At 71.1% G+C, this 107,715-nt stretch carries 103 protein-coding genes, 1 tRNA gene and 1 pseudogene (1 of these 105 only partly in view); 46 read left to right on the plus strand and 59 right to left on the minus strand.

The window, feature by feature from the left end:
• Positions 1-74 carry the final stretch of an excinuclease ABC subunit UvrB gene (gene uvrB, locus MBA17_RS04355; RefSeq protein WP_238494905.1) on the plus strand. 2,032 nt of this gene lie to the left of the window's left edge, so the window shows 74 of its 2,106 coding nt (coding positions 2,033-2,106); the start codon falls outside the window, past its left edge; it ends in the stop codon at positions 72-74.
• Between the two features lie 209 nt (positions 75-283).
• On the opposite strand, the gene MBA17_RS04360 is transcribed toward uvrB, so the two are convergent.
• Together MBA17_RS04360 and MBA17_RS04365 are read right to left on the minus strand one after the other, a co-directional pair.
• Positions 284-853 (minus strand): Uma2 family endonuclease, encoded by a 570-nt coding sequence (locus MBA17_RS04360; RefSeq protein ID WP_238494906.1) that lies wholly within the window; start codon positions 851-853, stop codon positions 284-286.
• A 63-nt stretch (positions 854-916) separates the two neighbouring features.
• Positions 917-1,498, minus strand: a complete 582-nt coding sequence (locus tag MBA17_RS04365; RefSeq protein WP_238494907.1) for a hypothetical protein — start codon at positions 1,496-1,498, stop codon at positions 917-919.
• A 91-nt stretch (positions 1,499-1,589) separates the two neighbouring features.
• On the opposite strand from MBA17_RS04365, the gene MBA17_RS04370 reads away from it, so the two are divergent.
• Positions 1,590-2,420 carry a class I SAM-dependent methyltransferase gene (locus MBA17_RS04370; protein WP_238494908.1) on the plus strand — a complete coding sequence of 277 codons (831 nt, stop codon included), beginning with the start codon at positions 1,590-1,592 and terminating at the stop codon, positions 2,418-2,420.
• Here MBA17_RS04370 and MBA17_RS04375 read toward each other — a convergent pair.
• The 3 genes from MBA17_RS04375 to MBA17_RS04385 form a co-directional block, all read right to left on the minus strand.
• Complete coding sequence (locus MBA17_RS04375) at positions 2,417-3,013, minus strand: DUF4126 domain-containing protein (protein WP_238494909.1); 597 nt, start codon at positions 3,011-3,013, stop codon at positions 2,417-2,419. The genes MBA17_RS04370 and MBA17_RS04375 overlap by 4 nt on opposite strands.
• Positions 3,014-3,079: 66 nt before the next feature.
• Positions 3,080-4,213 (minus strand): nitronate monooxygenase, encoded by a 1,134-nt coding sequence (locus tag MBA17_RS04380; RefSeq protein WP_238494910.1) that lies wholly within the window; start codon positions 4,211-4,213, stop codon positions 3,080-3,082.
• A gap of 48 nt (positions 4,214-4,261) precedes the next feature.
• Positions 4,262-4,936, minus strand: coding sequence for an acyltransferase (locus MBA17_RS04385; RefSeq protein ID WP_455432687.1), 675 nt, complete (start codon positions 4,934-4,936; stop codon positions 4,262-4,264).
• 140 nt (positions 4,937-5,076) lie between these two features.
• On the opposite strand from MBA17_RS04385, the gene MBA17_RS04390 reads away from it, so the two are divergent.
• The 13 genes from MBA17_RS04390 (at position 5,077) to der (ending at position 18,907) form a co-directional block, all read left to right on the plus strand.
• A complete protein-coding gene (locus MBA17_RS04390) occupies positions 5,077-6,747 on the plus strand; it encodes a CTP synthase (RefSeq protein WP_238494911.1) in 1,671 nt (556 codons plus the stop codon).
• A 60-nt stretch (positions 6,748-6,807) separates the two neighbouring features.
• The gene (locus tag MBA17_RS04395; protein WP_455432688.1) at positions 6,808-7,437 is read left to right on the plus strand and encodes an NUDIX domain-containing protein; all 630 of its coding nucleotides are present in this window, start codon (positions 6,808-6,810) and stop codon (positions 7,435-7,437) included.
• Positions 7,438-7,470: 33 nt separating this feature from the next.
• Positions 7,471-8,367, plus strand: coding sequence for a site-specific tyrosine recombinase XerD (locus MBA17_RS04400; RefSeq protein WP_238494912.1), 897 nt, complete (start codon positions 7,471-7,473; stop codon positions 8,365-8,367).
• 102 nt (positions 8,368-8,469) lie between these two features.
• On the plus strand, positions 8,470-9,417 hold the full coding sequence (locus tag MBA17_RS04405; protein WP_238494913.1) for a ParA family protein: 948 nt from the start codon (positions 8,470-8,472) through the stop codon (positions 9,415-9,417).
• A 40-nt stretch (positions 9,418-9,457) separates the two neighbouring features.
• Entirely contained in the window at positions 9,458-10,282 is an 825-nt protein-coding gene (locus MBA17_RS04410; protein WP_238494914.1) for a segregation and condensation protein A, read from the plus strand.
• A complete protein-coding gene (gene scpB / locus MBA17_RS04415) occupies positions 10,275-10,826 on the plus strand; it encodes an SMC-Scp complex subunit ScpB (protein WP_238494915.1) in 552 nt (183 codons plus the stop codon). The genes MBA17_RS04410 and scpB overlap by 8 nt, the downstream gene beginning before the upstream one ends.
• Before the next feature lie 1,268 nt (positions 10,827-12,094).
• A complete protein-coding gene (locus tag MBA17_RS04420; RefSeq protein ID WP_238494916.1) occupies positions 12,095-13,105 on the plus strand; it encodes a pseudouridine synthase in 1,011 nt (336 codons plus the stop codon).
• 93 nt (positions 13,106-13,198) lie between these two features.
• The gene (aroH, locus tag MBA17_RS04425; protein ID WP_238494917.1) at positions 13,199-13,558 is read left to right on the plus strand and encodes a chorismate mutase; all 360 of its coding nucleotides are present in this window, start codon (positions 13,199-13,201) and stop codon (positions 13,556-13,558) included.
• 7 nt (positions 13,559-13,565) lie between these two features.
• The gene (locus tag MBA17_RS04430) at positions 13,566-14,681 is read left to right on the plus strand and encodes a prephenate dehydrogenase (protein WP_238494918.1); all 1,116 of its coding nucleotides are present in this window, start codon (positions 13,566-13,568) and stop codon (positions 14,679-14,681) included.
• Positions 14,682-14,771: 90 nt separating this feature from the next.
• Positions 14,772-15,380 carry a TetR/AcrR family transcriptional regulator gene (locus MBA17_RS04435; protein ID WP_238494919.1) on the plus strand — a complete coding sequence of 203 codons (609 nt, stop codon included), beginning with the start codon at positions 14,772-14,774 and terminating at the stop codon, positions 15,378-15,380.
• A gap of 12 nt (positions 15,381-15,392) precedes the next feature.
• Complete coding sequence (locus MBA17_RS04440) at positions 15,393-16,787, plus strand: carotenoid oxygenase family protein (RefSeq protein ID WP_238494920.1); 1,395 nt, start codon at positions 15,393-15,395, stop codon at positions 16,785-16,787.
• Between the two features lie 51 nt (positions 16,788-16,838).
• The gene (gene cmk / locus MBA17_RS04445) at positions 16,839-17,495 is read left to right on the plus strand and encodes a (d)CMP kinase (protein WP_238494921.1); all 657 of its coding nucleotides are present in this window, start codon (positions 16,839-16,841) and stop codon (positions 17,493-17,495) included.
• Positions 17,496-17,524: 29 nt separating this feature from the next.
• Positions 17,525-18,907 carry a ribosome biogenesis GTPase Der gene (gene der, locus MBA17_RS04450; protein WP_455432695.1) on the plus strand — a complete coding sequence of 461 codons (1,383 nt, stop codon included), beginning with the start codon at positions 17,525-17,527 and terminating at the stop codon, positions 18,905-18,907.
• 368 nt (positions 18,908-19,275) lie between these two features.
• Here the strand turns inward: der and MBA17_RS04455 are convergent, their stop codons facing one another.
• A complete protein-coding gene (locus MBA17_RS04455) occupies positions 19,276-19,767 on the minus strand; it encodes a nuclear transport factor 2 family protein (RefSeq protein ID WP_238494922.1) in 492 nt (163 codons plus the stop codon).
• A gap of 113 nt (positions 19,768-19,880) precedes the next feature.
• A complete protein-coding gene (locus tag MBA17_RS04460) occupies positions 19,881-20,195 on the minus strand; it encodes a DUF1330 domain-containing protein (protein ID WP_238494923.1) in 315 nt (104 codons plus the stop codon).
• 77 nt (positions 20,196-20,272) lie between these two features.
• Here MBA17_RS04460 and MBA17_RS04465 point away from each other — a divergent pair, with 77 nt between their 5' ends.
• The gene (locus MBA17_RS04465; protein ID WP_238494924.1) at positions 20,273-20,995 is read left to right on the plus strand and encodes a TetR/AcrR family transcriptional regulator; all 723 of its coding nucleotides are present in this window, start codon (positions 20,273-20,275) and stop codon (positions 20,993-20,995) included.
• A gap of 158 nt (positions 20,996-21,153) precedes the next feature.
• Here MBA17_RS04465 and MBA17_RS04470 read toward each other — a convergent pair whose 3' ends face one another.
• From MBA17_RS04470 to MBA17_RS04480, 3 genes are all read right to left on the minus strand, one after another.
• Positions 21,154-22,668: an MFS transporter gene (locus MBA17_RS04470; protein ID WP_238494925.1), complete on the minus strand. Its 1,515-nt coding sequence runs from the start codon at positions 22,666-22,668 to the stop codon at positions 21,154-21,156.
• Positions 22,669-22,672: 4 nt separating this feature from the next.
• A complete protein-coding gene (locus tag MBA17_RS04475; protein ID WP_238494926.1) occupies positions 22,673-23,371 on the minus strand; it encodes an LppX_LprAFG lipoprotein in 699 nt (232 codons plus the stop codon).
• A gap of 261 nt (positions 23,372-23,632) precedes the next feature.
• Positions 23,633-24,097, minus strand: a complete 465-nt coding sequence (locus MBA17_RS04480) for a MarR family winged helix-turn-helix transcriptional regulator (protein WP_238494927.1) — start codon at positions 24,095-24,097, stop codon at positions 23,633-23,635.
• Between the two features lie 115 nt (positions 24,098-24,212).
• Here MBA17_RS04480 and MBA17_RS04485 point away from each other — a divergent pair, with 115 nt between their 5' ends.
• Complete coding sequence (locus MBA17_RS04485; protein ID WP_238494928.1) at positions 24,213-25,154, plus strand: cation diffusion facilitator family transporter; 942 nt, start codon at positions 24,213-24,215, stop codon at positions 25,152-25,154.
• A 23-nt stretch (positions 25,155-25,177) separates the two neighbouring features.
• Here the strand turns inward: MBA17_RS04485 and MBA17_RS04490 are convergent, their stop codons facing one another.
• The 7 genes from MBA17_RS04490 to MBA17_RS04520 form a co-directional block, all read right to left on the minus strand.
• On the minus strand, positions 25,178-25,831 hold the full coding sequence (locus tag MBA17_RS04490) for a 4'-phosphopantetheinyl transferase family protein (protein WP_238494929.1): 654 nt from the start codon (positions 25,829-25,831) through the stop codon (positions 25,178-25,180).
• Between the two features lie 68 nt (positions 25,832-25,899).
• Complete coding sequence (locus tag MBA17_RS04495; protein WP_238494930.1) at positions 25,900-27,330, minus strand: aminopeptidase P family protein; 1,431 nt, start codon at positions 27,328-27,330, stop codon at positions 25,900-25,902.
• 104 nt (positions 27,331-27,434) lie between these two features.
• Positions 27,435-28,697: an ABC transporter substrate-binding protein gene (locus MBA17_RS04500; protein WP_238494931.1), complete on the minus strand. Its 1,263-nt coding sequence runs from the start codon at positions 28,695-28,697 to the stop codon at positions 27,435-27,437.
• A gap of 1 nt (position 28,698) precedes the next feature.
• Entirely contained in the window at positions 28,699-29,784 is a 1,086-nt protein-coding gene (locus MBA17_RS04505) for a branched-chain amino acid ABC transporter permease (protein ID WP_238494932.1), read from the minus strand.
• Positions 29,777-30,667, minus strand: coding sequence for a branched-chain amino acid ABC transporter permease (locus MBA17_RS04510; RefSeq protein ID WP_238494933.1), 891 nt, complete (start codon positions 30,665-30,667; stop codon positions 29,777-29,779). Before MBA17_RS04510 ends, MBA17_RS04505 begins: the two co-directional genes overlap by 8 nt.
• Positions 30,664-31,473, minus strand: a complete 810-nt coding sequence (locus tag MBA17_RS04515) for an ABC transporter ATP-binding protein (protein ID WP_238494934.1) — start codon at positions 31,471-31,473, stop codon at positions 30,664-30,666. Before MBA17_RS04515 ends, MBA17_RS04510 begins: the two co-directional genes overlap by 4 nt.
• Entirely contained in the window at positions 31,470-32,267 is a 798-nt protein-coding gene (locus MBA17_RS04520) for an ABC transporter ATP-binding protein (RefSeq protein ID WP_238494935.1), read from the minus strand. Before MBA17_RS04520 ends, MBA17_RS04515 begins: the two co-directional genes overlap by 4 nt.
• Before the next feature lie 184 nt (positions 32,268-32,451).
• On the opposite strand from MBA17_RS04520, the gene MBA17_RS04525 reads away from it, so the two are divergent.
• The 3 genes from MBA17_RS04525 to MBA17_RS04535 all read left to right on the plus strand — a co-directional run bounded on the left by MBA17_RS04525 (position 32,452) and on the right by MBA17_RS04535 (position 35,334).
• A complete protein-coding gene (locus MBA17_RS04525; protein ID WP_238494936.1) occupies positions 32,452-33,657 on the plus strand; it encodes a PucR family transcriptional regulator in 1,206 nt (401 codons plus the stop codon).
• A gap of 81 nt (positions 33,658-33,738) precedes the next feature.
• On the plus strand, positions 33,739-34,167 hold the full coding sequence (locus MBA17_RS04530) for a CBS domain-containing protein (protein ID WP_238494937.1): 429 nt from the start codon (positions 33,739-33,741) through the stop codon (positions 34,165-34,167).
• A 171-nt stretch (positions 34,168-34,338) separates the two neighbouring features.
• Positions 34,339-35,334, plus strand: coding sequence for a hypothetical protein (locus MBA17_RS04535; protein ID WP_238495051.1), 996 nt, complete (start codon positions 34,339-34,341; stop codon positions 35,332-35,334).
• Positions 35,335-35,389: 55 nt separating this feature from the next.
• Here the strand turns inward: MBA17_RS04535 and MBA17_RS49165 are convergent, their stop codons facing one another.
• Entirely contained in the window at positions 35,390-38,737 is a 3,348-nt protein-coding gene (locus tag MBA17_RS49165; RefSeq protein ID WP_455432689.1) for a S8 family serine peptidase, read from the minus strand.
• A 362-nt stretch (positions 38,738-39,099) separates the two neighbouring features.
• Between MBA17_RS49165 and MBA17_RS04550 the strand changes: the two genes are divergently transcribed.
• Positions 39,100-39,456: an arsenate reductase family protein gene (locus MBA17_RS04550; RefSeq protein WP_238494938.1), complete on the plus strand. Its 357-nt coding sequence runs from the start codon at positions 39,100-39,102 to the stop codon at positions 39,454-39,456.
• 363 nt (positions 39,457-39,819) lie between these two features.
• Here MBA17_RS04550 and MBA17_RS04555 read toward each other — a convergent pair whose 3' ends face one another.
• From MBA17_RS04555 to MBA17_RS04580, 6 genes are all read right to left on the minus strand, one after another.
• The gene (locus MBA17_RS04555) at positions 39,820-40,947 is read right to left on the minus strand and encodes a hypothetical protein (protein ID WP_238494939.1); all 1,128 of its coding nucleotides are present in this window, start codon (positions 40,945-40,947) and stop codon (positions 39,820-39,822) included.
• A gap of 388 nt (positions 40,948-41,335) precedes the next feature.
• The gene (locus MBA17_RS04560; protein WP_238494940.1) at positions 41,336-41,995 is read right to left on the minus strand and encodes an ABC transporter ATP-binding protein; all 660 of its coding nucleotides are present in this window, start codon (positions 41,993-41,995) and stop codon (positions 41,336-41,338) included.
• Positions 41,988-42,962: an ABC transporter ATP-binding protein gene (locus MBA17_RS04565; protein ID WP_238494941.1), complete on the minus strand. Its 975-nt coding sequence runs from the start codon at positions 42,960-42,962 to the stop codon at positions 41,988-41,990. Before MBA17_RS04565 ends, MBA17_RS04560 begins: the two co-directional genes overlap by 8 nt.
• A complete protein-coding gene (locus tag MBA17_RS04570; protein ID WP_238494942.1) occupies positions 42,959-43,765 on the minus strand; it encodes an ABC transporter permease in 807 nt (268 codons plus the stop codon). Before MBA17_RS04570 ends, MBA17_RS04565 begins: the two co-directional genes overlap by 4 nt.
• Positions 43,766-44,746, minus strand: coding sequence for an ABC transporter permease (locus tag MBA17_RS04575; RefSeq protein ID WP_238494943.1), 981 nt, complete (start codon positions 44,744-44,746; stop codon positions 43,766-43,768).
• Positions 44,743-46,293 carry an ABC transporter substrate-binding protein gene (locus MBA17_RS04580; protein ID WP_238494944.1) on the minus strand — a complete coding sequence of 517 codons (1,551 nt, stop codon included), beginning with the start codon at positions 46,291-46,293 and terminating at the stop codon, positions 44,743-44,745. The genes MBA17_RS04575 and MBA17_RS04580 overlap by 4 nt, the downstream gene beginning before the upstream one ends.
• 61 nt (positions 46,294-46,354) lie before the next feature.
• On the opposite strand from MBA17_RS04580, the gene MBA17_RS04585 reads away from it, so the two are divergent.
• The 3 genes and pseudogenes from MBA17_RS04585 to MBA17_RS04595 all read left to right on the plus strand — a co-directional run bounded on the left by MBA17_RS04585 (position 46,355) and on the right by MBA17_RS04595 (position 47,718).
• Entirely contained in the window at positions 46,355-46,609 is a 255-nt protein-coding gene (locus tag MBA17_RS04585) for a Smr/MutS family protein (RefSeq protein WP_238494945.1), read from the plus strand.
• A gap of 170 nt (positions 46,610-46,779) precedes the next feature.
• Positions 46,780-46,968, plus strand: a pseudogene (locus MBA17_RS50220) (hypothetical protein); the annotation flags it as partial.
• A gap of 102 nt (positions 46,969-47,070) precedes the next feature.
• A complete protein-coding gene (locus MBA17_RS04595; RefSeq protein ID WP_238495047.1) occupies positions 47,071-47,718 on the plus strand; it encodes a class I SAM-dependent methyltransferase in 648 nt (215 codons plus the stop codon).
• A gap of 196 nt (positions 47,719-47,914) precedes the next feature.
• Here MBA17_RS04595 and MBA17_RS04600 read toward each other — a convergent pair whose 3' ends face one another.
• From MBA17_RS04600 to MBA17_RS04615, 4 genes are read right to left on the minus strand one after another with little or no spacing between them, the layout of a single operon-like run.
• A complete protein-coding gene (locus MBA17_RS04600) occupies positions 47,915-48,154 on the minus strand; it encodes a hypothetical protein (protein ID WP_238494946.1) in 240 nt (79 codons plus the stop codon).
• Positions 48,155-48,164: 10 nt separating this feature from the next.
• Positions 48,165-49,502, minus strand: coding sequence for a TRAP transporter large permease subunit (locus tag MBA17_RS04605; RefSeq protein WP_238494947.1), 1,338 nt, complete (start codon positions 49,500-49,502; stop codon positions 48,165-48,167).
• A 46-nt stretch (positions 49,503-49,548) separates the two neighbouring features.
• Positions 49,549-50,385, minus strand: coding sequence for an HpcH/HpaI aldolase/citrate lyase family protein (locus MBA17_RS04610; protein WP_238494948.1), 837 nt, complete (start codon positions 50,383-50,385; stop codon positions 49,549-49,551).
• Positions 50,382-51,569 carry a CaiB/BaiF CoA transferase family protein gene (locus MBA17_RS04615; protein ID WP_238494949.1) on the minus strand — a complete coding sequence of 396 codons (1,188 nt, stop codon included), beginning with the start codon at positions 51,567-51,569 and terminating at the stop codon, positions 50,382-50,384. Before MBA17_RS04615 ends, MBA17_RS04610 begins: the two co-directional genes overlap by 4 nt.
• Positions 51,570-51,658: 89 nt before the next feature.
• On the opposite strand from MBA17_RS04615, the gene MBA17_RS04620 reads away from it, so the two are divergent.
• Positions 51,659-52,318: a GntR family transcriptional regulator gene (locus tag MBA17_RS04620; protein ID WP_238494950.1), complete on the plus strand. Its 660-nt coding sequence runs from the start codon at positions 51,659-51,661 to the stop codon at positions 52,316-52,318.
• A gap of 91 nt (positions 52,319-52,409) precedes the next feature.
• Here MBA17_RS04620 and MBA17_RS04625 read toward each other — a convergent pair whose 3' ends face one another.
• The 5 genes from MBA17_RS04625 to MBA17_RS04645 form a co-directional block, all read right to left on the minus strand.
• Complete coding sequence (locus MBA17_RS04625) at positions 52,410-53,930, minus strand: sodium:solute symporter family protein (protein WP_238494951.1); 1,521 nt, start codon at positions 53,928-53,930, stop codon at positions 52,410-52,412.
• 55 nt (positions 53,931-53,985) lie between these two features.
• Positions 53,986-55,116 carry an N-acetylglucosamine-6-phosphate deacetylase gene (locus MBA17_RS04630; protein ID WP_238494952.1) on the minus strand — a complete coding sequence of 377 codons (1,131 nt, stop codon included), beginning with the start codon at positions 55,114-55,116 and terminating at the stop codon, positions 53,986-53,988.
• Entirely contained in the window at positions 55,113-56,684 is a 1,572-nt protein-coding gene (locus MBA17_RS04635; protein WP_455432690.1) for a neutral/alkaline non-lysosomal ceramidase N-terminal domain-containing protein, read from the minus strand. Before MBA17_RS04635 ends, MBA17_RS04630 begins: the two co-directional genes overlap by 4 nt.
• On the minus strand, positions 56,600-57,364 hold the full coding sequence (locus MBA17_RS04640) for a sugar isomerase domain-containing protein (RefSeq protein WP_238494954.1): 765 nt from the start codon (positions 57,362-57,364) through the stop codon (positions 56,600-56,602). The genes MBA17_RS04635 and MBA17_RS04640 overlap by 85 nt, the downstream gene beginning before the upstream one ends.
• Before the next feature lie 174 nt (positions 57,365-57,538).
• Positions 57,539-58,528 (minus strand): LacI family DNA-binding transcriptional regulator, encoded by a 990-nt coding sequence (locus MBA17_RS04645; protein ID WP_238494955.1) that lies wholly within the window; start codon positions 58,526-58,528, stop codon positions 57,539-57,541.
• Positions 58,529-58,636: 108 nt separating this feature from the next.
• Here MBA17_RS04645 and MBA17_RS04650 point away from each other — a divergent pair, with 108 nt between their 5' ends.
• Both MBA17_RS04650 and MBA17_RS04655 read left to right on the plus strand, forming a co-directional pair.
• Entirely contained in the window at positions 58,637-59,857 is a 1,221-nt protein-coding gene (locus MBA17_RS04650; RefSeq protein ID WP_238494956.1) for an AGE family epimerase/isomerase, read from the plus strand.
• A complete protein-coding gene (locus tag MBA17_RS04655) occupies positions 59,854-60,627 on the plus strand; it encodes a 6-phosphogluconolactonase (RefSeq protein ID WP_238494957.1) in 774 nt (257 codons plus the stop codon). The genes MBA17_RS04650 and MBA17_RS04655 overlap by 4 nt, the downstream gene beginning before the upstream one ends.
• Before the next feature lie 280 nt (positions 60,628-60,907).
• On the opposite strand, the gene MBA17_RS04660 is transcribed toward MBA17_RS04655, so the two are convergent.
• Positions 60,908-61,426, minus strand: coding sequence for a MarR family winged helix-turn-helix transcriptional regulator (locus MBA17_RS04660; RefSeq protein WP_238494958.1), 519 nt, complete (start codon positions 61,424-61,426; stop codon positions 60,908-60,910).
• Positions 61,427-61,672: 246 nt separating this feature from the next.
• Between MBA17_RS04660 and MBA17_RS04665 the strand changes: the two genes are divergently transcribed.
• Positions 61,673-63,526 carry an extracellular catalytic domain type 1 short-chain-length polyhydroxyalkanoate depolymerase gene (locus tag MBA17_RS04665; RefSeq protein ID WP_238494959.1) on the plus strand — a complete coding sequence of 618 codons (1,854 nt, stop codon included), beginning with the start codon at positions 61,673-61,675 and terminating at the stop codon, positions 63,524-63,526.
• Positions 63,527-63,641: 115 nt separating this feature from the next.
• Here MBA17_RS04665 and MBA17_RS04670 read toward each other — a convergent pair whose 3' ends face one another.
• Together MBA17_RS04670 and MBA17_RS04675 are read right to left on the minus strand one after the other, a co-directional pair.
• Positions 63,642-63,965, minus strand: coding sequence for an AzlD domain-containing protein (locus MBA17_RS04670; protein WP_238494960.1), 324 nt, complete (start codon positions 63,963-63,965; stop codon positions 63,642-63,644).
• 118 nt (positions 63,966-64,083) lie between these two features.
• On the minus strand, positions 64,084-64,746 hold the full coding sequence (locus MBA17_RS04675) for an AzlC family ABC transporter permease (RefSeq protein WP_238494961.1): 663 nt from the start codon (positions 64,744-64,746) through the stop codon (positions 64,084-64,086).
• 88 nt (positions 64,747-64,834) lie between these two features.
• Here MBA17_RS04675 and MBA17_RS04680 point away from each other — a divergent pair, with 88 nt between their 5' ends.
• Positions 64,835-65,395, plus strand: coding sequence for a helix-turn-helix domain-containing protein (locus tag MBA17_RS04680; RefSeq protein ID WP_238494962.1), 561 nt, complete (start codon positions 64,835-64,837; stop codon positions 65,393-65,395).
• Between the two features lie 74 nt (positions 65,396-65,469).
• On the opposite strand, the gene bdeA is transcribed toward MBA17_RS04680, so the two are convergent.
• The 4 genes from bdeA to dhaK form a co-directional block, all read right to left on the minus strand.
• Positions 65,470-66,327: a bis(hydroxyethyl) terephthalate hydrolase gene (bdeA, locus tag MBA17_RS04685; protein WP_455432696.1), complete on the minus strand. Its 858-nt coding sequence runs from the start codon at positions 66,325-66,327 to the stop codon at positions 65,470-65,472.
• Between the two features lie 242 nt (positions 66,328-66,569).
• The gene (locus MBA17_RS04690; RefSeq protein WP_238494963.1) at positions 66,570-66,971 is read right to left on the minus strand and encodes a PTS-dependent dihydroxyacetone kinase phosphotransferase subunit DhaM; all 402 of its coding nucleotides are present in this window, start codon (positions 66,969-66,971) and stop codon (positions 66,570-66,572) included.
• Positions 66,971-67,588, minus strand: a complete 618-nt coding sequence (dhaL, locus tag MBA17_RS04695; protein WP_238494964.1) for a dihydroxyacetone kinase subunit DhaL — start codon at positions 67,586-67,588, stop codon at positions 66,971-66,973. The genes MBA17_RS04690 and dhaL overlap by 1 nt, the downstream gene beginning before the upstream one ends.
• A gap of 20 nt (positions 67,589-67,608) precedes the next feature.
• Positions 67,609-68,601 (minus strand): dihydroxyacetone kinase subunit DhaK, encoded by a 993-nt coding sequence (dhaK, locus tag MBA17_RS04700; protein WP_238494965.1) that lies wholly within the window; start codon positions 68,599-68,601, stop codon positions 67,609-67,611.
• A 172-nt stretch (positions 68,602-68,773) separates the two neighbouring features.
• Between dhaK and MBA17_RS04705 the strand changes: the two genes are divergently transcribed.
• The 4 genes from MBA17_RS04705 (at position 68,774) to MBA17_RS04720 (ending at position 75,301) form a co-directional block, all read left to right on the plus strand.
• Positions 68,774-69,931, plus strand: coding sequence for a cytochrome P450 (locus MBA17_RS04705; RefSeq protein WP_238494966.1), 1,158 nt, complete (start codon positions 68,774-68,776; stop codon positions 69,929-69,931).
• Positions 69,932-70,018: 87 nt separating this feature from the next.
• Positions 70,019-70,774, plus strand: coding sequence for a lysophospholipid acyltransferase family protein (locus MBA17_RS04710; RefSeq protein WP_238494967.1), 756 nt, complete (start codon positions 70,019-70,021; stop codon positions 70,772-70,774).
• Between the two features lie 465 nt (positions 70,775-71,239).
• Complete coding sequence (locus MBA17_RS04715; RefSeq protein ID WP_238494968.1) at positions 71,240-72,067, plus strand: DUF4132 domain-containing protein; 828 nt, start codon at positions 71,240-71,242, stop codon at positions 72,065-72,067.
• A gap of 390 nt (positions 72,068-72,457) precedes the next feature.
• Positions 72,458-75,301, plus strand: a complete 2,844-nt coding sequence (locus tag MBA17_RS04720; protein ID WP_238494969.1) for a hypothetical protein — start codon at positions 72,458-72,460, stop codon at positions 75,299-75,301.
• Positions 75,302-75,387: 86 nt separating this feature from the next.
• On the opposite strand, the gene pruA is transcribed toward MBA17_RS04720, so the two are convergent.
• Positions 75,388-77,061: an L-glutamate gamma-semialdehyde dehydrogenase gene (gene pruA, locus MBA17_RS04725; protein WP_238494970.1), complete on the minus strand. Its 1,674-nt coding sequence runs from the start codon at positions 77,059-77,061 to the stop codon at positions 75,388-75,390.
• A 14-nt stretch (positions 77,062-77,075) separates the two neighbouring features.
• Positions 77,076-78,002 (minus strand): proline dehydrogenase family protein, encoded by a 927-nt coding sequence (locus tag MBA17_RS04730; RefSeq protein ID WP_238494971.1) that lies wholly within the window; start codon positions 78,000-78,002, stop codon positions 77,076-77,078.
• Between the two features lie 76 nt (positions 78,003-78,078).
• Between MBA17_RS04730 and MBA17_RS04735 the strand changes: the two genes are divergently transcribed.
• Positions 78,079-79,179, plus strand: a complete 1,101-nt coding sequence (locus tag MBA17_RS04735) for a PucR family transcriptional regulator (protein WP_238494972.1) — start codon at positions 78,079-78,081, stop codon at positions 79,177-79,179.
• A gap of 61 nt (positions 79,180-79,240) precedes the next feature.
• Here MBA17_RS04735 and MBA17_RS04740 read toward each other — a convergent pair whose 3' ends face one another.
• The 4 genes from MBA17_RS04740 to MBA17_RS04755 form a co-directional block, all read right to left on the minus strand.
• Positions 79,241-80,413, minus strand: coding sequence for a glycosyltransferase (locus MBA17_RS04740; RefSeq protein WP_238494973.1), 1,173 nt, complete (start codon positions 80,411-80,413; stop codon positions 79,241-79,243).
• A 116-nt stretch (positions 80,414-80,529) separates the two neighbouring features.
• On the minus strand, positions 80,530-81,495 hold the full coding sequence (locus tag MBA17_RS04745; protein WP_238494974.1) for an anti-sigma factor RsbA family regulatory protein: 966 nt from the start codon (positions 81,493-81,495) through the stop codon (positions 80,530-80,532).
• Positions 81,492-81,833, minus strand: a complete 342-nt coding sequence (locus tag MBA17_RS04750) for an STAS domain-containing protein (RefSeq protein WP_238494975.1) — start codon at positions 81,831-81,833, stop codon at positions 81,492-81,494. The genes MBA17_RS04745 and MBA17_RS04750 overlap by 4 nt, the downstream gene beginning before the upstream one ends.
• A 100-nt stretch (positions 81,834-81,933) precedes the next feature.
• Positions 81,934-83,814, minus strand: coding sequence for a PP2C family protein-serine/threonine phosphatase (locus tag MBA17_RS04755; RefSeq protein WP_238494976.1), 1,881 nt, complete (start codon positions 83,812-83,814; stop codon positions 81,934-81,936).
• Between the two features lie 108 nt (positions 83,815-83,922).
• Here MBA17_RS04755 and MBA17_RS04760 point away from each other — a divergent pair, with 108 nt between their 5' ends.
• Entirely contained in the window at positions 83,923-84,669 is a 747-nt protein-coding gene (locus MBA17_RS04760) for a GAF and ANTAR domain-containing protein (RefSeq protein ID WP_238494977.1), read from the plus strand.
• Here the strand turns inward: MBA17_RS04760 and MBA17_RS04765 are convergent.
• On the minus strand, positions 84,666-85,040 hold the full coding sequence (locus MBA17_RS04765) for an STAS domain-containing protein (protein ID WP_238494978.1): 375 nt from the start codon (positions 85,038-85,040) through the stop codon (positions 84,666-84,668). The two genes, MBA17_RS04760 and MBA17_RS04765, sit on opposite strands and share 4 nt — an antisense overlap.
• 242 nt (positions 85,041-85,282) lie before the next feature.
• On the opposite strand from MBA17_RS04765, the gene MBA17_RS04770 reads away from it, so the two are divergent.
• The 3 genes from MBA17_RS04770 to MBA17_RS04780 all read left to right on the plus strand — a co-directional run bounded on the left by MBA17_RS04770 (position 85,283) and on the right by MBA17_RS04780 (position 86,920).
• Positions 85,283-86,059, plus strand: a complete 777-nt coding sequence (locus tag MBA17_RS04770) for a SigB/SigF/SigG family RNA polymerase sigma factor (RefSeq protein ID WP_238494979.1) — start codon at positions 85,283-85,285, stop codon at positions 86,057-86,059.
• Between the two features lie 163 nt (positions 86,060-86,222).
• Positions 86,223-86,642 carry an ATP-binding protein gene (locus MBA17_RS04775; protein ID WP_238494980.1) on the plus strand — a complete coding sequence of 140 codons (420 nt, stop codon included), beginning with the start codon at positions 86,223-86,225 and terminating at the stop codon, positions 86,640-86,642.
• A gap of 41 nt (positions 86,643-86,683) precedes the next feature.
• Positions 86,684-86,920 carry a WhiB family transcriptional regulator gene (locus MBA17_RS04780; protein WP_274384799.1) on the plus strand — a complete coding sequence of 79 codons (237 nt, stop codon included), beginning with the start codon at positions 86,684-86,686 and terminating at the stop codon, positions 86,918-86,920.
• A gap of 73 nt (positions 86,921-86,993) precedes the next feature.
• On the opposite strand, the gene MBA17_RS04785 is transcribed toward MBA17_RS04780, so the two are convergent.
• From MBA17_RS04785 to MBA17_RS04795, 3 genes are read right to left on the minus strand one after another with little or no spacing between them, the layout of a single operon-like run.
• Positions 86,994-87,185 carry a hypothetical protein gene (locus tag MBA17_RS04785; protein ID WP_238494982.1) on the minus strand — a complete coding sequence of 64 codons (192 nt, stop codon included), beginning with the start codon at positions 87,183-87,185 and terminating at the stop codon, positions 86,994-86,996.
• Between the two features lie 3 nt (positions 87,186-87,188).
• Positions 87,189-87,923, minus strand: a complete 735-nt coding sequence (locus MBA17_RS04790; RefSeq protein WP_238494983.1) for a hypothetical protein — start codon at positions 87,921-87,923, stop codon at positions 87,189-87,191.
• Positions 87,924-87,929: 6 nt separating this feature from the next.
• Positions 87,930-88,643, minus strand: a complete 714-nt coding sequence (locus MBA17_RS04795) for a hypothetical protein (RefSeq protein WP_238494984.1) — start codon at positions 88,641-88,643, stop codon at positions 87,930-87,932.
• 153 nt (positions 88,644-88,796) lie between these two features.
• Between MBA17_RS04795 and MBA17_RS04800 the strand changes: the two genes are divergently transcribed.
• On the plus strand, positions 88,797-89,132 hold the full coding sequence (locus MBA17_RS04800) for a DUF6458 family protein (RefSeq protein ID WP_274384800.1): 336 nt from the start codon (positions 88,797-88,799) through the stop codon (positions 89,130-89,132).
• A gap of 224 nt (positions 89,133-89,356) precedes the next feature.
• Here the strand turns inward: MBA17_RS04800 and MBA17_RS04805 are convergent, their stop codons facing one another.
• The 8 genes from MBA17_RS04805 to MBA17_RS04840 all read right to left on the minus strand — a co-directional run bounded on the left by MBA17_RS04805 (position 89,357) and on the right by MBA17_RS04840 (position 97,233).
• Positions 89,357-89,803, minus strand: a complete 447-nt coding sequence (locus MBA17_RS04805; RefSeq protein ID WP_238494986.1) for a helix-turn-helix domain-containing protein — start codon at positions 89,801-89,803, stop codon at positions 89,357-89,359.
• A gap of 358 nt (positions 89,804-90,161) precedes the next feature.
• Positions 90,162-90,236 (minus strand) — tRNA-Pro (locus MBA17_RS04810).
• Positions 90,237-90,906: 670 nt separating this feature from the next.
• On the minus strand, positions 90,907-91,947 hold the full coding sequence (larE, locus tag MBA17_RS04815) for an ATP-dependent sacrificial sulfur transferase LarE (RefSeq protein WP_238494987.1): 1,041 nt from the start codon (positions 91,945-91,947) through the stop codon (positions 90,907-90,909).
• Complete coding sequence (gene larC, locus MBA17_RS04820; protein ID WP_238494988.1) at positions 91,940-93,250, minus strand: nickel pincer cofactor biosynthesis protein LarC; 1,311 nt, start codon at positions 93,248-93,250, stop codon at positions 91,940-91,942. The genes larE and larC overlap by 8 nt, the downstream gene beginning before the upstream one ends.
• A complete protein-coding gene (larB, locus tag MBA17_RS04825) occupies positions 93,247-94,272 on the minus strand; it encodes a nickel pincer cofactor biosynthesis protein LarB (RefSeq protein WP_238494989.1) in 1,026 nt (341 codons plus the stop codon). Before larB ends, larC begins: the two co-directional genes overlap by 4 nt.
• Positions 94,269-95,558 carry a nickel-dependent lactate racemase gene (larA, locus tag MBA17_RS04830; protein ID WP_238494990.1) on the minus strand — a complete coding sequence of 430 codons (1,290 nt, stop codon included), beginning with the start codon at positions 95,556-95,558 and terminating at the stop codon, positions 94,269-94,271. The genes larB and larA overlap by 4 nt, the downstream gene beginning before the upstream one ends.
• Entirely contained in the window at positions 95,555-96,529 is a 975-nt protein-coding gene (locus MBA17_RS04835) for an aldo/keto reductase (RefSeq protein WP_238494991.1), read from the minus strand. Before MBA17_RS04835 ends, larA begins: the two co-directional genes overlap by 4 nt.
• Positions 96,529-97,233: a FadR/GntR family transcriptional regulator gene (locus MBA17_RS04840; protein ID WP_238494992.1), complete on the minus strand. Its 705-nt coding sequence runs from the start codon at positions 97,231-97,233 to the stop codon at positions 96,529-96,531. Before MBA17_RS04840 ends, MBA17_RS04835 begins: the two co-directional genes overlap by 1 nt.
• Before the next feature lie 314 nt (positions 97,234-97,547).
• On the opposite strand from MBA17_RS04840, the gene MBA17_RS04845 reads away from it, so the two are divergent.
• Genes MBA17_RS04845 through MBA17_RS04870 form a run of 6 tightly spaced genes read left to right on the plus strand, consistent with a single transcriptional unit; the run spans position 97,548 to position 105,763 of the window.
• On the plus strand, positions 97,548-98,861 hold the full coding sequence (locus MBA17_RS04845) for an L-fuconate dehydratase (RefSeq protein WP_238494993.1): 1,314 nt from the start codon (positions 97,548-97,550) through the stop codon (positions 98,859-98,861).
• On the plus strand, positions 98,861-99,625 hold the full coding sequence (locus MBA17_RS04850) for an SDR family NAD(P)-dependent oxidoreductase (RefSeq protein WP_238494994.1): 765 nt from the start codon (positions 98,861-98,863) through the stop codon (positions 99,623-99,625). The genes MBA17_RS04845 and MBA17_RS04850 overlap by 1 nt, the downstream gene beginning before the upstream one ends.
• Positions 99,622-100,683, plus strand: a complete 1,062-nt coding sequence (locus MBA17_RS04855; RefSeq protein WP_238494995.1) for a sugar ABC transporter substrate-binding protein — start codon at positions 99,622-99,624, stop codon at positions 100,681-100,683. The genes MBA17_RS04850 and MBA17_RS04855 overlap by 4 nt, the downstream gene beginning before the upstream one ends.
• A gap of 42 nt (positions 100,684-100,725) precedes the next feature.
• The gene (locus MBA17_RS04860; RefSeq protein WP_238494996.1) at positions 100,726-102,261 is read left to right on the plus strand and encodes a sugar ABC transporter ATP-binding protein; all 1,536 of its coding nucleotides are present in this window, start codon (positions 100,726-100,728) and stop codon (positions 102,259-102,261) included.
• Entirely contained in the window at positions 102,254-103,291 is a 1,038-nt protein-coding gene (locus MBA17_RS04865; protein WP_238494997.1) for an ABC transporter permease, read from the plus strand. Before MBA17_RS04860 ends, MBA17_RS04865 begins: the two co-directional genes overlap by 8 nt.
• 42 nt (positions 103,292-103,333) lie before the next feature.
• Positions 103,334-105,763 (plus strand): glycoside hydrolase family 95 protein, encoded by a 2,430-nt coding sequence (locus MBA17_RS04870; RefSeq protein ID WP_238494998.1) that lies wholly within the window; start codon positions 103,334-103,336, stop codon positions 105,761-105,763.
• 169 nt (positions 105,764-105,932) lie between these two features.
• On the opposite strand, the gene MBA17_RS04875 is transcribed toward MBA17_RS04870, so the two are convergent.
• The gene (locus MBA17_RS04875; protein ID WP_238494999.1) at positions 105,933-106,298 is read right to left on the minus strand and encodes a spore germination protein GerW family protein; all 366 of its coding nucleotides are present in this window, start codon (positions 106,296-106,298) and stop codon (positions 105,933-105,935) included.
• Between the two features lie 239 nt (positions 106,299-106,537).
• On the opposite strand from MBA17_RS04875, the gene MBA17_RS04880 reads away from it, so the two are divergent.
• Positions 106,538-107,715, plus strand: a 1,178-nt coding sequence (locus MBA17_RS04880; RefSeq protein WP_238495000.1) for a glycoside hydrolase family 10 protein, incomplete at its 3' end; no start/stop codon positions are given.

The following is a 107,715-nucleotide window of genomic DNA, read 5'->3' on the forward strand; positions in this document are numbered from 1 at the left end:
CCGCCCGCCTCCGCGATGAGATCAAGGAGCTCAAACGCGAGCTCCGCGACATGCGCGAAGCCGGCGTCAGCTAGGGCCGCGCGCGTGCGGTTAGGGCCGCGCGCGTGCGGCGCCGCGTGACCTGCTCGCTTTGGTCGGCGCCGAAACCCTGCTGGGGCCGCGCGCGTGCGGTGCGGCGTGATTTGCTCGCTTTGGTCGGCGCCGAAACCCTGCTGGGGCCGCGCGTGCGGTGCGGGTGTTACCTTCGACGACCTCGCCTCAGCAGGGTCATCGAAGGCGAACGTCAGCGGATGACGGTGGACAGGTCGAGGTCGATGTCCACGTCGAATCCGACGTACGTCTGGAGACGCTTCCGGTGGATTCCGGTGGGGACGTAGGCCTTCACCGCCGGATCCAGCTCGTAGGTGTAGACGACCGGACCCAGATCTTCCCGCTCGATGCACCAGAGAAACTTGATTCCGGCATTGGAGTATTTGATCGGCTTTGTGGCGCGGTCGCGCTCTCTCGACTCCGCGGACACGACCTCGACGACGAGACGAACGTCCTGAGGCTTGAACGAGGTGCCATGCTCGCTGAATGCCGCCTCATCGACCACGAGAATGTCGGGCTCGGGACGTTGCCTCATGTCGAGAGTCACCGTCATCTCCCGGGCTACGACAAGGCCGTCCGGGGGAATGATTCGCTTCTCGAGAAGCCGGAGCATAAGCATGTGAAAGCCGGTCTGCGGCGACGTCATGATGAGCGACCCGTCGATCAGCTCGACGTGCGGAGGCGCGTCGGGGGGGAGGTGATCGAGCATGTCGGCGGTCCAGCCGCCGGAAGGGCCCGGGTAGAACCATTCGGGGAGTGCCATGTTATCCGGAGGACCTCCTTCCATGCGCCCGTTACGGATTCATCATGTCACGTACCGTAGTCGTCAGGCTGGGTCTTTCGGTGGGTTGACGGGGTGTTCGAGGGTGCGGCGATACAGCTCGTCGATCTCGTCCAGCGGATCGGGGACGCCGCGCCGGGCCTCCAGTTCGATCTCGGCCCGGCCGTGCACGTCGCTGATGCCGGTGGCCGCGTGGCCGACCTGGTTGTCGAGCAGGTCGGCGCGGATCCTGGCGCAGGTGGTGGCGAGCTTGGCGTGGTGGTCGCGGAGCCGGTCGAGCGTGACGTGATCGACGAAGCCCGACATGCGGCGCTGCTGCGCGTACAGGCCGAGTTGCGTGTCCAGCACGTCGGCGTGCTCGCCCACCTCCTTGACGAGGGCGGGCAGTTCGCCGAGGCTCCAGCCCTGGCGCAGCGCCGAGTCGACAGCCTGACGGGTCAGCGTGACCTCGCGGCGCAGGTCGACTCGCATCCGCTCCACGTCGGCGGCCTCGCCGGTGCCCATCGCATTGACGTGGGAGGCGATCCGGGTCGAGGCGGTCCGCGCCTTACGGGCGGCGGCCTTGCCGAGCTTGACCGCGAAGTAGATCCCGACGCCGCCCAAGATCAGGAGTATCAGGAATATCACCAGGATGATCGTGATGAACGTGTCGATCGGGGGCCACCTCCCGCTGGAAAACCAGATGCCTACGAGCATATCCGCCTGGCACCGTTAACGAATGAACGATCACATCGCTCCCGAGATTGCCGCCTACTACACGCGTGGTGAGGAGGACGGCCGGCTGCGAACGGGCCGGAACCGGCTGGAGTTCTGGCGCACCCAGGACGTGCTGCGCCGCCATCTGCCCCCGCCCCCCGCCCGGATACTCGACATCGGCGGAGGCAGCGGCGTGCACGCCGAGTGGCTGGCCGCCGACGGCTACCAGGTGGAACTCGTCGACCCCGTCCCGCTGCACGTACGGCAGGCGGCCGCCATCCCCGGCGTCACCGCGCGGGAGGGGGACGCCCGTGACCTGGGGGCGGAACCGGGCGCCTACGACGTGGCGCTGCTGCTCGGCCCGCTCTACCATCTGCGCGACCGCGCCGACCGGGTGCGCGCTCTGGCGGAGGCCGCGCGTGCCGTACGGCCGGGAGGCGTCGTCGCGGCGGCGACGATCAGCAGGTTCGCGGCGCTGCACGACATGGTCAAGAAGGGGCAGTACGCCCGGCCGGAGATCCGGGCGATCGTGCTCGGCGCGGCGGGCGACGGCGGCTTCGACGGCCGGCCGGACATGGGCTTCACCACCGCCTACTTCCACGACGCGGACGAGATCGTCGGGGAGTTCGAGGCGGCCGGGTTGCCCGGCGCCCGCAGGTTCGGGGTGGAGGGGGCGTTCTGGCTGATGGATGACGTGAACGCCTGGCTCGACGAGCCGGAGATGCGACGGCTGCTGCTGGACGCCCTGCGCAGGGTGGAACTGGAGCCGACGCTGCTCGGCGTCAGCGGCCACCTCGTGACGATCGCGAGCAGGAGCGGGCAGGTGGGGGAGGCGGGGACGCCCGGCGCCTAACCGGATGGCGGGAGGCGGCGGTTCGGCCCGCGGCGCCGTACCTTCCTGAACGCCCACCACGCGAATGCGGCCAGCACGGCGAGGGCGAGGATGACCAGGACGGGCAGGAAGATCGCGATCAGGCTCATCGCGAGTGAGCCCGCGTCTTCCACGGTGCTCGCGACGGGAGCGCCGACCCCGGCGGTCGTGGCGTTCACCACCGGGCGCGTGGCCGACTTCATCAGGTGCACGGCGAGGGCGAGGCCGATGCCCAGCACCCAGCTCACCCAGGGGTTCGCGGTCATCCAGGTCGAGCCGTCGAGCTCGGCGGCCGCGGCGGTGGCGCTGAAGACCACGCCGCCCGAGGCCGGCCGTACGGCGGTCTGGATGAGGTCGTTGACGTGGTCGACGACCGGGACCTTGTCGAGCACGACCTCGGCGGCGAGCAGGACCGCGATGATGGCGAGGACCCAGCCGTCGGACAGCCAGTCGTAGCCCTCGGGCAGGCGCACCCTGTCGGTGAGGTTGGCGAGGATGCCGACCACCAGCAGCGGGATGTAGGCGTTGAGCCCGGCCGCGGTGGACAGGCCGAGACCGGTCAGCGTCGCCAGCATCTCACCTCCCCGCGCGCCCCCGGCCGCCCGCGCGGGCGGTGCGCCAACCGCACCCTACCCCGATGGTCAGCCGTCGGTGAGGCGGCGCAGACGGTCGGTGGCGTCGGCGAATTCGGCGATGATGTCGTAGACGACCTGGCCGGCCGGTTTGACCTGGTTCATCTGGCCGACCACCTGGCCGACGAAGTAGCCGGCGAGTTCCCTGGCGCCGGGATTGCCCGCCTCGGCGGCGCGGCCGATGCGGGCCAGGGCGCTTTCGGCGAGGAGCATCTGGAGCGGCATCTGGAGCGGGCCGGGGCTCTCGGTGGCCTCGTCCCACTCCTCGGTCCAGGCGGAGCGGAGCTGGCGGGCCGGTTTGCCGGTTCTGCAGCTCGAGCGGGTGGTGTCGAGGGAGGTGGCGGCGAGCATCTTGGTCTTGACCCAGGGCGCGGTCTCCGCCTCCTCGGTGGTCAGCCAGACCGAGCCGCACCACACTCCCTCCGCGCCCAGCGCCATGGCGGCGGCCATCTGGCGGCCGGAGGCGATGCCGCCCGCGGCCAGCACCGGCACGTCGACCGCGTCGGCCACCTGGGGGACCAGCACCATGGTGGAGATCTCCCCGGTGTGCCCGCCCGCCTCGTGGCCCTGCGCCACGATCAGGTCCACCCCGGCGGCGACCTGCCGCCTCGCATGCTCGACCGTGCCGGCCAGTGCGGCCACCGGCACCCCCGCGAGCCGGGCTTTGGCCACCATCTCGGGCGGCGGCGGGCCGAGCGCGCTGGCGATCAGGCCGATGGGGTGCTTCAGCGCCACGTCGATCAGGTCGGTCGCGCCTTCGGCGGTGACCCGGCGGGCGAACTCGTCCGCCTGCGCCGACATCGAGCCGGGGTGCGGTTCGGCCGAGGTCACGCGGTACTTGGAGAACAGGTGGGCCACGAAGTCGCGGTGCCGCTCGGGGATCTGGTCGGCCAGGCGTGCGCTCCGGCCGTCCGCCCCCGCGTTGATCGCGCGCGGCACCAGCACGTCCACGCCGTACGGCCGGCCGGCGACCTGCTCGTCCAGGCGCTTCAGCTCGGTGTCGAGCCGGTCGGGGGAGTATGCGACGGCGCCCAGCACGCCGAATCCGCCCGCGTTGGTCACCGCCGCGACGACGTCTCTGCAGTGGCTGAAGGCGAAGAGGGGGAAGTCGATTCCGAAGCGCTGACAGATCGCGGTCCGCATGCGGCGACGGTAACTCTCCGAACCTTGCTCGGTCCAGATCGGCCCGGGTCAGACGGAGGTGGTGGTGTTGGTGAGGAGCGCCGGTCCGGGATGGGGGAGGAGCCCGTCCTCGCCGGGGGCGAAGGTCCGGATGACCCTGGCGGGGACGCCGGCCAGGACGCAGTGGGAGGGGAACTCGCCGCGCACGACGGCCCCGCCCGCGACGACGGTCTGGCGGCCGAGGCGGGTGCCCGGCAGGATGATGGCCCCGGTGCCGATCCAGGAGCCCGGGCCGATCGTCACCGGGCTGTTACGCGGCCACTGCCGGCCGATGGGGATCTCCGGGTCGTCGTAGACGTGGTTCTGGTCGGTGATGTAGACGTACGGGCCGGTGAAGACGTCGTTTCCGATGTCGATCGACTGGTGGCCCACGATGTGGCCGCCGCGGCCGATGGAGCAGCCGTCGCCGATCCTGACGATGGGACGCGGGCCCAGATCGAGGCCGGGGTTCATGCCGGCCGAGATCGACACCCGCTCCCCGACCAGGGTGTGCTCGCCGATCTCGATCCACTCCTCGCCGAAGATCGCGCCCACCGGGAAGACCAGGCAGGTGCCCTCGCCCAGCCGCCGGAAGCGGTATCCCGCCGGGTTGAGCGGTGTGATCGTCCCGGCGGAGCGGATCGCGGACCAGCCGCGGTGGATCAGGGTGCCGGCGGCTCGCCGTACGACATCACGGAGTGACATAACGGCCCAAGTTACTGCTAGGTCATGTCGTACCGAAACGGCAGGTCGGGCACTTGTTTGATAATCTGAGAGCCCGTGGACATGGGCGGCCCCCCAAACCGGGTGGGCCGAGGGACATTCAGCGACCACGGGAGCCCTTCTTGCGTAGCGCCGCACACACCAAACATCTGTTCGTCACCGGCGGCGTCGCCTCCAGTCTCGGTAAGGGACTGACGGCCTCCAGCCTCGGACGCCTGCTGAAGCTTCGGGGCCTGCGGGTCACCATGCAGAAGCTCGACCCCTACCTCAACGTCGACCCCGGGACGATGAACCCGTTCCAGCACGGTGAGGTCTTCGTCACGGACGACGGCGCGGAGACCGACCTCGACGTCGGGCACTACGAGCGCTTCCTCGACACCGAGCTGCACGGCTCGGCCAACGTGACGACCGGGCAGGTCTACTCCAACGTCATCGCCAAGGAGCGCCGCGGCGAGTATCTCGGCGACACCGTCCAGGTGATCCCGCACATCACCAACGAGATCAAGGACCGGATCCGGAGCATGGCCGGCCCCGACGTCGACGTGGTCATCACCGAGGTCGGCGGGACCGTCGGCGACATCGAGTCGCTGCCCTTCCTGGAGGCTGTACGCCAGGTGCGCCACGAGGTCGGCCGCGACAACTGCTTCTACCTGCACGTCTCGCTGCTGCCGTACATCGGCCCGAGCGGTGAGCTGAAGACCAAGCCGACCCAGCACAGCGTCGCGGCGTTGCGCAGCATCGGCATCCAGCCCGACGCGATCGTGTGCCGCTCGGACCGGCCGATCACCACCAGCCTCAAGCGCAAGATCAGCCTGATGTGCGACGTCGACGAGGACGCCGTGGTCAGCGCCGTCGACGCCAGCAGCATCTACGACATCCCGAAGGTCCTGCACTCCGAGGGGCTCGACGCCTACGTGGTGCGGCGGCTCGGCCTGCCCTTCCGCGACGTCGACTGGAAGGAGTGGGACCAGCTCCTGCGCCGGGTGCACCGCCCGGCCAAGGAGGTCACGATCGCCCTCGTCGGCAAGTACATCGACCTCCCCGACGCCTACCTGAGCGTCACCGAGGCGCTGCGCGCGGGCGGGTTCGCCAACGACGTGCGGGTCAACATCCGCTGGGTGAAGAGCGACGACTGCGAGACCGAGGAGGGCGCCGCCCGCGAGCTGGACGGCGTCGACGGCGTGCTCGTCCCCGGCGGCTTCGGCGTGCGCGGCATCGAGGGCAAGGTCGGCGCGATCCGGCACGCCAGGGAGAACACCATCCCGCTGCTCGGACTCTGCCTCGGCATGCAATGCATGATCATCGAGGCGGCGCGCTCGCTGGCCGGGCTCCCGGACGCCAACAGCGCCGAGTTCGTGCCCGACACCGAGCACCCGGTCATCAGCACGATGGCCGACCAGGAGGACGTCGTGGCCGGCGAGCGCGACATGGGCGGCACGATGCGGCTCGGCCTCTACCCCGCCAACCTCACCGAGGGCTCCCTCGCCCGCAGGCTGTACGGCAAGGCCAAGGTCGAGGAGCGGCACCGGCACCGCTACGAGGTGGCCAACCCCTACCGCGAGCACCTGGAGAAGGTCGGCATGGTCTTCTCCGGGCTGTCGCCGGACGCCCGCCTGGTGGAGTACGCGGAGCTGCCGGGCGACGTGCACCCCTTCTTCATCGGCACCCAGGCTCACCCGGAGTTCCGCTCCCGCCCCACCCGGCCGCATCCCCTGTTCAAGGGCCTGGTCGCCGCGTCCCTCGTCTACGCCGACTCCCGTTCGGCCGCGGCCAAGGCGGGCACCGGCAAGTAGCCCGGGACGCCCGGCGAATCGCTAGGGTTGTGGCGTGCGGAAGATCTTGGGGAGGTCACGGTGACACGGCAGGCCGGTGAAGAGGTCCGCGACGTCGTGGGCGCGTGGGACGTCGTCTCCTCCGCGGAGCGGCTGCGGCTGCGCGTCTTCCGGGTGAGCACCGACGAGGTGCGGATGCCGGAGGGAGACCCGGTCGAGCGCGACTATGTCGTGCACCCCGGCTCCGTGGCCGTCGTCGCGCTCGGTGACGACGGGCGGATCCTGCTCATCCGGCAGTACCGCCATCCCGTCAGGTCGATGCTGTGGGAGGTCCCCGCGGGGCTGCGCGACGTGCGCGGCGAGCCGCTGCTCGACTGCGCCAAGCGGGAGCTCGCCGAGGAGGCGGGTTATCGCGCGGACACCTGGGACCTCCTGCTCGACCTGCACGTCTCACCCGGCATGTCCGACGAGCGCACCCGGATCTTCCTGGCCAGAGGGCTCAGCGAGATCCCGGAGGGCGAGCTCGACTTCGTGCACCGCCACGAGGAGATCGACATGCCGGTGGTCTGGATCCCCCTCGCTGAGGCGGTACGGCGTGCCTTCGCGGGAATGATCCACAATGCCCAGGCGGTGGCCGGTATCCTCGCGGTATACGCGGCTTCTGCCGACGGGTTCGCCTCGCTGCGGCCCGCTGACGCTCCGGAGGCATGACAGGGGGGACAGGCGCTGAGCGAGACGGAGACGGTGCTCTCCAGTTACCTCGCCCATCTGGCGGTGGAGCGCGGCCTCGCGGCCAACACTCTCGCCTCCTACCGCCGTGACCTGCGGCGTTACATCGAGCATTTGAAGGTGCGCGGTTGTCACACCTTCCGCGAGGTGGGCGAGCCCGACGTGGTGGCGTTCCTCGCGTGCCTGCGCGAGGGCGACGAGGAACACCAGGCGCTGGTCGCCAGTTCGGCCGCGCGTGCGGTCTCCGCCGTACGAGGGCTGCACCGTTTCGCCCTGCGCGAGGGCGCGGCGGGGCACGACCCCGCGCACGAGGTGCGGCCGCCGCGTCAGCTCCGGCGGCTGCCCAAGGCGATCGGCGTGGCGGAGGTCGAGCGGCTCATCGCCGCCGCGGGCCCCGAGGGAGCGCCCCTCACCCTGCGCAACCGCGCGCTGCTCGAACTCCTGTACGGCACGGGCGCCCGGATCTCCGAGGCCGTCGGCCTGGCGGTCGACGACACCGAGCCCGACCAGCTCCGGCTGCGCGGCAAGGGCGGGCGCACCCGCGTGGTGCCGGTCGGGCGCTACGCGAAGCAGGCGCTCGACGCCTATCTCGTGCGGGCCAGGCCGCTGCTGTCGGCCCACGGCCGGGGCACGTCCGCGCTGTTCCTGAACGCCCGGGGCGGACGGCTGACCCGGCAGGGCGCCTGGGAGGTGCTCCAGGCGGCGGCCGAGCGCGCCGGGCTGGCGGGTGTTTCGCCACACATGTTGCGGCATTCGTTCGCTACGCACCTTCTGGATGGGGGTGCGGACGTTAGGGTGGTTCAGGAGCTGCTCGGCCACGCCTCGGTGACCACCACCCAGGTGTACACCTTGGTCACGGTCGACAGGCTTCGCGAGGTATATGCCGCGGCGCACCCCCGCGCCAGGCACTGACCAATCGGGGCGTAGCCGGGCGTGCCGCCTTGCCGCGTAACGGCTGACGCCATAGTGTCCGTGCGGACGGTCCGGTTCGGGGCCGTCAGGGAGGTTCATCTGGTGACTGTGACCACCGACGGTTCCAACCGGGATACGACGCCCGGCACCCCCCAGAATCCGTGGGGTGACACCAAGACCAGCTCGGCGCCGCGCGCCGGAGGTGTCCTCGGCCCCACTGGGCGCCCTCGTCCCGTGTTCCCCGAGCCGCACCCGCGCACCTCGCACGGACCGGCCAGGATCGTCGCGATGGTCAACCAGAAGGGCGGCGTGGGCAAGACCACCACCACCATCAACCTCGGCGCCGCTCTGGCGGAGTGCGGGCTGCGGGTGCTGCTGGTCGACTTCGACCCGCAGGGCGCGCTCTCGGTGGGGCTCGGCATCAATCCGCTGCAGCTCGACATGACCGTCTACAACCTGCTCATGGAGCGCGGCGTCTCGCCCGACGAGGTGCTGCTGAAGACCAACGTCGACGGCATGGACCTGCTGCCCAGCAACATCGACCTGTCGGCGGCCGAGGTCCAGCTCGTCACCGAGGTCGCGCGCGAGCAGGTGCTCGGCAGGGTGATCAAACCCCTGCTGCCCGAGTACGACGTGTGCCTGATCGACTGCCAGCCCTCCCTCGGCCTGCTCACGATCAACGCGCTGACCTGCGCGCACGGCGTCATGGTGCCCCTTGAGTGCGAGTTCTTCGCGCTGCGCGGCGTCGCGCTGCTGATGGACACCATCACCAAGGTGCAGGAGCGGCTCAACGAGGACCTGGTCATTGAGGGCCTGCTCGCGACCATGTACGACGCGCGGACCCTGCACGGCCGCGAGGTGCTCGCCCGGGTCGTCGAGGCGTTCGACGAGAAGGTCTTCCACACGGTGATCAACCGCACCGTGCGGTTCCCCGACGCGACCGTCGCCGGCGAGCCCATCACCAGCTTCGACTCCTCCTCGCTCGGCGCCAGCGCCTACCGCGAGCTCGCTCGCGAGGTGCTCGCGCGGTGGCCCGAGCCGGGTGCGTGATCGCCCCACCACACGCGGCGGTCCGGGGGACAATGGCGGGGTGACCGAGGAGCAGACCAGGCGGCCCGATGCGTTCCAGGTGCATCTGGACGTCTACGAGGGCCCTTTCGACCTGCTTCTGGGGCTGATCTCCAAGCACAAGCTCGACATCACCGAGGTGTCGCTGCACAAGGTCACCGACGAGTTCATCGCCTTTATCCGGGCCCGGGGCTCCGAATGGGACCTCGACCAGGCCAGCCACTTCCTGCTCGTCGCGGCCACGTTGCTCGACCTCAAGGCGGCCCGCCTGCTGCCCTCGGGCGAGGTCGAGGACGAGGAGGACCTCGCCCTGCTGGAGGTCCGCGACCTGTTGTTCGCCCGGCTCCTGCAGTACCGCGCGTACAAGGAGGTCGCCAAGATCCTCTCGGGGCGGATGGCCGCCGAGTCGCTGCGCTTCCCCAGGATCGTGCCGATGGAGCCGGCGTTCGCCTCGCTGCTGCCCGAGCTGGTGCTCGGCATCGGCCCGGAACAGCTCGCCAAGATCGCCGCGCGGGCCTTCACGCCGAAGGTCCCGCCGTCCGTCTCCGTCGCGCACATCTACCAACCGCTCGCCAGCGTGCGCGAACAAGCGGCTATCCTGGTGGAGCGGCTGCGGCGGGTGCGCCGGGCGACGTTCCGGGCCCTCACCTCCGACTGCGCGGGCCCTTTCGAGGTCGTCGCGCGTTTCCTGGCCGTTCTGGAGCTCTTCAGGGAGGCCGCCGTCTCCTTCGAGCAGATCGAGGCGCTCGGAGAGCTGCACGTGACCTGGACCGGCGACGACGATGGAGACGTCTCCGTGGCCGACGACTACGACGAGAGCATGGGGAAAGAGCCGTCCGATGACTGAGGCAGGCCCGACTCTTCGTTCGGCGCTTGAGGCGATCCTGCTCGTCGTCGACGAGCCGGTCGCCGAGGTGACCCTCGCCCAGGTCCTCGAACGTCCCACACAGGAGATCGCCGCCGCCCTGCGCGAGCTGGCCGCGGAATACACCGCGGCCGGACGGGGTTTCGATCTCAGAGAGGTCGCGGGAGGCTGGCGTTACTACACGCGGGCCGACTGCGCGGCCCTCGTCGAGCGCTTCGTGCGCGACGGCCAGCAGACGCGGCTGACCCAGGCCGCGCTGGAAACCCTGTCCGTGGTGGCCTACCGCCAGCCGGTGAGCCGCGCCAGGGTCGCCGCGATCCGCGGCGTCAACAGCGACGGGGTCATGCGGACCCTCGTCGCCAGGGGCCTGGTCGAAGAGGCCGGCACCGACCCGGAGAGCCAAGCCGTGCTCTACCGGACATCTTCCTATTTCCTGGAGCGGATGGGCCTGAGGGATCTCGACGAGCTCCCCGATCTGGCGCCCTTCCTGCCCGACGACGTGGAATCCCTAGAGGAGAGCAAGTGAACGACAGCCGTACCCCGTCCGGTGATGGACGCGGTCAAGGACATGGCGGAGCCGGTGGCGGCTCCCGAGGCGGCGGCACCGGACGCGGTTCCTTCCGCGCCGACCGCGGGGGTTCCCGCGACCGCCCCAGCCGCCCCGGCGAGGGCCAGCGCGACGATGCCCGTGGGACGCGCGGCTCCTACGGTGGTTCGCGGGATGACTCCCGTGGCTCCGGTGGTGGTTACCGGGGTTCCCGCGACGACTCGCGCGGCTCCTCCGGTGGTTCGCGCGATGCTTCCCGTGGTTCGTCCGGTGGCTACCAGGGTTCCCGCGACTCCCGCGGTGGTGCCTCCGGCGGTTCGCGCGATGCCTCCCGTGGTTCGTCCGGTGGTTCGCGCGAGGGTTACCAGGGTTCCCGCGACTCCCGCGGTGGTGCCTCCCGTGGTTCGTCCGGCGGTTCGCGCGAGGGATATCAGGGTTCCCGCGACGCCCGCGGTGGGTCGCGTGACGGTTCCCGCGGCTCCTACGGCGGTTCGCGCGGCGACTCCCGTGGTTCCTCCGGCAGCGCGCGCGACGGTTACCGGGGGAGTCGCGACGACTCGCGGAGCGCCGGCGCCCCCTCTCGGAGTTCCTACCGGGGTTCGGGTGACGGCGGGTCGTTCCGTGACGACACCAGGCGCGACCGTGACTCCGGCCCGTCCCGCAGTGGTGACTCCAGGGGCGGTTCCCGTGAGCGATACGGCCGGCCCGAGGGCGGCGCCCGTTCAGGCGCCTACCGTCCCGACTCCCGTGGCTACGCCGCCCGTGACTCCAGCGGGTCGCGCGGCCGTCCCGGCGACTCCCGCGACCAGGGCCCTTCTCGCGCCCGCTACGGCGACAGCGAGCGCGCGGCGTTCCGCCCCGACCGCACCGGCTCCGGCCCGCGTGACGACGCCCCCCGCGGTTCGTACGGCAGGCGCGACGATGCGCCGCGCAGTGCGTACCCCAGGCGTGATGACGCGCCGCGCAGTGCGTACCCCAGGCGCGACGATGCGCCGCGCAGTGCGTACCCCAGGCGCGATGACGCGCCGCGCAGTGCGTACCCCAGGCGCGACGATGCGCCGCGCAGTGCGTACCCCAAGCGTGATGACGCGCCGCGCAGTGCGTACCCCAAGCGTGATGACGCCCCGCGTGGTTCGTATCCCAAGCGTGATGACGCCCCGCGTGGTTCGTATCCCAAGCGTGATGACGCCCCGCGTGGTTCGTTCGGCAGGCGTGATGACGCTCCGTCCCGGGACAGGCGGGACGACGTGCAGACGGTCGGCCGCCCGGGCGGCGACAGTTCGCGTACCCGTTACGGCCGTGACTCCGGTCGTGACCGCAACGCCTCCAAGGGCCGTCCCGCCGCGAGGGACGGAGCCAGGGGCGGAACGCGCTACGCGGCCAAGGACGGTTCGAAGAGCGGACGTCCCGGGTTCGAGCGCGGCGGAGACCGGCGGCGCGCAGGCGATGTGTTCAAGACCGCGAAGCAGCCCCTGCGCGACCCCGATCTTTTCCCCGAGGGTTACACCGACGAACGCGACACCACCGAGGTCCCGGACGGCGTGCGCCTGCAGAAGGTCCTCGCGCAGGCGGGCGTCGCGAGCCGCCGGACGTGCGAAGAGATGATCGGCGACGGCAAGGTCACGGTCGACGGCCAGGTGGTGCGCAGGTTCGGCGCCCGGGTCGACCCGGCCAAGCAGATCATCCACGTGAACGGCAAGCGCATCCCGACGGCCCCGGACCTGGTCTACTTCGCGATCAACAAGCCGATCGGCGTGGTCAGCACCATGTCCGACCCGAACGGCCGCCCGTCGCTCGCCGACTTCGTCGCGGACAAGGCCGAGCGCCTGTTCCACGTGGGCAGGCTCGACACCGAGACCGAGGGTCTCATCCTGCTCACCAATGACGGCGAGCTCGCCAACCGGCTCACCCACCCGAGCTACGGCGTGCAGAAGAAGTACTGGGCCAAGGTGCCCGGGCCGATCGAGCGTGATCTGGCCCGCCGTATGAAGAAGGGCGTCGATCTGGAGGACGGCCTGGCCAAGGCCGACGACTTCAAGATCGTTCAGGAGCACGGGCAGCAGGCGCTCGTCGAGGTCGTGCTGCACGAGGGGCGCAAGCACATCGTCCGCCGGATGCTGGAGGAGGTCGGCCATCCCGTGATCGACCTGGCCAGGATCGAGTTCGGCCCGGTCAAGATGGGAAGGCTCAAGACGGGTACGGTCCGCACGCTCTCCCTGAAGGAGATCGGGGAGCTGTACGCCGCGGTCGGACTGTAACTTCTCGACACCGACCTGACATCGAGGCACGACGAGGTTCGGCGATGCGCGAACCGGGCAGGGGGCGGGGACGCCGCCCGGAAGGGATGAGACATGGTGCGGGCGATCCGTGGAGCGACGCAGGTGGAGGCGGACGACCAGGAGGCGATCCTGGTGGGCGTCACCGAACTGGTGACGGAGGTGATGGAGCGAAATCAGCTCACCACCGACGACGTCATCAGTGTGATCTTCACGGCGACGCCCGACCTGACCGCGGAGTTCCCCGCGCTGGCGGCGCGCAAGCTCGGTTTCCACGATGTGCCGTTGATCTGCGCCTCGGAGATCGCCGTGCCGGGCGCGCTGCCCCGCGTGGTGCGGCTGATGGCGCACGTGGAGACCGACAAGCCGCGCCAGGAGATCCAGCACGTGTACCTCCAGGGCGCGGTGGCGCTCCGGGTGGACATCGCCCAGTGAGCACGTCATGCCCGTGTTGCGCGATCGACTACGAGGTGGGGCGTTCGTGAGCGCTGTGCAAAGCGTTCTGGTGGTCGGGACCGGCCTGATCGGCACCTCGGTCGCCCTTGCCCTGCGCGAGCACGACGTGCAGGTCTACCTGGCCGATCGTGACCCGCGGGCGTTGCGGCTCGCGCGTGAGCTGGGCGCGGGCACCGAGTGGCAGCCGGGGACGAGCGCCGATCTCGCGGTGATCGCGGTGCCGCCGCGGTACGTCGCCGAGCAGCTGCTCGAACTGCAGGGCCAGGGAGCCGCGCGGCACTACACCGACGTGGCGAGCGTCAAGGCACTGCCGCTCGCGCAGGCCGTACGGCTGGGCTGCGACCTCGGCAGCTACGTCGCGGGGCACCCGCTCGCGGGGCGTGAGCGGTCGGGGCCCGCGGCGGCCAGGGCCGACCTGTTCCTCGGTCGCCCGTGGGCGTACTGCCCGACCGGTGACACCTCGCCCGAGGCGGTGGAGACGCTGCTGGGGCTGATCAAGCTCTGCGGCGGCGAGGCCGTCCGGGTGGACGCGGAAGAACACGACAGGGCCGTCGCGGTCGTGTCGCACGCTCCGCACGTCACGGCGTCGGCGGTGGCGGCGCGACTGGCGGAGGCGCCGGCGACGGCACTGAACCTGGCGGGACAAGGCGTGCGCGATGTGACCAGGATCGCGGCGGGCGACCCCGGGTTGTGGACCGGGATCCTGTCCGGCAACGCGTTGCCGGTGGCTGAGGTTCTGGAGGCGGTGGCCGCCGATCTGGCGGCCACGGCGTCGGCGCTGCGTGCCACGGCGGACGACGGGCCCGGGATGGAATGGGTGACCGGCCTGCTCGAACGCGGTGTGACCGGGACCGGCCGGATCCCGGGCAAGCACGGCGGGCCGCCGAGGACCTATGTCTCGGTGCAGGTCCTCATCGGTGACCGGCCGGGCGAACTGGCCAGGTTGTTCCAGGTCGCGGAGGCGGCCGGGGTCAACATCGAGGACGTCCGGCTGGAGCACGCGCCCGGGTTGCCGCTGGGCGCGGCCGAGTTGTCCGTGCAGCCGCAGGCCGCCACCGCGCTCGCCGAGGCGCTGCGCGCCCACGGGTGGCACGTGCCGTGACGATTCGCGGGGCGGGGTGGGTTGACACCCACCCCGCTGTCGTTTATAAAAGGGGTAACAGCGTTACCGACTGAAAACGGTGTTACCGCAATGTCCTCCGCATACGAGCAGGCCCAGCAGGCGGGTCAGGGCGCCGTCAGAGCGGCGATCTGCGACGCGGCGATCGAGTTGCTGGTCGCCGAAGGGCCGGCCGCACTGACCGTCCGCCGGATCGCCTCGGCGGTCGGCTGCTCCACCAAGGTCATCTACACCCTGTTCGGTGGTAAGGACGGGCTGGTCGAGGAGCTCTGGCGGGAGGGTTTCACCCGGTTCGGGCAGGCCCTGGGCGGAGTGAGACGTGACGCCGATCCCGTCGCCTACCTCGAGGCGATCGGCCGCGCCTACCGCGCCTACGCGCTGGCCGAGCCCCACTACTACCGGATCATGTTCGAGGGCGTGGTGCCCGGCTTCGAGCCGAGCCCCACCGCCAGGCAGGACGCCCGGGAGACCTTCGCGGTCCCGGTTTCCGCCGTCGAGGAGTGCCTGAAAGCCGGGCTGTTCGCCGAGGCCGACGCGGTGGAGATCGCCGACACGTTGTGGATCGCCGCACACGGCGTCGTCAGCCTCGAACTCGCCGGATTCTTCACCCACGACGAGGCGGAGCGGCGGTTCGAGAAGATGGCCGACGCCCTGATCAGCGCATACAGCACACCGACCTGAAAGGACCGCGCCATGGCAGACGACAACCCGTTCAGCGGCGGATTCACGCCGGTGACCGAGGAGATCACCGCATTCGACCTGCCCGTCACGGGCACCCTGCCGCCGGAGCTGTCCGGCCGCTACCTGCGCAACGGCCCCAACCCGATCGACCTCGACCATCCGCAACCGCACCTGTTCCTCGGCGAGGGCATGATCCACGGCGTCCGGCTGCGTGACGGCAAGGCGGAGTGGTACCGCAACCGGTGGGTGCGATCCGACAAGGTGGCCGCGGCTCTGGGCGAGGAGCCGCGCCCCGGCCCGTATTTCGACGACCGCGACTTCGCGGCCAACACCCACGTCATCGGGCATGCCGGCCGTACGATCGCGCTGATCGAGGCGGGTCTGCCCGCCTACGAGCTGACCGAGGAGCTGGAGACGGTCGGGCGCTGCGACTTCGGGGGCACCCTGCCGGGCGGCTACGCGGCCCACTCCAAGCTCGACCCGCGCACGGGCGAGCTGCACGCGATCGCCTACTACTACGGCTGGGAATACGTCCAGCATGTCGTGATCAGCCCCGAGGGCAAGGTCACCCGGACCGTCAACATCCCGATGCAGGACAGCCCGATGATCCACGACTTCGCGCTCACCGAGAAATACGTCGTCATCTACGACCTGCCGGTGACCTTCAGCATGGCGGCCCTCGAATCCGGCGTCCGCCTGCCGTACGCGTGGAACGAGGAGCACCCCGCGCGGGTCGGGCTGTTGCCGCGCCACGGCGAGGCCAAGGACGTCCGCTGGTTCGACGTCGATCCCTGCTGGGTCTTCCACACGCTGAACGGCTACGAACTCGACGACCAGGTGGTCATCGATGTGGTCAGCTACGACAGCCTGTTCGTCGGCACCAGGCTCGACAGCGGCGGGCCGCCGGCACTGGACCGGTGGACCCTCGACCTGCACTCGGGCATGGTGAAGCAGACGCGGATCGACGACCGACCCCAGGAGTTCCCCCGGATCGACGAACGCCGCGTCTCGCTGCCGCACCGCTACGGCTACACCAGCGCGACCAGGTCGCTCGCGGACTTCCTGCCGCGCCGCGCCGGGGACCTGGGTGACCTGTCCGACCCCGCGTTCACCGAGGCCCTGGTCAAGCACGACCTGCGCACGGGAGGCCAGGAGGCGCACCTCTTCCCGCGCGGCGCCAACGCGGGCGAGCCGCTCTTCGTGCCCGCCGCCGCCGACGGGGCGGAGGACGACGGCTACGTCATGACGTACGTGAACGACCCCGAGCGTGGTGCCGCCGACCTGGTGATCCTCTCCGCTCAGGACTTCGCGGGCGACCCCGTCGCCACGGTGCACCTGCCCGCGCGGATCCCGCTCGGGTTCCACGGCAGCTTCATCCCCGACTCGACTGGTCACAATCCCCGGTAGCCTCGTCTCGGAGCAGTCGAGCGCCTACAAAGGCATACAGAGGGAGTGGCCGTGACCGGTCTGGTCGTCGCCATGGACGGTCCTTCGGGATCGGGCAAGTCGAGCGCTTCGCGCGGCGTCGCGCGGGCGCTCGGGCTGCGCTATCTCGACACGGGCGCCATGTACCGCGCGGTCACCTGGTGGATGCTCCAGCAGGGAGTCGACCTCGGTTCCCCGTCGGCCATCGCGGCCAGGGCGGGTGAGCCTGTGCTGGAGATCGGCGCCGACCCCGACGCCCCCTCGATCGCCGTCGGCGGAGTCGACGTGGCAGGCCCGATCCGCAGTCACGAGGTGACCGCCGCGGTCTCGGCCGTCAGCGCCGTCCCCGAGGTGCGCAGTCGCCTCGTCGCCGAGCAGCGTGCCGTCATAGGCGCCGGCGACATCGTGGTGGAGGGCCGCGACATCGGCACGGTGGTGGCCCCGGCCGCCCAGGTGAAGATCTATCTGACCGCGAGCGCCGAGGCCCGCGCCCAGCGGCGCACGGCGGAGCTCGCCGGCAGCACGGTGGAGGCGCAGCGCACCGCGATGGCCAGGCGTGACACCCTGGACTCGACGCGGAAGGCCGACCCCCTCGCGATGGCGGGAGACGCCGTCGAGCTCGACACCACCGCGCTCAACCTCGACGAGGTCATCGCCGAGGTCCTGCGACTGGTAAAGGAAACGACGTGACGGGGGAGTACGACGACGAGAGCGGCTGGATCGAGGCCGAGCTCGCCGATCTGGAGGTGGACTCCGCCGAGGAGACCGCCGATACGGGACCCCAGCCGGTGGTCGCCGTCGTGGGCAGGCCGAATGTGGGCAAGTCCACGCTGGTCAACCGCATCATCGGCCGCCGGGAGGCGGTCGTGGAAGACGTTCCGGGCGTGACCCGCGACCGGGTGACCTATGAGGGCACCTGGCGGGGGCGCACCTTCACCCTGGTCGACACCGGCGGCTGGGACCACGAGGCGACCGGCATGGCGCTGCGCATCGCCGAGCAGGCGCAGGTCGCGGTCGAGCTCGCCGACGTGGTCCTGTTCGTGGTCGACGCCACCGTCGGCGCGACCGACGCCGACCAAGCCGTCGCCGACGTCCTGCGCCGCTCGGGCAAGCCCGTGGTGCTGGCCGCCAACAAGGTCGACGACCAGCGAATGGAGTTGGAGGCCAGCTCGTTGTGGGCGCTCGGCATCGGGGAACCGCTGCCGGTCTCCGCGCTGCACGGCCGGTCCAGCGGTGACCTGCTCGACGTCATCCTCGACGCCCTGCCCGACGCGCCGCCTCAGCGGTTCGGCGCCGAGCGCGGCCCACGCAGGGTCGCCCTCGTCGGGAAGCCCAACGTCGGCAAGTCCTCGCTGCTCAACAAGCTGGCCGGTGAGGAGCGCGTGCTCGTCGATCCGATGGCGGGCACCACCCGCGACCCGGTGGACGAGCTGATCGAGCTCGGCGGCAAGACCTGGCGGTTCATCGACACCGCGGGGATCAGGCGCCGTGACCGTGAGCTCCAGGGCGCCGACTTCTATGCCAGCATGCGCACCAGGGCCGCACTTGAGCGCTCTGAGGTCGCCATCGTGCTCATCGACGCCAGCGATGTCCTCACCGAACAGGATCTCCGGATCATCTCCCTGGTGATCGAGTCCGGCCGCTGCATGGTGGTCGCGTTCAACAAGTGGGACCTCGTCGACGAGGACCGGCGCTACTACCTGGAGAAGGAGATCGACCGCCAGCTGGTCCGCGTTCCGTGGGCGCTGCGCGTCAACATCTCCGCCAAGACGGGCCGGCACATGGACCGCCTGGTCCCGGCGATCGAGCGGGCCATCGACTCATGGTCCTCCCGCGTCTCCACCGGCCGGCTCAACGCCTTCCTCACCGAGCTGGTCCAGGGGACTCCCCCGCCCGTCCGCGGCGGCAAGCAGCCCAAGATCCTCTTCGCCACCCAGGCATCGGTGGAGCCCCCCAAGTTCGTCCTCTTCACCTCGGGCTTCCTGGAGGAGACCTACCGCCGCTTCATCGAGCGCCGGATCCGCGAGGAGTTCGGTTTCGCCGGCTCTCCCATCGCGGTCAACATGAAGATCCGCGAGAAGCGAGCCGTCAAGAAGAAGTGACCCGCCCCTTCGCCACAGGTCACTCCGGGTGGTGCCCGGAGTGACCTGTGGCGAAGGCATGTCGTGGCATTTCGGCGGCGCTGATGGTCTATCGCCGCGGAGGTCACGTGACGGCGGCGAGAACAGCTTCGAAGGCAGGAGTGAGTTCGGTGGCGTTGACCAGGTAGACGCTCACCAGTTGATCACCGCTGCCCACGACTCCTTCGATGATGGAACCGTTTCGGTCGCACACGGCCGTCGCGGACCCTGCCGCCGTACTCGGCGCAGGTCTCGGCGAAGTCCTTCCTGACCGTGGCGGCATCGGCGCCGCCGCCGACGTCGGCCCTCAGGGGGCTTCACCGCCGAATGCCATCCGGGCGCGACCTGCTCTACGGCGACGCCGGGGAGCAGGCGGCGGCGATGGCGGCGGGGTCCCAGTAGAACGGGCGGCATTCGAGCATGCGCCCGTTCCGTACGGTGATCAGTTGCAGGATCAGCGCGTCGACCTCCCGGCCGGTGGCCCGGGCCCGGAAGCGCACCCGGTTCCGTACCACGACCGTGTCGCCGTCTCCCCAGTGTTCCTGCTCAAGGAATTCCATCGACTCCCAGATCTGACTGAACGCGGCGAGGAACCGTTCCATGCCGTCATGCCCCCGCCACGTCCCCGTGCCCGTGAACGGCAACCCCGGAGCCTGGTGCAGGACCACCTCGGGGTCCAGGTAGGCGGCGACCTCGTCGTAGCGGGCAGTGCCGAATCCGCCGGCGGCCACGTAGGCGGCCTCGGCCGCGTAGAACCTCTCCATCACCGCCCAGGCGTCGTCGTGGGCGTGGTCGCCGGCCCTGGATTCGCCGGCCTGCTCGTCTGTAGCGTTCGTGATCATATTCTCAGTGTCGCCCAGCAGGTCAGGGCGATGCTGGCGGCCATCGGACCTCTCACGGAGCCCTGCGTCGGCCGCCACAAGCCTTTCCTGGCGAACCCGTTCCGGCCGCACGGCTAGGCCGGAAGTGAGAAGCCCTCGGGCGGCGCGCCTTCGACGAACAGCATCCCCACCCGAACCTTGCCCTCTCGTATCTCCCGGGCCCGCCGGTACTCGGGAGAGTCGTACCACTCCCGGATCCGGTCCATATCGGGGAACTCGATGACTACGAACCGGGAGGAGTCCCAGGTGCCTTCGGCGGGCTCGGGCGTGGGGCTCGCGACCAGGTAACGGCCGCCGTGGCTGAGGATGGACGGCTGGGCCACGACGGCGTAGGCCAGGCCGGCCTCCTCGTCGAGCACATCGACGTTGACGATGACGTAAGCGGACATATGATTTCCCATCCCTTGGACACGGCGTGTACTTATGTCACGGCAGAGACTATTGCATCCCCTGTATCCTGTTCAAGGTGAGCATCGACGAGGGCGAACGCGTCGCAAGTGTGATGAGCCGCCGGGAGCGGCTGCGGGTGGAGACGAGCCGGGAGATCAAGGCCATCGCGCTGCGGCAGCTGGCAGAAGGGGGGCCCGGAGCGATCTCACTGCGCGGCATCGCCCGCGAGATGGGGATGACCGCTCGCGCGATCTACAGTTACTTCCCCACCCGAGACGACCTGATCACGGCACTGATCAGCGGAATCGCCGCCTCGCTCGCAGAGGCGACAGAGGCCGCGAGCAACGCCGTGCCCGACACCGATCCCGGCGGCAGGCTGATGGCCTGGGGTCAAGCCCTGAGGGAATGGGCGCTGGCGCACCCGGAGAGCTTCCGGCTCTTCTACGGCCACCCCGTCCCCGGCTACCAGCCCCCCGAGGACGGGCCGGTGGACCAGACGGCACGCCGGGTGTGCCGCGACCTCACCCGCCTGGTGGCCGCCGCATGGCCCCACGCGCGGCACCACCAGCCCGAGGACACCTCCTGGTCCGACCTTCACCCGGACTACGTCGCGAAGATCCAGGCAGACCTCCCGGACGTGCCACCCGCCGCAGCGGCGCTCGCGCTGCGCGTCTGGGGCCGGATGCACGGCCTGGTGGCCCTGGAGATCGACGGCCACATCCACCCCGTCGCGGGCAACCCGGCAGCCCTGCACCGCGCCGAGATGCTCGACCTGGTCAGGTCACTGGGCCTGGCCTAGGTTCTGCCCGAGGCGATCACGTGACAGTCCGCGCCCGTGACCGCGCAGGAAGGCGCCGCGGAGGTGGTCAGGCTGCAGCGCACGATCGTGGAGCGGGTCGTCGTCCTGGCGCGGGCCGGGGTGTCGTCGCAGCCACCGTCAGCCGGCTTCGCTCGTGATCACCCGGACGGATCCTGGCGGGCAGTCCTGGGCATCAGGAGGGCGACCAGAACGGCCAGGGCACAGAGCGCGGCGGTGAGGAGGAAGATCTCGGTGTACTCGGTGTGCAGCGCCGCCAGCACCTTCTGCTCGTATTCGGCCAGCCGCCTGGCGAATTCCGCCCGCTCGACCCCGAAGGGCAGGGGAGTGTCCAGCTCGGCGGTGAGCGACTGGAACCGGTAGTAGCCCCACGCGGACAGTCCGGCCACGCCGAGCAGCATGCCCATCATCCGGGCGACGACCACCGCGGCCGAGGCCACCCCGTGCCGCGCGGCGGGCATGATCCCGAGCACGGCGGCGGACACGGGGGCGATGACCACGCCGAGCCCGGCCCCGGCCACGATCAGGTCGATGTCCATCCTGATCCCGGCCGAGGCCAGGTCGGCCGGCCACTGCCCGATGCGGACGTAGCCCACCGTGGCGACGACCAGGCCCACGACCGTCACGACCCGGTCGCCGAAGCGCCGGGCGAGCAGCCCGCCGAGCAGGGCGGTCACCGACAGCGCGATCAGGAAACGGGAGAGCACCAGGGCGCCGCCGACGGCGTCCTCGCCCAGCAGGGTCTGGGCGGCGAGTTGCACGTCGACCAGGGTGACGAGCAGGGCGGCGCCGGTCAGGAAGCTCACCCCGAGCGTCGCCAGGAACGGCCCTCGGCGGACTCCCGACAGGTCGATCAGGCGGACGGGCGACCGGATCTCCCACACCACGAACGCCACCGCCGCGACCGCCCCGGCGGCGATCAGGGGCGCCCCCCACGATGGAAGCACGCCCTTCCCCGGCTCGGGGTTGTAGAGCCCGGCGACCAGCGCCGCCAGGGCGAGCGCCAGGAGCAGCCCGCCCACGAGGTCGACCCGTGGGGCGGCGGCACGGCGGGGCGCGGCGGGCAGGGTGCGCCACACGGCGACCGCCGCGAGGGCGGCCAGCGGGATGTTCACCCAGAAGATCCCGCGCCAGCCGGCCAGGGCGGCCACTCCCGCGCCGTAGAGCGGGCCCAGGACGCTGCCCAGCTCCTGGGCGGCCCCGACGGCGCCCAGGGCCACCGGCCGGGCGCGAGCGTCCCACAGGTCGCCGATGAGGGCCATGGTGATCGGCAGCAGCGCGCCGCCGGCGAGTCCTTGAACAGTGCGACCGGCGACCAGCAGCGGCACCGAGCCCGCCAGCGCGGTCAACGCGGAACCGAGGGCGAAGCCCGCCAGACAGGCGAGGATCAGCGGACGCCTGCCGTACCGGTCGGAGAGGCCGCCGAGGAGCGGCATCGCGGCGACGTAGCCCAGCAGGAAGCCGGTCACGACCGGGGTGGCCCGCTCCAGGCGGTTGAGCGGGACGCCGACGTCGGCGGCGATGTCGACCAGGACGGTGACGACGACGTAGGCGTCGAGCGCGGCGAGCAGCACGGCGGTGCCGCCCACGCCGAGCACCACCCGGCGCCGCGTGCGGTCACCGGACGCCTGGGCGAGCACGGGGGAGGTGGTCACGTGGTCATCCATTCGGGGCGGTGACCTCGACGGGGGCGTCGTAGTCGTGGAACGTGACCGTGACGGTGCCCGCGCTGTCGCCGGTGCCCAAGGGCAGACTCGCCTTGAGCAGGCGGCCGGTCGCCTTGTCGACCCAGAGCTTCGCGTCGACTCCCTGGGTGATGCCGGGCACCAGCGGGAGGAGCGCCTGCCGGGAGAGCGAGGCGGCGACCCGGTAGGCGTCGAGGTCGGCGATCTTCTCGGCGGCCTCGGTGACCGGGCCGGTGGCGGAGGTGAGCAGGGCGGGCACGCCCTTGTCGGCGCTGAGGATGGCCGAGGGGTCGTAGATGGCGGCCAGCTCGGCTCTGGTCATCTTCTGGAAGCCGCCGGTCGGCCCCTTGAAGTGGACGGTGTCGCCGAGCAGCACGAAGTCGAGCTCCTGCAGGCTGCCGAGCACGTCGATCTGGATGGTGCCGTCGCCGTCGCCCTTCGAGGTGAGCCTGCCGTCCGCCTTGCGCAGCGGGACGGGAGGCTTTCCCTCCGTCTCGATGGCGAAGCCGGCGCTCTTGACCGCGCCCATCGCCGCGGCCGACTTTTTCAGCAGGTCGGCGCCGGCGGGCAGCGCCGCGCCCCCCGCGCCGCCCGCACCGCCTGTGCAGGCGGCGACGAGGAACGCCGCGGCGACGATCTGGACGAGGACCCCGAGGGTACGGCGATGCCACATGTGCCGGATCGTAGCGGGGCCACGGCCGGCCGTGGGACGCCCTGTGGATAACGGTTGGACCGGGGCCTCCGCCGTACGAAGGTCCTGATTCTCAGGCCCGGAAGCGGGGTGCCGCTGGACGATGCCTCTCGAACGCATGTGCACTCCTGGGTGTGGTGAGCGTAGAGTGCCCGGACGGCCTTCCCGGCAGCGGGCGTACGCGGCCGGGCCACGCACGCCGGACACCGCGCACCGGAAGCTCCCAGGCCGTGGGCGTCGACGTCAGCGAAGGCTCTTGAGGTGATCGACGATGGGATCGTAGGCGAGCTGCAGATCGTGGATCTGGTCGTCGGTCAGCAGATCGATGAAGTGCTCCCGGACCCCGGCGACGTGGTGCGGCGCGACCCGCTGGATGGTCTCCCAGCCGTGGTCGGTGAGCACCGCGTAGGTGCCGCGGCGGTCGTCGTCGCAGCTCTCCCTGATGACCAGGCGGGCCGACTCCATCCGCGAGATCTGGTGCGACAGCCTGCTCCGCGACTGGATCGTGATGTCGGCGAGGTCGCTCATCCGCATTCTGCGATGCGGGTTCTCCGACAGGTTCACGAGGATCTCGTAGTCGTTCAATGACAGTCCGAACCCGTGCAGCTCACGATCCAGCCTGTGCATCAGAAGCTTGTGCGCGCTGAGGTGGGAACGCCACGCCCGCTGCTCGACCGTGGTGAGCCAGCGGGGCCCGTCGGTGCTCATGGAGGCAATCTATACGCAGGCCGCTCCCGGCTACGCCGTCCACGGGCACGTCCGCGGCGGCCTGGGGCCACCGGCGCTCGTCTGTGGCGGGGGAGCGGATGCGTAAGGTGACTCCATGGCGGATGAACCCGGCGGGGAGAGTCTGGGCACGGTGATCGTGGCCGGGGCCGTCAACCTCGCGATCGCGCTGGCCAAGCTGGTCGCCGGGCTGGTCAGCGGCTCCGCCGCCATGCTGTCGGAGGCGGCGCACTCGGCGGCCGACACCGTGACCGAGATCCTGCTGCTGGTCGCGGTCCGGCACGGGGAGCGCCCCGCCGATCCGGCGCACCCGTTCGGGTACGGCAAGGCCGGGTTCTTCTGGGCGTTGATGGCGGCGGGCGCGACCCTCGCGGGCGGCGCGGGGTTCTCCATCACCCACGGCGTGCACACGATCAGCCACGGCGAGGATCTATCCGATTTCACCGTCGCCTACGTGGTGCTCGCGGTGTCCTTCGTGCTGGAGGCGATCTCGTTCGCCAGGGCGGTCAGGCAGACGGGCGGGGAGGCGCGGCGCTGGAAGGTGAGCCGCACCCGTTACGTGTCGCGCACCTCCGACACCGCGCTGAAGGCCGTGGTGCTCGAGGACGCCGCCGCTCTCACGGGCCTGGTCATCGCCGCCCTCGGCCTGGCCGGGTCACAGCTGACCGGCGACTCGCTGTGGGACGGCGTGGCCTCGGTCCTGATCGGCCTGCTGCTGCTCGGCGTCGCGGCGAGCCTCATCAGAGCCAACACCTCGCTGCTCATCGGCCGGTCGGCCCCCGAGTCCATGCGGGCGGCGATCCGGGCCGAGCTGCTGGCCCAGTCCGAGATCGAGGACGTCGTCGAACTGCTGACCATGATGATCGGCCCCGGCCAGGTGCTGGTCGCGGCCAAGGTCGACTTCGACGACGAGGCCAGCGGCGCGGGCCTCGAAGCCGCGGCCGACCGCGTGCACCGGCGCCTCACCGAGCGCTTCCCCGGCATCCGCCAGGTGTTCCTCGATCCCACCCCCGGCGCCGGAGCCCCCAGGGACCGGTGACGGCAGATGGTGCGCCGGGAGGGTCAGGCGGTGAAGGCGGGGGAGAGGACGGCCGGGTGGTCGGTGACGGTGGTCGCGAGCACGTCGCCGTCGGACCACTCCAGCAGGTGCCTGCCCTGCCAGAGGAGGCGGCGGGGCGTGCCGGGCTCGTCCAGCGGCAGCGCCGACAGGTCGAGCCCCGGCAGGTCGGACAGGGTCAGCTCATCCCGCTTGACCAGCGCCTCCTTGCGCACCCACTGGCGGATCAGCGCCCGGTTGTCGCGCACCAGCACCAACTCGCGCGGCGCGAGCGCCTGCCCGGCCAGATCCGGGTCCATCGGCCCCGGGGGCACCCGCTCGACGTCGACCCCGACCTTGCCGGGCCCCGCGGCGGCGCACACGTAACCCATGGTGTGACTGAGGCTGACCCCGACGTCGGGAGCCTCGGCGAGGTACGGCCGGCCGTGGCCGGGGCCGCAGGTGTCGCAGTGTTGCAGCAGGGTCAGCTTGTCGGGAGGCAGGCCGAGGAGCTCGGCGGCGCAGTGCCGTACGAGCACGTGGGCGGCCACGTAGTCACGGCGGTCGCCCTCGCGCAGCAGACGTGCCGCGCGCTCTCGCTCGACATCGGTGAGCAGGGCCTCGCCGTCGTGGAACCGAAGCGTGGCCGTTGGGCCGGCCAGCACCACCGGATCAGGCATCCGCCCAGCTTAGGGGGTGACGCCGGGTTGGCGCGGATCGCCGGTGCCGGGCTGGTCGCGCGGCGGGTTCAGGTGCCGAGCAGGGTCGCCATCCAGCCCTCGATCTCCTCGGGGTGGCGGGGCAGCCCGGCCGACATGAGGCGGGCGCCGTCGCGGGTGACGACCAGGTCGTCCTCGATGCGCACGCCGATCCCGCGGAACTCGGGCGGCAGCGTCAGGTCGTCGGGCTGCAGGTAGAGGCCGGGCTCGACGGTGAGCACCTGGCCCTCCTCCAGCACCCCGTCGAGGTAGTTCTCCGCGCGGGCCTTCGCGCAGTCGTGCACGTCGAGGCCGAGCATGTGGCCGCTGCTGCACAGCGTGTACCGCCGGTACAGGCCGCTCTCCGGGTCCATCGCCTCGTCGGCGCCGATCTTCAGCACGCCCCACTCGTGCAGGCCCTCGGCGATGACCCGCATGGCGGCCTGGTGGAAGTCGCGGAAGCGCGCTCCCGGCCGCAGCGTCTCGATGGCCGCGTTCTGCGCCTCGTAGACCAGCTCGTAGATCTGGCGCTGGATCGGGCTGAACCTGCCCGACAGCGGCAGGGTGCGGGTGATGTCGGCCGTGTACAGGTTGTCGGTCTCGACTCCCGCGTCGAGCAGCAGCAGTTCGTTCTCGGGGAGCCGCCCGTCGTTGCGGATCCAGTGCAGGACGCACGCGTGCGCGCCCGCCGCGGCGATCGAGTCGTAGCCGGTGGCGTTGCCCTCCAGCCTCGCCCGCAGCCCGAAGATCCCCTCGACGTATCGTTCGCCGCGCGGGTGGATCAGCGCGGCGGGCAGGGCGCGCACCACGTCCTCGAAGCCCCGGGTGGTCGAGTCGACGGCCGACTGCAGCTCGGCCACCTCCCACTCGTCCTTGATCAGCCGCAGCTCCGACAGGAAGGAGGCGAACTCCGTGTCGGCGTCCCGGCGCAGGTGCCGGAGCACCGCCTCGTCCACCGCGGGGTCGACGCCGCGCAGCACCCGGGAGGACGTGCCGCCGGACAGCGCCTTGGGCAGTTCGTCCAGGGGCGCGCACTGGATCTGGTAGAGCGTCTCCGCTTCGGCGAGGTCGGGGCGGCGTCCCACCCAGAACTCTCCGTAGCGCCGGTCGCGGTAGAACTCCTGCCCGTCCTGGCGGGACGCTCGCGGGCGGATGAACAGCGTCGCGGCGCCCGCCGTGTCGATCACCAGGACGTCGTCGGGCTCCTGGGCGCCGGTGAGGTGGACGAAGGCGCTGTGTGCGCGGAAGCGGTAGTCGGAGTCGTTGCTGCGGGTCTTGAGCCCGCCCGACGGGATCACCAGGCGCTCACCGGGGAAGCGCGCGGCAAGCGTGGCCCGGCGTCGCGCCGCCCACGCCGCGCCCGGCAGCGTGGATCCGCTCGCGGGAGCGGCCTCGGCCCAGCCCGTCTCCATGAACGCCACGAGTGCGTCGGAGACCGGCAGGTCGTGACTACCCGTGTTGAGTGCGTTCTTCCCGCTCATCGGCTCCCCCGCGAAGAAAGTGCTATTTCACGTGATACGCCGCGATTGTACGGCCTGCGCCCCAGGTTTGGCAGGCTCAAGGGGCGCAGGCCGCGTTCATGGGATCAGCCGACCGGAACGGTGTAGCTCTTGGCGAGGTCGGAGACCGCGGCCTCCTTGAGGATCACCATGCCGCCCAGCGCCTTCTTGTCCGGCTTGAGGACGTAGGACGCCCGGGAGGACGGCTCGTCGAAGACCGTGAAGTCCATCGGCGTGCCGAACCCGCCGTCCCAGGCGGACCGGCCACGGTGCGCGTTGACGATGCCGTCCCTGCTGAGGTCCTTGGCCTCGCACGCCTTCTCGAGCGCCTCACCGACGATCACCGCGGCCGAGTAGCCGGCCGACACCCCGCTGTCGATGGTCTGCCCGGCGTACTTGGCCGCGTAGTCGGCGGCCAGCTTCTTGATCGCGGGAAGCTCCGAGCTCATCGGCGTTCCGGCGCTCATGACGTAGTAGTCCTTCAGCAGCGCGGGCGCCGCCGGGGTGGCGAGAAGCTGCGGGGCGAACGCGGAGTTGCTGCCGACGAACGGCACGTCCATGCCCTTCGACAGCGCCACCCCGACCAGGGAGGCGGCCTGCCGCGGCCCGACCGAGACCAGGATCGCCTTGACCCCCGCCGACTTGAAGGCGGAGACCTGGGCGCTCATGTCCTGGTCGGTGGCCTTGATCTTCTGTTCCACCACCGACAGGCCGAGCTGCTGCGCGGCGTACTTGGAGCCGTTCAGGGCGCTCTCGCCGTAGTCGCCCTCGAAGTACAGGTGACCGATCTTGTCACCCTTCTTGATGCCCTTCTCCTTGGTCAGGAAGTCGAGGCCGTTGATCATGTCGATGTCGTAGGTGGTGCCGGTGACCTGGATGGCCTTGGCGCCGAGCAGCCCGGTCGCCCAGGCCATCGGGATGGTGAGGAGCTTGTCGCCCTCGATTCGCTGCTTGAGCGCGATCACCATCGGGGAGCCGATGAAGTGGGCGATGGCCGCCGACCGCGGCGCGACCTCGGTGTAGGAGGCCACGGCCTTCTGCGCGTCGTAGCCGTGGTCGCGGACGACGACCTCGATCTTGCGGTCGCAGACGCCGCCCGCGGCGTTCAGCTGCTCGAAGTAGAGCTGCTGTGCCTGCGTGATGCTCTTGCCGAGCGAGGCGTAGGGGCCGGTGAGGTCGGTCATCAGCCCGATGGTGATGGTGTCGGCGGTGACGCCTGCGCCGCCCTTGACGCCGTCGCCGGCGGTGGCGCTCGCCGCCGGGCCGCCGGTCGCCTTCTCGCTCGCGCAGGAGGTCACCGCGAGGGCGAGCAGCGCGGCCACGACCGCCCTGGTCCTCAGATTGCGCATGTCAGCTCCTTGAATCGGGGGAGGGGGTGAGTTCCGCGGGGAGTTGGACCCGCCGGGTCACGGCGAGTCGGATCCGGGTTGCCAGCCCGAGCAGCCCCCCGGGGAGGAAGAGCACGACGGCCACGACCGCGGCGCCGTACAGGATGCGTGCGGCCTCGGCGGGGGAGACGCCGCCGGAGCCCGGCTCGGCCACCAGCGGCAGCGCGTCGCTGTAGCGCGTCAGCAGCTGGGGGAGGAAGGAGACGAACACGGCGCCGACCACGGCGCCCGCGACCGAGCCGAGCCCGCCGATCACGATCATGGCCAGGTAGTCGAGGGAGAGCAGCATCCCGAAGTACTCGGGAACGGTCCGCTGGAAGACCAGTGCGAGCATCACCCCGGCGGCGCCGGCGTACATGGAGGACAACACGAAGACCCCGGCGCGGTAGCGGCCGACCGGAACCCCCATGACACCGGCGGCGATCTCGTGGTCGCGGATGGTGTTCATCGCGCGTCCGGGCCTGCCGCGCAGCACACCCTTGGCGAACCACGCGGCCACCAGGAGTACGGCGAGCCCGAGGAACCAGAGGCGTTCCAGCACGCCGAAGGGGACGTTGAGGATCACCAGTTCGGGGGTGTCGGCGAAGACGAGCCCGAACAGCTCCATCGGCGGCACCGCGCGGCCGTTGTAGCCGCCGGTGAGCGGCTCGGCGTTGAACAGCAGGTGCTGCCCGAGGAAGATCAGCGCCAGGGTGGCGATACCGAGGTAGGCCCCCTTGAGGCGGCCGGCGATGGGGCTGAACAGCCCGCCCGCGATCCCGGCGACGATCACCGCGAGCACGGCGGCGAGCGGGGTCGGCAGGTTCAGCCCGGCCAGGTGGCCCTCGGGCTCGGCGGCGAAGTAGACGTAGGCGTAGGCGCCGACGGCCAGGAAGAACGCGTGCCCGAGCGAGAGCTGCCCGGTGGCGCCGGTGAGCAGGTTGATGCCGATCGCGCCGATGGCCGCCGACATCGTGAACAGCCCGGCCTGCAGCCAGAAGCCCTCCAGGTAGAAGGGCACGAACAGGGCGACCGCGATCCCGCCCAGCCAGGTGAGGAGTTTATACACGGCTGAGCTCCCTGGTTCCGAACAGCCCGGCGGGACGGATGAGCAGGACGATCGTCATGATCAGGAACGGCGCGGCGTCCCCGATGCCGCGGCCGAGGAAGGAGAGCTGGTTCTGGTAGCCGCTCATCATGGCCTCGGTGATGCCCACGACGAGGCCGCCGACCAGGGCGCCCGTGGTGGAGTCCAGGCCGCCGAGGATGGCGGCGGGGAACGCCTTGATCGCGGCGAAGGTCGTGCTGCGGTCCAGCCCCGGGGTGGGGAAGACGCACAGGAACAGCGCCGCCACGGCGGCCAGCGCGCCCGCCACCGCCCAGGCGCCCAGGGAGACCCTGCCCAGCCTGATGCCCATCAGGGCGGCCGTCTCGTGGTCCTCCGCGGTGGCGCGCATCGCGACGCCCCAGCCGGTGTGCTTGAACGCCAGCAGGAAGGAGCCGATCAGGATCCCGGCGGCCAGCAGCGCCATGATCCGGGTCTGCGCGATCGCCACCGGCCCGAGGTGCACGACCTGGTCGCCCCAGGGGTCGCCGAGGGCGAGCACGTCGGTGCCGATCTGCCGGGTCAGCTCGGTCACCAGCACGATGTCCACGCCGATGGTCACGATGGCCAGCACGCTGTGGCTGGTCACGTTCGCCCTGCGGATGATCACGAACTCGATCAGCGCGCCCACCGCCGCGGCGCCGGCGATCCCGGCCGCCAGCGCGGGCCAGAACCCGATCAGCGGATGCAGCTTGGCGACCACGAACCCGCCGGCCAGCAGCAGCGAGGCGTGCGCGAAGTTGACCACCTCGGTGGCCTTGAAGATGACCACGAAGCCCAGGGCGATCAGCGAGTACAGCGCGCCGATCGAGATCCCGTTGGCCAGCAGCTCCAGGAAGGTGATCACGCGTGCTCCTCGAGATCGGTGGCGGCGCCCAGATAGGCGCGGATGACCGCGGGGTCGCGCTGGACCTCCTCCGGCGGCCCGCCGGCGATCCGGCGGCCGAAGTCCAGCACCGTCACCGCGTCCGCGAGACGCATGACGATGCCCATGTCGTGCTCGACCAGCAGGATCGAGATGCCGAGACTCTCCTTGATCGCGACGATCAGCTCGGCCATCTCGGCCCGCTCGCCGCCGTTCATCCCCGCGACCGGCTCGTCGAGCAGCAGCAGCCGAGGCTCCATGCACAGCGCACGGGCCAGCTCCACCCGCTTCTGCACGCCGTACGGCAGTAGCCCGACGGGGGCGGAGAGCCGTCCGGCGATGCCGACGAAGGCGGCGATCTCCTCCACGCGGGCCAGGTGCCGGGCGGCCTCCCTGCGTGCGGCGGGCAGGTGGAGTCCCGCCGAGAGGAAGCCCGCCCTGGTCAGGCGGTGGCGGCCGAGCAGCAGGTTGTCGCGCACCGAGAGGCGGGGCGGCAGGGCGATGTTCTGGAAGGTGCGGGCCACGCCGAGCGCGGCGATCCGGTGGGTGCTCAGCCGGGTCAGCTCGGCGCCGCCGAACCGAACGCTGCCTGCGGCGGCGGTGTAGACACCGGACAGCACGTTGAAGCAGGTGGACTTGCCGGCGCCGTTGGGCCCGATGACCGCGTGCACGCTGCCGGGTTCGACGGTGAGACTCACCGCGTCGAGCGCGGTCAGGCCGGCGAAGCGGACGGTGACGTCGCGGACCTCCAGCGTCGCCGTACCGTCTGGTTGGTATGAACCGGTCAAGCGGACCACCTCGATAAGGAGGGTCGGGTGACCGCCGGGCGGCCGGTCACCTCGTCGGCCGTGATGCCCAGATAGCGGCGGCGCACCTCGTCGCTGGCCGCGAGCTCGGCCGCCGGGCCGGACAGCACGACCTCGCCGACCTCCAGCACGTAGGCCCGGGAGGCGAGGGCCAGGGCGAGCGCCGCGTTCTGCTCCACCAGCAGCACCGAGGTGCCCTGCGCGTTGATCTCCCTGATCGTCTCGGCGATCCTGGTCGCCATCATCGGCGCCAGGCCCAGCGTGGGCTCGTCCAGGAGCAGGGCCTTCGGCCTGGCCATCAGCGCGCGGCCGATCGCGAGCATCTGCTGCTCGCCCCCGGAGAGCAGCCCGGCTCGTTGCCCGGCCCGCTCGGCGAGCACGGGGAAGAGAGCGAGCACGCGGTCGCGGGCCTTGGCCGTGCCGCGCCGGTCGCGCACGCCGAGCGCCCCCGCCCGCAGGTTCTCCTCGACCGTCATCCGGGCGAACACCCGGCGGCCCTCGGGCACCTGCACCACGCCCTTGGCCACGACCGCCGCCGCGGCGGTCCCCGAAAGCCTGGCCCCGCCGAAGGTGATCTCGCCGGCGGAGATCCCGCCCCGCTGGAACCGCAGGGTCGCGGAGATCGCCCGCAGCAGCGTCGACTTGCCGGCGCCGTTGCCGCCGAGCACCGCGACGACATCGCCGCGCGGGACCTCCAGCGACACCCCCCGCAGTGCGCGCACCGGGCCGTAGTTCACCGCCAGATCCCTGACGGCCAGCCCGTCCGTGGCATTCATGCAGGCCTCCTGATGTCAGTGAACGCACACGAAAACAAGCTGTCTCACATCCGTCCAGAGCCGGAGATGAAGTCGGGGCCGCAGCCCATGGGAGACGGGTGCCGGTTGTGCACGTGCACAAGGCAGGGTCACGATATGAAACCGAAGGTTGTTCTGGAGCTGTGCCGGTGGCACGCTCGGGAAGATGGGTGTCACGCGTGCGGCGGGTGCCGATGACGAGGTCCGCAGAGTGCTGAAGACCGCCGCCAGGCGATTACTCGACCGGCTCCCCGAGCTGACGGACGAACTGGTCTCCAGGGTGCGGGAGAACGACCAAGCGTACCGGGCCGTGGTCCCGCTCGACGAGCACTGGAAGAACACGCACGAGGGCCTGAAAGTCGGCATCACCGCGATACTCCAGGCTCGCCGTGATCGGCGTGACCTGCAGTTCGCGGAGCAGACCGCGCGCCGCAGGGCGGAGCAGGGGCTGCCGATGGACAGCCTCCAGCGGATGTACCGTCTCTCGGCCCAGGTGACCTGGAACGGCTTCATCGACCTGGTCGCCCACGACGATCCCGGCGACATGGCCGCCCTGCTGCGCACCGCCACGCATGTCTGGCACGCCATCGACCGCCAGGCGATCGTGGCGGCCGACGCCTACCGCCGCCGTGAGAGCGAACTGCTCGGGCGCAGCGCCGAGCGCGTCAACGCGCTGATCGACGCTCTCCTGGCGGGCAGCGCCGAGCCCGGCCTGGTACGGCGCGCCGCCGCCGCCCTGGATCTGCCGGAGCGCGGACGTTATGCCGTCGTCACAATGCGCCTGCCCGTCCGGTCCGACCATGAGACGGAGTCGCCCCGCCCGGACAACGTCGGTGCGATGCGGATGATGTGGCGGCTGCGCACCGACTGCGAGGTGGCCGTCGTCTGCCTCGGAGAGGCGGGACTGGACGAGCTGTGCGAGAAGCTGGGACCGATGCTGGGCGGGGTCGCCGGAGTCGGCCCCGTCGTCGACGGCCTGGCGGAGCTCGGCTCGGCCCGCCGGCTCGCCGAGCTGGCGATGCGCACCAGCGTGGGCGAGGGACCGGAGATCGCCCGGCTGGATCGGACGCTGCCCTCGGTGCTCGTGCTGTGCCAGCCGGAGATCTCCCGGCATCTGACGACCGGAGTGCTCGGCCCGGTCCTCGCGCTCGACACCGCCGACAGGGAGGTGCTGCTCGGCACCCTGGAGGCGTGGCTGCGCTGCGAGGGCTCGGCGGCCAGGGCGGCGGGACGCCTCTACTGCCACCGCAACACGGTCTTCAACAGGATCCGCCGGATCGAGCAACTCACCGGTCGTTCGTTCGCCCGTCCGCTGGACATCGTGGAGCTCGCGCTGGCCCTTGACGCGGTCCGGTTGCTGGCTGTTGCCTGAGAGACGAGTGTGTTGCCCCTCTGCTGCTTAGACGGGCCCACGCGGGGAATTGAAAGACGATACCTGCGGAGGTGATGTTCGATGCTCATCGGTACGATCCTGCGAGGCAAGGGCACGGATGTGGCGACGGTGCGACCCGACGCCACGGTGACCGAGTTGCTGGCGGTGCTGGCCGAGCGCAACATCGGTGCCGTAGTCGTGTCCGGTGACGGCGCCGTGATCCTGGGCATCGTCTCCGAGCGCGACGTCGTGCGGCGTCTCAACGAACACGGGGCCGAGATCCTCGGTGCCCCGGTCTCTTCGATCATGACGAGCGAGGTGCGCACCTGCCCGCCCGACGCCAACGTCGACGATCTGCGCCTCACCATGACGACCCACCGCATCCGGCACGTCCCCGTCGTCGCGGACGGCCGCCTCGCGGGCCTGGTCAGCATCGGTGACGTGGTGAAGAGCACGATCGAGGAGCTGGAGACGGAGAAGGCCAGCCTCGTCGACTACATCCACCGCTGAGCGCGCGCCGGTTTCGGACCAGCGCCACGGTGGCTGCGGACATGCCCCAATTGTCCGGGATTTAAGGGGCGGAAGTGATCTATGTGATCAAAGTTGTGGTATTTCCCGACATATAGCTGTGAGAGCTGCTATTAAGATACGCGGCCAAGATTCCTGACAGAGAGGGTCATCATGAGCCGCGGATCGCATGATCCGTCTTACGACGGTCACCTCGAGCCGAACCACGAGGAGATCTGGGAGCAGACCGGCGCCCTGGACCCCGACTGGTCGGCTGAGGCCGTTAACGGACCGGAACAGAACAAGAACGGCGACGTCCTGTCGGACGGCTGGGGACCTGAGGCGGAGGAGGAACCCGCCCCGGGGCCCGATCCGGGCATCGAGACCGGCGTTCACATGGCCTTGGACCCCAGACTGCTGTCCGACGACCGGGAGTGGACGGAAGGGGAGCGCTGGGACGACAGGTCCCAGCAGTCGGAGGACTGGGAGAAGTCCCAGGAGTCATCGGCGGAGCACGACGACTGGGACCGGACCCAGCAGGCCGACTCCGATCCCGAGGAGCGGTCCGCCTACCTCGGAGCGGGCTGGCGCGACCCGGCCGGCGTGGAGGACGAGGAGGAGAGCCGCCCGCGCCGGGGCAAGGTGCTGCTCCTCGCGGCGGCGGTGACGGTGGTCACGGCCACCGCCGGAGGCTGGCTGCTGTTCTCCTCACTGGGCGACTCCGACACCGACTGCCCCTCGGGTTCGCAGTGCGCCTCGGTCGGCCAGGTCAGCCAGGCCCCGGTGGCGGAGGTGTCCGAGGAGCCCCTCCCCGAGGACACCTCCACCATTACCGCCGAGCCGACGCCCACGGAGACGGAGACGACGGAAGGCCCCACCCAGGAGCCGGCCCCGGTCACCACCAGGCGGGCGAGCACCGAGCCGAACGAACGCCCGAGCCCCACGCGTACCCGGACCACCCCCCGGGAGGAGCCCACCGACCAGGCGCGGCCCACTCGCGAGCCCAGGATCGAGAAGACCGACGGCCCGGACCCGAACCCGAACCCCCGGCCCAGCACCCCCCCGACCAAGGCGCCCCCCACGACCGAGGCGCCCTCACAGCCGACCCCGCCGCCCTCCAAGGAGCCGGAGAAGCCGGGCGGCCTGCTGGACTGGCTCTTCGGAGGCTGAGAATCACACACGCGTACGGCCCCGCCGGATGAGACCGGCGGGGCCGTCGCTTTTCCTACTGCACGGTGATCCTGTCCACCTCGATCGTCAGGCCCTTCACCTCCGGGGTCGAGGTGGTGGTGGTGACGGTCCCCGAGCCGGCGGAGACGCCCTTCACCTTCATCGTGTAGGTGAGGGTGCCGCCGGGGGCGCCGGGAGTGCTGGTGACCCGGAGGTCCTCGGTGGGCGGCCCGGTGATCTGGGCGCCGGCCGTACCCTCCTCGTTCTCCGCGCCCACGGTCAGGCCGTACCCGTCAGGGGGCGAGCCGGGCAGGGCCGCGGGATCGTAGACGTAGGAGATGTCCTCGGCGCCGTTGAGCCCGAGCCACTGCTGGAAGACCTTGGTGTCGGTCGTGCCGAACAGGTTGACCCGCCACTCGATGACGAACCAGCGGTTCACGCCGTCGGTCAGCGTCGCGGCGAGCACGCCCGGCGCGCCGGTCCCGTCCAGGTCGGTCCAGTACGGCGCGAGCACGCCATTGGGCGGGGTCGCGTCGGGCAGGGTCTGCGGCGTGAAGCTGATCTGCGCGGAGTCGGTGACCCCGCCCGCGACCGCGTAGCCGTTGGAGACGATGCCGACCCGGTTGTAGGTCTTGCCGGCGTAGCTGAAGCCCGGCACGTTCGCGTTGAGGGCCTCCTCGTCGCCGATCGGGGTCACCGGCACGCCGAGCAGGTCCAGCGGCAGGTACCCGGAGGGCCCGGTGCCCGGCGCGATCGCGGGGGCGTCGGGCTGCCGTGCCGAGAGGGTCTTCTTCGCCGTGGCGATCTGGCTACCGATCTTGGTGGCGCCGGTGACCGAGTTCAGCCGCAGCCGGCTGCTGAGCGTGCTCAGCGCGGTGACCTCGGCGGGCTTGAGCGTGGTGTTCTCGATCGTGACGGTACAGGTCGACTCGCCCGTGCCGCGCGGCACGGTGGCCGGCGCGCACGTCTGGTCGATCGGCACCGCGCCCTCCTTGCGGACGAACGCCACCGGCAGGTGGAGCTGCCGGTCGCCGCCGACCTGCTTGAGGTTCACCTGGCCGAAGTACTGCCCGTCGGGCAGTTCGGGGGCGGTGATCACGATGGTCAGCTTCGCCGACTTGCCGGGCTTGACGGACAGCAGCGGCGGCAGCACCGCGATGTTCGCCCCGTCGACGGTCTTGCCGGTCGCGGTGAAGGTGAGCGTCTTGTTCGTGACGTTGGTGACCGTGCGCTTGGCCGTGATCACGCCGGGCATGGTGGGCGCGCTCACCGACGGCAGGTTCAGGTCGATCCGGTTCGCCGGGTCGGTGGCCGAGGCCGCGAAGTTCGCCGCGGTCTCGTCCAGGGTCAGGCCGGGGTCGCCCGCCTTGGTCAGGTCGATCCGCCCGCCGCCGAAGTCGAACGGGTCGGCCGGGGTCGTCCGGTCCTGCTTGGTGACCTTGGTCGTCGCCGTCGTGGAGAGGGCCGACTTCACCTGGCCGGGAGTCCAGTCCGGGTGCAGCGCGAACACCAGCGCGGCGGCGCCCGCCACATGCGGCGACGACATCGAGGTGCCGGCGATCACCTGGTAGAGGTTGCCGGGCGGCCCTTCGGCCGGTGACTCGGGCGTCGGCGTGCCACCGGCCAGGATGTGCAGACCGGGCGCGGTGACGTCGGGCTTCAGGAAGTCGCCGCCCGGGCCGCGCGAGGAGAACTCCGTGATGGCGTCGCCCTGCCAGGTGGCCTTGGCGCCCTGGGTGAAGGACGCGGTCGCCCCCGGATTGGCCGCCAGGAACGCCAGCAGGGTGACGGTCTCGGCGTCGTCCACGTGCACCGCGGGGAGCCAGTGGTTGTCGGTCATCACCTCGAACGACGCGTCGTTGTAGAGGATCATGCCGGCCGCGCCGCCCTGCTTGACGTTGAAGCCCTTCATCACCCGTCCGGAGCTGATGGCACAGGCGACGATCTTCCCGGCGAACACCCCCGGGGGAGCGGGGGACGTGCACTGCTTGTTCGAGTACGGCGGCGCGGAGGCGAGCACCACCGGCAGCGGCGACGCGATCCCGCCCGTGACGGAGGCGCCCTTGATCGTCGAGGTGGCGCCGCCCGAGCCGTTCAGCGTCAGCGCCGAGGAGAAGGTCCTGGTCTGGGTGGACGCCGCGACGGTGGTCGTCCACGGGCCGCGGTGGTCGGTGGTGCCCGCCCCCGGCCCGGAGTTGCCCGCCGAGGCCGCGACCAGCACGCCCGCGGCGTAGGCGTCGAGGAAGGCGAGTTCGACGGGGTCGCTGTAGAGGTCGCTGCCGCCGGAGATGGAGAAGTTGATGACCCGGACGCCGTCCTGGATCGCCCGCGCGACCGCCTGGGCGGAGTCGGACGGGAAGCAGCCCTCCTGGCCGCAGACCTTGTAGACCGACACGTGCGCGGCCGGGGCCATGCCGTGGATCGGGCCGCGGCTGATGCCCAGCGGGTTGGCGTCGGCCACCGGGCCGCCCGCCGAGGTGGTGGCGGTGTGCGTGCCGTGCCCGTTGGAGTCGCGGGCCGAGTCGGGATAGACCTCGCCGTCGAACACGGAGTTGTAGGTCTCCAGGAACGGCTGCCCGCCGACCAGCTTGTTCGAGCAGGCGAACGGGTCGGCGGCGGGAGTGAGCGGGTTGTCGCCGAAGTCGCACACCCGAGGGGTGCCGTCGACGGTCGGCGGCGGCGCCGGGAGCCCGCCCGGGTCGGCGAAGGAGGGGTGCTCGGGCCACGCGCCGGAGTCGAGGATGCCGACGACCACGCCCTTGCCGGAGGACGCGCTGCCACCCAGCTTGGAGTAGATGGCGGGGGCGCCGACGAAGGCCGGGCTGGAGTCCGTCAGCAACTGCTGCGGCTTGTCCTCCTGCACCGCGGCCACGCCGGGCAGCTTGAGCAGTTCGGCGGCCTTGTCGGCGGGCAGTCGCAGGGCCATGCCGCCGTAGACGGTGCGCAGCCGTTGTCCCGCCTTCGCGGCGGGCACGCGTTTGCCGAGTTCGCCGAGGAAGGCGTTCTCCACGTCCTCGATGTGCTTGCCGTACTTCTTGGCGTTCGCGCCGCCCGGGTCCAGTGCCTTGCCGGTCTTCGACGGGCTGGTCGCCGGGAGGCCGGGCAGGTCGCCCTTGTAGGCCGCCAGGGAGTCATAGTCGAGCTTCACCATGACGTTGACCTGGGCCGCCGAAGTGGACTTCAGCAGGCCCTGGTCGCTTTCCGCGAGCTTCCCCGTGTCGGACTTGGCGCCCTGCACGGGAGTGGCCTCGATCTGCGCCGGTGTCGCCGTCCACTTACCGGACGGCGGGGGAGCGGGGGTGGGACTCGCCGCGGCACTGGTCGCCGGGACCAGCACGGCCACCATGGACAGGCCGGCGGCGACGCCCAGCGTGCGGGATAAGAGAGGGTGCTTACGGGACACGACACCTCCAAGAAGGGGGAGTGTCGTGGCACCACAAGGAAGGGACCCGACCCTCCCCGACGGGTGAAGTGGCCACCTCGCGACGGCAGCCTCTCGGAGCTTAACCAGCGATTTTGTTGCCGCCTAGGTCGTGAAAGTGCCGGATTTAGTGGTTTGATTCAGTAAATCTGACTATCCCGTCTACCCGGCTTTTCAGCATTGTCCGTTCGCGACGTGCCGGCGCTCAGCTCAGGCGCGGTCCGGGAGGGCCGGCAGGAGGATCCCTGAGAGAGGACAGGCCGGATGCCGGGTGGTGTCGCCGGCCGCCGCCGATCTGACTCTTGATAATGTTCCTGACCAGTTCCCGAAAGGCGGCGGAGACCATGGAGATCTGGATCAATCCCGAGTGCTCCAAGTGCCGTTCCGCGCTCTCGATCCTTGACGACGCGACCGCCGAGTACACGGTGCGCCGCTACCTGGACGATCCGCCGACCGGCGATGAGATCCGCGATGTGCTGGCCAGGCTGGCCCTCGAACCGTGGGACATCACCCGGACCGGAGAGGCCAGGGCCGCCGAGCTCGGCCTGGCCGACTGGCCCCGCGACGCCGACAGCCGTGACCGCTGGATCAGGACACTGGCGGAGAACCCGATCCTGATCCAGCGGCCGATCATCACGGTCAAGGACGGCCCTGCCGTGGTCGGGCGCACCGAGCAGGCTGTACGGTCCCTGCTCGACTAGTGACGCCACTGGCCGTTCGGTTGCTGGCCCAGTGCTCCCGAAGCTACGGCCGACCGCAGGTAGCCGGGCAGTCATAGGACGCCTTCCAAGCCGCGGCGGTCTCCGACGATGGCATAGTGTCGATGCGCCAAGACTTCGGCCAGGTCCAGGCCGATGTCCGCAGGGCTGGTTTTCGCGGGATACGGTCCTTTCCGCCGATTGGCCGGCGGGCCGAGTGACACTTTGCGGCTCATACTGAGCGGTGGGCCAGTTTCACGTCTGGCCCTTCGGGGTGGCGGCTGCTCTGACTAACAGCCTGCATCGGACTCGCTTTGGGGCTGCTGGACGAGGCGTACCGCCTTGACCGATGGCCGACGCCGATCGTTACGGCTGGGTGTGCAGCACGCCCGTCAACCTGTCGTAGCGGTGGACGCGCACGCCGGACTCAGCGGGATTCTGCAGCCCCCTGACCCGGACGACGAGCACACCTTGGCGAACACGGTCCTCGGTGCTGACGCGGAGCCAGGGTTCACCGTCACGCAGCGCGGTGACCTCCTCGACCAGATCTCCCGCGCCCCCCGCCGCGATGGCGTAAGTACGGCCTTCCGGCGAAGCGATGTCAATGCCGCCGTCCTGCCGGAGCGTGAAGGTGACGACGAGATTGCCGCGGCCGCCGTTCGCATCGCCCACGAAGTCGTACAGCGGCGCCGGATCGCCCACGTAGTATTTCAGCCGGCCCATACCGGTGACGTCCATGCCGTTATAGAAATTGCGGCCCGCCGAGTCGAGCCAGAAATGCGGATTGTGGGTGGGCGAGCTGAAGCTCGGGCCGGAGTTGTAGGAGATATGCCAGTGCGAAGGATTGTCGGCGTGCAAGGTGTTGTTGGTCTCGAAGCCCATCAGCACGAACCGATGTCCCTTCGCCGCAGCGACCTCGACCACGCCGGAGTCCCGGAGAATGGCGTGTGCCGCGACGAGCTGGTGGACCACCGACTTGACCGGGCCGGCCGGCCACGGCACCGTCGCCCACGGACCCGCGACGCGGTCGGGGTCGTTGTGCTCGATCCGCCAGTTCATTCCCGGCGAGATGTCGGGGAAGCTCCAGACCTGGAGCGTGGGCTGGTTCGCGTCGGCCGAGGCCTGCGTCATCGGCAGCGTGAACGAGAAGCTGTGCCTGTCGCCGGGAGCGCGGCGCAACGCCAGCCGCGTTTCCTGGTGGACGACGGCCTCGACACGCGTATCCGGCCACCGGACGGTGACCTCTATGCCCGCGGCGTTCTGCGGGCCACGCACGAACGTGTAGTACTCCGCGCGGGAGGCCACGGAGTAGTTCGCGCCGGGCACGATCTCGTAGCCGACGGGCAGCACGACCTCGGGCCGGCCGGGTTCGCCGGGCCGACTACGCACGACGCGGAAGGCCGCGTAGGCCGGCGCCGCCGCGTGAGCGGCGGCGGGCAGGGCGACAGCCAGGCCGACCGCGGGTACGCCGGCGAGTAAGGTTCGACGGGACAAGGATGTAGACATTGGGGCATTCCTCTCAATCGCGACACGAGGTTGTGCCGTCCGTTGCACAGGAGACGCGCCTTAATCCTCTGTCTCGGGCCTACCGGTAGAACCTCCCCTCTCGGAACGGCCGGTGAACACGGAACATCGTTTTCCCTGCCACCCACCGAACCCGTCTGCCCCCGGGCGTCGCGGGCGTCAGGATCGGCCTCAGGGTTCAGACGAGAGATCGAACGGAATCCGGCGTTGACCACCTTGCGGACACGGCACGGGAAACAGCTCTCTGACCAGCGGGAACCGCGCTAACGTCGCAAGGCGATGATCATCCTCATGGGGCGACGACTCGCACGATCCTCATCTCCCCAATCGACCTGATGATCAGTTTTGTACACGGGTACTAAGGCTGCTTCTGGTCGGCGGGGTCGAAGAGGTCCACGGTCTTGTCCGCCCAGCGGTTCAGCAGGATCGTGTCGTGGCTGATCGCGAGCACGCCCGCGCCTGTGCGTTCCCGGTAGGCGTTCACCAGGCGGACCAGGTGGGCCTGGGTGGAGGCGTCGAGCATGGTGGTCATCTCATCGCAGATCAGGTAGCGGGGTTCGAGGGTCAGCGCCCTCGCCACGCAGGCCCGTTGCAGCTGGCCGTCGGAGACCTCGTGGGGGCGGCGGGTGAGGAGGTCGCCGGTGAGCCCGGCCTCCCCGGCCAGTTCGGCCACCCGGCCGTCGTCCGGCCGGCCGTTGGCGGTGAGCGGCTCGCGGATGACGTCGGCCAGCGTGAGGCGCGGATCGACCGCCAGCCTGGGCTGCTGGTAGATCAGCGCCACCCGGGTGCGAAGCTCACGCGGCGCGCGCTGCCGCCAGCGGAGCACGGGGTCGCCGTCCACCGTGAGCGTGCCCGACCTCGGGCGGAGCATCAGCGCCAGCACCCTGGCCAGCGTCGACTTCCCGCAGCCGCTCGGCCCGGCCAGACCGGTCACCACGCCGGGTTCGATGGTCAGGGACGCGTCGTCCAGCGCCACCTGCCTGCCGTACCTCACCGTGATCCCGGACGCCTCAAGCATGACTCTCCTTCGCGATTTCCGGAGCCCTCGCGAGGTCCGGGGACGCAAGGGTGTGGTGACAGGCCACGCCGCCGTCCATCGGCGGCGACTCGGCGCAGCGCTCGGTGGCGTGCCCGCAGCGCGGCCGGAACGCGCAGCCCTCGGGCAGCCGGGTCAGCTCGGGCGGCAGTCCGGGGATCGGCACGAAGTCGCGGTCCGGCTGAGCGGCGACCAGCCCGGCGGTGTACGGATGGCGCGGCTGGCCGAGCACCCCGGCGGCAGGTCCCGTCTCCACCAGCCGGCTGGCGTACATCACGGCGAGGTCGTCGGCGACCCGCTCGGCAGCCCGCAGGTCGTGCGTGATCAGCAGTACGGCCCGCCCCTCGTCGCACAGCTCCCTGAGTGTCCCCATCGCCCGGTCCACCAGCGGCTGGTCCAGCCCGCTCGTCGGCTCGTCGGCCAGGACCAGCCACGGGTCGCCGGCCAGCGCGATCGCGTTCGCCACCCGCTGGGCCATGCCGCCGGACAACTCGTGCGGATAGCGGTCCAGGTCCGCCGGGCGCAGGCCGTACCGCTCGGCCAGGTCGTCCGCGCGAGCGCTGGAGCCGAGCTCGTTGATCGCCTCCTGGAGCTGCGCCCGTGCCGTGCGGACCGGGGTGAGGTGGGTGGCGGGGCTCTGCGGGATCAGCCCGATCGCCCGCCCACGCACCCGCCTGGCCAGCACCTGCTGGGACGCGCCGATCAGCTCCACCGGCTCCGCCCCGCTCTGTTTCAGCCACGCCTCGCCGGAGACGGTCGCGTTGCCCGGCAGCAGGCCGAGCAGGGCGTGCGCGAGCACCGACTTGCCGCAGCCGGACTCGCCCACCAGGGCCAGGCACCTGCCGGGCCGTACCTCGAAGCTCGCCTCGCTCACCGCCCGCACCCGGGCAGCGGGAATGGCGAAGCTGACGCTCAGCCCCTCCACCCGCAGCAGATTCCGGTCCGTCAAAGTTCCAGCTCCGATCGCCATCGGGGACTGCTGCGGTCGCGCCAGCGCTGGGCCAGCACCGAGATCGCCAGGGTGGGGGCCAGGATGAACAGGCCGGGCACCAGGCTCGACCACCAGTCGCCGGTGAGCAGCGAGCGCTGCCCGTCGTTGATCATGTTGCCGAGCGAGGCCAGATGCGGCGGCAGGCCGAGGCCGAGGAAGCTCAGCGCGGTCTCGTGCCAGATGGCGTGCGGCACCATCAGCACGGTGGCCAGCACCAGATGGGGGAGCAGGTGCGGCAGCAGATGACGGCGGACCACCCGCATTCTGCCCGCGCCGCCGGAGACGGCCGCCTCCACGAACGGGCGGGTGCGCAGCGAGAGCACCTCAGAACGGACGATCCGCGCCGCCGTGGTCCAGTGGGTCACGCCGACGGAGACCACCACCGCGGCGGCGCTCGGCGCGAACAGCGCGACGATGAAGATGCCGAACAGCAGGTGCGGCAGGGCGTTGAAGCCGTCCACCACCCGCATGAGCAGGCGGTCGGGCAGGCCCCCCAGACTGCCCGCCGCCAGACCGATGGCCCCACCGATCACCATGCTGACCAGCGCGGCGACCAGGCCCACCAGGAACGAGACCCGCAGGCCGTACACCGACCTGAGCAGGACGTCCCGGCCGACCTCGTCGGTTCCGAAGGGATGTGCGAACGACGGCGGCTGCCCGGCCGAGCGCAGGTCCACCAGGCTCTGGTCGAGCTGCACGATCGGCGGCAGCACCAGTACGGCGAGCGCCAGCACCGCCAGGGTCCAGGTCGCGATCCGCATCTAGCCCACCCCCAGCGTGCGCACCCGCGGATCGGCCACGGTGTAGGCGATGTCGGCGAGCAGGTTGCCGGCCAGCACCGCCGCGGTGCCGAGCAGCGTCAATGCCGCCAGCAGCGGGAAGTCCACCGCCAGCGCCGCCTGCACCGAGGCGGCGGCGACCCCCGGCCAGGAGAAGACCGTCTCGACCAGGATCGCGCCGGTGACCAGTTCGGGCATCCGGGCGCCGAGCAGGGTGAGGAACGGCAGCAGCGCCGACCGCAGCGCGTGCCGTACGATCACGGTCCGTTCGCGCAGGCCGCGGGCGCGCGCGCCGATCACGAAGTCCTCGCGGAGCACGCCGATGACCGACTCCCGCACGTAGAGGACCAGCCACGACGACTGGGAGATCGCCAGCACGGTGACCGGCAGGATCAGGTGCGCGGCGACGTCACCCGGGCTGATCGTGGTCGAGGCCGCGTCGGTGAGCCCGCCGGCGGGCAGCCAGCCGAGCGTGACCGCGAAGATCCAGATGGCCAGCAACCCGAGCCAGAACACCGGGGCCGACTCGTTGGCGAACGCGCCACCGGTGATCACCCTGTCCAGCCAGGAGCCGCGCCGCCAGGCGGCGAGGGTGCCGACCACCAGGCTGCCCGCGAACATCAGCACCAGTGCGGAGCCGGTGGCCAGCAGGGTCCAGCCGAGCCGCTCGCCGATGATCTCGGTGACCGGCCGGTGGAGCGACCTGGACTCGCCCAGTTCCCCGCTCACCAGGTTGCCGAACCAGGTGGCGTACTGCTCGAGGACCGGGCGGTCCAGCCCCCAGTTGGCCCTGATCGCCTCGACCACCTCGGGCGAGGTGACCAGGGCGCGCTCACCGAGGTACTGCCTGACCGGGTCGAAGGGGGAGGCCTGTGCCAGGGCGAACATCACGATGGTGACGATCACCAGCAGGGGTACGGCGAAGGCCACCCGCCAGGCGACCATCCGGAGCACGGCTCTCACGTCGCGGGCTTCCAGGCCGGGAGCCCGGCGAAGAGGCCGCCCGTGGCGTGCTCGTGCCCGTCCACGCCGGGCAGGATGCCGTCGTACTTGCCGCGGATCACGTAGACGTGCTTGAGGAACACCAGGTAGGAGTAGACCTGGTCATCCTTGATGATCTTCTGGAGGTCCGAGTACGCCTGCTCGCGGGTCGCCTCATCGCCCGCGGATCGGCCCTTCTCCAGCAGCTTGTCGGCCTCGGGGTTGTCGTACAGGCCCGGGTTGAAGAAGCCCTTGCCCTTGAAGTCGGAGTGGAACAGCTCGTAGTTGACGTAGTCGGGGTCGTACGGGCTGCCGTACCCCATCACGGCCGCGTCCTCGCCCAGTCGCGGTTCGATCGCGTCCCAGTCGAGACCGGCGGGCTCCACCCGCAGGCCGATCTTCTTGGCGTCGGAGGCGGCGGCCAGTGCCAGTTCCTTGCGGAGCGAGTCGCCCGCCGGGTACATCAGGGTGAATTCGGCCTTCCTGCCGTCCTTCTCCCTGATCCCGTCGCCGGCCTCGCGCCAGCCGGCCTCGTCGAGGACCTTCTTGGCCTGCTCCGGGTTGGTCTCGCCGGTCACTTCGGGGTTGTGCCACTTCGTGTCGGGTGAGATCGGGCCGTAGGCCGGTGTGCCCGAGCCGGCCAGGATCGCGTCCACCATCGCCTGCCGGTCGACCGCCAGCCCGAACGCCTCCCGGACGGCCCTGTCGCCGGTCACCGGATGGGTCATCGGGAACAGGATCGCGCGGTAGTCGGCGCTCGGCACGTCGTACACGGTCACGCCCTGCTGCCCGCGGAACTGGGCGGCGGCCTTCGGGGGCAGCACGGAAGCGTCGAAGTCGCCCGCCCGCAACCGGGTCGCCCGCACGTTGTCGTCGGGCGCGAAGGCGAGCACCAGCTTGGAGATCGCGGGAGCGCCGCCCCAGTACTCCTTGTTGGCCTCCAGCACGATCTTGTCACCCGGCGTCCACGACACGAACCGGTACGGACCGGTGCCCACCGGCTTCGTCTTCTCCAGGGTCCCCTTGGGCACGATGCCGAGCGTGGTGCGCTGCACGAGCGGGGCGTAGGCGTGCTTCAGCTCGAAGACCACGGTCCTCGGGTCGGGCGCCCGTACCTCCTTGATCGCCGCGTAGTCGCTCCTGATCGTGGAGTTGTTGGCGGGATCGAGCAGCGCCTCGTAGGTGTACTCGACATCTTCGCTGGTCAACTGCTTTCCGTCGTGGAACCTCAGCCCTTCCTTCAGGGTGAAGGTGACGGTTTTGCCGTCGCCGGCGACTTCTGGCTGCCCGGCGGCCAGCGCGGGCTTCAGCGTCAGGTCGGGCGACCGGCTCATCAGCCCGTCGAAGAACAGCGATCCCCCGTCGGGCGAGAACCCGAGCACCGGGCTCAAGTTGTCGAACTCCGAGCTCAGACCGATGACGAACGTGTCGTCCGGCGCGTCGGCCGGGCCCTGCGGGACGGAACAGGCCGCCGCGAACAGGGCGAGGACGGCGCACAGCGCGGCGGACCTCCGGAGAGATTGAGTCACAAGAGAACTTCTATCATTTGCAACTAAGTCGCAATAAAGCGGGGGGCGTAGACTCCTCTCCGTGAAGCTCAAGCTGGATCTGCACCCGCTCTTCAACCGCGGCGGCGAGATCGACAAGGCACTGCGCGGCATCATCGACGAGGCCATCAGGAAGAAGGCCACCGAAGTCGAGATCATCCCTGGCAAGGGCTCGGGCCAGCTCAAGAAGAAGGTCCTGCGCTTCCTCGACCAGAAGGAGATCAAGGCCCTCTACCACCGCATCGACAAGGACTCCAAGAACCACGGCCGCCTGTTCGTCTACTTTCGTCACAAGTAGGGCGGCAGCCGGGTCTTCGACCTGCGGAGACCCGGCCGAATACCCGCTGACCTGCGACTTGAGGTCACAGCACGTCGCGTTGACTCTCACGAGATCTCATGGCTGTGTGCCCTGGGCCGCACGCCCGACAGCCGTTCTTCGGTCGTCCGCCCCTGTAGGGCACTACTTCGGTGTGCGGCGTCACGCAGCTCAACCGCCTCCGGAAGTCGTCGCGCCTCGGTCGCCGTAACCACCTCGGCCACCCGCCAATAGTTCGAAGGCACGAGCAGGCCGCTCGTGATCGCCGCGCCACCAAGACGGATGTGGGCCAGGGCTCAGACCGAAACTGGGTGGTCATGGCAGACCCCGAGGGCAACGAGTTCTGCGTCCTGCGCACCCTGGCACCGCAGAACCAGGGCGTGTTTCGAAAGTGGGTTGAGCGGTGGCGTGCGGGATTCTGGAGGGCCGTATGCTGCACTCGCATGAAGGATCTTGGTAGTCAGGTCGCGTACTGGGACAGCGTCGGCGTCACGAAGACATTTACCCACCCAGTGAACCCCGACTGGCTGGAAGGGGTGAGCCGGACCGCTCGGGTTTTGGACTACGGCTGCGGGTACGGCCGTGTCATGGCTGAGCTGGGCGAACACGGCTTCACCGATGTGTCGGGTGTGGACCTGTCTCCCGGGCTGATCGCGCGGGGCCGCCAGTTGCTGCCTGATCTGCGCTTCGCGGTACTGGAGTCTCCGCCGGAGCTGGCTTGCGCACCGGCGAGTTTCGACGTCGTCCTGCTATTTGCGGTGCTGACGTGTGTCCCCGCCGATGACGCCCAGCGGGCGTTGGTCGCTGAGCTGAGCCGTGTCCTGGCGCCCGGCGGGCTGCTCTACGTCAGCGACATGATCCTGCAGGACGACGAGCGAAACCGGGGCCGCTACGCCGCGCATGCCCAGCAGTTCGGCACTCCATACGGGGTGTTCGCCACTGACGATGGTGCGGTGTGCCGACACCACGACATCGCCGAGCTGCGCGCTCTGCTGCCGGACTTCGACGTGGCGGACGAGCGCCAGATCGACGTTGTCACGATGAATGGCCACCGATCACAGGCGATGCAACTTCTGGCCCGCAAGCGGTGAGGTCACAGCCATTCGTCACCTTGGCATATCGGCTCAATTCGGAATCTTGAGCCAGGCAGTAGAGATCCGCCATCCATGTTCTTCACAGGCAAGATCGAACATGTGTCGAGTTCCCCGGCTGTGCCCTCATGAAGATCAAAGGGGGTGCTGGCCCTGGTAACGCGTCGCGCTTTTCGCCACAAGTAGCGGGGGCGGGTCAGTCCTCGCCGTCGCTCTGCCAGCGGAAGACGTAGGACATCGCGAAACCGAGCAGGCCGGTGACGCCGGCCGCGACGGTCATCGGCATGCCCAGGGCGCCGACCACACCGGAGACGAGGCCGGCGTCGCCAGCGATCAGCCCGACGGCCTGGACGACCACCATCACCACGCTCAGTGCCAGGAACGCCACCAGGCAGACCTTGAACAGGGGCATGGAGACCCGCTTGACCATGTTCACGAGTTGCCTCCTAGATCGGCAGGACGCCGGTGGCGACCAGTACGCCCAGCGCCAGGATGGGGATGACGAACCAGACGATCAGCTTGCCGAAGGTCTTGGCCGGGTCCACGCCGGCGATGCCGCTGGCGATGTAGATGGGCGCCGCCCCGGGTGGCGAGGCGCCTTCGGTCGAGGCGAAGATCATGATCGCGGTCGCCGCGGCCACCGGGGGCACGCCCGCCGCGGTCAGCGCGCTGAAGGCCACGCCGCCCACGGCCGCGATCGTCGCCGTGCCGGTCAGCGGGGCCGCGATGACGACGATGAGCAGGCCGACGATGATGGCGATGACCACGGTCGGCGCCTGGATCCCCCGCATGATGGAGGTGAGCTGGTCGACCAGGCCGAGTTCGCCCAGGGAGGCCGCGGCGGCGAAGGCGAAGAAGAGCGTCGCCCCGATCACGGCGTACCGGGGGGCCATCTCGCCCAGCAGTTCGCTCCAGGCCCGCCCGGTACGCGGCAACCGCTTCCAGGCGACGGCGAACGTCGCGAGGATGGTCAGGACCGGAATCCAGACCACGATGCTGATGTCCCCGGCCGCCTCGCCGACCCGCGACTCCATGAACCGCTGGCCGAAGTCGAGGGTCAACACCACGGGCACCGCGATGCCGGCGTAGACCAGCAGCGAGGTCCAGCCCTGCTTGAGCGCCAGCGTGAACGGGGTGATGTCACTGCGGTCGGTGGCCTGGATCCGGTAGCGGCGCACCCAGATGAACACCACGATGAACCTGTACAGAACCGTCCACATGCCGCCGACGAACGCCCCGACGAAGAGCTGGTCGGCGGTGAGCACGGGAGCCACCGCGGCCGAGCCGAGCAGCAGGAAGATCGTCGAGCTCGGCGGGATGGAGATCCCGAGTCCCGCGTTCCCCGCGACGAGGGTGGCGGCCAGCTCGGGACTCCAGTTGGACCTGGTCATCCACGGGATGGTGACCGAGCCGACGGAGGCCGCGATGCCGGAGCCCGACCCGGCCGGGCCGCCGAGCAGGGCGGCGGCGGAGGTGGACACGTAGCCCGCGCCGCCGCGCAACCGGCCGAACACCGAGTTCAGGACGGTCACCTGCTCCTGGATGAGGCCGAGTTTCGTCAGCAGGTAGCCCATGAAGACGAACGCCAGCGCGGCGAAGACGACCTCCTCGGCGAGCGCGTCGGCGATCCCCGCGCGGGCCAGCCCGAGGAAGCCGGTTCCGCCGAAGAGGCAGACCGCGACGAAACCGATGAGCATGGCCTCGCCGATGTTCCGTTTCAGTAGACCGTTCCAAACGACGATGACGGCGATGTAGGCGATGAGCGCCCACACGGCGATGCCCATGACGGGTTCCTCCATAACGGTCGGGGGGATTGGCGGCGAGCCGGGGTCAGTCCCCGGTCAGCCGGTCGGCGAGCGCCAAGGTACGGCGGGCGCGGGCGATGATGGGGGCGTCGATGAACCGGCCGTCGGGAAGGGCCAGCGCGCCCGTCCCGGCACGGTCGGCGGCGGCCACGACCTCGCGCGCCCTGGCGATCTCGTCCTCGCCCGGCCGGAACGCCGCGCGGATCAGCGGGAGCTGCCGGGGGTGGATGGCCGTCCTGCCGAACATCCCCAGGCCGCGGCCGTGCGCGCACGAGGTGGTGAGTCCCTCGTCGTCCTTGATGTCGGGGAACACCGACATGGGGACCGGGGGAAGCCCCGCTGCCGCGGCCGCCAGCACCGTCTGGAATCGGAGCTGGTCCAACGCGGACCGGTCGGTCACGGACAACTCGGCCGCCAGATCCTGCTCGCCGAGGGCGATGCCGGCGACCACGGGGTGGGCCGCGATGGCCGCGGCCGATCCGACACCCCTGGCCGACTCCAGCAGCGCGAACGCCTGCACCGCGCTGCCGGAGAAGGTCTCCGCCGTCAGGTCGAGAACCTCCGCCGACTCGACCTTCGGCAGGCGCACCGCGGCCAGCCCGCGGGCTCCCGCCAGGGCGCGCAGGTCGTCGCGACCGCGTTCGGTGGCCAGGTCGTTGACGCGCACATGGACGGCCGGCCCCGCGCCCGGTGCCGGCTCGCCGGCCAGATAGGCGATCGCGTTGTGCCGAGCCTCGTCCTTGCGGGCCGGATCGACGGCGTCCTCCAGGTCGATGATGACCACGTCGGCGCCGGAGGCGACGGCCTTCCCGAACCGCTCGGGCCGGTCTCCCGGAACGTAGAGCCAGGTGACGGCGGTCACGCGACCACCCCGCTCTCCTTGAGGGCGGCGATCCGCTCGGTGGTGTAATCCAGCTCGGTGAGCACCTCGTCGGTGTCGTGGCCGAGCCGGCGTCCCGGCCACCGCACCGCGCCCGGCGTCTCCGACATCCTGAACGGCACGTTCTGTACGGTGACCGAGCCCAGTTCCTCGTCCGGCAGTTCGACGAAGGTGCCGAGCGCGGCGTACTGGGGGTCGGTCGCGATGTCGGTCACGTCATAGACGGGGGCGACGGCCGCCTGGGCCGCCTCGAACTCCGCGATGACCTCCGCCGCGTCCCGCTGCCCGATCCACGAGGCGATGGCCTCGTCGAGTTCGTCGACGTGCGCGACCCGGCCGGCCCCGCTGGCGAACCACGGCTGCTCCACCAGGTCGGGCCTGCCGACCAGGGTGACCACCCGCTCGGCGATGCTCTGGGCGCTGGTCGAGACGGCCAGCCACCTGCCGTCCCGGCTGCGGTAGGTGTTGCGCGGCGCGTTGCTGGTCGACCGGTTGCCGGTCCGCTTCGGCACCACGCCGAGGGCCTGGTAAGCGGTCATCTGCGGCCCGAGGATCGCCAGGATCGGCTCGATGATCGCCATGTCGATGATCTGGCCGCGGCCGGTCCGCTCCCGGTTGTGCAGGGCGACCATGACCGCGTAGGACATCGCCATGCCGGCGATGCCGTCCGCCAGGGCGAGCGGCGGCAGGGTGGGCGGGCCGTCCGGCTCGCCGGTCATCGCGGCGAATCCGCTCATGGCCTCGGCCAGCGTGCCGAACCCCGGCCGGCCGGACATCGGGCCGAACTGCCCGAACCCGGTCATCCGGGCCACCACCAGGCGGGGGTTGATCTCCAGCAGGTCGTCGGGCGCCAGCCCCCAGCGCTCCAGCGTGCCGGGCCTGAAGTTCTCGATGAGCACGTCGGAGCGTTCGGCGAGGCGGCGCAGGATCTCCTGCCCCTCGGCCTGCGAGAGGTCCACGGCGGCGGTGCGCTTGTTGCGTGAGAGCGACTTCCACCAGAGGCCGACGCCCTCGACCGCGGCGCCGTGCCCGCGCGACGGGTCGCCCCGCCTGGGGTGCTCGATCTTGATCACGTCGGCTCCGAAGTCGCCGAGCAACATCGCGGCCGATGGACCGGCGAACAGGGTCGCTATGTCGATCACTCGGAGGTCGGAGAGGCTGGTCATGAAGATGTAACTTATAAGAAATATGTCATACGTCAATGCCTCCCCTAGGTAATGCGGGAGAATGAGGACCCTCCGCCCGAAGGAAAGTGATGCAGACCAGCGAGCCGCGTCCTCCCACGAGCAAGGCCGAATACGTCTACAGCGTGCTTCTCGACGAGATCCGCACCGCACGCATCCCCGGCGGCACCGCGCTGCGCGCCGCCGCCGTCGCCCAGCGGCTCGGCGTCTCGGTCACCCCTGTGCGCGAGGCGCTGCGCCGCCTGGAGAAGGACCGGCTGATCAGTTACGAGGCCCATCACGGCGCGACCGTCGTCGATCTGCACGACGACGCGCTGGAGGAGTTCTACGGCGTGCGCGCCGTACTCGAAGGGCTGGGCACCCGGCTCGCCGCGTCCCGGATCACCGAGGCCGAGCTCGCGGGGCTCTGGGAACTGCACGAGGCGATGGCCGCCGACGCCTCGAACGGCAGGAACGACCGCCTCGCCGACCAGAGCCAGGACTTCCACCTGCGGATCGTCGACATCGGCGGGCCCGCGTTCCTCGGGCAGCACGCCCGTGCGGTGCGCAACAGCTTCCCCGTGCCCGCCGGCGTCTCCCTGTGGCTCGACGACACCCTCGCCCGAGGGCACCTGGACGCGCACGCGCGCATCCTGCGCGCCCTCGGCGAGGCCGACGGACCGGCCGCGGAACACATCATGATCGAACACGTCCAGGCCGGCGCCGCCCACCGGAGCGCCACCCGCTCCTAGCCCCCGTCAGGCGGCGGGCCCACCCCGGCCCGCCGCCGTCACCAGCGGGCCCCCCGGCCCGCCACCCGGTTCATCCGCGGGACCGGCGAGTTCAGCCCGCCCGTCCGGCGGGCTCCGCCACGACGTCGCTGCTCAGCGAGTCGATCAGGGCGTCCGACTCGGCCCGCCGCCACGGCGCCACCAGACCCATGACGACGAACACCAGGAGCGAGCACAGCACGGGGCCCGCCACCTCCACGGTGATCTTCCAGTCGCCGCTGAGCGCCGTCACCTGAGCGGTGAACACGTACTTGATCAGCACGAAGACCACCAGGCCCGTCGCCCACGAGGAGATCGCGGCGCTGGGCCCGCACCGGCGGAACAGCGGCAGCATGCCCAGCAGCATGGGGATCGCGATCGGCCCGACCAGCGCGCCGAACCACAGGATGAGCAGGCCGAGCACGCCGCCGAAGCTCTCGGCGGTCAGCGCGATGCCCATCGACAGCGCGATGAAGAGGAAGGTGGACACCCGTCCGGCCAGCAGTTCCGAGGCGGGCGTGATCTGGCGGGCGCGCTTCCACACCGCGGGGATGATGTCGCGGATGACCACCGAGGAGATCGCGTTGGCGTCGGAGGACGTCATCGCCATCGTGTGCGCGAACATCCCGGCGAGCACGAGCCCGATCAGGCCGCTGGGCAGGAGTTCCTGGGTCAGCAGGGCGTACGACTGCTCGGGTGCGGTCAGTCCGGGAAGCAGGACGGGTGCCGCCCACATCGGGAAGAAGAGGATGAGCGGCCAGAACAGGTACAGGCTCGCCGAGAAGAGCGCCGCCCGGCGGGCGGAGTCACCGGTCGGCGCGGCGATGAAACGCTGCGCCAGGTTCCACGTGCCACCGTTGTACGACAGCGTGTTGATCAGCAGATAGACCAGTACGAAGCCCATGGTGTACTGCCCGTTGAACGGCTGGCCGTGCCCCTCGGGGAGCTTGTCCCACAACGTCCACACGGTGGGCAGGCCGTCCAGCCGGGAGAGCACCGCGACGAACAGCGTGATCCCGGCGATGAGCTGGATGATGAACTGGCCGAGGTCGGTGAGCGCGTCGGCCCACAGACCGCCGATGGTGGAGTAGATGAGGGTGACCCCGCCGGTGAGCAGTACGCCCCAGGCGATCGGCACCCCCGCGAAGATCTGGAGCAGCAGGGCCGTCGCCGCCCATTTGGCGCCGACGTCGAAGACCTTCAGCGCCGTGCCGCTCCAGGCGAGGACCTGCTGCGCGGGCACGTTGTACCTGGTGGCCAGGTATTCGAGCGGGGAGATGATGCCGAGCCGTTGCCGCAGACGCGGCCACCTGGGCGCGAACACGAACGCCCCGACGACCATCGCGAAGGTGATGCCGATCGCCCACCAGATGTAGAGGGTGAAGCCAGCGGTGTAGGCGATCGCCGCGTAGCCGACGAACACCGCCGAACTGTAGCCCGACATGTGGTGGGAGATGCCGGACAGCCACCAGGGCAGTTTGCCGCCGGCGGTGAAGAAGTCCCTCGCGTTGTGAACCCGGGACTTGGCCCACACGCCGATCACGATCATGAGGACGAAGTAACCGCAGATCACGAGCCAGTCGAGAAAACCCATGAGATCTCCTGTGATGCGTCAGGGGGACACCGCCCGGCGCCCGGGCGGCGGATGATCACGCTTCGTACACCACCTCGCCCCGTGCGAAGGTTCGCCGCACGGAGAGGCCACGGGTGGTGACGATCAGGTCCGCCGCCGCGCCTGGGGAGATCTCGCCGCGGTCGTGCAGCCCGAGCAGCCGAGCCGGGTTGGCGGCGGCGAGCCGTACCGCGGTGGGGAGGTCCACCTCCGTGCCGGCGAGCGCCCAGGCGACGCAGTCCATCAGGGAGCGGCCCGACCCGGCCAGCAGGTTCCCGCCCGACATGGTCAGCCGCCCGTCCTCGTGGCACGTTATCCGGCCGCCGACGGGCGTGGTGTACTCGCCCGGCGGGCATCCGGCCAGCGCCACCGAATCGCTGACCAGCACCGACCGTTCGATTCCCTTCGCGCGCAGCATGGCCGTGAACGTGTCGGCCGGCAGGTGGTGCCCGTCGGCGATGAACGTCGCGGTGAGCCGGTCGTCGGCGAGCTGGGCCCAGATGTAGTTGGGATGGCGGGGGATCACCGCGTGCGCGCCGTTGCCCAGGTGCGTGCAGAGCCGGGCGCCGGCGGCCACCGCGGCGGCGATGTCCTCGCGGGAGGCGGCGGTGTGCCCGATCGACGCGATCGTCCCCTGCCGGGCCAGCTCGGAGATGTAGTCGGCGGCGCCCGCCCGCTCGGGTGCGAGCGTGACGATCCGCACCAGCCCGCCGCAGGCCCGCTGCCAGCGCCCGAACTCGCCGAGGTCGGGATCGCGCAGGTGACGCGCGTCGTGCGCGCCCCTCGGCCCGTCCTCCGGCGACAGATACGGCCCTTCGACATGGATCCCCGGTACGGCGTGCCGTACCAGCGGGTCGGCGTCGCGGGCGCTCGCGATCACGCGGAGCGCCTCGACGATCTTGTCCTCCGGCGCGGTGATCACCGTGGGGAGCACCGTCGTCACGCCGCGCTTCCAGAGGGCGTGGACCAGCGCCGTGACCTCGTCCGCCGTGACCCCGTCGGCGTTGACGTCGAACCCCGCGTACCCGTTGACCTGAATGTCCACCAGGCCGGGAAGGATGAGCAGGTCGGGCGCGCCCGGATGCGGGGTCACGGAGACGATCCGGCCGCCGGCCACCTCGACGCGCACCCGCCGGCCGTCCGCGAGGGCGCCCTCGACGGCGGTCAACGCGTCCCCCTCAGGGCGAGGGACCGCGCCGTGTCCTTGACCAGTTCGCCGGCCTCGGGCAGGAAGACGGCCGGCAGCCCGTAGGCGCGGTGCGCCTCCAGAATCTCGTAGCCGCCCTCCGCGTAGTGGGTCGCGGGGTAGGGCAGGTATCCGGGGACGCCGCCGGTGTAGCCCGCGACGAGCAGGGCCGGGTCGTCCAGCTCGGCACGCAGGTCGAGGGCCAGGTCCACGAACGGCTCGCAGGGCAGGAAGACCAGCGGCACGCCGGCCCACCTGTGCACCGCCACCGGCACCTCGACCGACACCGGAACAGGACCGTCCAGACACTCCCGCGCCCACCGCGCCCACGCCATGGCCACCCCTGCGGGCATCGGGTCGGTCAACGGGTCGGACACCGCCTGGAACACCACGCCGGCCTCGGACGCCGGGTCGGATCCGGGCGCCTCCTCGGTCTCCGGCGTCGCGCTGGGCGTGGACTCCGGTTCGAAGTCCGCCGGGGACGTCGGCTCGGACGCGGACTCGGACGCGGGCTCGGACGCGGGCTCGGACGCGGGCTCGGACGTGCCGCCGGTTCCCAGGCGCTCCCAGTCTCGCAGCCAGGCGCGGAGCGTGTCGGACGAGGGCGGCGGGCCGAGGGGCAGTTCGACGTTCTCGGCCGCCACCTCCACCGGTCCGGGGCCGGCGGGGGCGGCCTCCCGTGCGGCGGCGACGGCCGCCTCGCCCACCAGCCTGCCGATGCGTTCGGCCGCCTGGAAGGTACGGCCGGCGTCCGGGGTCCCGCGCAGGCTGTCGGCCGCGGCGTGCCCGGTGTTGAGCTGGCCGCAGCAGCCCTGCAGGAACAGCGCGACCCCGCCGAGCGCCTGCGCCGTGTGCCGCCGCGCGTACCCCGGCCAGTCGGCCGTGACCTGGAGATTGTCCGGGCCGAGCGTCACGGGGTGACAGGCGTGCGAGAAGACCGTGGCGATCGTCTCACCGTCGGGCCGGGCCAGCCGTACGACGGGGACGGCCGGGTCGGTGACGGTTCCGCCGCGCCGGTTGAACGCGACACCGGGGAGCTGCCCGCATCCCCGGTGCAGTACGGCGGGCGCCAGCCGGGCGACCGCCTCGGCCCCGGCCTGGGCGATCCGCTCGCAGGCCGCCGCCACGTAGGCGGGATCGGCGAAGCCGCCGATGCCGCCACGGGTCACGGCCGGTCCGCCGTGCGTGTGGGTGACGGCGACGGCCACGTGCGCCGCGGGCACGCCGGTACGGGCGCTCACGTCGCGGGCGATCAGCCTGGCGGTCTCCGGATCGAGCGCGATGAGGTCGGCCGCGATCACCACGGAGGTGTTCCGGTCGTCGGCCACCGCCACGGCCGTCGCCGACAAGGGATCGTGCGCTCCGGTGGAGACGGCTCGCCGCGCCGCGAATCCGGCCATGGATCCACCCGGCGGCGGCGTGATGTCGGTCACCGCGGCCCCGGCCCGCAGGGACCCCCGCGCGGTCACAGCCACCGGACCCGGCCGCGGAAGCGGTGCAGGAACAGGGCGTTGCTCTCGTCGCCGCCGGGGGCGTTCCCGCTGCGCCACACGTCGGGGGCCGCGCCGCGTTCCGCCAGGGTCGTGATGGCGGCGGCCATCAGGCAGTTGAGCGCGTAGGCGTTCGCGAACGTGGAGATCGCGCCGACCCGTTCGCCGACGCCCTCGATGTCCAGGACCGCGTCGCCGATCGGCACCTTGGTGTCGATGTGCTCGTCCACGATGTCGTGCAGGTTGTGCTTCGACGGGTGCCGCGCCGGGTGGCCGGGCGCGGTCGCGTCGGCGTGCTCCCGCGAGGAGACCCCGATGACCAGCGCGCCGTTGCTCCGGGCGGTCAGCGCCGCGTCGATCAGGGCGGAGTTGATCCCGTACGCGTTGACGAGGATGAGCAGGTCGCCCTCGCCGATCCGGTTGTCCTCGATCACCAGCGTGCCGTACCCGGGGGTGCGCTCCATGGCCATCGAGCGCAGCGCGCCGCCGGACAGCAGCGTGCCCTCGTCGAGGATCGCGCTCACGTTGACCAGCCCACCGGCGCGGAAGAACACCTCCTGCGCGGCCAGGTTGGAATGACCGCCGGGCCCGTAGACGTAGATCAGCCGGTCCCGGCCGGCCTGGTCGGCGACGAGTTCGGCGGCCCTGGCGATGGCCGGGGCCTCCTCCGCCTCGATCCTGCCGAGCAGGTCGACGACCCGTTCGAGGTAGGCCCGCATCAGCGCGGTGTGTTCCGTCACGGTCGTCGTTCCTCACAGTCGGTTCACGCCGGTTGCGCTCGCCTGAGGACGTCCCTCTGGGTGACGGCGCAGCAAATGAAATCGATTGCAGGAATTTAAACGCCGGTTCGGCTCCGGTCAAGGGGGTGGCGGCCCTGGTCTTCGTTAAATCTGTGCAAACCGGACCCGGCGGCCTCAGCCGGCGCGGGCCGGGCCGGTCGAGTCGCGCGGGGTGAACACGCCGGGCAGCCGCTTGTGCGCGGGCGCCCCCTCCGGTGCCTCGATCTCCCTGGTCAGCACCTCGACCGCGACCCGTCCGAGGTCGTCCATGGGCGCGGTGACGGTGGACAGGCGGGGCGTCACCGCCTGCGCGAGGAGCACGTCGTCGCACCCGACGATGCTCCGGTCGGCGGGGATGGCCACGCCCTGCCCGGCGAGCTCGGCGATGACCCCGCACGCCATCAGGTCGTCGAAGGCGAAGGCCGCCGTGGCGTCCGTCCGGAGCAGCGCCTCGCCGGCCCGCCGTCCGCCCTTGTAGGTGGCGCGGAACGGTCCCAGCTCGACGAGCCGCACGTCCCGGCCGCGCGCCCAGCGGCGGATCGCCTGGGAGCGCCGGGCCGCGGCCCACGACGCGCTCGGGCCTGCCAGCAGGGCGAAGGTCCGGTGGCCGAGCCCGTACAGGTGCTCGCCGGCGTCGAAGAGGGCGGCGGTGTTGTCGCAGATCACCGAGGACAGATCGCGCTGGACCCGGTTGAGCAGGACGAACGGCATGTCCCTGGCCGCCTCCCTGAGCGCGGAGGCCGGTGCCCGCGGCGAGGCGACGAGCACGCCGTCCACCCTGCCGCGCAACCGCGCGACCAGCCGTACCTCGGCGGCGGCGCTCTCCTCGGCGTCGATGAGCATGACCGGGCTGTCCACCCGGTCGGCCGCCCGCTGGATCGCCCGCACGAGCAGCGGGAAGAACGGGTTGGTGATGTCGGGGACGAGCAGGCCGATCATCCCGGCCCGCCCCGTCACCAGGCCGCGCGCCGCTGAGCTGGGCTGATAGCCGAGTTCTGCGGCGGCGGCGAGGACCCGGTCGCGCACGGGGGCGCTGACCAGCTCCGGGCGGTTGAACGCCCGTGACACCGTGGCGGGCGAGACCCCGCACATCGTGGCGATGGAGTAGATCGTCGCCCGGCTCACTCCGCGCTCCTTCATGTCCCCACGCCCAGTTGACCGGAGTACTCTAGCGAACCACAATCTATGCAATCGCTTTCATTGAATCCTGCCCGGACGGCAGGGAGGGGGAACATGAGCCCGGAGATCATCGCGCGGCGGCAGCTGGAGGAGGTCGTCCTCCCGTTCTGGCTGGCGAACGGGATCGACGAGACCCACGGCGGGTTCTACACCTGCTTCGACAACCGGGGCAGGGAACGGTCGTCGACCGACAAGTACACGTGGTCGCAGGGCCGCTTCGTGTGGATGCTCGCGCGGGCCGCCCGCCTCGCCGATCGGGGACTCCTCAGCCTGCCCGCCGCGGACCTGGTCGCGCACGCCGAACGCGGCGCGCGATTCCTGGTGGACCACGCGGTCCGGCCCGACGGCAGCTGCGCCTACCTCCTGGACGAGCGGGGCGCGACCCTCCCCGCCGAACGCAGCATCTTCGCCGACTGCTTCGTCGCCATGGGGCTGGCCGAGCTGGCCAGGCACACCGGCTCCGGGGAGTGGCTGGACACCGTCGACGCGATCATCGACCGCGTCGAGGACGACGTCGAGCGAGGCGACCCGCCGACTCCGCCGTACTCCCTGCCCGCCGGGTTCGCGGGCTTCGGCGCCCGCATGATCCTCCTCAACGCCCGGCTCGACCAGGTCCGGGCGCACGAGGCGGTGCACGGTACGGCCGGCGGCCGGCGTAACGCGCTCCGGGCCGCACGGCGCGGAATGCTCGGCCACCGCGAGAGCGGCGGCCTCTTCGCCGAGATGCGGGCGGCCGACCCGGCGGCGGCCGACACCCTGCTCGCCCGGCACCGCACCCCCGGCCACGCGCTCGAAGGCGTCTGGATGGCACTGGAAGCCGGCGAACTGCTCGGCGACCCGGCCGACGACGCGGACCTGATCGCCAGCGTGACCGCCCTGTGCGCGTCGGGATGGGACACCGAGCACGGCGGTCTGCTCCGCTACACCGGCGCCACCGGTCCCGTCGAGCCGACCGGTCGTCCCGTGGGCGGGCCGTACGAGGATCTGGTGCGGCGCACGTGGACGACGAAGCTGTGGTGGGTGCACTCCGAGGCCGCGTACACCACCAGGCTGGCGTCCCTGCGCTACGGCGACCGGTCCGCGGGGGAGTGGTTCGACCGGGTGTGGCGCTACACGCTGGACACGTTCCCCGGCGGTGACGAGGGCGCGGAGTGGATCCAGATCCGCGACCGGGCCGGACGGCCGCTCGACGAGGTCGTCGCCCTGCCGCTGAAGGACCCGTATCACATCTCCAGAAATCTCATGCAAATCCTCGAACTGGGGGAAGACCGGTGACACCTGTTCACATGCGCACGGCCGGGCGGCTGGAGGTTCACGTCCACCGCGACCGTGCCCAGGCCGGCGCGGCGGCGGCACGGGCCGCGGCTGACGTGTTGCGCGCCACCCTGCGGGAGAACGACGAGGCCCGGGTGGTGTTCGCCGCCGCTCCCTCGCAGCGGGAGACGCTGGCAGGGCTCCGGGAGGCCCCGGGCATCGACTGGTCGCGGGTGGTCGCCTTCCACATGGACGAGTACGTGGACCTGCCGCCGGACGCGCCCGCCCGTTTCGGCCACTTCCTGCGCCGCGCGATCTGGGACGCCGTGCGCCCCCGCGAGGTCCACGTGATCGATCCGGGCGACGACCCGGAGGTGGAGTCGGCCAGGTACGCCCGCCTGCTGGCCGCCGGCCCGATCGACCTCGTCTGCCTCGGCATCGGCGACAACGGGCACCTCGCCTTCAACGACCCGCCCGTGGCCGACTTCGGCGACCCCCTTCTCGTCAAGGTGGTCGAACTGGACGACTCCTGCCGCAAGCAGCAGGTGGGCGACGGCTGCTTCGACACGCTGGGCGAGGTGCCCGAGCGGGCGGTCACCCTGACGATCCCCACCCTGATGGCCGGGCGGCACCTGGTCGCCACGGTGCCCGGCGCCGCCAAGCACGACGCCCTGCGCGCCACGCTCGACGGACCCCTCTCGACCTCCTGCCCGGCGTCCGTGCTGCGCGAGCACCCCTCCTGCTCGCTGTTCACCGACACCGACGCCTACGGAGACATCACCCGCACCTGACCGGCCACGAGCCGGTCCCCGCCGGGAACCGACCTGCTGGCGCAGCACCTCCAGTTCGCGTGGCGTCAACCCGGACAGGTCGGCCCACCGCTCGGGTCGGTGCCACCAGAGGGAAGATAACTCTGAGTAATCAGACTTGAGGTGAGCCTGCACGCAGGGTCTCAGGACGGAGCGCCGTCGTTGTCGGCGAGGACGCGGTAGACGCTGGCCACGGAGGGATTGCGGCCTTTGTTCTTGCCGGTGGGGACGATGAGTGGTCCGTGGCTGGCCACGGACCACACTATGGCCAGGGCGACGGTGGTGGCTTCTGCGAGCGAAGGACTGGGGTCAGGGCCCGCGTGTCCGGGTGGAGGGCTCGGGTGCACAGCGTGAGCGTTTCCGCGAGTGTCGTGCGGTCCGGGACGTCGATCTCGGCGAGCATGACGGCTTCGATGCTGTCGAGGGAGTGGTCGCATCGCCGGAGGGTGCTCAGGCCTTTCGGGGTAAGGCGGGTGCGCAGAGCGCGGCCGCCACGGGGATGCGGGTCGCGGCGGATCAGGCCGCGTTGTTCGAGATCGCGGATGACCAGGTTCATCGCCTGCGGGGTGACGAAGGCGATGCGGGCCAGGTCGGCCGAGGATGGGGCGTCGCGCAGGCGCAGCTCGCTGAGCGCCATGTATTCGGTGGTCGTCATGCCGTGCCGGGCGAGCGCTTCATCAAGGCAGGCGCGGATGCGGCGTTCCAGCCGGAACACCAGGTAGCTCACATGGGGCGGCGGTGCGTCCGGCGCAGCGGCCGCGGGGACACCCGGATCGGTCACCAGGAGACGATATCGCGCCCCGTCAGAACGGGCCTCAATGTAAGTTTCCCACCCCGTTATCAAGGACCTTGATAACAAGCTGCTTGATAACCAGGGGAAACGGCTCTCTGCCAGGTGAACTGGCGGACATGCGCACCAAGCGTGCATTGACGGTGGATTGTGGCCCCTTCTATTTTCCAGCGACCGATGTCAATACGCGGCGGACCGATCCGCGGCGCGCCGCGGACATGGAGAGGAGGAGCGCGAATGACACGATTGACCACGGTGCTGGCTAGTGCCTGCGCCGCGGCGCTCTTTGCCGTCATGACCGTGGTACTCGGATCGCCGGCCGTCGCCGCCACCCTGGTGGAGGTGACCAGCTTCGGCAACAACCCGGGCAACATGCGGATGCACGTCTATGTGCCGGACTCGCACCCGGCCTCGCCGGCGATCGTGGTCGCGATGCATGGCTGCGGCGGCTCCGGTCCCGGCTTCTACCAGGGCAGTGAGTTCGCCTCGTTGGCGGATCGATATGGCTTCATCGCCATCTACCCGACCGCCACCCAGTCGGCAGGGTTCGGCAACTGCTTCGACACCTGGTCGGACGCGGCCAAGCAGCGCGGCGGCGGCAGCGATCCGGTCTCGATCACCTCAATGATCGACTATGTCGAGCGGAACTATCAGGGAGACCCGAACCGGGTCTACGCCACTGGAAGCTCGTCCGGCGGCATGATGACCCAGCACATGCTCGCCGTCTACCCGGATGTGTTCAAGGCAGGGGCCTCCTTCATGGGTGTGCCCTTCAACTGCTTCGCCGGCGCCTCCGACTACCCGCCCGGAAGCAGCAGGTGCACCGGCGGGAGCATGGACCGAACACCCCAGCAGTGGGGCGATGCGGTCCGCCAGGCGTACCCGGGATATTCCGGCCCCCGCCCGCGCATGCAGCTGTGGCACGGTACCAGCGACACCCTCGTGCCCTACTCGCTGCTGCGAGAGTCGATCGAGCAGTGGACCAATGTGTTCGGGCTGAGCCAGACCCCGACCAGCACCGACACCCCGCAGGCAAACTGGAACCGCAGCCGGTACGCCAATCTGTCCGGCACCGTGCAGGTGGAGGCGTACAGCATCCAGGGCGCCGGGCATGCTCTTCCGCAAAGCGGTATGGCCCTCTACGCCATCGAGTTTTTCGGCTTGACTAGCAGTCCGACCGACACCACGCCGCCGACCACGCCAGGCACCCCGGTCGCGTCCAACGTGACCGCCGCCAGTGCCACGCTGACCTGGACCGCGTCCACCGACCAGGGCGGCTCCGGCTTGGCCGGCTACAACGTCTACCGGGAGCAGGGCGCCACCGACCCGCAGCTTGGCCAGTCCACCACCACCTCGATCACCCTGACCGGGCTGAGTGCCAACACCCAATACCAGGTGTACGTACGGGCGCGTGACGGCGCGGGCAACCTGTCGGGCAACTCCGCGCCGGCCACCTTCACCACGGCCGCTTCCGGAGGCGACACCACGCCGCCGACCGCCCCGGCCGGGCTCACCGCCTCGGGCACCACCACAACCGGCACCAGCCTGACCTGGATGGCCTCCACTGACGACACCGGTGTGACCGGCTATGACATCCTGCGCGCTCCCGGCGCGATGGGCGGAACGTTCACCCAGGTCGGCACCTCGGCCACGACCTCGTTCACCGACACGGGCCTGACTGCGAACACCACCTATCGCTACCAGGTCCGGGCGCGCGATGCCGCTGGTAACGTCTCACCGGTCTCCAACACCGTCCAGATCGCCACTCAGGGAGGCACGACCGGTTCCTGCTCGGCCACCCCGACCGTGCAGTCCCAGTGGGGGAACGGGTATGTGATCCAGCCGCTGACCATCACCAACACCAGCACCTCGACGATCACCAGCTGGACCGTCACCTTCACCCTGCCGGCCGGGCACACCCTAACCGGCTCGTGGAACGCCACCATCACCACCAGCGGCCAGACCGTCACGGCCAGAAGTGTCAGCCACAGTGGCACGCTCGCGCCGGGAGCCAGCACCACCAGCTTCGGCTTCCAAGCGAGCAGGCCCAACGGCAACACCGCCCTGCCGTCCGGCTACACCTGCGCCTGACCGTCAGCGCGCTTCCCTGATCACGGCCCCGTCATCGAAGCCGCGGTGCCAGTCCTGTGAGGTCACCGCCGCCGGCCGCTTCGATGAGTTCGGCGGAGTGCGGGGTGGCCGGGTGTCAGGGGACGCCGAGGAGGCGCAGGAGGGCCGCGGTGGCGGCGGCCGCCAGGACGATCACCACGAAGGGCGCCTTGAGCCAGGCCAGGACGCCGCCGACCAGGACCCCGGCAGGGCGGGCGAAGCCCGCGAACTCGCCACCGTCGATCAGTGCGGCGGTGGCGACCAGGGCGGCCAGCAGGACGACGGCGGAGGTCGCCATCAGCCGTTCCGCGTGTTCGCTCAGCTCCATCCTGGCGCGCAGCACCGGACCGGCGAAGCGGAAGGCGAACGTGCCCGCGCCGAGCACCAGCGCGCAGACGATCACGACCCAGGGCTCGATCATCGAGCACACCTCCTCACGTACGGGGACGACTTGATCACGACGCCGCCTTCTCGGTTCGCCGGGCCGAACGGGAACGCCGGGTTCGCCGTTCCATGAGCCCTCGCGCGGGCGGGGCCGGTCACGGTGCCGCCTTCTCGCGGGGACGCCAGGCGAGCAGGACCCCGGCGAGGGCGAGCAGGACCGGTAGCCCGGCGGGCAGGAAGGGGCTGGCGGCCAGGGCGACGGCGGCGCCGGCCAGCGCGGCGAGCCGGGTGCGCCGGTCCTTGAGAGCGGGCAGGACCAGGGCGAGCAGCACGGCGGGGAAGGCGGCGTCGAGCCCGAACAGGTCGGTGTCGCTGATCGCGGTCCCGGCCACGGCCCCGGCCACCACGCCGGCGTTCCAGCAGACGAACACGCCGATGCCGCAGGTCCAGTAGGCGACGCGACGGCGGGCCGGATCGTCCTGCGCCAGGGCGAAGGCGACGTTCTCGTCGAGCATGAGGTGGCTGCCCGCGATCCTGCGGCCCCACCCCCTGCCCAGGACGTCGCCGACGGCGAACCCGAACGGCAGGTGCCTGGCGTTGACCAGCAGCCCGGCGAGCACCGCCGCGATCGGGTTGCCGCCTGCGGCGACCAGGCCGATGAACATGAACTGCGCGGCCCCGGCGAAGACCACCACGGACATCAGCATCGGCACCCAGACGGCGAAGCCCTCTCCCACGGCGATCGCGCCGTAGGAGAGCCCGACTATGCCGTCGGCGAGGCAGACCAGCGCGATGTCACGCAGGAGATCCCGGTCCAAGGTTCGCTGTGTCGAACGCATAGCGTCTTATAATGAACAGAAATACTCCGTTCGTCAAAACGAACAACTGATCCGATGGAGCGAACCGATGGCTCAGAGAAGCGGTGCCCCCCTCGACGTCATAGCGGCGTCCCTGCGCCGCGAGCGGGACCGCGCCGGCCTCTCGCTCACCGCGCTCGCCCAGCGGGCCGGCATCGCGAAGTCCACCATGTCGCAGCTCGAAGCGGGTACCGGCAATCCCAGCGTGGAGACACTGTGGGCGCTGAGCGTCGCGCTCGGCGTGCCGTTCTCCCGGCTCGTCCAGCCGCACACCCCCGCCGTTCAGGTGATCAGGGCGGGGGAGGGGCCCGCCGTGCACTCGGAGCGGGCCGACTACGTGGCCACGCTGCTCGCGGCCTGCCCGCCGCACGCCCGCAGGGACGTCTACCTGATCTCGGCCGAGCCGGGCGCCGCCCGCGAGTCCGAGCCGCACATGCCCGGCGTCGTGGAGCACGTCGTCCTCGGCTCGGGCCGGGCACTGATCGGCATCGCCGAGGACCCGGTCGAACTGCTCCCCGGCGACTACATCGCCTACCCCGGGGACGTGCCGCACATCTTCCAGGCCCTCGAACCCGGCACCCGGGCCGTCCTGGTCTCCGAGCACGTCTAGCGCCTGCGCCAAAGGCCCCCGGCACGCCGAAAGGCGGCCGCGGGGGACCGCGACCGCCTTCGGTTCGATACCTGCTAGGAGTGCGGGCAGGTGTCGCGGTAGTCGGAGATGGCGGAGCCGCTCGGGGCGGGGCAGAGGAACTGCTCGTAGCGGGTGTCGTTGTCGATGAAGCGCTTGAGCCAGGAGATGCTGTACTTCGCGATCGTGGTGTTGGAGCTGTTGGGCGCGAAGTGGCTGGCGCCGTTCAGCTCCAGATACGCCTTGTCCGCGGTGGACGGCAGGCTGCTGTAGAACGGGATGGAGTGGGTGATGACGGAGGCGATCGAGTCGTTCTCCGCGCCCACGATCAGGGTCGGCACCCGCACGCTGGAGAAGTTCTTGTTCGTGTTCCACGCGGTGAGCGGGATGGCCGCCTGGAGCGACGGGCGGCTCTCGGCCGCCTCCAGGGTGCCGCCGCCGCCCATCGAGTGGCCCATGACGCCGAGCCTGCTGGAGTCGATGCGGGTGCGGACCGAGCTGTTCTGGGTCAGGTAGTCCAGCGCGGCGAGTAACTGACGGCCGCGGCTGGCCGGCTGGTCGGAGGTGGTGTTGGTGTCGATCGTGAAGACCACGAAGCCCTGCGAGGCGAGGCGCGGCCCCATCCAGGCCATGCTCGACTGGGTGGCGGTGAAGCCCGGGGCGATGGCGACGGCGCCGAAGGTGCCCTCACTGGTGCTGGTCGGGTAGTAGATCGTGCCGCCGCCGAAGCCGGTCACGCTGATCCTGGAGACGCTCGTCTGCGAGGTGGCGAACGGTCCGCGGGAGGCCTCGATGCTGGAGTTGCTGGGGGCCGGACCCCTCTCGTAGGGGTTCTCGGCGCTCGCCTGGGCGGCGGGGGCGACGCCGATGCCGCCGCCGACCAGGGCGAGGGCGAGGGCGAACTTGGCGACGATCCGGGGGGTGCTGTGTGGCTGCACGTCGATGTACTCCTGTTCGTAGGAGCGGAACCACAACGACAGCCATCCACGCTGATAGCCTTGCGATACATGCGAATCCACGGCGCGGATCACGTCATGTTCGGCAACAAGGCGTGTGGTTCCGTCTGACTGTCAGTCGTCACTTTCGCTCCGAGCAGCCACCCGCGCATCGGTGAAATCACCGGCCATGAAAGTCGCCCACATCGGTGGCGGGAGTGTCAGCCCAGCTTGCGGAAGCTCCGCGCCTCCTCGGCGGCGGCGAGCACCGCCTCCATCGGGGCCCCCGCCCCCGCCGTGACGACCGCCGCGATCGTCCCCTCGACGAACGGCACGTCCGCCACCACCACCGAGTCCGGCTCCGCCAGCAGCCGGGCGGTCAGCACCGAGCTGCCCAGGTCGGGGATCAGGATCACGCCCGCGCCCGCGTCGGCCTCCTCGATCGCCGCCGCCACCTTGTCGGCGCTGGTTCCCACGCCGCCCTCGTCGGTGCCGCCCGCCGCCACGAGCCGCACCTCGTGCCCGCCGATCGCGGCGGCCAGCGCCACGACCTCCGCCGCCAGCCCGGCGCTGTGCGAGACCAGCACGATGCCCACCATCGGCGTCCCGTCGCCGCCCGTCATCAGCGGGTGCCCGTGGCGCGCAGCGCTTCCAGGATGAGTGCGGTGGACGCGGCGCCCGGGTCCTCGTGACCGGCGCTGCGCGGCCCGAGGTAGCTGGCCCTGCCCTTGCGCGCCGTCAGCGGGATCGTGGCCGCCGCCCCCTCCAGGGCCGCGCGCGCCGCCGCCTCCGGCGCGTCGCCCCCATCCCGTACGGCCTGCGAGAACGCTCGTACGGCAGGCGCCAGCGCGTCGACCATCGTCTTGTCGCCCTCCTCGGCGGAACCCAGCTTCTGAACCCCGGCCAGGGCCGCCGCCAGCGCCTCCGCGAGCAGTTCGGGTGACACCTCGGGCGCGTCGCCCACCGCCTTGCCCATCTCGCGGAACGCCGTGCCGTACAGCGGGCCGGACGCTCCGCCGACCTTGCGGATCAGGGTGCTCCCCGCGAGGACGAGGGCCGCGCCGGGGGAGGCGGGCGGCTTGGCGGCCAGGGCCTCACGCACCGCCTTGAAGCCCCGGTCGAGGTTCGCGCCGTGGTCGGCGTCGCCGATCGCCGCGTCCAGCTCGGTGAGATGCTCCCGCTGGACGGCGACGACGTCGGTGATCTCCTCGAACCAGGCGGTGAAGAACGGCGTGTCCACGAGCGGCTCCCAGGTCTAGGTCAGCGGCCCCAGCGCAGGCCGGGCGTCTCCACCGGAGCGTCCCACAGGCGGGTCAGCTCGTCGGTGAGGCGGCACACGGTGATCGAGAAACCCTGCATGTCGAGGCTGGTGACGTAGTTGCCGACCAGGCTGCGGGTGATCTGCGCGCCGCGCTCGCGAAGGTAGGAGTCGACCTCGGCGAAGGCGATGTACAGCTCGATCAGCGGGGTGCCGCCCATGCCGTTCACCAGCACGAGGTTCTCTCCCGACAGCCCGAGGTCGTCGTGGATCGCGGACAGCGCGGCGCGGACGAGGTTACGGGCGGGCGCGGCCGGCACCCGGGTCCTGCCGGGCTCGCCGTGGATGCCGATGCCCAGCTCGACCTCGGTCTCGCCGAGTTCGAAGGTGGGCTTGCCCGCCGCAGGGGTGACGCAGGGCGACAGGGCCACGCCGAACGAGCGGCTGCGCGCGTTGACGTCCGCGCCGACCGCCGCCACCTCGGCCAGCGGGGCGCCCGTCTCGGCGAGCGCGCCCGCGATCTTCTCCACGAACAGGGTGGCGCCCGTGCCCCTGCGCCCGGCGGTGTAGAGCGAGTCCTGGACCGCCACGTCGTCGTTGACCAGCACGCTGGCCACCTCGACGCCCTCGTCGCCGGACAGCTCGGCGGCCATCGTGAAGTTGAGCACGTCGCCGGTGTAGTTCTTCACGATGTGCAGCACCCCGGCGCCGCCGTCCACCGCGGAGGTGGCCTCCACCACCTGGTCGGGGACGGGCGAGGTGAAGATCTCACCCGGGCAGGCCGCGTCGAGCATGCCGTACCCGACGAAACCGCCGTGCAGCGGCTCGTGCCCCGAGCCGCCGCCGGAGACCAGCCCCACCTTGCCCGGCCTGGGCCCCGAAGCCCGGTAGATCACCCTGTTCTCCTGGTCGACACGGAGGCTCGGATGGGCGGCGGCCATGCCGGCCAGCGCGTCGGTGATGACGGTGTCCGTGCCGTTGATGAGCTTCTTCATCGCGGGTCCTAACTGACGGTTGTCTCCGAGACGACACCTGCCCGCTGACGCCTCGCCGCAAGCCTGGACCCGGACGATTCGGGCCGAGGCGGTTGTCGGAAGGGCACTGACTTCGAGGAAGATCCGGAGTTAGGCTCGCGGGGTGGGGACACCGCCGCGAGGGAGCCGATCCATGTCCGTGGAGTTCAGCCCGTTCGACTACGCCGTCAACGAGAACCCGTTTCCGATCTACGCCAGGCTCCTTGACGAGGCGCCGCTCTACCGCAACGACGACGACGACTTCTGGGCGCTGTCCCGGCACGCCGACGTCGGCGCGGCGCTGCCGGACAGCGCCCGCTTCTCCAGTTCGCACGGGCCGCTGCTGAACCGCCCCCCATGGGGGCCGGACGCGGCCTCCGCGGTGTCGTTCGTCGCGATGGACCCGCCGAGCCACACCGCGCTGCGCACCCTCGTGTCACGCGGGTTCACCGCGCGCAGGGTCGCCGACCTGGAGCCGCGGATCAGGGACATCACCCGCCACCACCTGACGGAGGCGCTGGACCGCGGCGCCTTCGACTTCGTCGAGGACTTCGCCGTACGGCTGCCGCTGGACGTCGTCTCCGAGCTCGTCGGGGTCCCCGAGGCCGACCGGGACGACGTGCGCCGCCTGGCCATGCTGTCGCTGCACCGCGAGGACGGCAGCCAGGACGTCTCCCCCGAGGGCGCCGAGGCGCAGGCCGCGCTGTTCGGCTACTACAGCGACCTGGTCGCCGAGCGGCGCAAGGATCCCGCCGACGACCTCGTCTCCGTGCTGGTCGGCGACCTGCCCGACCACGAGGTCATCCCGATCCTCTTCGTCCTGCTCGCGGCCGGCAGCGAGACCACCACCAACCTCCTCGGCCACGCGTGGTACTGGGCCTGGCGCTTCCCCGACCAACTCGCCAGGGCCTTCGACGACGTGCCCGCCTGGGTCGAGGAGACCCTGCGCTACGACCCGCCCGCCACCGGCGTCGCCCGCCTGCTCACCGAGGACCTCGACCTGCACGGCGAGCGCGTCCCCGCCGGATCCAGGATGTGGCTGCTCATCGCGGCCGCCAACCGCGATCCCCGGGTCTTCACCGATCCCGACCGCTACGACCTGGACCGCGACACCAGCCAGATGATCAGCTTCGGCGGCGGGCGGCACTTCTGCATGGGTTCCTCGCTGGGCCGTCTGGAGGCGCGGGTGGCGCTGGAGGAACTGGTCTCGGCCGTGGGGAGCTACGAGATCGACCCCGACGGCCTGCGCCGCTCCCACATGGGCAACGTCCGCGGTTTCGCCACCCTGCCGACCGTCGTCGCCCGCCGCTGACCGGATCCGGCGGCGAGCGGCGTACGGCGGAGCGGGAAGCGGCCCCGGCGTTCACACCAGGGAGGACGTCAACGGTACGGTTGGGCCATGTCGGAGATCGTGTACCCGCCGGTGATCTGGACGGCCATCGGCCTGTTCCGTGCGCTGGACCTGAAGATTCGTGTCGAGGGAGCCGACCGGGTGCCCCGGCAGGGCGGCGCCGTGCTGGTCAGCAACCACATCAGCTACCTCGACTTCATCTTCGCCGGATTCGCCGCCCGTCCCGCGAAGAGACTGGTGCGCTTCATGGCGAAGAAGGAGGTGTTCGACCACCGGATCTCCGGGCCGTTGATGCGCGGCATGCACCACATCCCGGTCGACCGCGCCGCCGGCGCCGGATCGTACGCCTCGGCGCTGCGGGCGCTCAAGGGCGGCGAGGTGGTCGGCGTCTTCGCCGAGGCCACCATCAGCCGTTCGTTCACCGTCAAGGAGATCAAGAACGGCGCGATCCGGATGGCCGCCGCGACCGGCGTGCCGATGATCCCGATGGCCCTGTGGGGCACCCACCGGCTGTGGACCAAGGGTCACCCGAAGAGGCTGACCCAGCGCCACGTGCCGGTCACCATCCTGGTCGGCGAGCCGATCTACCCCAAACGGGGTGACGACATGGCCGTCCACACCGTCGAGCTGCACGCCCGCATGTCCGAGCTCCTCGACCGGGCCCAGCGCGGCTATCCGGAGATCCCCCCGGGCGCCTGGTGGCAGCCCCGCCACCTGGGCGGCACCGCCCCCACCCCCGAGGAGGCCGAGGCAATGGACAAGGCGGAGGCCGACCGCCGCCACTCCACGGACACCCCCGGCTGACGCGGGCGTCGTCCGCGCCGAACCATCGCGGGAGAGCACGCGTCTGGTGCCACTCGTGGAGCACCGGCAGGCGGGTCGCGACCTTCACCCGGCGTCAGTGGTTCCTGCCGAGGGCAGGTCCTCATCGCGGACCTCTGCGACACCCCCGGCCTGGCGACGCACCGGGAGCTGACGCCGGGCCCGCCGTTCGCCGGTTGCGAGCGGGGTCATCGCGAGACCCGGGCGGGCCGCCGGCTCCCAGGCCACGTGCGAGATGCTCGTGCGCGTGGCATCCACAGTCGAGGAGAGCTGTCAGGGCCGTCGCGTCCGGGGTGATCGACACCGCGCGGATGGTGACGCACACCGAGCCGCTCGACCGCTTCGCCGACGCCGTTCAGCTCACCAGGGACCGCGCTGGTCTCAAGGTTCAGGTCCGGCCTGTGTGACCCCTGTGATTGGTGGGGCTGATGATGCCAGGATGTCCGCATGTCTGGTTACGCGGACGCGGACACCGGCCTCACCTGGGTGCCCGCCACCCCAGGACACGAGCTCGCACTCGACGGGGACACGCTGGTCTGCAGGGACGACGGAGGGCGGCGGCTGAACACCGTGCCGGGCGCGGTCCGGCGCAGCGCGGTCGCACAGGAACTCCTCGCCCTGCGCGACCATCTGGAGCGGCACGCGCGTGAGTGCCACGCGGCCGTGGAGGCGTGGATGCTCGGCGCACAGTCCGTGCCCGCCGCACTGATCCGCCAGGTCTGGGCCGACCCCGCCTGGCGGGACCGGCTCAGCGGCCTGGTCGTCATCCCCGAGCCCGCCGGCCGGCCCCGGCTGCTTCGCCGGCCCGCCGACCTGGCCGGGGCCGAGCGGGCGCTGATCCCGCATCCGCTCCTCCTCGCCGATCTGGCGGAGCTGCGCCGGCTCGCCGCCGACCTCGGCGTCACCCAACAGGTTCCGCAGCTCTCCCGCGAGATCCACACCAGGCCGCCGGGCGCCGCGGGCAGGAACGTCACCGACTACGCCGGAGCGTACTTCGCCGAACTCGGCCACGCGGCCGACCGTGCCCGGAGCCTGGGATTCGAGCCACGCGGCGGCTACGCCGTCTGCCGCGTCGCCGACCGGGCCAGACCCGTCCAGGCCCGCTACTGGCTGGGCGCCTGCGCCCTCGACGCCGAGACCTGGACCGGCGAACTGGCTTGGGTCGGCCCGGACGAGCACCCGATCGACATCCAGGACGTGGGACCGGTCGCCTGGTCGGAGGGGATACGGATGGCCCAGCTCATCCACGCAGGCAGAGTCGCGGAGGAAGACTGAGCGGCCGCCGGCGGACCCGGGTCCGCTTGAGCGTCAGGCCGGGCGGGCCGGGTTCGATCGTGCGCGTCGAGCCGGTGGTCGCGTGTAGGGCGGGGCCGGGGACGTCTATGGGCGTAGGGCCGGTGGCGGGTGCCGGAAGGGCGACCCGGTCCGTACGCGACCGGATCGCCGAACCGAGGGCGGGGGTCGCCGGAACGGAGAAGTGGCGGATTCGCCGGTGCGGAAGTGGTGGCCGGATCAACGGTCGGCAGGTTTTCTGAGTGTGGGATGGGGCGTCGAATTCGTGGTCGGAGGGGAACGGGTGGGCGGTTTCGTCCGGGTTGGTAGGGGTTCGGGGCGGTTTTCGGGAGGAGAGGAGGGCTCCCTTCGTCTCGGCGGGCGGGGCGGGCGATGAAGGCTGAGTTCGGAGTGGCGGGGGAGCCGGTGCTGGCCAGGGGTTACCGCCACCCCCTGCTCGGCGACAGGGTCGTCGTCCGGCTGGTGGCGGAGAGCGCCGCCCCCGCCGAGGACCTGGCGATGGGTGTGCTCGGGTTCGGCGATCCCGAGAGCTCCACACCGGTGGCGCGGTGCCGTACGCATGACCTGGGCTACCCCGCCTGGGCGCTGGCGCACGACCCCGCCAACGCGGCCGTGGCCCTGGGCGCGGTGCCCGGGCTGGAGCGGGCCGCGCGGCTGGCGGGCGGCAAGCCGGGCCTGGCAGCCGCGGCGTACGCCGTCATCGCCGCCCGGCTGCCGCCCCTCCACCTGCCCGCCTTCTGGGAGCAGGCCGGGCGGCACTATCTCGCCGCCGGTCAGCCTCAGCACGCGGGGACGATGTTCGGCCATGCCCGCGAGGCGGAGAGCGCGCACGAGCTGGAGGTCGCCGAACCCGACCGGCGTGCCGTGTTCCTGGAGTTCGCGCTCGCCGGCGCGCTGGCGGGCAAGGCCATCGCCGCCTATACGGCCGAACTCACCAGACGGCACGAACCCGGCCAGGCCTACCGCGAACTCCTCGTCCTCGCGGAAAGGCACACGCTCGGCGGGTTGCCGCCCTGGACCGGCCTGCCCAAGCAACTGCGCGCCCTGGCCACGGCCGCCGGGCTCGACGGACCGGCGGAGGAGCAGCGGGTGCTGGCGGACCTGCTCGGCATGCCCGCCGTACGCTCCGCGCCGCCCGGCTTCTGGGAGGCCTACCGGACCAGGCTCGTACGGCTGGCGAAACGGTCGGCCGAGCTGCGCCGCACCCTGCTCCACCTGTTCCCGGAAGCCGCCCCCGACGACTGGTGGCTCGACTTCCTCGACGAGGCCGGCGCGCTGCGCGACCTCTTGCGCGGCCAGGCCGACCCGTCCGGCTGGCTGACCCGGATGGCCGCCCACCTCAAACGCGGCCACCGCCCCGCGCGCGCCCCCGCCCGCCTGCTCGACCTCGTGTCCCGCCTCCCTCCGGGAGCCCAGCCCGTACGGCTGGCCGAGGGCTCCTCCTGGCGAGGCAGGCACCTGGACGCGAACCTGCTCGCCGCCTGCCTCGCCGCCCGCCTGCCCGTCGCCGACCCGTCTCCCGGCCTGGCCATCGACCTGCGGGTATGGCTGTCCGCCCGCGATCGCGACCTCACCGCGGTGGCCGCCGATCCCCGCTACGCCGCGCTCCTGCGCGTCGCCGTCGACGCCTACGCGGTGGAGCGGGGCGTCGCGGAACTCCTGGCGGTCACCGCTCTGCGTCCGCTGGCCCGCGACTGGATCCTCGCCCAGGCCGCCTCGGTGGCCCACGGCGGCCTCGCCGACGCCAGGAACGCGGTGACCAGGCTGCGAACCGTCATCACCCCGCACGCGCCGATCGAGCCCGCCGCTGATGGAGGCGCAGAAGTGCCGACCGCGACCCTTTCGGAGGTGCGGCTGGCGGTCGAGCGGATCGATCTCGCGCTTCCGCTGCGCCGTACGCTCGTCGCGGGCATCTTCGACGAACTCGGCTGGGACGCGCTCGACGACGCCGCCGACGCGCTCGGCCGCGACGCGGAGATCACCGTGAGCTGGCCCGTGCTCACCCTCTACACCAGGCACCGGGCCGTCGCCGTGGGCCCGGAGGGGCCGGTCGCCGAGCACGACGTGCGGGTGCCGCCGGCCGCGCACGACTTCACCGTCGTCTACTCGGGCGGTGAGTTCCTGGTCGCCTGGTACGACGGGCACTCGCGGCGCGGCTACTGGTCGCACCAGCGCGCGCGGATCCGGCCGCTCGACGGGGCGGGCCGCTCGGTCGACGCGCGCGCCAAGTACGGCTACGCCTTCCTCACGGGGGACGGAGCCCGGATCATGGGACACACGCCGCTGCGCCCGGGGGACATGCGCGTGGAGCCGACCCCCCGGCTGCTGTCGGACGGCACGACCTACTGGGCGCAACCTGCGGAATGGCGCCCCGAACTCCGCGAACTCCGCGAACTCCGCGAACTCCGCGAACTCCACCTCGCCGCCGGTGCGCCGGGCGGCCGGGTCGCCGGAGCGTTCGGCGGGCGTCCGTCACCGGCGGACCGGGAGACCAGGATGCCCGGCGGCCGTTCGCCGTCCTCGGATCCGGCGGCGGGGGACGGGTGTTCGTCGCCCGGCTTCCTCGACGACGCGGCGCTCCCCGATGGCCACGCCTGGGCGGTCGGGGCGTGCACTCTGGCACCCCTGCCCCCCGGCGTACGGCACGCGCCGCTGGGCACGGACGGCGAGCGTCTGGGTTTCCGGGTGAGCACGGACGGGGAGGGCGGATTCCGGATCGAGGGGGTGGACGGGCGGCGCGCCGACCTGCGGATCAGGGACCGGCTCACCCCCTGGGGGCTGATCTCCCTGCCCGGCGGGGCGCCCATGGTGGTGGCCGGCGATTCGATCGTCTGGCTCATCGACCCCGCCGACGGGGCGGCGCACTGGCGGACCTCGACGGGTCGCAACGAACACTGGACCCCCGGCGCGGCCGGCCACGCGACGCGCGGCACCCCGATCGTGCCGCCTCCGGCCTTCTGGCACTTCCTCACGCCCCGCGACCCCGCCGGATCGGCCGCCCTGCGGGCCATCACCTCCGGCGCAGTCCGCTCCCTGCTGGCCGCGGCCCTGACCGATCTGGCCCGCGACCCCGGACGTCCCGACGTCCCCGCCCTCGACCAGGCCGTCGCCCGGCTCGTCACCCACCCCCGCCTGCGCCGCGGCCTGGCGGGGGTCACCCGCCACGCCGCCGAACTCCACCTCGGCCTCACCCGCATGCCGCCCGCGAGACCATGACCCACCCGGCGGCCGACGTGGTTCGCCCGGGCGGGGCAGGATGACGGCAGCGGCCCCGGGCGTCGTCGTGGCCGGGAGGCGTTTCCCTAGTAGCCGAGTTGCCCGAGGTCGGGCTGCTGCCAGCCGGTCTGCGGGATGTCGCCCCGGTACGGCGGCAGGACGACCGGGGAGGTGAAGGTCTCCTTGATGGTGCGGGCGTTGACCCAGCGGATGAGGTTGAAGATGGAGCCCGCCTTGTCGTTGGTGCCCGAGGAGCGGGCGCCGCCGAAGGGCTGCTGGCCGACGACGGCCCCGGTGGGCTTGTCGTTGATGTAGAAGTTGCCCGCGGCGAAGCGGAGACGGTCGGCCGCCGACGCGATGGCGTGGCGGTCCTGAGCGATGATCGCGCCGGTCAGGGCGTACGGCGAGGCGCTCTCCATCTGGTCGAGGACGGTGTCGTAGTCGGCGTCGTCGTAGACGTGCAGGGCCAGGATCGGGCCGAAGTACTCCTTGACGAAGATCTCGTCGGTGGGGTCGGCGCACTCCAGCACGGTCGGCTTGACGAAGAAGCCGGCGCTGTCGTCGTAGGAGCCGGTGAGCAGGTCGATCGTGGCGGAGGAGCGGGCCCGGTCGATGGCGGTCCGGTGCTTGGCGAAGGCGCGCTCGTCGATGACCGCGCCCATGAACGTCGACAGGTCGGCGGCCACGTCGCCCACCGACAACGACTCGGCGACCCCGACGAACTCATCACGCATCCGGCTCCACAGCGACCGCGGCACATAGGCCCGCGAGGCGGCCGAGCACTTCTGGCCCTGATACTCGAACGCGCCCCTGATCAGCGCGGTGGACAGGACACTCGGGTCGGCCGAGGGGTGGGCGAGCACGAAGTCCTTGCCGCCGGTCTCGCCGACGAGGCGCGGGTAGCCGTGATAGGAGCCGATGTTGGCGCCGACGCCCGCCCACAGGTGCTGGAAGGTCGCGGTGGAGCCGGTGAAGTGGACGCCCGCCAGATGCGGGTCGGCGAGCGCAACCTCGGAGACGGCCTGGCCGTTCCCGGTGACCATGTTGATCACACCGGGGGGAAGCCCGGCGGCCTCCAGCAGTCGCATGGTGAAGTGCGCGGCGAGCTGCTGGGTGGGTGAAGGCTTCCAGACGACGACATTTCCCATCAAAGCCGGTGCTGTAGGCAAATTTCCGGCAATGGCGGTGAAGTTGAAGGGGGTGATCGCCAGGACGAAGCCTTCCAGCGGCCGGTACTCCAGCCGGTTCCACACCCCGGGCGACGAGACCGGCTGCTCGTTGAGCAACTGCCGCGCGTAACTCACGTTGAACCGCAGAAAGTCGATCAACTCGCACGCCGCGTCGATCTCGGCCTGCTGCGCCGACTTCGACTGCCCGAGCACGGTCGCCGCGTTCAGCGTCGCGCGCCACGGCCCGGACAGCAGGTCGGCGGCCTTGAGGAAGACCGCGGCCCGCTCGTCGAAGGACAGCGCGCGCCACCGCGCGGCCGCGCCGAGCGCCGCGTCGATCGCGGCCCGGACGTCGCCGGCCGTCGCGTCGCCGGTGTGCCCCAGCACCGCGGTCCTGTTGTGCGGCTGGACCACCTCGATCGGGGCGCCACCGCCCATCCGGCGCTCACCGCCGATGGTCATGGTCAGGTCGATCTGGGAGCCACCCAGCTCCTTGATCCGGCCCTCCAGCGCGGCCCGCTCGGGGCTTCCCGGGGCGTAGCCGTGCACCGGCTCGTTGGCCGGGACGGGGACGTTGCTGATGGCATCCATGCTGAGAACCTCGATTACTTGGACGTGAGCGAACGCAGGAAGAAGGTCAGGTTGGCCGGGCGCTCGGCGAGCCGGCGCATGAAGTAGCCGTACCAGTCGTCGCCGTAGGGGACGTAGACACGCACCGTGTGACCGGCCCCGGCGAGCGCCTGCTGCTTGTCGGCGCGGATCCCGTAGAGCATCTGGTACTCGTAGTCGCCCGGGGCGCGGCCGTGCCGGCCGGCCAGCGTCTCGGTGATCGCGATCAGCCGTTCGTCGTGCGTGGCCACCATGGGATACCCCTTCCCCGCCATGAGCGTGCGCAGGCATCTCACGTAGGCCCGGTCGACCGCGGTCCTGCCCTGGTGCGCGACGGACGCGGGCTCGGCGTAGGCGCCCTTGACCAGCCGTACCCTCGATCCCTCGGCGGCCAGGTCACGGCAGTCGCCCTCGGTGCGGAAGAGGTAGGACTGGACGGCCACGCCGGTGCCGGGGAAGTCGGCGCGCAGTTCGCGCAGGATCCCGAGCGTGGAGTCGGTCGTGGTGTGGTCCTCCATGTCGAGCGTGACGGTCGTCCCGGCCGACCGGGCGGCGCCGCAGATCTCCCTGGCGTGGCCGAGGGCGATCCGGTCGCCGTCCGGGCCCAGGGCCTGCCCGACCGCCGACAGCTTCACCGACACCTCGGCGCGCCCGCCCGCCTCCAGCTCGGCCAGCGCGTGGAGCAGGGTGACGTACGCCTTGGCCGTGTGGGCGGCGGCGGCGGAGTCGCGGGTCTCCTCGCCGAGATGGTCGATCGTCACGGCGAGGCCGGTGTCGCCGAGCCGTCGCGTCGTGGCGATGACCCTCGTGACGTCCTCGCCGGCGACGAACCGGTTCACCACTTTGCGGGACAGCGGGAAGCCGGACACGGCACGCCGTACGAGCGTGCTGCGCGAACCGGCGAGAAGTACGGAACCGAGCATGTTACAAGGGTAAAACCGCAGCTCAGGATCGGCCCATGGACATCCGCCACGGGCGGTGTGGGCACCCTTCAGACAAATGCACAAAGATGGAGAGGTGCAGGTGGATCTTCAGGAGTCGGTTGAGGAGATGGCGCGGGTGCTCGGCGCCTCGGCGACGCTGGAGGACCGCGCGTTCGGGTTGCTCGCGTACGCGGCGCAGAGCGGCGACATCGACGAGGTCCGCCAGGAGTCGATCCTGCGCCGCCGCGCCACCGACGAGGTCCGCGCCTACTTCGAGGGGTACGGCATCGCCACCGCGCCCGGCCCCGTCCGGATTCCCGCCGACGCGGAACTCGGCGTGCTGGCCAGGGTCTGCGTCCCGTTGCGGCGGGCCCGGGTGACGTACGGCTACCTGTGGCTGCTCGACTCGGGGGCGATCACCGACGACCGGCTGGCGGAGGTCGCGCCGCTGGTCGCACGGGCCGCCGCGACGATCGCCCAGGAGGCGCGCGGCCGGGCGGATCTCGGCCGTCCGCTGCGCGAGCTGCTGTCGGCCGATCCGGAGCGGCGGGCCGGCGCGCTGGCCGTGCTCGACCTGCGCGCGCTCGGCCTGACGGGCCCCGTCACCGCGGTGGCCGTGCGCGGCACGCGGGACACGGTGGCCGCGCTGTGGACGCTGCCGCGCGGGGTGCTCGCCCAGCCGGGCGACCCGGTCGCGCTGCTCGCCCCCGCCCACCAGGCGTCCGAGGTCGCCGCGCGGGTCCAGGAGATGTACGGCACCGCGGCCGGGACCGGCGGCCCCAGGCACGACCCCGGCGAGGCATGGCGGAGCTGGCGGGAGGCGCGACAGGCGCTCAGCGTGGCCGAGCGGGTCACCGCGTTCGCCCCCGTGGCGTCGTGGCCGGAACTGGGCGTCTACCGGATGCTCGCCCGCCTGCCGGAGGACGACCTGCGTGAGCTGGCGGCGGAGGCGGCGGTCCTGCTCGCCCACCCGGAACTGGCCCACACGGTCGAGATCTACCTCGACCGCGGCGGCCACGCCCAGGAGGCCGCCGCCACGCTCGGCGTGCACCGCCAGACCCTCTACTACCGGCTGGCCAAGGCCGAGCGGCTCGCCGCCGCCGACCTGGCCGACGGCGAGACCCGGCTGCGGCTGCACCTCGCGCTCAAGGCGCACAGAATGGCCCGCAGGCCTTGAACGCGGCCCGGAACGAGAAGAGGGCGGAGGCGGCCGGTGCCGCCTCCGCCCTCCGCGTGACTCAGCCGGCGGCCAGCATGGCGTCCTCGTAGACGCGCAGGAGCTCCTGGCTGATCCGCTCGTAGGAGTAGCGGGACCGGACCCGGTCCGCTCCGGCGAAGCCCAGCGCCGAACGCTTGGTCGGGTCGGCGAGCAGCTCGCGGGCGAGCCGCGCGACCTGGGCGGGCCGGTCGGGCTGCGCGAGCAGGCCCGTCACGCCGTCGAGGACGGCGTCGAGATGCGCCCCCACGGCGGAGGCGATCACCGGAACCCCGCAGGCCATCGCCTCAAGGGCGACGACTCCCGCGGTCGCCTCGCTCGGCAGCGACAGCACCACGTCGGCGCCGCGCATCAGTTTCGGCACCGTCGCCGCGGGCACTTGGCCCAGCATGGTGACGCGATTCTCGACCCCGATCTCCTTGGCGAGGATCCGCAGGCGGAGCGCCTCGGGATCGCTCTCCAGGCCGGCGGCCGGCGGGCCGCCCGCGATGACGAGCTCGGCCTCGGGAATCCCCTCCAGCGCCCGCACCGCGGCGTGCGCGCCCCTGTCCGGCGAGAGCGGGCCGACGTGCAGGAGACGAGGGCGCTTGCCGCGCTGCGCGGCGGGACCCTGCCGCCTGAACTTCTCGACGTCGACGCCGCACGGGATCACGGAGATGGTCCGCCTCGGTACGCCGAGCCGGATCAGCTCCGACTCCTCGTCGCCGCAGCCGGCGATCACCGCGTTGGCTCTGCGGCCGATCGCACGGGCCAGCCGTACCCGCGCGGAGTCCGCCTGGCGGGGACGCGGCACCGCGGCGAGCCGCGGCAGGGTCTGGGTGACGGGGACGTGCAGGCCCTCGGCCCCGGCGATCGCCGCGAGGGCGCCGCTCCAGGAATGGGCGTGGATGACGTCCGGCCGGTCGCTGCCCCAGCGCCGCATGAGCTGCGCGCCGAGATCGGACACGTACGGCAGGACGCCGTCCTCGGTGAGGTCTTCGGCCGGTCCGGCGGGCAGGAGTTCGAGGGTCACGCCCTGGGCGAGACGCGCCTTGCGACGCCCGTCCGGGGAGTCGAGCCTGCTGTATATGGTCACGTGGTGCTCTCGGCCGAGTTCACGGGCGACTGCGATCAGATGGGCGCGCTGGGCGGCGAGATCGGAGTGCTCGGTGTTCTCGGAGCGGGTGGCGTCACAGGCGACGATTGCTATGTTCACGGCACACCTCGGGGGCGAACTGGGCGCGTAGAAAGCCCATATTCCGTCAGGTGTGCCTGTGTCTTAAGCACCCGCAGATGAAACGACCATACCCAGCCGAGCGGATTTCGCAAACCTCAATAGAGGTAGTTCGCGGGTATTTGTCGGAACTCTTCCGCGCGGGCGCTCGGCACCCGGAGGCGGATCGTGCACCCTTTCTCGTCCGGCCGGATCTCCACCTGGTCGCAGAACTGCCTGGCCAGCCAGATGCCGTCGCCGGGCGCCGGCCTGCGCTCGGGGGGCAGAAAACCGGCCATCGGATCGGCTTCCACGACGCCCTCGACCCGCAGATCGCAGAAGACGGCCCCGAGCCGTTCCCACAGCCACACGGACAGCGGCCTGCCCGCGCCGACGCGGAGGAACGTCGCGACCTCGTTCGCCGCAACGGTGAACCCGGTGGCACGCGGGCCCACGAGCCCCCGCACACCCGCCTGCCCCATCACGAACTCCCGCAGCGCCGCCAGATCGCCCAGCACCGCGGAGGCGGCGTCCGACGGCGCGCCGGGCATCGGCATGGCGGCGTCACACTCGCGGATGAAGGCGGCGGGGTCGGCGTACCGCCCGCTGGGCAGCGCCGCGCGGCCGTCCTCGCAGAGCGACGGATGCGTGCGCCGCGCCGCGTCCAGCATGTCGCCGCTCAACTGCCTGGCGTCATAGGGGCAGATCATCCACAGGTCGGTGCCGGCCAGAAGGAGGTTGAGACCCGACTCCATACGCTGCCACGACGCGACGTCGTGCGCCGTACGGCCCGCCCAGACGGGCTCGGCGAGGACACGCACCCTGCCCGGCCCCCTGCGCTGCCAGTAGCGCCAGAAGGCGGTGGTACGGCCGACGGTGCGCCGGCCGAGGTAGGCCGTCTCCGCGTAGTCGACCAGGCGTCCGTCCGCGCCGAGCGCGTCGGCGAGCAACTCCAGGTTGGCGGGGGTGGTGGTCACCATCACCGCCTCGTTCAGGGCGAGCCCGTCCGCGACGAACGGCAACGCCATGCGGAGGAACTGCTCGTCGGAGTCGTAGACGGTGGCCTGGTGGAGGAAAGTGGTCATGAGACCTCCTCCCCGGCGAGGCGCAGCCCGGGGGTCGCGTCCCAGCCGATCATCTTGATGAGGTGGTGTACGTGCGGGGCGACGGGAGCGAGCACCAGGTTTCTCCCGTCACACAATGCGGTGGCGGTGTCGGCGATCACCCGCAGCCCCGCCAGGTCGATGAAGCTCAGCTCCGCCAGGTCCAGGTGGACGTCGCCGGGCATCCGCTTGACCGCCTCGGTGAGCGACTCGGTGAATGCCGCGAGGTTGTTCAGGTCGACCTCGCCCTCGACCCGCAGGCCCGGAGGCTCCGCGGTGACCCGTATGCGGAGCAGAGCGCCGTCGAATTCTAGACCCATGTCCACTTCTCCTGTGAATCCCGCTGGGTGCCGACACCGCGTCCTGGGTTGACGACTACTGATCGTAGTCGTTGTTCGCCATGGTGACCCAGGTCTCGGCTCACACGACCCGGAGCGCCAAGATCACGATCTCGTCGTAGAACCGCCCGCCGGAGAAAGCGTTGCGATCCTCCTCGATCGCCTTGACCAGAGTGGCCGGCGACTGTGCGGCGCATCGGGCGAGCACATCGGTGAGACGGTCCTCACCATAGGGTTCGCCCTTGTCATCACGGGAGGCGACGACACCGTCGGAGTAGAAGACCAGGGTCTCGCCCGGAGTCAGCGTGAGCTCCTCGGTGCCCATCTCGGTCTCGTCGTCGATGCCCAGCGGCACCCCGCCGCCCGTCGCGAACCGCACCCCACCGTCGGGTTGCAGGAGAGCCGCGGGGTGGTGACCGGCCGAGGCCAGCCGGATCCGCCGCCCCCGGTCACGCGACCGTACGTAACCGGACAGCGCCATCACGAACATGCCGCTGCCCTGCATGAGCAGCGCCTGGTTCACCTTCCTGATCGCCTCGCCGGGATCGGACTCCCAGGCGCCGAGCACCCGCAGGCCGTTCCTGACCAGGGCGCTGACGGCCACGGCCTCCTCGCCCTTGCCGCACGCCCCGCCCAGCGCGAACCCCCAGCCCTCCTTGACGGGGAAGACGTCGTAGAACTCCGCGCCGACCGACGCCGAACCCGACCCGGAGAGGTAGATCGCGGCGGCCTCGAACCCGGGGATGTCGGGCAGGTTTCGCGGGGCCACGCTGGTCCGCAGCGCGACGACCGCCTCGCTCCTGGTCTGGAAGGTGCGCTGTGCCCGCAGCGCCAGCCCCAGGTGGGCGCCGATCTCCTCCATCAGGCCGAGGTCGGCCAGGGTGAACGACTCCTTCGCGCCGAGCCGTACGAGGGTCAGCGCGCCCTGGGGAGCGCCGTCGCCCTGGATCGGGACGCACAGCAGGGAACCGGCGCCGATCGACCGCAGCAGCGGTGTCCCGTCGGGCGCCTCGCCGAAGACCGTCTCGTCCTCGACCATCTCCTGCACCAGCCCCGACCCCTGAGCCAGCACCTGCGCGATGACCGGCGACGCCGAGGGATCCATTCGCTCGATCATCCGCACCTGCTCGCCCACGGGCTGGTCGGAGGGACCGAGGACGGTCGTGCGCAGCGGGACGCCGTCACGCACGACGTCGACCACGACCCAGTCGGCGGTCTCCGTGGCGAGCAGCCGCGCCGCCCTGGCCAGCGCCACCGGCTGGCGCAGGCTCTCCTCGTCGAGCAGCAGCCGCGCCATCCGGGCCAGCAGCTCCTTACGGCGTGCCGAGGCCATCAGCAGGGCCGCGTCGGACAGCTCGACCCGGCCGGCGGGCCGCTCGGGCAACTGCACCTCGATGGGCAGCGCGACGACCGCGATCATCTCCTGCGGCTCGCCCGGCATCGACAGCTTGGTCAGGGCGAGCTGCACGGTGTGCGCCCTGCCCTGGTGCGAGAGCCGGGTCTGGAAGGACGCGGCCTCCCCGCGGCGCTGCACGGCGCTCAGGTGCGAACGGAACGCGGCCCGCCTCGCCACATCGACGAGCAGCGGAAACGGCCGCCCGATCAGGTAACCGGCGGGGCTGCCCAGCATCCGCGAGGTCTCCGCGTTGATCCTGCGCACCACGCCGCCGCTGTCCATGATGATCACGGGCACCGGGAAGGAACGGAAGATCTGCCGCATGAGCTTCTGCTCGCGCATGCCGCCGACCTCGCGCCCGCCGCCGCCACGCTGCGGAGACCTGCGCAGTTCGCCGAGCGCCGCCTCCAGCAGCTCGCCCGCGGTCGCCAGCTCGGCCAGCGCGGCGTCGAGGGTGGAGCCGGGGTCGCCGGGATAGGACGACCTGGCCTCGCGCAACGACGAGACGCGCGCGGTGAGCTTGCGCACCGCGTGTTCCAGAGCCGAGAGACCACCGGGATCGGCCAATTCACATCCTCTGCGATAAGAGTCGTTCTTCCGTAGACGCTACGCCACTTGTGAGATGCGTTCGATCCTGGGATTAATCTATGAACGGCGGGAAGGGGACACTGCGTCATGGAGACCACCGGATTGATCACACCCGCCCTTGCCCGCGAGCTGGCGGCCCTCGGCCGGGTCAGCGAGGACACCTCCAGCGAGAGCGTGCTCCGCGGCTTCACCGCCTCTCTGGTCGGGGGCGTCCCCGGCTGCTCGGGCGGATCCGCCGAACTGTGGCGCGACGACCGCGTCCTGTTGTCCGCCTCGCACAGCGAGCTCATCATGCTGGCCGAGAGCGAGGACGTCATCGGCGAGGGACCGGCGCGTGAGGCGAGGGCGACCGGCGGCCACGTGATGATCCCCGACGTGCTCAGCGAGCGGCGCTGGCCGAGATACGCCGGGATGGCCACCCGCTGCGGGGTGCGTTCGGTGCTCGCCATCCCCATCGTGGCCGAGCCGGCGCTGCTGGTCCTCGTCCTGTTCTCCGTACGGCCGGGCGCGTTCCCCACCGAGGCGGTGACGCCGCTGTCGCAGATGCTCACCGAGCAGGCCACGGTGGCCCTCGGCAACATGTGGGACTTCGAGGAGATGCGCACCGGCGCCGCGCAGATGCAGGAGGCGCTGGCGGGCCGGGCCATCATCGACCAGGCCAAGGGGATCATCATGCAGGCCAACGGCTGCTCCGCCGACGAGGCCTTCGACGAGTTGCGCCGGGTTTCCCAGCATCACCAGGTGAAGGTGGCCGACCTGGCGCGGCTCCTCGTCAACGAGCACCGCGAGGGGAAGGGCGTCAACCAGTCCATGCCGGCGGCGGGGGCCGGCTAGCTCCCGATCGCCGCCAGGGCTTCGTCCAGCGAGTCGTAGAGCGGCAGGCGCTGCGCCAGGCCGGTGACCCACATCACCTTCGTCTTCGCGTACTGCACGCCGACCAACGCGAACCCGCCCTGCGCCGCGGTGCTCACCTGCCACTGGTGCACGATCAGGCCCAGCGCCCGGGAGTCCATGAACGACACGCCCTCCAGGTCGAGGATCATGCCGGGACCCCGTTCCTCGACCGTTTCGGCGAGATACGTCGCGAACTGGTTCCTGGTCGTCGCGTCGAGGATGCCGTCCACCTTGACCACCACGAGCCCGCCCGCGAGCGTCGAGCTGAGGGTGAGTGCAGCGGATCTCTCTGGATTGTCTGACCTGCCCACCGAGCGCCTCCTCGCCAATTCCATGGCGCATGGCGCCAGCCCCGCGTGATGGGCCAAGAGCAACCTTACTGACCTCTGGACGTTGGAAATACTCTCGCTCCCGGGGGAATAACCGAGCCGCAGCGGGGAATGCTGGGTGCCGAGGTCCAGCAGCGGGCCTCGTCTCGAACATCTGCGAGGCGGGCTGTCTGCGTGGGCTTTCCGTGGACGCCGCGCCTGCCACCCCATATCGAGGAGCGGCAATGGCTGTCCAGGAGATTGCGCGCGATATCGACGACCTCACCGCCGAAGAACTTCTGGCGGAGGCGGCGAGCCCCGGCGTCGAGGAGTGCCGCAGGGAGCGCCTGCGTGAGCGCATAGTCGAGATGCACCGGCCGCTGGCCATGGAGATCGCCCGCCGCTACCGCTACCGCGGGGAGCCGCTGGAGGACCTGCTGCAGGCCGCGTACGTCGGCCTGATGAAGGCCGTCAACGGCTTCGACCCGTCCCTCGGCCACGCCTTCAGAGGCTACGCGGTGGTCACGATGACCGGTGAGGTCAAGCGGCACTTCCGCGACCGCACCTGGGCCATCCGGGTACCCCGCCTCTACCAGGAACGCCGTTCCGAGCTCAACCGCCTCGTCGCCGACCTCAGCCAGGAACTCCGCCGTTCCCCCACGGTCGCCGAGCTGGCCGCGAAGATGAACATCTCCGAGGAGGACGTCCTGCTCACGCTGGACGCCTCCGCCGCCTACAGCACCCTGTCGCTCGACGCCCCGCTGGGCGGGGACGACGACGCCGCGGCACTCGGAGACCTCATCCCGGAGGACGACGACGCGATGAGCGCCCTCGTCGACCGGGAAGCCGTGAAACCGCTCATCGACGGGCTTCCGCCGCGGGAGAAGAACATCCTGCTGCTACGGTTCTTCGGCAATATGACGCAGGCGGAGATCGCCGCCGAGTTCGACATTTCGCAGATGCACGTCTCCCGCATCCTGAGGAAGGTCCTCGACCGGCTTCGCGCGGAACTTGTCGCATGATGCCGAGTAATTCAGCGGATACGGGGCACCCAACGGATTCAGGGCGCGCTGCGGCGGGAGACGCAGGGGCGCAGGGCACATGAACGTTAGATGGATACGTGCGTGGACGGCTCCACCGCTGTCCACGCGGTGGCCACCGTGCCAGGTGGGAGGCGGTTACCGGGTGAACGAGGGCGCGGCTCCGCACGAACGGCTTCTTCCTGGTGCCGAGGCCAGAGAGCTCGCCTTCGGGTTGCCCGACCTCCCCGAGGTCCGCGACCACGCCGCCGGCTACGCCACGCGCAACGGCATGCCCGACGCACTGGTCGGCGACTTCCTCGTCGCCGTGAACGAGGTCACCACCAACGCCGTCACCCACGGCGACGGCAAGGCGCAGATCCGCCTGTTCGCCATGTCGGACCGCATCGTCGTCGAGGTCCACGACGAGGGCCACTGGCATCCCGCCGGCCCGCCTGGGAGAACCCCGCCCGCCGCCCACGCCACCAGTGGCATGGGGCTGTGGGTGGCCAGACGGCTGGCCACCTCCATCACGTTCACCACCGGCCCCAGGGGAACCACCGTGACGATGGGGTTCGAGGTTTAGCGACGGCGATCGGGGTTAGCAGCGTCTTCGTGAAGAGAGAAATGAGCAGTTGGATAGAGAGAGCGGCGTGCATGGACGCCGATCCGGAGATCTTCTTCCCGATCGGGCCGGTTCCCGCCACCGAACAGCTCAGAGCGGTCCGCGCCATCTGCGGAGAGTGCCCCGTGCGGGGGCCCTGCCTGCGCTTCGCCCTGGAGACCGGCCAGGCAGCCGGGATCTGGGCCGGCACCACCGAACAGGAGCGCCGCGCCATGCGCGAGAAGGTCCTGCACGCCTGACGCCCGCCGCCTTCGCCGGTGGCGCGAGGAAGGGGCCGCCCCGTGGGGGGACGGCCCCTTCTCGCGTGTGGTGTCAGCGCCGGGCACGGCTGCGGCCGCCGAAACTCCGGAAGCTACTCGTACCGATGCCCGCCTGGTGCAGCGCGAGCAGCAACAGGCCGATCAGCATGAAGGTCATGCCGCTGATCCCGTCGCCGACTTGGATGTCCACCAGGTCGAATAACAGGCCGAGACCGAAGACGATGGCTGCGATGATCGCGAGCATGGGTCACCTCGTTCCGTGGTCGGACATCTGGAGCAGGCGCTCCAGCAGGGTTCGGTAGTCGCGTAGGGCCAGGCGGAGCTGCTCGGTGTCGGATTCTCCGCTGTTCTTCCAGGTGTCCTGCAACCGCCCGGTACGGGAGTTCAGCGCCTCGGTCATCGTCGTGACCACCTCGCCGAGCAGTTCGTCCGCGTGCTCGACCGCCGCGCGGGGATCGTCGACGAACGCCGCCTGCACGTCATGCCAGCGCCGCTGCACGTCCGCCACGTCGTGCGGGAAGAGGTCCTCGGCCGTCTCCCCGGGCACGCCGGTCGGGTGGACGGCGTCCGGTTCGACCTCCTTGCGGACTTCGCCGGGCGTGTCCTCGGGCAGCGCGCCGACGTCCTCGTCGAACGTGTCGCGCTCGCCGTACACGTCGTGGGAACGGACCGGGCCGGGACCGTTGTGGGGAGTGCCGGTCCCCGCCGGGTAGGCCTCCGGGGCGCTCACCGGCTGCGTGCCGTGCTCGTCGGCGGGACGCTCGCCGTACGCCGGAGGCCCTCCTGCCACCAGCCGGTCGTCGTCCTCGGGCAGGACGCCTACGGGAGGAATGTTCTCCCGCTGGTTCGGGATCTCCGAGTCGCCGGCGCGGGTGGGGTCGTCGTCCGTCTTGCCGTCGTGTTCTGCGTCGTTCCGGACCGGGCCGTCGCGCTCGTCGTCGAGCATGCGGGCGTCCCTGTCGTCGTTGAAGCGCTTGTTCATGGTCGATCACCGTCCTCGGAGATTGCGCTCGGCGGTGGGTTCGCGGGTGGTCTCAGGGGCGGCTGCGCCGGGGCGCGCGTGGGCGTGCCGGGGTTCGCCGGGCTGCTCCGGGATCGTCGTCCCGTGGTCGCCCGCGGCGGTGCCGTTCCGGCCCTCGCGGGCGGTGGTGACAGGGTCGCCACCCTCGCCGAGCAGCTCCTCGAACAATGCCCGGTAGTGGACCATGGCCTGGCGGAGCTCCTCGGTCGAGGAGTTCTCCCTGGCGGCGCGGCCGCTGATGTCGTGCGCCTGGCGGTAGCGGTCGAGCGTACGGCCGTGCGTCACGGAGAGATCGGACACCCGCTGTTCGAACTTCTCGCCGGTCGGGTAGCCCCGGTCGGTCATGACCGCTGTGACGAGCTGGTCGGCCTCGGTCACGGCGTAACCGGGAGCGTCGACGAAGCGCTCCTGCACCTCGACCCAGCGCCTGGCGTAGTCCTTACGGGCCTGCGGCGCGAGCGGCCGGATGTCGAGCTTGGCGACCCGCTCCTCACGGGCGCGCAGTTCCTGCTCCGCGTCACGGCGCGTGCCGCGCTCGTTCACGGTCCGCTCGTACTCGGGGCCGAAGCGTTCGCGAAGACGATGCCGGCGCTGATGCTGGAGTACGACGAGGCCGACCGTGAGGATCGCCACGATCGCGGCGATGACGACGGCCACCCAGATCACGGTCTCGGTGGACATGTTCTGCCTCCGAATTCATGTTGTTTCGTTCGTGACCGCGCACTGCCCGGGGAAGCGTGCTCGAAACAGGGCGCAACCACCGCCCGGCAAAGAGTGCGTAACGAGTGGATGTGCGGGTAGGGGGGTCAGCCATCGAATGAGGAGGAGTTCGCCATGGGATTCGGAGCCAGCCTGGCATTCTTTGCGATAGGTGCGATTCTGGCCTTCGCCGTGAAGTGGGATGTCCCTGGGATCGATCTGCAGATGATCGGATGGATCTTCATGGGGGTCGGTGCGATCGGCGGCATCCTCACACTGATGTACACCCGCAAGCCGGGCGAGGACGGCGTCGAGGTCGTCCAGCCGGACATCATGTACACCACTGACGGCGCCGTCGAGGGCGAGCCGCACGCCCACGTCCACCGCGAGAACCACGTCGACGAGACCCGCCCCCACCTGCACAGGGAAACGACCGAGACCCGTCATCTCTACCGCGACGGCCCGGCCTGATCCCGCTCTACCGCGACGGCCCGGCCTGATCCCGCTCTACCGCGACGGCCCGGCCTGATCCCGACGCCGACGACGTCGAGCGCCATCCCTGCCCGCGCTGCCAGGTCCAGCCCGGCTCGCCGTGCTGTGCCGTTCCCGCTCCGGCGCGGTCGCGCCTCCGGCGGCGCCGGAGGCTCTCGCTCCCGCGTCGCGTCACCCGAGGCGCCCGGCGGGCGGCGGCTCGCTCAAGAACTCCCTGGGCGTTCGCTCGCCTCCAGCGCGCGGCGGGCGGCGGTGAGGACCGTCGCGATGTGCGAGCCGGTCGCAGCCGCCGGCTGCTCCGTGAACCCGTCGCGGGGGCTGTAGCCGATGTCGAGCCCGTCGGCGACGAGTCGCTGCGCCCAGCGCAGCGCGGTGTTCGCCCGATCGGCGGGCAACTCACGCCCTTGGGCCAGGGCGGACAGGTTGCGGAGATTCGTCGCGGGCCCCGACTGGGAGTGCTCGCGGCTGAGCGTCCACGGGAGGGCGGCCCGATGGTCGAGCATCGGTTTGGCCAGCCCGGCGCTCCGTTTCGCCTGCAACACCCCGGATTCGGACACCCCGAAGTGCTCGGCGATCTCCCGCACCGACCGGCCCTCCGCCACGAGCCGTCCTAGTTCGGCCCGATCGATCCGCGCCTTCCGCCCCGCCACACCGGCCTCCAGTCCCTCGGTTCCCCGTCCCAGGATAGGGCGGATGTCATAAGGGGACATGGTCGCGTGGCAATGGCCCCTGAAACGCCGTGCATGAAGACCTGGGACGCCGTTGACCCGCAATGAGCAGGCACACGCGGTACGGCATGAGCCCGACGGTCGCATTCCCGGCGCCATTCTCCCCGCGCCGTCGTTCCGCACGCGGAGATCAGGTGCCCGGAGGTTCGCCATCCGGCCCGGACCAGGCGTCATCCGTAATGATCGCGAAAATTCCCTCGCCCGCCGCGAGGGCACGATGGTCGCAGGAAATAGATAAAGGGGACTCGATAGAATCGAGTCCCCTTTATCCGAATAACCGTCGGGACGGCGAGATTCGAACTCGCGACCCCTAGACCCCCAGTCTAGTGCGCTAACCAAGCTGCGCTACGTCCCGGTGCGACCATCGCGTTTCGCGCGGCGCGAGGAAAACATTACCACGGTCGCCGGGTGACTGGGTCGGACGTGATCGCTTCCGGGCCACGCGGGCGGGGGGTGAATGGGCGGTGACGAGCCGACGGGCGGGGCATGCCGTACGGGCGGCGCCCGCTGCCCGTACGGCACGGGCAGCGGACGCCGGCGGTGGAGCGCCAGGGCGGCCCGGCGGTGGAACTGCGGGCGCACCGGGTGATGCGGACGGCGGGCGCCGGCCGCCACGGGAAGCGGCCTCGTCCCGCTGCCGGAGCCGATCGCATGACGGCGGCGAACCGTGCTGAACCCTGCCGGGCGGGCGTGCGTACCTCCAGGTGAACCCGCAAGCAGGGTGGGCAAAGAGAGCACAGCGGCCCTACGGTCTCGCGCCCCCGGCCCTCCCGCCCACCGTTGGCACAACGTGGAGGAGGATGCCCCTGGCCCGACCCGACACGTCTCGGCAGAGACGGATCACATGCGTCCGCCCCTGAGACGCGACCGGGTGCCCCGCGACAGCCTGTCGTCGCCGGGCACCCGCCCATGTTCCCCTCGCCCCATGTTCCCCTCGGCCCGCGTTCTCCTCGGCCCGCGTTCCCCTCGCCTGTCGGTCACCCCGGCTCGTTGTTCACCCCGGCTCGTCGTTCGCCCGCGTCACTTCACGGTCTGGCGAGGTTGAGCCCGCCGGAGCGGAACGGCGCGACCGTCACGTCCGCGCCGGGAAAACCCGCCCCCCGTACGGCCTGCGTCACGTCGGTCAGCCGGGCTACCCGGTCGGCGAGATCGGCGTCCACCTCCACCCGCACCCCGTCGCCGAGATCCCGCACCCGCAGGTTCCCGGCCCGCAGTCCCGCGGCGGTGAGCAGGCCGCGCACCACCCGCTCCGCGGCCTCGATCCGGTGCAGCCGGGTCGCCGTCACCTCGACGCCGTAGGCGATACGGCTCGCCAGGCACGGCGCCGCGGGCTTGTCCCACGTCACCAGCCCCCAGGCCAGGCTCGTCCGGCGCACCTCCGCCTTGGTGAACCCGGCGTCCCGCAGCGGGGCGAGCACCCCCCGCTCGTCGGCCGCCCTGATTCCCGGCCTGAACGGATCCACCGCGTCGTCGGCGTTGGTCCCGGTGGCGATGTGCGCGCAGCCGTGCCTCGCCGCCACCTCGCCGATCACGTCGAGCACCTCCGACTTGCAGAAGTAGCAGCGGCCACGCCCGTTCGCGCGATACCCGGCGCTGCCCAGTTCGTTCGTCCGGGGCAGCAGGTGCCGTACACCCTGCCCCGCGGCGAACTCCGTGGCCGCGGCGAGTTCCTCCACCGCCAGGCTCTCCGACACCGCCGTCACCGCGACCACCTGGGACCGGCCGAGCGCCCGGACCGCCGCGGCCAGCACGAACGCCGAGTCCGCCCCGCCCGAGAACGCCACCGCCACCGTCCCCAGGCCGGCCAGCCGCTCCATCAGCCCGGCCAGCCTGTCCTCCGGCCCGCCCGCCGCAGGAACGTCACCCTCATTCCCCGCGAGACCGGAGGACGTACCCCGGACCGGTCGCGAGATGGCGGCTCCCCGGGAAGGCGTGCGTCCTGTGACGGTGGCGTCCAAAGGTGTGACCTCTGCGGTGTCGATGGGTGCGATCCCCGCGGTGGCGGTGCCGTCCGGTGGGGTGACCGTGGGTTGGGTTTCGGTGGTGGTCCCTGCGGATTCAGCCATCGCCGTCTCCATCTCGGTGTGAGCGGCCGTGCTCTTCCTGCTCCGTGCTCATCAGCAGTGCGCGCGCGGCCGTCTCACGCAGGGTGCTGTCCAGAGCGGTCGCGGCCGCCGCGACGTCGTCGTACTCGGGCTTCGCCGCGTGCGGGCCGTGTTTGATCCTGATCCGGTGCCCGTCCAGCTCGACCTCCGTCACGTGCCGGGGAAGCGCGGTCCGTTCCACCGCCAGCTCGCGGACTCCCAGCGCCCCGGTCTCGGCGAAGACCAGTTCCCTGAGCACGGGTACGGCGGGCGGCCGGCACAGGACGTGCAGAACGTGCGCGGGGCGGCCCTTCTTCATGGTCGCCGGGGTGACCCACGCGTCCAGCGCGCCCGCCGCCAGCGCCCGCCCGATCGTGTGACCGAGCACCTCCCCGGTGACGTCGTCCACGTTCGTCTCCAGCACGGAGAGCCTTTCGACGCCGTCCAGCCGGGCGGAAGGGGCGTCACCACCATCGGTCCGACCGAGTCTCGTCGCCGGTTCGGTCGGTGCAGGAGGGGTGCCGTGGCCCGGCGCAGGGCCGTCCGTATGAGACGCGCGGTGGGAGACGGCGGCGGAGCGGTGGGCGAGGGTGACGGCGACGATGTTGGGCCGGTCGGGGAGGAGCCGGGTGCCGGCGCCGTAGCCGGTGGCGACGACGGTCATGTCGGGAGGCGGGTCGTAGCGCGCTGACATGGCGCGGAGCAGGGCGGCGCCCGTGGGGGTGACGGTCTCGCCCCTGAGGTCGCTGCCGGTGACCCGGGCGCCGGTCAGGAGGGCGGCGGTGGCGGGCGCGGGAACCGGGAGCACGCCGTGCCGGGTGGTGACGGTGCCGGACCCGAGGGGGAGCGGGCCGCAGTAGACCTCTGTCACGCCGAGCAGGTGCAGGGCCGCGGCGACGCCGACGATGTCCACCAGCGCGTCGTGTCCGCCCAGCTCGTGCAGGTGGACGTGGGCGGGGTCCTCGCCGTGCAGGCGTCCCTCCACGTCGGCTATCGCCGTCAACGCGGCCGTGGCCAGGGCCGCGACCGGTTCCGGCCGGGCGCGCGCGGCCAGGGCGATGACCTCGGCGGCGGCGCGTTCGGTCGCCGTGTCGGTCACCCGCACCTCGGCTCGGGTGGCGGCCAGGCCGTGGGTGACCACGCGTTCGGCGGTCAGCTCCCATCCGGTGAGCCCGGTGGAGCCGATCGCCGCTTCGATGCCCTCCAGCGGGGCGCCCGCGTCGATCAGCGCGCCCAGCGTCATGTCGCCCGCGATCCCGGTGAAGGGCGTGATCCAGCAGATCATGACATTCCTTGTCCGCTTTCGGCCTGTCCGCTTTCGGCCTGTCCGTTGCCCACGTGTCCGCCGTCTGCCGGTCGCCTGTTGGCCGGTTCGTTGCCGATGTGTCCGTTGTCCGCCGGTTCGCTGGCAGGCAGCCGCCGCCCGTCGTGGGGCTGCCGGTCGCTCGTGGCCGTGGTCGTCGTGGGGTCTCTCGGTATGGCGGCGGTGACCGTGTCCGCCGTTTCGACGGGGTCCGGGGCGGAAGCCGTACGGAGTCGGCGCCGGGTCGCCGGCTGGGCTAGGCGGTGGGCGGCCATGGCGGCGGCGAAGCCGGAGTCGATGTTGACCACGGTGACGCCGGCCGCGCAGGAGGAGAGCATGGCGAGGAGCGCGGTCACCCCTTCGAAGGCGGCGCCGTACCCGGTGGAGGTGGGGACGGCGATCACCGGACCGCGTACGAGACCGCCGACGGCGCTGGCCAGGGCGCCCTCCATACCGGCGACCACGATCACCGCGTCGGCGGCCCGCAGGCGTTCCGCCTCGGCGAGCAGCCGATGCAGCCCGGCGACGCCCACATCGCGCACGACGTCGACGGTGAGGCCGATCGCCTTCGCCACGGCGGCCGCCTCCGAAGCGACCGGCCCGTCCGACGTTCCCGCCGTGACGACGGTCACCGCGAAACCTCGGGGCGCCGCCGGACGCCAGACCAGCAGCCGGGCCACGGCGTCGTAGCTCCCGGCCCCCTGGAACCCGGGCACGGCGGCGAGGACGGCGTCGGCGGTCGCGGGGCCGACGCGGGTCACCAGGACGGCGCCGGTGTTGCGGGCGAGGAGGGCGGAGACGATCGCGATGATCTCGTCCGCGGTCTTGCCCGGGCCGTAGACCACCTCTGGCAGTCCTTGGCGGGCCTCGCGGTCGAGGTCGACGCGGGCGAAGCCGAGATCGAGGGACTCGGCGGTCTCGGAGACGGCGGTGCCGGAGGCGGAGGGGTGGGAGACGGCGGGCTCGGAGGACGTCGGCGGGTGATCGGCGGGGTGGGAGGTCATGAGCGGGAGGCGGGTGGGGCGGCGAGGTAGGGGATGGTCTGGGGGCCTTCGGGGAGGACGCAGACCCGGGCGCCGGGCCCGGCGGCGGCCAGTTCGGCGGCGACGGTGGCGGCGATGTCGCCGGTCTGTTCGAGGTGCGCGGTGGCGAGGTCGGCGTCGGTCAGATACGAGGTGTGCATGACGACCCGCACGGCCGCCTGGATGCGGGCCTGGATCTGGACCTGCCACTGGTCGGGGATCGTCTGGGGGCGGGCGGCGATCTCGTCGAGCAGGGCCTGGGGGGACGCCGCGGAGGCGAGGACCTCGCGGTAGGAACCGTGGTCGGGGAAGCCGTCACGGCACTCCGCCGCGCACACGATCACGCCGCCCGGCCGTACCACCTGGTAGGCCGCGGACATGCCCTTGACCGCCTGGTAGAGGTTCTGGTCGAGGGGGTAGCCGGAGTTGGTGGTGATCACGACGTCGAAGGGGGCGTCGACCCTGCGCATGGCCAGCTCGCGGGCCGCGGCGGTGGCGGCGGCGTGCATGGGCAGGATGTCGCCGCCGAACGCGGCCACGATGTCCTTGTCCCTGTTGAGGATCACGTCGAGGGAGAAGGTGACGCCGGTGCCGGCGGCGATCGCCCGGACGTCGTCGTGGACGGGGTTGCCCTCGATGACGCCCCAGGTGGCCCGTTCGTGCCCGATCCTGGCCGCGTCGTGCAGGGTGAGCACGGTCTCCAGGGCGGCGAGGCCGGGGGCGACGAGCTTGGGGCCGCCGGAGAAGCCGGCGAAGAAGTGCGGTTCGACGAAACCGGTGGTGATCCGCACGTCGGCCTCGACCCAGGCGCTGTTCAGCCAGACGGGGACGTCCTTGCCGAAGACCCCCATATAGGTGAGCGTGGAGCTGTCCCTGGCGTCGTGGTTGACGATCCGCACCGAGCCGGCGACCGAGGGGCCGAACATCTCCAGGAGTTCGGCCTCGGTGTTGCCGCGGTGGGTGCCGGTGGCGATGAGGATCGTCACGTCGGCGGGATCGACGAGCCCGTCCAGCTCGGCCAGGATCGCGGGGATCATCAGGTGCCTGGGCTGGGGCCGGGTGCCGTCGCAGGCGGAGATGGCGACCGTCTGGCCGCGCCGTACGCGCTCGCGGAGGGGCGGGCCCGCCACGGGGGAGCGCAGGGCGGCGAGCAGCACCTCGGTCTGGTCGGCGGCGGCCGGGTGGTGGACGGGGGTCACCACGGTGGTGGCCTCCTCGGGCAGCTCCACCTCCAGCCCCGTCTCGCCGTACGACAGGTGGACCTTCATCGTGTCTCCTCCGCGAGCTCCGCCCACAGTTCCTCGGGGATCTCGGTCCCGGCGAGGGCGACGTCGTCGGCCACCTCGTCCGGGGTGCGGGCGCCGACGACCACGCCGGTGACCGCGGGGTGCCGCAACGGGAAGCGGAGGGCGGCGGCGGCGAGCGGCACGCCGTACTCGGCGCACCGGCCGGCCATCCAGCGCGCCCGGCGCAGCACGTCGTCGGAGGCGGGCGCGTAGTCGAAGTGGGCGCCCGGCCGCGGGTCGGCCAGCACGCCGCTGTTGAACACCCCGGCCACCAGCACCCCGACCTCCCGGCTCGCGCACAGCGGCAGGAGTTCGGCGGCGGCGCCCCGGTCGAGCAGGCTGTACCGTCCGGCGACCATCACGCAGTCGACGTCGGTCTCGGCGACGAACCTGGTCAGCATCTCCGACTGGTTCATCCCGACGCCGATCGCCCGCACGGCCCCCTCGTCGCGCAGCTGGGCGAGCGCCGGGTACGCCTGCGTGACGGCCTCCTCCCAGTGGTCGTCCGGATCGTGGATCAGCAGGATGTCGAAGGCGTCGAGCCCGGAACGCTCCAGGCTGTCGGCCACCGAGCGGTAGACGCCGTCACGGGTGTAGTCGCGCCGCCGTACGACGGGGGCCTCGTGGTCGAAGGCGTCGGTGCCCGCGGTCGTACGGCCGGGCTCCAGCAGCCTGCCGACCTTGGTGGACACCACGGTCTGGGCCCTGGCCGCCGTGTCGAGCCCGGACAGGTAGTCGCCGAGGCGGTGCTCGGCGAGTCCGGCCCCGTAGTGCGGCGCGGTGTCGAAATAGCGGATTCCCGCCTCCCAGGCCGCGTCGAGCGTCGCGGCGGCGGCGTCCTCGCTCACGGCTGAGAACAGGCCGCCGAGCGGTGCGGTGCCGAGGCCCACACGTGAGACGGTGACCCCGCTGCGGCCCAGCGGGACGCGCTCGGCGACGAGCTGCGCGTCCATCATTCCTCCTCCGAAGTGGTTCCGACGGTGCCGAGCACCGCGCGGAGCCAGGTCTCTGTGGTGTTTATGTGCATCAGCGCCGCGGCCTGCGCCAGCGTGGAGTTCCTCGCGGCCAGCGCGTTGTAGATCGCCTCGTGCTCGGCGACCGTCCGATCGGAGCTGTTGGTCTCGACTGTGCCGCGCCAGACGCGCATCCGCAGGGTTCTGCCGGAGATGCCGTCGAGCAGCGTGGAGAGGGTCTCGTTGCCGGTCGCGGCGACCACCGTGCGGTGGAAGGCGGCGTCGAACCGGTTGAGCTCCTCTATGTCGTCGCTGGCCGCGCGCATCGCCTCCAGGTGCTCGCGGATCTCGGCGAGCTGGTCGTCGGAGATGCGGGACGCGGCGAGCCCGGTGGCGGCGGGTTCCAGCAGCCGCCGGACCTCGACGATCTCCAGCAGGGTGTCGTCGCGGAGCAGCTCGACCGCCAGGCCGAGCCCTTCGAGCAGCAGGCGGGGCTCCAGGCTCGTGACGTAGGTGCCGTCGCCCCTTCGCACGTCGAGGACGCGGGCGACGACCAGTGCCTTGACGGCCTCGCGCAGCGGGTTGCGCGAGACCCCGAGCTGGGCGGCGAGCTGGTGTTCGGGGGGCAGTCTCGCGCCGGGGGGCAGCGCCCCGGTCTGAATGAGAGCCCGGATGCGCGAGATGGCCTCGTCGGTCAGGGACATCTGGATAAGCCTCCAGGGCGGTCACGCGCGCTCATATCGAGCTGAAACATAACAGACATCCCATGTTCTGGGGAGGGGTGTCGAGGAGGCTTCGCCCCAGGAGGGCAGACATGGGCTGTCTCGTCGACGACTTGTCCATGTGAGAGGGGACGAATACCGATTTAGGGGAAATTAGGTGGGAGGTCTAGACACCAGCCATCCGAGTGGCCTACAAAGACATCCCATGTTCATGTGGTGAACGTCGCTACATCTTCCCGAAACATCAAGGGGGTCCAGGCCGTGCGCAAGGTTCACGCCGAGAGAGGCCGGTGGACGTGACCGAGCTCATCACCGATGTCCAGACCTACGACATCAGGTTCCCCACGTCACGCCATCTGGACGGCTCCGACGCCATGAACCCGGAGCCCGACTACTCCGCCGCCTACGTGGTCGTGCGGACCAGCGAGGGGCAGGAGGGACACGCGCTGGCGTTCACCGTCGGCCGCGGCAACGAGATCGAGGTCGCCGCGATCGACTCACTCGCCGCGCTGGTGACCGGCCTGCCCGTCGCGGAGGTGCTCGGCGACCTGGGCGGTGTCTCGCGCCGGCTCACCGGCGACAGCCAGCTCCGCTGGCTCGGCCCGGAGAAGGGCGTCATCCACATGGCGGCCGGCGCCGTGCTCAACGCGCTGTGGGACCTGCGCGCCAGGCGCGAGGGCAAGCCGCTGTGGCGGTTGCTGTCGGAGCTGACCCCGGAGCAGCTCGTCGACGTCGTCGACTTCCGCTACCTGGAGGACGCGCTCACCCGCGAGGAGGCGCTGGACATCCTGCGCCGCGCCGAACCGGGCCGGGCGGAGCGCCGCGAGCGGCTGCTCGCCGAGGGCTACCCCGCCTACACCACCACGCCGGGCTGGCTGGGCTACACCGACGAGAAGCTCGTACGGCTGGCGAAGGAGGCCGTCGCCGACGGGTTCACCCAGATCAAGCTCAAGGTCGGCGCCGATCTCGCGGGCGACGTGCACCGGATGCGGCTGGCCCGCCAGGCGGTCGGACCCGGCATCCGGATCGCGATCGACGCGAACCAGGCGTGGGGCGTCCGCCAGGCGGTCGAGTGGCTCGCCCCGCTCGCCGAGTTCGACCCGTACTGGATCGAGGAGCCCACCTCACCCGACGACGTGCTCGGCCACGCGGCGATCCGCGAGAAGGTCGCCCCGATCAAGGTCGCCACCGGCGAGCACACCCACAACCGGGTGATGTTCAAGCAGCTCCTCCAGGCGGGCGCCATCGACATCCTCCAGCTCGACGCGGCCAGGGTCGGCGGGGTGAACGAGAACATCGCCATCCTGCTGCTCGCCGCCAAGTTCGGCGTGCCGGTCTGCCCGCACGCGGGCGGCGTGGGGCTGTGCGAGATGGTGCAGCACTTCTCCATGTTCGACTACGTCGCGGTGAGCGGGTCGACCGAGGACCGGGTGATCGAGTACGTCGACCACCTGCACGAGCACTTCACCGACCCCGTCGTCATCCGCGACGGCAACTACCTCGCCCCCGCCGAGCCGGGCATCGGCGCGCGGATGCACCCCAAGTCGATCGCCGACTACGGCTACCCCGACGGCCCGGAGTGGACGGCCCCCGTGGCGGAGGCGGTGTGATGGGCGACTTCGACGGCCTGACCGCGATCGTCACCGGCGGCGCGTCCGGCATCGGGCTGGCGACGGCCCTGCTGCTGGCCGAGCGCGGCGCGAGGGTGGCGTGCCTGGACCTCGCGGCCGACGTCCCCGCGCCGCTGATCGGCGTCCGCGCCGACGTGACCGACGACGCCGGGGTCCGGGCGGCGGTGACCGAGGCGGCCGAACGCCTCGGCGGAATCGACGTCCTGGTCGGCAACGCCGGGATCGGGGCCCAGGGCGGCATCGAGGACAACGACGACGAGGAGTGGCGGCGGGTCTTCGACGTCAACGTCTTCGGCCTGGTCCGCACGGCCCGCGCCGCCCTGCCGTACCTGCGGGCCTCCCGGGCCGCCGCGATCGTGCACACCTGCTCGGTCGCCGCCACCGCGGGACTGCCCCAGCGGGTCCTCTACTCGTCGACGAAGGGGGCCGTGCTCTCGCTGACCAGGGCGATGGCCGCGGACCTCGTAGGCGACGGAATCAGGGTCAACTGCGTCAACCCCGGCACCGCCGACACCCCCTGGGTGGGACGGCTGCTGGAGACGGCGAGTGACCCGGCCGCCGAGCGCGCGGCGCTGTCCGCCAGGCAGCCGATGGGCCGCCTGGTCACCGCCGGGGAGGTGGCCGAAGCCATCGCCTACCTGGCGAGCCCGCGCTCCGGCTCCACCACCGGCACCGATCTCGCCGTCGACGGCGGCATGCAGGGGCTCCGGCTACGGCCGCGAGCCGAGAAGGAGCAGAGATGAAACGACTCGTCCTGGGCGCGGTTCTCGCCCTGCCGGTGGTGCTGACGGCGGCCTGCGGTTCCGGAGCCACCACCGGAGCCACCGGAGCGGACGCCAAGCCGCTCGTCGGCGTCGACTACCCCCGGTCCGACACCGACTTCTGGAACTCCTACATCCAGTACGTCCCGCGGTACGCCAAGGAGACAGGCGCCGAGCTGAAGACGACGAACTCGCAGAACGACATCGGCACGCTCACCGCGAACGTGCAGAGCTTCGTCAGCCAGGGCGTCAAGGGCGTCGTCGTCGCCCCGCAGGACACCGCCGCCGTGGCGCCGACCCTGCAGCAGCTCAACGCCAAGAAGATCCCCGTGGTGATGGTCGACACCCGGCCTGAGCAGGGCGACGCGTTCATGGTGGTACGCGCGGACAACCGAGCGTACGGCGAGAAGGCCTGCCGCTTCCTCGGCGAGAAGCTGGCGAAGAAGGGCAAGGTCGTGATGCTCCAGGGCGACCTGGCCTCGATCAACGGCCGGGACCGCACCGAAGCGTTCAACGAGTGCATGAAGACGAACTACCCCGAGATCAAGGTGTTCGGCGAGGCCACCAACTGGGACGGCGCCGTCGCCTCGCAGAAGCTGCAGACGGTGATGACCGCCAACCCGGACGTCAAGGGCGTCTACATGCAGTCGAGCTTCGCGCTGTCGGGCACCCTCCAGGTGCTCAAGCAGCGCGGCGTGCTGGTGCCGCCCGACGACCCCAAGCACGTCTTCGTGATCTCCAACGACGGCATCCCGCAGGAGCTGAAGGAGATCGCCGCGGGCAACATCGACGCGACCGTGTCGCAGCCCGCCGACCAGTACGCCAAGTACGCGCTGGAGTACGCCACGGCGGCCATCGGCGGCAAGAAGTTCCAGCCGGGCCCGACCGACCACGACAGCACGATCATCCAGGTCCGGCCCGGACTGCTGGAGGACCAGCTCTCCGCGCCCCTGGTCACCGCCGACGGCGCGACCTTCGGCGACGTCCCGAGCGTCAAGCACGACGACAAGTCGCTCTGGGGCAACAACCTCAACAAGTAAGGGAAGAGGCGCGAGCGGTATGGCTACCTCGGGGAAGGGCCGATGAGCCCGGCACCCGCCGCCCGGAGCGGGGAGCAGGTCCCGCCCATCGCCGAGGCGGCGCACATCACCAAACGGTACGGCGAGACCGTGGCGCTGAACGACGCGGGCATCACGATCAGGCCGGGCGAGACCCACGCGCTCGTCGGCCGCAACGGAGCCGGCAAGTCGACCCTGGTCTCCATCCTGACCGGGCTGCAGGCGCCCGACGAGGGCGAGGTGCGGTTCGGCGGCGACGCCTCGCCGCGCCTCGCCGACCGTGACGCCTGGCGGGAACGGGTGGCCTGCGTCTACCAGAAGTCCACGATCATCCCCGAGCTGACGGTTGCGGAGAACCTCTTCCTCAACCGGCACGACCGGGGCGGGCTGAAACTGATCAGCTGGCAGACCCTGCGGCGCAAGGCCGCCGAGCTGCTCGACACCTGGTCGGTGGACGTCGACGTGCGGCGGCCCGCGGGTGAGCTGGACGTGGAGCAGCGGCAGTTCGTGGAGATCGCGCGGGCGCTGTCCTTCGGCGCCCGGTTCATCATCCTGGACGAGCCGACCGCGCAGCTCGACGGCGCGGCCATCGCGCGCCTGTTCACCCGGATCCGCACGTTGCAGGAGCAGGGCGTCACCTTCCTGTTCATCAGCCACCACCTCCAGGAGATCTACGAGATCTGCGACATGGTGACGGTCTTCCGCGACGCGCGGCACATCCTGACCACGACCGTCGCCGAGCTTCCGCACGCGGAGCTGGTCGCGGCGATGGCGGGGGAGGCCACCGGCCTGCAGGAACCCTCCACCAGGCAGGCCGTGCCCGCCGCGGCCCCGGTGCTGCTCGGGGTGCGCGGGCTCAGCGCCGGTGACGTCTACCGGGAGGTCGACTTCGACGTGCGGGCCGGGGAGATCGTCGGCCTGGCCGGAGCGGGCGGCAGCGGCAAGACGGAGGTCGCCGAGACCGTCGCCGGGCTGCGGGCCGCCGACTCCGGCACCGTGGAGGTCGACGGGAGACGTCCCCGCCCGGGCAGCGTGCCGAGCGCGCTGGCCGCCGGGGTGGGGTTCGTCCCCCGTGACCGGCACCAGCAGGGCTTCGTGCCGATGATGTCCATCGCCGACAACGCGACCATGACGATCCCCGAGCGGCTGGGCGGCGGCGGATTCATCAGCAACCGCCGCCGCGACGGGCTCGCCGCGAAAATGATCGACAATCTGGCGATCAAGACGCCCGGGCCCGAGCTGCCCGTGATGGGCCTGTCCGGCGGAAACCAGCAGAAGGTCGTGATGGCCAGGGCGCTGGCCAACGACCCCCGCCTGCTGGTGCTGATCACCCCCACGGCCGGCGTGGACGTGCGCTCCAAGGAGTTCCTGCTCGGCAAGGTCGAGGAGATCGCCGACGCGGGGACCGGAGTGGTGATCGCCTCTGACGAACTTGATGATCTACGGCTGTGCGACCGGCTCCTGGTGATGTTCCAGGGCCGGATCGTCGCCGAGATGGCCGCCGGCTGGCACGACCACGAGGTGGTGGCCGCCATGGAAGGAGTCGACCTCGATGCCTGACACCAAGACCGCCGAATCGCCCCCCACCGGGGCACGGCCCCCTGGAGGAGGCGGTCTGCGCGCGGGACGGATCCCCATCGCGCGGCTGCGCGACTTCGCGCTGATCCCCGCCGTGATCGTGATCGCGATCGTCGGGCAGATCGTCAACCCGATCTTCCTGCAGGGCGACAACCTGATCAACATCCTGCAGACCATGTCGGAGATCTCGCTGCTCGTACTGGCGCAGACGGTCATCCTGGTCACCGGCAAGATGGACCTCTCGCTGGAGTCCACCTTCGGACTCGCCCCCGGCATCGCCGCCTGGCTGACCGTCGCCGTCGGCTCCGGCGCCGGCCTCGGGCTGCTGTCAGGCGGGTGGTCGATCCCGATCACGCTGGCCGTCGGCGCGCTGATCGGCGCGGTGAACGCGCTGTTCATCGTCCGCTTCGGACTCAACGGCTTCATCGTGACGCTCGGCATGCTCATCGTGCTGCGCGGCCTGCTCACCGGCATCTCCGGCGGACAGACCTTCTTCAACCTGCCGGAGTCGATGCTGTATCTCGGCTCCACCCTCTGGTTCGGGGTGCCCGTCTCGATCTTCCTGTGCCTGGCGTTGTTCATCGTCGGCATCGTGATCCTCGGCTTCACCCGGTTCGGCCGGGCCCTGTACGCCATCGGCGGCAACCTCGACGCCGCCAGGGCCGCGGGCATCAGGACGGACCGGGTGCTGTGGATCGCCCTCATCAGCGCCAGCCTGCTGGCCGCGCTCGGCGGCCTGCTGCTGTCGGGCCGGCTGGCCTCCGTCGCCGCCGCCCAGGGCGACGGCGCGATCTTCACCGTCTTCGCCGCCGCGGTCATCGGCGGCGTGAGCCTCAACGGCGGCAAGGGCACGATGTTCGGCGCGTTCACCGGCATCCTGCTCCTCTACATGATCCAGAACGTGCTGACCCTCGCCGGCGTCCCCGCCCAGTGGATCGAGGCGCTGAACGGCGCGATCATCCTCATCGCGCTCGTCCTGTCCCGCCTGACCGGCGGCAAGGCCCAGGAATAGCGCGGAAGCACACCCCCTCACCCCCCTATCGATGGGATACAGATGACTGACTACTCACGCAGGGCCGTCCTCGGGACGAGCCTCGGCGCGGCGGCCGGGTCGCTGCTGGTCGCCGGCGTCGGCGCGGAGGGCGCGCTGGCCGCGAGCTCCGCCGGGTACGGCGCGCCGGGCGCCAACCCGCTGAAGCTCTGGTACAACCGTCCCGCCGAGCAGTGGCTGGAAGCCCTCCCCGTGGGCTGCGGGCGGCTGGGCGCGATGGTGTTCGGCGGCGTGGCGACCGAGCGGCTGCAACTCAACGAGGACAGCGTGTGGGGCGGCGGGCCGCACGTCTACGACCCGCCCGACGCGCTGGCGGCGCTGCCCGAGATCAGGAAGCTGGTCTGGGAGGAGAAGTGGAAGGCCGCGCAGAACCTCGCCGATGAGAAGTTCATGGGCCGGCCCACCGAGCAGGCGCCCTACCAGGTGCTCGGCGACCTCGCGCTGACCTTCCCCGGCGCCGGCGAGTTCACCGAGTACCGCCGCGAGCTCGACCTGACCCAGGCGGTCAGCACGGTGAGTTACCTGAGCGGCGGCGTCCGGCACTCCCGCGAGGTGTTCGCCAGCAAGCCCGACCAGGTGATCGTGGTCCGGCTGACGGCGGACAAGCCGGGCTCGGTGTCCTTCGAGGCCGCGTTCGCCAGCCCGCAGAGCTCCGCCGCAGTGGTGGTGGACAAGAGCACGATCGCGCTCAACGGGATCAGCGGCGAGTGGCAGGGACGGCCGGGCGCGGTCAGGTTCCAGGCGCTCGCCCGCGCCGAGGCCAAGGGCGGCGAGGTCCGCACGGACGCCGGCAAGCTGATCGTCGAGGGCGCCGACTCGGTGACCGTGCTGATCTCCATGGGCACGAGCTACCGTGACTTCAAGGACGTCGGCGGCGACCCGGCGAAGGTGGCGGACAAGCACCTCACGCGTGCGTCCGGCCGGCCGTACGAGGTGCTGCGGCGCACCCACGTACGCGACTACCAGGAGCTGTTCGGGCGGGTGGAGATCGACCTCGGCACCTCCGAGGCGGTCGCGCTGCCCACCGACGAGCGGATCGCCAGGAAGCAGCTCGACAGCGACCCGCAACTCGCGGCGTTGTACTTCCAGTACGGGCGCTACCTGTTGATCTCCAGTTCCCGCTCGCCCGGCCACGCGGCCAACCTGCAGGGCATCTGGAACGATTCGATGAACCCGGCGTGGGAGTCGAAGTACACCATCAACATCAACGCCGAGATGAACTACTGGCCGGCGGCTCCGACGAACCTGATGGAGTGCTTCGACCCGCTGTTCGACCTGATCGGCGACCTCGCGGAGTCCGGCGCGAAGACCGCTCAGACGATGTACGGCGCGGGCGGCTGGGTGGCGCACCACAACACGGACGGCTGGCGCGGCACGGCACCCGTCGACTTCGCCTTCTACGGCGTGTGGCCGACCGGCGGGGCCTGGCTCTGCACCGTCTTCTGGGAGCGTTACCTCTACACCGGTGACGAGACGGCGCTGCGGAAGCACTTCCCGATCATCAAGGGCTCCGTCCAGTTCTTCCTCGACACGCTCCAGGTCGATCCCAAGACGAACTACCTGGTCACCAACCCCTCGCACTCGCCCGAGGTGGGGCACCACGAGGACGGCGACGAGAACGTCAGCATCTGCGCCGGTCCGACGATGGACATGCAGATCCTGCGTGACCTGTTCGCCGCGTTCGAGGGCGCCTCCGAGGCGCTCGGTGACGACGAGGAGATGCGCGCGAAGGTCGCCGAGGCCAGATCGCGGCTCGCGCCCACCCAGGTCGGGCACCTCGGCCAGATCCAGGAGTGGCTGGAGGACTACCGCGGTGACGCCGCGCTGTCGCGCAGCAGGCACATCTCCCACCTGTGGGGGCTGTTCCCGAGCCACCAGATCGACCCCAGGCTCGCCCCCGAGCTGGCCACGGCCGCACGGCGCACCCTGGAACTGCGTGGCGAGGCCGGCGCCGGCTGGTCGCTCGCCTGGAAGATCAATTTCTGGGCGCGGCTGCTGGACTCGGTCGAGGCGTACAAGCGGCTGTCCAATCTGCTGATCCCCGCCCGCACCGCGCCCAACATGTTCGACCTGCACCCGCCCTTCCAGATCGACGGCAACTTCGGCGGCACCTCGGGGATCACCGAGATGCTGCTGCAGAGCCACGGCGACCAGGTCAGCCTGCTGCCCGTGCTGCCCGCCGCATGGCCGGCCGGATCGGTCCGCGGGTTGCTGGCCCGTGGCGGGTTCGAGATCTCGCTGGAGTGGCGTGGCGGCGCCGTGCACCGGGGCACCGTCAAGTCAACGCTCGGGCGCGAGCTGCGGCTGCGCACCCCCGCGCCCGTCACGGTGACCAGCGGAGGCCATCCGGTCCAGGTCCAGCGTCCGGAGCCGAACGTGGTCGTCTTCGACACGCGTCGCGGGAGTGACTACGAGATTCGCCCTGGGGCCTGACCCCGTTCCCCGGTCCGGGTGGAAACGCCATCCGGATCGGGCCTTCCGGATCGGGCCAGGCGGCGGGGCACGGGCGGTCTGCGGCCGGCTCGCGGCCTGCCCGGGGCGGCGGCTCCCGTGGGGTGCGCAAGGCGGCGGCCGGCTCGTGGTGGTCCCCGCCGGGGCGCGGTCAGACCTTGCGCCGGGCCCTCGTGCCGTCGGTGCGGATGCGGACGATGGCGCGGGCGGTGAGCAGGGCGATGACGGCGACGATCTGGCCGCCGAGGACGATGCGGTTGACGTCGACCGCGGGCTTCCACCGGACATCGCCGTTCTTGATCACGAAGACGCCCGCCGCCGTCGCGCCGAGCCCGTAGCCGCCGCCGGATCCCTGACCCGCACGCTGGGCCTCCTGCTTGCCGCTGCCTCCGCCACCGCCGCTGGCGACCCGGGCGACGGGGATCACCGTCACGCCGTCCTCGGTGATCGGCTCCCCGAACACCCGTTTGACCGTCGCGGCGTCCTGTGACTGCTCGACCATCTCCATGACGTCCATCGCTGTCTCCTCTTCGCAGACCTCAGCTGTCTCTACCCACCATGCCTCGATACAGCCGTCTGAAAATTTCATATGGGGTCTGATGATTTCAGACACACGAGCTGGCGAAACGACCGGGAGATATTTCGACAATTGACCCATGTAGTGCGGATAAATACCCTCCGATCAGGCTCAAAAGGGCTGAAATGGTTCGGAAGAGGCGCCCCGCGTTCTGCGGAAAGTCTCCGGAGGTATCCGTCATGCAGTCACCCCCCATCCGATCCCGGGCCAGAGCCCGCGCGGCGCTCGTCCTGTTCGGGCTGGTCGCCGCCTTCCTGCTGCCCGCCGGGCCCGCCGACGCCTCGGCGGCGCTCCGCGTGCACGCCGCCGCCCGAGGCAAGTTCATCGGCGCCGCACTCGCCACCGGTCCTCTCGCGAACGAGACCTCCTACCGCTCCATCGCCGGGTCGGAGTTCAACCAGATCACCGCCGAGAACGCGATGAAGTGGGACGCCACCGAACCCTCCCAGGGCCAGTTCAGCTTCTCCGGCGCCGACGCGATCGTCAACTTCGCCACCCAGAACAGCCAGCAGGTGCACGGGCACACGCTCGTCTGGCACAGCCAGACCCCGAGCTGGGTGCAGGGCCTGGGCGCCACGGCGATGCGCTCGGCGATGCAGAACCACATCAGCCAGGTCGTCGGCCGTTACGCGGACAACCCCGCGGTGGTCTCCTGGGACGTCGTCAACGAGGTCTTCGACGACAACGGCAACATGCGCAACTCGTTCTGGTACCAGACGTTGGGGCAGAGCTACATCGCCGACGCCTTCCGGGCCGCCCGCGCCGCCGACCCCGACGCGCGGCTGTGCATCAACGACTACAACGTCGAGGGCGTCAACGCCAAGAGCACCGCGATGTACAACCTCGTCCAGTCGCTGCGCGCCCAGGGCGTGCCGGTGGACTGCGTGGGCCTCCAGGGTCACCTGGCCATCCAGTACGGCTTCCCGGGCCAGCTCCAGCAGAACCTGCAGCGCTTCGCCGACCTGGGCGTCCAGGTGAGGATCACCGAGCTGGACATCCGGATGGAGATGCCCCGCAGCTCCGCCAAGGACACCACGCAGGCCACCTACTACCGCGACGTGGTCAACGCCTGCCTGGCGGTCACCCAGTGCGCCGGGGTCACGATCTGGGGCTTCACCGACAAGTACTCCTGGGTCCCCGACACCTTCTCCGGCCAGGGCGCGGCGTTGATCTACGACGAGAACTACGGGAAGAAACCCGCCTACAACGCGGTGCACGACGCGCTGGCGGGCGGTGGCAGCACCGACACGACGCCGCCGACGACCCCCGGCACCCCCACCGCCGCCAACCTCACCTCAACCGGAGCCACCCTCACCTGGACCGCCTCCACCGACACCGGCGGCAGCGGCCTCGCCGG

Origin of the sequence: Dolomitihabitans soli (genome assembly GCF_022213955.1) — a bacterium.
Lineage (GTDB): Bacteria > Actinomycetota > Actinomycetes > Streptosporangiales > Streptosporangiaceae > Streptosporangium_A > Streptosporangium_A soli.

Coding starts and splice junctions, on each gene's coding strand:
- MBA17_RS04360 (WP_238494906.1), bottom strand. CDS start 853: ATGGCACTCCCCGAATGGTTCTACCCGGGCCCTTCCGGCGGCTGGACC.
- MBA17_RS04370 (WP_238494908.1), top strand. CDS start 1,590: ATGAACGATCACATCGCTCCCGAGATTGCCGCCTACTACACGCGTGGT.
- MBA17_RS04375 (WP_238494909.1), bottom strand. CDS start 3,013: ATGCTGGCGACGCTGACCGGTCTCGGCCTGTCCACCGCGGCCGGGCTC.
- MBA17_RS04380 (WP_238494910.1), bottom strand. CDS start 4,213: ATGCGGACCGCGATCTGTCAGCGCTTCGGAATCGACTTCCCCCTCTTC.
- MBA17_RS04385 (WP_455432687.1), bottom strand. CDS start 4,936: ATGTCACTCCGTGATGTCGTACGGCGAGCCGCCGGCACCCTGATCCAC.
- scpB (WP_238494915.1), top strand. CDS start 10,275: ATGACTGAGGCAGGCCCGACTCTTCGTTCGGCGCTTGAGGCGATCCTG.
- aroH (WP_238494917.1), top strand. CDS start 13,199: ATGGTGCGGGCGATCCGTGGAGCGACGCAGGTGGAGGCGGACGACCAG.
- MBA17_RS04430 (WP_238494918.1), top strand. CDS start 13,566: ATGCCCGTGTTGCGCGATCGACTACGAGGTGGGGCGTTCGTGAGCGCT.
- MBA17_RS04435 (WP_238494919.1), top strand. CDS start 14,772: ATGTCCTCCGCATACGAGCAGGCCCAGCAGGCGGGTCAGGGCGCCGTC.
- MBA17_RS04440 (WP_238494920.1), top strand. CDS start 15,393: ATGGCAGACGACAACCCGTTCAGCGGCGGATTCACGCCGGTGACCGAG.
- MBA17_RS04455 (WP_238494922.1), bottom strand. CDS start 19,767: ATGATCACGAACGCTACAGACGAGCAGGCCGGCGAATCCAGGGCCGGC.
- MBA17_RS04460 (WP_238494923.1), bottom strand. CDS start 20,195: ATGTCCGCTTACGTCATCGTCAACGTCGATGTGCTCGACGAGGAGGCC.
- MBA17_RS04475 (WP_238494926.1), bottom strand. CDS start 23,371: ATGTGGCATCGCCGTACCCTCGGGGTCCTCGTCCAGATCGTCGCCGCG.
- MBA17_RS04480 (WP_238494927.1), bottom strand. CDS start 24,097: ATGAGCACCGACGGGCCCCGCTGGCTCACCACGGTCGAGCAGCGGGCG.
- MBA17_RS04485 (WP_238494928.1), top strand. CDS start 24,213: ATGGCGGATGAACCCGGCGGGGAGAGTCTGGGCACGGTGATCGTGGCC.
- MBA17_RS04490 (WP_238494929.1), bottom strand. CDS start 25,831: ATGCCTGATCCGGTGGTGCTGGCCGGCCCAACGGCCACGCTTCGGTTC.
- MBA17_RS04495 (WP_238494930.1), bottom strand. CDS start 27,330: ATGAGCGGGAAGAACGCACTCAACACGGGTAGTCACGACCTGCCGGTC.
- MBA17_RS04500 (WP_238494931.1), bottom strand. CDS start 28,697: ATGCGCAATCTGAGGACCAGGGCGGTCGTGGCCGCGCTGCTCGCCCTC.
- MBA17_RS04520 (WP_238494935.1), bottom strand. CDS start 32,267: ATGAATGCCACGGACGGGCTGGCCGTCAGGGATCTGGCGGTGAACTAC.
- MBA17_RS04525 (WP_238494936.1), top strand. CDS start 32,452: ATGGGTGTCACGCGTGCGGCGGGTGCCGATGACGAGGTCCGCAGAGTG.
- MBA17_RS04530 (WP_238494937.1), top strand. CDS start 33,739: ATGCTCATCGGTACGATCCTGCGAGGCAAGGGCACGGATGTGGCGACG.
- MBA17_RS04535 (WP_238495051.1), top strand. CDS start 34,339: ATGAGCCGCGGATCGCATGATCCGTCTTACGACGGTCACCTCGAGCCG.
- MBA17_RS04550 (WP_238494938.1), top strand. CDS start 39,100: ATGGAGATCTGGATCAATCCCGAGTGCTCCAAGTGCCGTTCCGCGCTC.
- MBA17_RS04560 (WP_238494940.1), bottom strand. CDS start 41,995: ATGCTTGAGGCGTCCGGGATCACGGTGAGGTACGGCAGGCAGGTGGCG.
- MBA17_RS04570 (WP_238494942.1), bottom strand. CDS start 43,765: ATGCGGATCGCGACCTGGACCCTGGCGGTGCTGGCGCTCGCCGTACTG.
- MBA17_RS04595 (WP_238495047.1), top strand. CDS start 47,071: ATGAAGGATCTTGGTAGTCAGGTCGCGTACTGGGACAGCGTCGGCGTC.
- MBA17_RS04605 (WP_238494947.1), bottom strand. CDS start 49,502: ATGGGCATCGCCGTGTGGGCGCTCATCGCCTACATCGCCGTCATCGTC.
- MBA17_RS04615 (WP_238494949.1), bottom strand. CDS start 51,569: ATGACCAGCCTCTCCGACCTCCGAGTGATCGACATAGCGACCCTGTTC.
- MBA17_RS04620 (WP_238494950.1), top strand. CDS start 51,659: ATGCAGACCAGCGAGCCGCGTCCTCCCACGAGCAAGGCCGAATACGTC.
- MBA17_RS04625 (WP_238494951.1), bottom strand. CDS start 53,930: ATGGGTTTTCTCGACTGGCTCGTGATCTGCGGTTACTTCGTCCTCATG.
- MBA17_RS04650 (WP_238494956.1), top strand. CDS start 58,637: ATGAGCCCGGAGATCATCGCGCGGCGGCAGCTGGAGGAGGTCGTCCTC.
- MBA17_RS04665 (WP_238494959.1), top strand. CDS start 61,673: ATGACACGATTGACCACGGTGCTGGCTAGTGCCTGCGCCGCGGCGCTC.
- MBA17_RS04670 (WP_238494960.1), bottom strand. CDS start 63,965: ATGATCGAGCCCTGGGTCGTGATCGTCTGCGCGCTGGTGCTCGGCGCG.
- MBA17_RS04680 (WP_238494962.1), top strand. CDS start 64,835: ATGGCTCAGAGAAGCGGTGCCCCCCTCGACGTCATAGCGGCGTCCCTG.
- MBA17_RS04690 (WP_238494963.1), bottom strand. CDS start 66,971: ATGACGGGCGGCGACGGGACGCCGATGGTGGGCATCGTGCTGGTCTCG.
- dhaK (WP_238494965.1), bottom strand. CDS start 68,601: ATGAAGAAGCTCATCAACGGCACGGACACCGTCATCACCGACGCGCTG.
- MBA17_RS04705 (WP_238494966.1), top strand. CDS start 68,774: ATGTCCGTGGAGTTCAGCCCGTTCGACTACGCCGTCAACGAGAACCCG.
- MBA17_RS04710 (WP_238494967.1), top strand. CDS start 70,019: ATGTCGGAGATCGTGTACCCGCCGGTGATCTGGACGGCCATCGGCCTG.
- MBA17_RS04715 (WP_238494968.1), top strand. CDS start 71,240: ATGTCTGGTTACGCGGACGCGGACACCGGCCTCACCTGGGTGCCCGCC.
- MBA17_RS04720 (WP_238494969.1), top strand. CDS start 72,458: ATGAAGGCTGAGTTCGGAGTGGCGGGGGAGCCGGTGCTGGCCAGGGGT.
- pruA (WP_238494970.1), bottom strand. CDS start 77,061: ATGGATGCCATCAGCAACGTCCCCGTCCCGGCCAACGAGCCGGTGCAC.
- MBA17_RS04730 (WP_238494971.1), bottom strand. CDS start 78,002: ATGCTCGGTTCCGTACTTCTCGCCGGTTCGCGCAGCACGCTCGTACGG.
- MBA17_RS04735 (WP_238494972.1), top strand. CDS start 78,079: ATGCACAAAGATGGAGAGGTGCAGGTGGATCTTCAGGAGTCGGTTGAG.
- MBA17_RS04745 (WP_238494974.1), bottom strand. CDS start 81,495: ATGACCACTTTCCTCCACCAGGCCACCGTCTACGACTCCGACGAGCAG.
- MBA17_RS04750 (WP_238494975.1), bottom strand. CDS start 81,833: ATGGGTCTAGAATTCGACGGCGCTCTGCTCCGCATACGGGTCACCGCG.
- MBA17_RS04760 (WP_238494977.1), top strand. CDS start 83,923: ATGGAGACCACCGGATTGATCACACCCGCCCTTGCCCGCGAGCTGGCG.
- MBA17_RS04770 (WP_238494979.1), top strand. CDS start 85,283: ATGGCTGTCCAGGAGATTGCGCGCGATATCGACGACCTCACCGCCGAA.
- MBA17_RS04780 (WP_274384799.1), top strand. CDS start 86,684: ATGAGCAGTTGGATAGAGAGAGCGGCGTGCATGGACGCCGATCCGGAG.
- MBA17_RS04785 (WP_238494982.1), bottom strand. CDS start 87,185: ATGCTCGCGATCATCGCAGCCATCGTCTTCGGTCTCGGCCTGTTATTC.
- MBA17_RS04790 (WP_238494983.1), bottom strand. CDS start 87,923: ATGAACAAGCGCTTCAACGACGACAGGGACGCCCGCATGCTCGACGAC.
- MBA17_RS04795 (WP_238494984.1), bottom strand. CDS start 88,643: ATGTCCACCGAGACCGTGATCTGGGTGGCCGTCGTCATCGCCGCGATC.
- MBA17_RS04800 (WP_274384800.1), top strand. CDS start 88,797: ATGGGATTCGGAGCCAGCCTGGCATTCTTTGCGATAGGTGCGATTCTG.
- larE (WP_238494987.1), bottom strand. CDS start 91,947: ATGGCTGAATCCGCAGGGACCACCACCGAAACCCAACCCACGGTCACC.
- larC (WP_238494988.1), bottom strand. CDS start 93,250: ATGATCTGCTGGATCACGCCCTTCACCGGGATCGCGGGCGACATGACG.
- larB (WP_238494989.1), bottom strand. CDS start 94,272: ATGACCTCCCACCCCGCCGATCACCCGCCGACGTCCTCCGAGCCCGCC.
- larA (WP_238494990.1), bottom strand. CDS start 95,558: ATGAAGGTCCACCTGTCGTACGGCGAGACGGGGCTGGAGGTGGAGCTG.
- MBA17_RS04835 (WP_238494991.1), bottom strand. CDS start 96,529: ATGGACGCGCAGCTCGTCGCCGAGCGCGTCCCGCTGGGCCGCAGCGGG.
- MBA17_RS04840 (WP_238494992.1), bottom strand. CDS start 97,233: ATGTCCCTGACCGACGAGGCCATCTCGCGCATCCGGGCTCTCATTCAG.
- MBA17_RS04850 (WP_238494994.1), top strand. CDS start 98,861: ATGGGCGACTTCGACGGCCTGACCGCGATCGTCACCGGCGGCGCGTCC.
- MBA17_RS04855 (WP_238494995.1), top strand. CDS start 99,622: ATGAAACGACTCGTCCTGGGCGCGGTTCTCGCCCTGCCGGTGGTGCTG.
- MBA17_RS04860 (WP_238494996.1), top strand. CDS start 100,726: ATGAGCCCGGCACCCGCCGCCCGGAGCGGGGAGCAGGTCCCGCCCATC.
- MBA17_RS04865 (WP_238494997.1), top strand. CDS start 102,254: ATGCCTGACACCAAGACCGCCGAATCGCCCCCCACCGGGGCACGGCCC.
- MBA17_RS04870 (WP_238494998.1), top strand. CDS start 103,334: ATGACTGACTACTCACGCAGGGCCGTCCTCGGGACGAGCCTCGGCGCG.
- MBA17_RS04875 (WP_238494999.1), bottom strand. CDS start 106,298: ATGGACGTCATGGAGATGGTCGAGCAGTCACAGGACGCCGCGACGGTC.